Origin of the sequence: Roseomonas sp. KE2513, from assembly GCF_016107305.1 — a bacterium.
Classification (GTDB): Bacteria; Pseudomonadota; Alphaproteobacteria; order Acetobacterales; family Acetobacteraceae; genus Roseomonas.
In genome coordinates this window covers 1-113,353 of sequence record NZ_RCVR01000002.1, presented here as the reverse complement: position 1 = coordinate 113,353, position 113,353 = coordinate 1, and the positions used below count along the sequence as shown (strand labels likewise).

Annotated in this window: 100 protein-coding genes and 1 pseudogene (1 of these 101 cut by a window edge); 51 read left to right on the top strand and 50 right to left on the bottom strand. The window is 70.9% G+C overall.

Annotated elements, in window-relative coordinates:
• Positions 1–122, bottom strand: the 5' portion of a protein-coding gene (locus tag D9599_RS02710) for a hypothetical protein (protein WP_198379688.1). 121 nt of this gene lie to the left of the window's left edge; the window shows 122 of its 243 coding nt (coding positions 1–122); its start codon is at positions 120–122; its stop codon lies beyond the left edge, outside the window.
• Between the two features lie 302 nt (positions 123–424).
• Here D9599_RS02710 and D9599_RS02705 point away from each other — a divergent pair, with 302 nt between their 5' ends.
• Genes D9599_RS02705 through atpC form a run of 5 tightly spaced genes read left to right on the top strand, consistent with a single transcriptional unit; the run spans position 425 to position 5,308 of the window.
• A complete protein-coding gene (locus D9599_RS02705; RefSeq protein WP_198379687.1) occupies positions 425–1,009 on the top strand; it encodes a F0F1 ATP synthase subunit delta in 585 nt (194 codons plus the stop codon).
• Between the two features lie 2 nt (positions 1,010–1,011).
• Positions 1,012–2,544 (top strand): F0F1 ATP synthase subunit alpha, encoded by a 1,533-nt coding sequence (atpA, locus tag D9599_RS02700; protein ID WP_198379686.1) that lies wholly within the window; start codon positions 1,012–1,014, stop codon positions 2,542–2,544.
• A gap of 23 nt (positions 2,545–2,567) precedes the next feature.
• Entirely contained in the window at positions 2,568–3,452 is an 885-nt protein-coding gene (locus D9599_RS02695) for a F0F1 ATP synthase subunit gamma (RefSeq protein ID WP_198379685.1), read from the top strand.
• Positions 3,453–3,465: 13 nt separating this feature from the next.
• Complete coding sequence (gene atpD / locus D9599_RS02690) at positions 3,466–4,893, top strand: F0F1 ATP synthase subunit beta (protein WP_198379684.1); 1,428 nt, start codon at positions 3,466–3,468, stop codon at positions 4,891–4,893.
• Positions 4,894–4,897: 4 nt separating this feature from the next.
• Positions 4,898–5,308, top strand: a complete 411-nt coding sequence (gene atpC / locus D9599_RS02685; RefSeq protein WP_198379683.1) for an ATP synthase F1 subunit epsilon — start codon at positions 4,898–4,900, stop codon at positions 5,306–5,308.
• Positions 5,309–5,339: 31 nt separating this feature from the next.
• On the opposite strand, the gene D9599_RS02680 is transcribed toward atpC, so the two are convergent.
• A complete protein-coding gene (locus tag D9599_RS02680; protein WP_198379682.1) occupies positions 5,340–6,260 on the bottom strand; it encodes an alpha/beta hydrolase in 921 nt (306 codons plus the stop codon).
• Between the two features lie 186 nt (positions 6,261–6,446).
• Here D9599_RS02680 and D9599_RS02675 point away from each other — a divergent pair, with 186 nt between their 5' ends.
• Together D9599_RS02675 and D9599_RS02670 are read left to right on the top strand one after the other, a co-directional pair.
• Complete coding sequence (locus D9599_RS02675) at positions 6,447–7,313, top strand: ferritin-like domain-containing protein (protein ID WP_198379681.1); 867 nt, start codon at positions 6,447–6,449, stop codon at positions 7,311–7,313.
• Between the two features lies 1 nt (position 7,314).
• A complete protein-coding gene (locus tag D9599_RS02670; RefSeq protein WP_198379680.1) occupies positions 7,315–8,457 on the top strand; it encodes an endo-1,4-beta-xylanase in 1,143 nt (380 codons plus the stop codon).
• Between the two features lie 2 nt (positions 8,458–8,459).
• Here the strand turns inward: D9599_RS02670 and D9599_RS02665 are convergent, their stop codons facing one another.
• From D9599_RS02665 to rsfS, 9 genes and pseudogenes are all read right to left on the bottom strand, one after another.
• On the bottom strand, positions 8,460–8,948 hold the full coding sequence (locus tag D9599_RS02665; protein WP_198379679.1) for an RNA pyrophosphohydrolase: 489 nt from the start codon (positions 8,946–8,948) through the stop codon (positions 8,460–8,462).
• 1 nt (position 8,949) lies between these two features.
• Positions 8,950–10,095 carry a divergent polysaccharide deacetylase family protein gene (locus D9599_RS02660; protein ID WP_198379678.1) on the bottom strand — a complete coding sequence of 382 codons (1,146 nt, stop codon included), beginning with the start codon at positions 10,093–10,095 and terminating at the stop codon, positions 8,950–8,952.
• Positions 10,096–10,119: 24 nt separating this feature from the next.
• On the bottom strand, positions 10,120–11,505 hold the full coding sequence (locus D9599_RS02655) for a S41 family peptidase (RefSeq protein WP_198379677.1): 1,386 nt from the start codon (positions 11,503–11,505) through the stop codon (positions 10,120–10,122).
• 189 nt (positions 11,506–11,694) lie between these two features.
• Positions 11,695–13,095, bottom strand: coding sequence for a peptidoglycan DD-metalloendopeptidase family protein (locus D9599_RS32200; RefSeq protein ID WP_198379676.1), 1,401 nt, complete (start codon positions 13,093–13,095; stop codon positions 11,695–11,697).
• A complete protein-coding gene (gpmI, locus tag D9599_RS02645; protein WP_198379675.1) occupies positions 13,092–14,627 on the bottom strand; it encodes a 2,3-bisphosphoglycerate-independent phosphoglycerate mutase in 1,536 nt (511 codons plus the stop codon). The genes D9599_RS32200 and gpmI overlap by 4 nt, the downstream gene beginning before the upstream one ends.
• A 134-nt stretch (positions 14,628–14,761) precedes the next feature.
• The gene (locus tag D9599_RS02640) at positions 14,762–15,535 is read right to left on the bottom strand and encodes a class I SAM-dependent methyltransferase (protein WP_198379674.1); all 774 of its coding nucleotides are present in this window, start codon (positions 15,533–15,535) and stop codon (positions 14,762–14,764) included.
• A gap of 67 nt (positions 15,536–15,602) precedes the next feature.
• Positions 15,603–16,277, bottom strand: coding sequence for an NnrU family protein (locus tag D9599_RS02635; protein WP_198379673.1), 675 nt, complete (start codon positions 16,275–16,277; stop codon positions 15,603–15,605).
• Between the two features lie 58 nt (positions 16,278–16,335).
• Positions 16,336–16,803, bottom strand: coding sequence for a 23S rRNA (pseudouridine(1915)-N(3))-methyltransferase RlmH (locus tag D9599_RS02630; RefSeq protein ID WP_309228517.1), 468 nt, complete (start codon positions 16,801–16,803; stop codon positions 16,336–16,338).
• Between the two features lie 180 nt (positions 16,804–16,983).
• Positions 16,984–17,403 (bottom strand): annotated as a pseudogene (rsfS, locus tag D9599_RS32400) (ribosome silencing factor); the annotation flags it as partial.
• A 268-nt stretch (positions 17,404–17,671) separates the two neighbouring features.
• On the opposite strand from rsfS, the gene D9599_RS31095 reads away from it, so the two are divergent.
• A complete protein-coding gene (locus tag D9599_RS31095) occupies positions 17,672–18,307 on the top strand; it encodes a hypothetical protein (protein WP_232480068.1) in 636 nt (211 codons plus the stop codon).
• On the opposite strand, the gene D9599_RS02620 is transcribed toward D9599_RS31095, so the two are convergent.
• Genes D9599_RS02620 through D9599_RS02610 form a run of 3 tightly spaced genes read right to left on the bottom strand, consistent with a single transcriptional unit; the run spans position 18,260 to position 21,245 of the window.
• Positions 18,260–19,015, bottom strand: coding sequence for a nicotinate-nucleotide adenylyltransferase (locus tag D9599_RS02620; protein WP_375373028.1), 756 nt, complete (start codon positions 19,013–19,015; stop codon positions 18,260–18,262). The two genes, D9599_RS31095 and D9599_RS02620, sit on opposite strands and share 48 nt — an antisense overlap.
• Positions 19,016–19,048: 33 nt before the next feature.
• Positions 19,049–19,930 carry a 2-keto-4-pentenoate hydratase gene (locus D9599_RS02615; RefSeq protein ID WP_198379671.1) on the bottom strand — a complete coding sequence of 294 codons (882 nt, stop codon included), beginning with the start codon at positions 19,928–19,930 and terminating at the stop codon, positions 19,049–19,051.
• Positions 19,931–19,958: 28 nt separating this feature from the next.
• Entirely contained in the window at positions 19,959–21,245 is a 1,287-nt protein-coding gene (locus D9599_RS02610; RefSeq protein ID WP_198379670.1) for a glutamate-5-semialdehyde dehydrogenase, read from the bottom strand.
• A gap of 133 nt (positions 21,246–21,378) precedes the next feature.
• Between D9599_RS02610 and D9599_RS02605 the strand changes: the two genes are divergently transcribed.
• The 3 genes from D9599_RS02605 to D9599_RS02595 are packed head-to-tail and all read left to right on the top strand — an operon-like array spanning position 21,379 to position 25,531.
• On the top strand, positions 21,379–22,719 hold the full coding sequence (locus D9599_RS02605; protein ID WP_198379669.1) for an ABC transporter substrate-binding protein: 1,341 nt from the start codon (positions 21,379–21,381) through the stop codon (positions 22,717–22,719).
• Positions 22,716–24,443 (top strand): iron ABC transporter permease, encoded by a 1,728-nt coding sequence (locus D9599_RS02600; protein ID WP_198379668.1) that lies wholly within the window; start codon positions 22,716–22,718, stop codon positions 24,441–24,443. The genes D9599_RS02605 and D9599_RS02600 overlap by 4 nt, the downstream gene beginning before the upstream one ends.
• Positions 24,440–25,531 carry an ABC transporter ATP-binding protein gene (locus D9599_RS02595; RefSeq protein WP_198379667.1) on the top strand — a complete coding sequence of 364 codons (1,092 nt, stop codon included), beginning with the start codon at positions 24,440–24,442 and terminating at the stop codon, positions 25,529–25,531. The genes D9599_RS02600 and D9599_RS02595 overlap by 4 nt, the downstream gene beginning before the upstream one ends.
• A 7-nt stretch (positions 25,532–25,538) precedes the next feature.
• On the opposite strand, the gene D9599_RS02590 is transcribed toward D9599_RS02595, so the two are convergent.
• From D9599_RS02590 to D9599_RS02575, 4 genes are read right to left on the bottom strand one after another with little or no spacing between them, the layout of a single operon-like run.
• Positions 25,539–25,868 carry a hypothetical protein gene (locus tag D9599_RS02590; RefSeq protein ID WP_198379666.1) on the bottom strand — a complete coding sequence of 110 codons (330 nt, stop codon included), beginning with the start codon at positions 25,866–25,868 and terminating at the stop codon, positions 25,539–25,541.
• A gap of 12 nt (positions 25,869–25,880) precedes the next feature.
• A complete protein-coding gene (gene proB, locus D9599_RS02585; protein ID WP_198379665.1) occupies positions 25,881–26,999 on the bottom strand; it encodes a glutamate 5-kinase in 1,119 nt (372 codons plus the stop codon).
• A gap of 51 nt (positions 27,000–27,050) precedes the next feature.
• Positions 27,051–27,212, bottom strand: coding sequence for a hypothetical protein (locus D9599_RS02580; protein WP_198379664.1), 162 nt, complete (start codon positions 27,210–27,212; stop codon positions 27,051–27,053).
• A gap of 58 nt (positions 27,213–27,270) precedes the next feature.
• On the bottom strand, positions 27,271–28,812 hold the full coding sequence (locus tag D9599_RS02575; RefSeq protein ID WP_198379663.1) for an MDR family MFS transporter: 1,542 nt from the start codon (positions 28,810–28,812) through the stop codon (positions 27,271–27,273).
• A gap of 153 nt (positions 28,813–28,965) precedes the next feature.
• Here D9599_RS02575 and D9599_RS02570 point away from each other — a divergent pair, with 153 nt between their 5' ends.
• The 7 genes from D9599_RS02570 to D9599_RS02540 all read left to right on the top strand — a co-directional run bounded on the left by D9599_RS02570 (position 28,966) and on the right by D9599_RS02540 (position 40,947).
• Positions 28,966–31,002, top strand: coding sequence for an NAD(+) synthase (locus D9599_RS02570; RefSeq protein WP_198379662.1), 2,037 nt, complete (start codon positions 28,966–28,968; stop codon positions 31,000–31,002).
• Positions 31,003–31,129: 127 nt separating this feature from the next.
• On the top strand, positions 31,130–31,498 hold the full coding sequence (locus D9599_RS02565; protein ID WP_043832192.1) for an HU family DNA-binding protein: 369 nt from the start codon (positions 31,130–31,132) through the stop codon (positions 31,496–31,498).
• Between the two features lie 236 nt (positions 31,499–31,734).
• On the top strand, positions 31,735–33,168 hold the full coding sequence (locus D9599_RS02560) for a replication protein RepA (RefSeq protein WP_198379661.1): 1,434 nt from the start codon (positions 31,735–31,737) through the stop codon (positions 33,166–33,168).
• A gap of 107 nt (positions 33,169–33,275) precedes the next feature.
• Positions 33,276–34,328: a type III polyketide synthase gene (locus D9599_RS02555; RefSeq protein WP_198379660.1), complete on the top strand. Its 1,053-nt coding sequence runs from the start codon at positions 33,276–33,278 to the stop codon at positions 34,326–34,328.
• A gap of 11 nt (positions 34,329–34,339) precedes the next feature.
• Entirely contained in the window at positions 34,340–35,035 is a 696-nt protein-coding gene (locus tag D9599_RS02550; RefSeq protein ID WP_198379659.1) for a methyltransferase domain-containing protein, read from the top strand.
• Positions 35,032–36,135, top strand: coding sequence for an NAD(P)/FAD-dependent oxidoreductase (locus D9599_RS31090; RefSeq protein WP_232480067.1), 1,104 nt, complete (start codon positions 35,032–35,034; stop codon positions 36,133–36,135). The genes D9599_RS02550 and D9599_RS31090 overlap by 4 nt, the downstream gene beginning before the upstream one ends.
• A 279-nt stretch (positions 36,136–36,414) precedes the next feature.
• Positions 36,415–40,947: an FkbM family methyltransferase gene (locus tag D9599_RS02540; protein WP_198379658.1), complete on the top strand. Its 4,533-nt coding sequence runs from the start codon at positions 36,415–36,417 to the stop codon at positions 40,945–40,947.
• Between the two features lie 204 nt (positions 40,948–41,151).
• Here D9599_RS02540 and D9599_RS02535 read toward each other — a convergent pair whose 3' ends face one another.
• Together D9599_RS02535 and D9599_RS02530 are read right to left on the bottom strand one after the other, a co-directional pair.
• Positions 41,152–42,126, bottom strand: coding sequence for a tripartite tricarboxylate transporter substrate binding protein (locus tag D9599_RS02535; protein WP_198379657.1), 975 nt, complete (start codon positions 42,124–42,126; stop codon positions 41,152–41,154).
• Positions 42,127–42,232: 106 nt separating this feature from the next.
• Complete coding sequence (locus tag D9599_RS02530; RefSeq protein ID WP_198379656.1) at positions 42,233–42,526, bottom strand: hypothetical protein; 294 nt, start codon at positions 42,524–42,526, stop codon at positions 42,233–42,235.
• A 267-nt stretch (positions 42,527–42,793) separates the two neighbouring features.
• Between D9599_RS02530 and D9599_RS02525 the strand changes: the two genes are divergently transcribed.
• Together D9599_RS02525 and D9599_RS02520 are read left to right on the top strand one after the other, a co-directional pair.
• Positions 42,794–43,120, top strand: a complete 327-nt coding sequence (locus D9599_RS02525; RefSeq protein WP_198379655.1) for a hypothetical protein — start codon at positions 42,794–42,796, stop codon at positions 43,118–43,120.
• 138 nt (positions 43,121–43,258) lie between these two features.
• The gene (locus D9599_RS02520) at positions 43,259–43,669 is read left to right on the top strand and encodes a MarR family transcriptional regulator (RefSeq protein WP_198379654.1); all 411 of its coding nucleotides are present in this window, start codon (positions 43,259–43,261) and stop codon (positions 43,667–43,669) included.
• On the opposite strand, the gene D9599_RS02515 is transcribed toward D9599_RS02520, so the two are convergent.
• From D9599_RS02515 to D9599_RS02485, 7 genes are all read right to left on the bottom strand, one after another.
• Positions 43,657–44,022 (bottom strand): hypothetical protein, encoded by a 366-nt coding sequence (locus D9599_RS02515; protein WP_198379653.1) that lies wholly within the window; start codon positions 44,020–44,022, stop codon positions 43,657–43,659. The two genes, D9599_RS02520 and D9599_RS02515, sit on opposite strands and share 13 nt — an antisense overlap.
• A gap of 159 nt (positions 44,023–44,181) precedes the next feature.
• The gene (locus tag D9599_RS02510; protein ID WP_198379652.1) at positions 44,182–44,547 is read right to left on the bottom strand and encodes a hypothetical protein; all 366 of its coding nucleotides are present in this window, start codon (positions 44,545–44,547) and stop codon (positions 44,182–44,184) included.
• 27 nt (positions 44,548–44,574) lie between these two features.
• Positions 44,575–46,455: a potassium transporter Kup gene (locus tag D9599_RS02505; RefSeq protein WP_309228515.1), complete on the bottom strand. Its 1,881-nt coding sequence runs from the start codon at positions 46,453–46,455 to the stop codon at positions 44,575–44,577.
• 115 nt (positions 46,456–46,570) lie between these two features.
• The gene (locus D9599_RS02500; protein WP_198379651.1) at positions 46,571–47,362 is read right to left on the bottom strand and encodes an amino acid ABC transporter ATP-binding protein; all 792 of its coding nucleotides are present in this window, start codon (positions 47,360–47,362) and stop codon (positions 46,571–46,573) included.
• 34 nt (positions 47,363–47,396) lie between these two features.
• Entirely contained in the window at positions 47,397–48,539 is a 1,143-nt protein-coding gene (locus D9599_RS02495) for an amino acid ABC transporter permease (RefSeq protein WP_198379650.1), read from the bottom strand.
• Between the two features lie 12 nt (positions 48,540–48,551).
• Complete coding sequence (locus D9599_RS02490; protein ID WP_198379649.1) at positions 48,552–49,754, bottom strand: amino acid ABC transporter permease; 1,203 nt, start codon at positions 49,752–49,754, stop codon at positions 48,552–48,554.
• Positions 49,755–49,831: 77 nt separating this feature from the next.
• The gene (locus D9599_RS02485) at positions 49,832–50,887 is read right to left on the bottom strand and encodes an amino acid ABC transporter substrate-binding protein (RefSeq protein WP_198379648.1); all 1,056 of its coding nucleotides are present in this window, start codon (positions 50,885–50,887) and stop codon (positions 49,832–49,834) included.
• 220 nt (positions 50,888–51,107) lie between these two features.
• Here D9599_RS02485 and D9599_RS02480 point away from each other — a divergent pair, with 220 nt between their 5' ends.
• Complete coding sequence (locus D9599_RS02480) at positions 51,108–52,073, top strand: ornithine cyclodeaminase family protein (protein ID WP_232480066.1); 966 nt, start codon at positions 51,108–51,110, stop codon at positions 52,071–52,073.
• A gap of 4 nt (positions 52,074–52,077) precedes the next feature.
• Here the strand turns inward: D9599_RS02480 and D9599_RS02475 are convergent, their stop codons facing one another.
• Both D9599_RS02475 and D9599_RS02470 read right to left on the bottom strand, forming a co-directional pair.
• Positions 52,078–52,647: a hypothetical protein gene (locus tag D9599_RS02475; protein WP_198379647.1), complete on the bottom strand. Its 570-nt coding sequence runs from the start codon at positions 52,645–52,647 to the stop codon at positions 52,078–52,080.
• A 37-nt stretch (positions 52,648–52,684) separates the two neighbouring features.
• Entirely contained in the window at positions 52,685–54,442 is a 1,758-nt protein-coding gene (locus tag D9599_RS02470; RefSeq protein WP_309228514.1) for a PBP1A family penicillin-binding protein, read from the bottom strand.
• Positions 54,443–54,640: 198 nt separating this feature from the next.
• Between D9599_RS02470 and D9599_RS02465 the strand changes: the two genes are divergently transcribed.
• The 5 genes from D9599_RS02465 (at position 54,641) to D9599_RS02445 (ending at position 62,648) form a co-directional block, all read left to right on the top strand.
• Complete coding sequence (locus D9599_RS02465; RefSeq protein ID WP_198379645.1) at positions 54,641–55,534, top strand: DUF4189 domain-containing protein; 894 nt, start codon at positions 54,641–54,643, stop codon at positions 55,532–55,534.
• A gap of 86 nt (positions 55,535–55,620) precedes the next feature.
• Positions 55,621–57,219, top strand: a complete 1,599-nt coding sequence (locus D9599_RS02460; RefSeq protein WP_198379644.1) for an amidohydrolase — start codon at positions 55,621–55,623, stop codon at positions 57,217–57,219.
• A gap of 134 nt (positions 57,220–57,353) precedes the next feature.
• The gene (gene glgC / locus D9599_RS02455) at positions 57,354–58,622 is read left to right on the top strand and encodes a glucose-1-phosphate adenylyltransferase (protein ID WP_198379643.1); all 1,269 of its coding nucleotides are present in this window, start codon (positions 57,354–57,356) and stop codon (positions 58,620–58,622) included.
• Positions 58,623–58,627: 5 nt separating this feature from the next.
• On the top strand, positions 58,628–60,070 hold the full coding sequence (gene glgA, locus D9599_RS02450) for a glycogen synthase GlgA (protein ID WP_198379891.1): 1,443 nt from the start codon (positions 58,628–58,630) through the stop codon (positions 60,068–60,070).
• Positions 60,071–60,167: 97 nt separating this feature from the next.
• Positions 60,168–62,648: a glycogen/starch/alpha-glucan phosphorylase gene (locus D9599_RS02445; protein ID WP_198379642.1), complete on the top strand. Its 2,481-nt coding sequence runs from the start codon at positions 60,168–60,170 to the stop codon at positions 62,646–62,648.
• Positions 62,649–62,664: 16 nt separating this feature from the next.
• Here the strand turns inward: D9599_RS02445 and D9599_RS02440 are convergent, their stop codons facing one another.
• A complete protein-coding gene (locus D9599_RS02440) occupies positions 62,665–62,886 on the bottom strand; it encodes a hypothetical protein (protein ID WP_198379641.1) in 222 nt (73 codons plus the stop codon).
• Between the two features lie 251 nt (positions 62,887–63,137).
• On the opposite strand from D9599_RS02440, the gene D9599_RS02435 reads away from it, so the two are divergent.
• The 3 genes from D9599_RS02435 to D9599_RS02425 all read left to right on the top strand — a co-directional run bounded on the left by D9599_RS02435 (position 63,138) and on the right by D9599_RS02425 (position 65,844).
• Complete coding sequence (locus D9599_RS02435; RefSeq protein WP_198379640.1) at positions 63,138–64,469, top strand: LLM class flavin-dependent oxidoreductase; 1,332 nt, start codon at positions 63,138–63,140, stop codon at positions 64,467–64,469.
• 78 nt (positions 64,470–64,547) lie between these two features.
• A complete protein-coding gene (locus D9599_RS02430) occupies positions 64,548–65,549 on the top strand; it encodes an LLM class flavin-dependent oxidoreductase (RefSeq protein WP_198379890.1) in 1,002 nt (333 codons plus the stop codon).
• A gap of 19 nt (positions 65,550–65,568) precedes the next feature.
• Entirely contained in the window at positions 65,569–65,844 is a 276-nt protein-coding gene (locus D9599_RS02425; protein ID WP_198379639.1) for a DUF6489 family protein, read from the top strand.
• A gap of 13 nt (positions 65,845–65,857) precedes the next feature.
• Here the strand turns inward: D9599_RS02425 and D9599_RS02420 are convergent, their stop codons facing one another.
• The 9 genes from D9599_RS02420 to D9599_RS31085 all read right to left on the bottom strand — a co-directional run bounded on the left by D9599_RS02420 (position 65,858) and on the right by D9599_RS31085 (position 75,822).
• Positions 65,858–66,388, bottom strand: coding sequence for a GNAT family N-acetyltransferase (locus D9599_RS02420; RefSeq protein ID WP_198379638.1), 531 nt, complete (start codon positions 66,386–66,388; stop codon positions 65,858–65,860).
• Positions 66,389–66,416: 28 nt separating this feature from the next.
• Positions 66,417–67,499, bottom strand: coding sequence for a nitronate monooxygenase family protein (locus D9599_RS02415; RefSeq protein WP_198379637.1), 1,083 nt, complete (start codon positions 67,497–67,499; stop codon positions 66,417–66,419).
• Positions 67,500–67,882: 383 nt separating this feature from the next.
• A complete protein-coding gene (locus tag D9599_RS02410; protein ID WP_198379636.1) occupies positions 67,883–68,662 on the bottom strand; it encodes an SDR family oxidoreductase in 780 nt (259 codons plus the stop codon).
• A 129-nt stretch (positions 68,663–68,791) separates the two neighbouring features.
• Positions 68,792–70,618 (bottom strand): hypothetical protein, encoded by a 1,827-nt coding sequence (locus D9599_RS02405; RefSeq protein ID WP_198379635.1) that lies wholly within the window; start codon positions 70,616–70,618, stop codon positions 68,792–68,794.
• Between the two features lie 548 nt (positions 70,619–71,166).
• On the bottom strand, positions 71,167–71,763 hold the full coding sequence (gene kdpC / locus D9599_RS02400) for a potassium-transporting ATPase subunit KdpC (RefSeq protein WP_198379634.1): 597 nt from the start codon (positions 71,761–71,763) through the stop codon (positions 71,167–71,169).
• Positions 71,764–71,765: 2 nt separating this feature from the next.
• Positions 71,766–73,832: a potassium-transporting ATPase subunit KdpB gene (gene kdpB, locus D9599_RS02395; RefSeq protein WP_375373030.1), complete on the bottom strand. Its 2,067-nt coding sequence runs from the start codon at positions 73,830–73,832 to the stop codon at positions 71,766–71,768.
• Between the two features lie 17 nt (positions 73,833–73,849).
• Positions 73,850–75,547 carry a potassium-transporting ATPase subunit KdpA gene (kdpA, locus tag D9599_RS02390; RefSeq protein ID WP_198379633.1) on the bottom strand — a complete coding sequence of 566 codons (1,698 nt, stop codon included), beginning with the start codon at positions 75,545–75,547 and terminating at the stop codon, positions 73,850–73,852.
• 3 nt (positions 75,548–75,550) lie between these two features.
• Positions 75,551–75,637, bottom strand: coding sequence for a K(+)-transporting ATPase subunit F (gene kdpF, locus D9599_RS32395; protein WP_375373029.1), 87 nt, complete (start codon positions 75,635–75,637; stop codon positions 75,551–75,553).
• A gap of 5 nt (positions 75,638–75,642) precedes the next feature.
• Positions 75,643–75,822, bottom strand: a complete 180-nt coding sequence (locus D9599_RS31085; RefSeq protein ID WP_232480065.1) for a hypothetical protein — start codon at positions 75,820–75,822, stop codon at positions 75,643–75,645.
• A gap of 161 nt (positions 75,823–75,983) precedes the next feature.
• On the opposite strand from D9599_RS31085, the gene D9599_RS02380 reads away from it, so the two are divergent.
• The 5 genes from D9599_RS02380 to D9599_RS02360 all read left to right on the top strand — a co-directional run bounded on the left by D9599_RS02380 (position 75,984) and on the right by D9599_RS02360 (position 83,959).
• On the top strand, positions 75,984–78,644 hold the full coding sequence (locus tag D9599_RS02380) for a sensor histidine kinase KdpD (RefSeq protein ID WP_198379631.1): 2,661 nt from the start codon (positions 75,984–75,986) through the stop codon (positions 78,642–78,644).
• Positions 78,641–79,339 (top strand): response regulator, encoded by a 699-nt coding sequence (locus tag D9599_RS02375; RefSeq protein WP_198379630.1) that lies wholly within the window; start codon positions 78,641–78,643, stop codon positions 79,337–79,339. The genes D9599_RS02380 and D9599_RS02375 overlap by 4 nt, the downstream gene beginning before the upstream one ends.
• 429 nt (positions 79,340–79,768) lie before the next feature.
• A complete protein-coding gene (locus D9599_RS02370; RefSeq protein WP_198379629.1) occupies positions 79,769–82,033 on the top strand; it encodes an ATP-binding protein in 2,265 nt (754 codons plus the stop codon).
• Position 82,034: 1 nt separating this feature from the next.
• The gene (locus D9599_RS02365) at positions 82,035–82,502 is read left to right on the top strand and encodes a response regulator (protein ID WP_198379628.1); all 468 of its coding nucleotides are present in this window, start codon (positions 82,035–82,037) and stop codon (positions 82,500–82,502) included.
• Entirely contained in the window at positions 82,499–83,959 is a 1,461-nt protein-coding gene (locus D9599_RS02360) for an HWE histidine kinase domain-containing protein (RefSeq protein WP_198379627.1), read from the top strand. Before D9599_RS02365 ends, D9599_RS02360 begins: the two co-directional genes overlap by 4 nt.
• A gap of 54 nt (positions 83,960–84,013) precedes the next feature.
• Here D9599_RS02360 and D9599_RS02355 read toward each other — a convergent pair whose 3' ends face one another.
• Positions 84,014–84,178, bottom strand: a complete 165-nt coding sequence (locus D9599_RS02355; protein WP_198379626.1) for a hypothetical protein — start codon at positions 84,176–84,178, stop codon at positions 84,014–84,016.
• Positions 84,179–84,223: 45 nt separating this feature from the next.
• Positions 84,224–85,009, bottom strand: a complete 786-nt coding sequence (locus tag D9599_RS02350; protein WP_198379625.1) for an aspartate/glutamate racemase family protein — start codon at positions 85,007–85,009, stop codon at positions 84,224–84,226.
• Positions 85,010–85,103: 94 nt separating this feature from the next.
• On the opposite strand from D9599_RS02350, the gene D9599_RS02345 reads away from it, so the two are divergent.
• Both D9599_RS02345 and D9599_RS02340 read left to right on the top strand, forming a co-directional pair.
• Positions 85,104–86,336: an NAD(P)/FAD-dependent oxidoreductase gene (locus D9599_RS02345; RefSeq protein ID WP_198379624.1), complete on the top strand. Its 1,233-nt coding sequence runs from the start codon at positions 85,104–85,106 to the stop codon at positions 86,334–86,336.
• Between the two features lie 4 nt (positions 86,337–86,340).
• Complete coding sequence (locus D9599_RS02340; RefSeq protein ID WP_198379623.1) at positions 86,341–87,303, top strand: tripartite tricarboxylate transporter substrate binding protein; 963 nt, start codon at positions 86,341–86,343, stop codon at positions 87,301–87,303.
• 13 nt (positions 87,304–87,316) lie between these two features.
• Here the strand turns inward: D9599_RS02340 and D9599_RS02335 are convergent, their stop codons facing one another.
• Together D9599_RS02335 and D9599_RS02330 are read right to left on the bottom strand one after the other, a co-directional pair.
• Positions 87,317–88,291: a tripartite tricarboxylate transporter substrate binding protein gene (locus tag D9599_RS02335; protein WP_198379622.1), complete on the bottom strand. Its 975-nt coding sequence runs from the start codon at positions 88,289–88,291 to the stop codon at positions 87,317–87,319.
• A gap of 25 nt (positions 88,292–88,316) precedes the next feature.
• Positions 88,317–89,294, bottom strand: coding sequence for a tripartite tricarboxylate transporter substrate binding protein (locus tag D9599_RS02330; RefSeq protein ID WP_198379621.1), 978 nt, complete (start codon positions 89,292–89,294; stop codon positions 88,317–88,319).
• 92 nt (positions 89,295–89,386) lie between these two features.
• On the opposite strand from D9599_RS02330, the gene D9599_RS02325 reads away from it, so the two are divergent.
• A complete protein-coding gene (locus tag D9599_RS02325; protein ID WP_198379620.1) occupies positions 89,387–90,115 on the top strand; it encodes a hypothetical protein in 729 nt (242 codons plus the stop codon).
• Positions 90,116–90,129: 14 nt separating this feature from the next.
• Here D9599_RS02325 and D9599_RS02320 read toward each other — a convergent pair whose 3' ends face one another.
• From D9599_RS02320 to leuC, 5 genes are read right to left on the bottom strand one after another with little or no spacing between them, the layout of a single operon-like run.
• Positions 90,130–90,936, bottom strand: coding sequence for an HpcH/HpaI aldolase/citrate lyase family protein (locus D9599_RS02320; RefSeq protein ID WP_198379619.1), 807 nt, complete (start codon positions 90,934–90,936; stop codon positions 90,130–90,132).
• Entirely contained in the window at positions 90,933–91,829 is an 897-nt protein-coding gene (locus D9599_RS02315) for a hypothetical protein (protein ID WP_198379618.1), read from the bottom strand. The genes D9599_RS02320 and D9599_RS02315 overlap by 4 nt, the downstream gene beginning before the upstream one ends.
• Positions 91,826–92,623 carry an MBL fold metallo-hydrolase gene (locus D9599_RS02310; RefSeq protein ID WP_198379617.1) on the bottom strand — a complete coding sequence of 266 codons (798 nt, stop codon included), beginning with the start codon at positions 92,621–92,623 and terminating at the stop codon, positions 91,826–91,828. The genes D9599_RS02315 and D9599_RS02310 overlap by 4 nt, the downstream gene beginning before the upstream one ends.
• Positions 92,620–93,270, bottom strand: a complete 651-nt coding sequence (gene leuD, locus D9599_RS02305) for a 3-isopropylmalate dehydratase small subunit (protein WP_198379616.1) — start codon at positions 93,268–93,270, stop codon at positions 92,620–92,622. Before leuD ends, D9599_RS02310 begins: the two co-directional genes overlap by 4 nt.
• Positions 93,271–93,272: 2 nt before the next feature.
• Entirely contained in the window at positions 93,273–94,697 is a 1,425-nt protein-coding gene (gene leuC, locus D9599_RS02300) for a 3-isopropylmalate dehydratase large subunit (RefSeq protein WP_198379615.1), read from the bottom strand.
• A gap of 126 nt (positions 94,698–94,823) precedes the next feature.
• Between leuC and D9599_RS02295 the strand changes: the two genes are divergently transcribed.
• From D9599_RS02295 to D9599_RS02235, 13 genes are read left to right on the top strand one after another with little or no spacing between them, the layout of a single operon-like run.
• Positions 94,824–95,684 carry a GntR family transcriptional regulator gene (locus tag D9599_RS02295; RefSeq protein ID WP_198379614.1) on the top strand — a complete coding sequence of 287 codons (861 nt, stop codon included), beginning with the start codon at positions 94,824–94,826 and terminating at the stop codon, positions 95,682–95,684.
• A complete protein-coding gene (locus D9599_RS02290) occupies positions 95,681–96,895 on the top strand; it encodes an ABC transporter substrate-binding protein (RefSeq protein ID WP_198379613.1) in 1,215 nt (404 codons plus the stop codon). The genes D9599_RS02295 and D9599_RS02290 overlap by 4 nt, the downstream gene beginning before the upstream one ends.
• A 1-nt stretch (position 96,896) precedes the next feature.
• Positions 96,897–97,766, top strand: coding sequence for a branched-chain amino acid ABC transporter permease (locus D9599_RS02285; RefSeq protein WP_198379612.1), 870 nt, complete (start codon positions 96,897–96,899; stop codon positions 97,764–97,766).
• Positions 97,763–98,728, top strand: a complete 966-nt coding sequence (locus D9599_RS02280) for a branched-chain amino acid ABC transporter permease (protein ID WP_198379611.1) — start codon at positions 97,763–97,765, stop codon at positions 98,726–98,728. Before D9599_RS02285 ends, D9599_RS02280 begins: the two co-directional genes overlap by 4 nt.
• Positions 98,725–99,474, top strand: a complete 750-nt coding sequence (locus D9599_RS02275; protein ID WP_198379610.1) for an ABC transporter ATP-binding protein — start codon at positions 98,725–98,727, stop codon at positions 99,472–99,474. Before D9599_RS02280 ends, D9599_RS02275 begins: the two co-directional genes overlap by 4 nt.
• Positions 99,467–100,168, top strand: a complete 702-nt coding sequence (locus D9599_RS02270) for an ABC transporter ATP-binding protein (protein WP_198379609.1) — start codon at positions 99,467–99,469, stop codon at positions 100,166–100,168. Before D9599_RS02275 ends, D9599_RS02270 begins: the two co-directional genes overlap by 8 nt.
• A 7-nt stretch (positions 100,169–100,175) precedes the next feature.
• Positions 100,176–101,048, top strand: a complete 873-nt coding sequence (locus tag D9599_RS02265; protein WP_198379608.1) for an oxaloacetate decarboxylase — start codon at positions 100,176–100,178, stop codon at positions 101,046–101,048.
• Positions 101,045–102,688, top strand: a complete 1,644-nt coding sequence (locus D9599_RS02260) for a hydantoinase B/oxoprolinase family protein (protein ID WP_198379607.1) — start codon at positions 101,045–101,047, stop codon at positions 102,686–102,688. The genes D9599_RS02265 and D9599_RS02260 overlap by 4 nt, the downstream gene beginning before the upstream one ends.
• Positions 102,685–104,745, top strand: a complete 2,061-nt coding sequence (locus D9599_RS02255) for a hydantoinase/oxoprolinase family protein (RefSeq protein ID WP_198379606.1) — start codon at positions 102,685–102,687, stop codon at positions 104,743–104,745. Before D9599_RS02260 ends, D9599_RS02255 begins: the two co-directional genes overlap by 4 nt.
• Entirely contained in the window at positions 104,742–105,353 is a 612-nt protein-coding gene (locus D9599_RS02250) for a cysteine hydrolase (protein ID WP_198379605.1), read from the top strand. The genes D9599_RS02255 and D9599_RS02250 overlap by 4 nt, the downstream gene beginning before the upstream one ends.
• The gene (locus D9599_RS02245; protein WP_198379604.1) at positions 105,350–106,741 is read left to right on the top strand and encodes an FAD-dependent oxidoreductase; all 1,392 of its coding nucleotides are present in this window, start codon (positions 105,350–105,352) and stop codon (positions 106,739–106,741) included. Before D9599_RS02250 ends, D9599_RS02245 begins: the two co-directional genes overlap by 4 nt.
• A 52-nt stretch (positions 106,742–106,793) precedes the next feature.
• Positions 106,794–107,768, top strand: a complete 975-nt coding sequence (locus D9599_RS02240) for a tripartite tricarboxylate transporter substrate binding protein (protein WP_198379603.1) — start codon at positions 106,794–106,796, stop codon at positions 107,766–107,768.
• A gap of 14 nt (positions 107,769–107,782) precedes the next feature.
• Positions 107,783–109,081, top strand: a complete 1,299-nt coding sequence (locus tag D9599_RS02235; protein ID WP_198379602.1) for an MmgE/PrpD family protein — start codon at positions 107,783–107,785, stop codon at positions 109,079–109,081.
• A gap of 124 nt (positions 109,082–109,205) precedes the next feature.
• Here D9599_RS02235 and D9599_RS02230 read toward each other — a convergent pair whose 3' ends face one another.
• A complete protein-coding gene (locus tag D9599_RS02230) occupies positions 109,206–110,786 on the bottom strand; it encodes an alpha/beta hydrolase (protein WP_232480064.1) in 1,581 nt (526 codons plus the stop codon).
• 1 nt (position 110,787) lies between these two features.
• A complete protein-coding gene (locus D9599_RS02225; protein ID WP_198379601.1) occupies positions 110,788–111,660 on the bottom strand; it encodes an alpha/beta fold hydrolase in 873 nt (290 codons plus the stop codon).
• Positions 111,661–112,686: 1,026 nt separating this feature from the next.
• Here D9599_RS02225 and D9599_RS02220 point away from each other — a divergent pair.
• Positions 112,687–112,902 carry a hypothetical protein gene (locus D9599_RS02220; RefSeq protein ID WP_232480063.1) on the top strand — a complete coding sequence of 72 codons (216 nt, stop codon included), beginning with the start codon at positions 112,687–112,689 and terminating at the stop codon, positions 112,900–112,902.
• Positions 112,903–113,353: the final 451 nt, after the last annotated feature.

Genomic DNA, 113,353 nt, shown 5'->3' with positions numbered 1-113,353 from the left:
GCCGGGAAGGTGTCCTCCACGCCCTTGTCCACCTTGGCGCTCGTAGAGGCGCCGGGCTTGAGGTCGGAGACCCAGTCGCCGGTCTCCTGATCCCGCTTCTGGTCGGTCTTGTCCTTGTCCATCGCTGCTTCCCCCTCTCGAGGTGTCTGTGTTGGCCGGATTCGCGCCGCATGGCGCTTTCGGTCGGGGATAGAGCGCGAGAGACCCGCCGAGGGTTCCATCCGAACGGGCGGAACACCATGTGACCGTTGCAACGCCCTCTCCGCGGCGCAGGGCGGTTGCCGCCCCGCATTGCACCGTGTTAAGGGGCCCGCGCCGACGCCCGGGGGATTCCCGGGGCGTTCCGTGCAGGCCCGAGGCGCCCCGCTGAACCGGGGCGGGAACGGGCCGACGGGTCTTCACCAACCCTCGAACGGGATCGCCAGTGGCCTCCGAAGCAGCCGCCAACGTCCAGAATTCCGCCCCCCAGACGGGCGGCGCGGCGCAGCGCTACGCGCTTGCCCTGCTGGACCTGGCCAAGGACAAGAAGACGGTGGACGCCGTCGCCACCGATGTCGAAAACCTCGCGACCCTCACGCGCGACGACCCCGGCTTCCGCGCCTTCATCGAGGACCCGCGCCTCGACGCCAATGCCCAGCGGAACGGCGCCTTCGCCGTGCTCGACCGGGCGGGGATCTCGGGCGACGTGAAGAACCTCGTCGGCGTGATGATCGCCAACCGGCGCCTGAACCTGCTGCCGGGCGTGCTGGCCGCCTTCGACACGCTGCTTGCCGAGCAGCGCGGGCAGCAGGCGGCCGAGGTCGTGACCGCCCACCCGCTGACCAATACCCAGCGCACCCAGATCGCCGCCCGCCTCACCGAGGCCGGGTACTCGAACGTCCGCCTCTCCGAGACGGTGGACCCGTCCATCCTCGGCGGCCTGATCGTCAAGATCGGGTCCCGCCTTTACGACACATCCATCAAGTCCAGGCTTCAGCGCCTGAGCTACGCCATGAAGGGGGCCGCCTGACCATGGACATCCGTCCCGCAGAGATTTCGGACATCCTGAAGCAGCAGATCGCTGGCTTCGACACCGACGCCAACGTGGCCGAGGTGGGCACCGTGCTGACGGTCGGCGACGGCATCGCCCGTTGCTACGGCCTGCAGAACGTCATGGCCGGCGAGATGGTGGAGTTCCCCTCCGCCGGCGTGCGCGGCATGGCGCTGAACCTCGAATCCGACAATGTCGGCGTCGTGGTCTTCGGTGACGACACGCGCATCCGAGAGGGCGACACCGTCTCCCGCACGGGCACCATCGTGGACGTGCCGGTGGGCCGCGGCCTGCTCGGCCGCGTCGTGGACGGCCTCGGCAACCCGATCGACGGCAAGGGCCCGCTGGTCGACGTGACCCGGAGCCGCGTCGAGGTGAAGGCGCCGGGGATCATTCCCCGCAAGTCCGTGCACGAGCCGATGCAGACGGGCATCAAGGCGATCGACAGCCTGATCCCGATCGGCCGCGGCCAGCGCGAGCTGGTGATCGGCGACCGCCAGACCGGCAAGACCGCCGTCATCATCGACACGATCCTCAACCAGAAGACGATCAACGCCGGCACGGACGAGAGCAAGAAGCTCTACTGCATCTACGTCGCCGTCGGTCAGAAGCGCTCCACCGTCGCCCAGCTCGTCCGCACCCTCGAGGAGCGCGGCGCGATGGATTACTCGATCGTCGTCGCGGCCACCGCCTCCGACCCGGCGCCCATGCAGTTCCTCGCGCCCTACACGGGCTGCACCATGGGCGAGTTCTTCCGCGACAACGGCATGCACGCGGTCATCTTCTATGACGACCTCTCCAAGCAGGCCGTTGCCTACCGCCAGATGTCCCTCCTGCTGCGCCGTCCGCCGGGCCGCGAGGCCTACCCGGGCGACGTCTTCTACCTGCACTCCCGCCTGCTCGAGCGCGCGGCGAAGATGGGCGAGGATGCCGGCCTTGGCTCGCTGACCGCGCTGCCCGTGATCGAGACGCAGGCGGGCGACGTGTCCGCCTACATCCCAACGAACGTGATCTCCATCACGGACGGGCAGATCTTCCTTGAGACCGAGCTGTTCTTCCGCGGCATCCGCCCGGCGGTGAACGTCGGCCTCTCGGTGTCGCGCGTCGGCTCCGCCGCGCAGATCAAGGCGATGAAGCAGGTCGCGGGCAAGATTAAGCTCGAGCTCGCGCAGTACCGGGAGATGGCGGCCTTCGCGCAGTTCGCGTCCGACCTCGACGCCTCCACCCAGGCGCTGCTGGCCCGCGGCGCGCGGCTGACCGAGCTGCTGAAGCAGCCCCAGTACGCGCCCGTGCCGGTCGAGGAGCAGGTGGTGTCGATCTTCGCCGGCACGCGCGGCTACCTGGACAAGGTGCCCGTGAACCAGGTCGGCGAGTTCGAGCGTCGCATGCTCGGCGAGCTGAAGGCGGCCAAGCCGGAGATCCTGGAGAGCATCCGCACCAGCGGCCAGATCACCGGCGACAACGACAAGGCGCTCGTCGGCTTCCTCGACGGCTTCGCCAAGTCCTTCGGCTGACCCGGGGGTAGCGGAGCACCCTCATGGCCAGCCTCAAGGACCTGCGCGGTCGCATCAACAGCGTGAAGTCGACCCGCAAGATCACGCAGGCGATGAAGATGGTCGCCGCCGCCAAGCTTCGCCGCGCCCAGGCGCAGGCCGAGGCGGCGCGGCCCTATGCCCAGCGGATGGAGCGCATGCTGGCGTCCCTGGGCGCGGCCGTGGTGGGCAGCCCGGACGCGCCGAAGATGCTTGTCGGCACGGGGCGGGATCAGGTTCACCTCCTGATCGTCGTCACCGCCGAGCGCGGGCTTTCCGGCGCCTTCAACACGAATGCTGGCCGCTTCGCGCGCGCCCGCATTCGCGCGCTGGAGGCCGAGGGCAAGACGGTGAAGGTGCTGACGGTGGGCCGCAAGGGCGCGACCTACCTCAAGCGCGAGCTCGCCAGCCGCTTCGTGGGCGAGATCAGCTACGCCAACATCAAGCGCATCGGCTTCGAGCAGGCCGACGAGATCGCCACCCGCATCACCGCGATGCTGGAGGCGGGCGAGTTCGATGTCTGCTCGCTGATCTACAACCGCTTCCAGAGCGTGATCAGCCAGGTGGCGAGCGAGCAGCGCCTGATCCCGGCGCCGCTGCCTGCCAACGACACCGGCGCCTCCGATGGCGCCCAGGCCCTCTACGAGTACGAGCCCGGCGAGGAGGAGCTTCTCTCGGCGCTGCTGCCGAAGAACCTCGCCATTCAGATCTACCGTGCGCTGCTGGAGAGCGCGGCCGGCTTCTACGGGAGCCAGATGACCGCGATGGACAACGCCACCCGCAACGCCGGCGACATGATCAACAGGCTGACGCTCAACTACAACCGCACGCGACAGGCCAACATCACCAGGGAGCTGATCGAGATCATCTCCGGTGCCGAGGCTGTCTGAGGAACCCCGAACCATGAAGAACAACGTCGGCAAGGTCACCCAAGTTCTCGGCGCCGTGGTGGACGTGCAGTTCCCCGCCGAGCTGCCGCAGATCCTCAACGCGCTGACCACCGAGGTCGGCGACCGTACCCTCGTGCTCGAGGTCGCGCAGCACCTCGGCGAGCGCACCGTGCGCGCCATCGCCATGGACACCACGGACGGCCTCGTCCGCGGCTCCGAGGTGGTGGACCAGGGCAAGGGCATCTCCGTGCCCGTGGGCGAGGGCACGCTCGGCCGCATCGTGAACGTCATCGGCGAGCCGATCGACGAGCGCGGCCCGGTTCCCGCCGAGAAGACCTACACGATTCACCGCGCCGCCCCGGCCTTCGAGGACCAGGCGACCGCGGCCGAGATCCTGGTCACGGGCATCAAGGTCATCGACCTGCTCGCCCCCTACTCCAAGGGTGGCAAGATCGGCCTCTTCGGCGGCGCCGGCGTCGGCAAGACGGTGACGATCCAGGAGCTGATCAACAACATCGCCAAGGGCCACGGCGGCGTGTCCGTCTTCGCGGGCGTCGGTGAGCGCACGCGCGAGGGCAACGACCTCTATCACGAGATGATCGACGCTGGCGTCATCAAGCTCGGCGAGAACGACACCGCCGGCTCCAAGGTGGCGCTCGTCTACGGCCAGATGAACGAGCCGCCGGGTGCCCGCGCCCGCGTCGCCCTCTCAGGCCTCTCGATGGCGGAGTACTTCCGCGACGAGCAGGGCCAGGACGTGCTCTTCTTCATCGACAACATCTTCCGCTTCACCCAGGCCGGCGCGGAAGTGTCCGCCCTTCTGGGCCGCATCCCCTCCGCGGTGGGCTACCAGCCGACGCTGGCCACCGACATGGGCGCGCTGCAGGAGCGGATCACCTCCACGAAGAAGGGCTCGATCACCTCAGTGCAGGCGATCTACGTGCCCGCCGACGACCTGACCGACCCGGCGCCGGCCACCTCCTTCGCGCACCTTGACGCGACGACGGTGCTCAACCGCTCCATCGCCGAGCTCGGCATCTTCCCGGCCGTGGACCCATTGGACTCCACCTCCCGCGCGCTCGACCCGCGCGTGGTGGGCGAGGAGCACTACCGCGTGGCTCGCGAGGTTCAGCGCGTGCTCCAGACCTACAAGTCGCTGCAGGACATCATCGCGATCCTGGGCATGGACGAGCTGTCCGAGGAGGACAAGCTGGTCGTGGCGCGCGCGCGCAAGATCCAGCGCTTCCTCTCCCAGCCCTTCCACGTGGCCGAGGTCTTCACGGGCACGCCGGGCGTCTTCGTGAAGCTCGAGGACACGATCCGCTCCTTCGCGGGCATCGTGGCCGGCGACTACGACCACCTCCCCGAGGCCGCCTTCTACATGGTCGGCACCATCGAGGAGGCCGTGAAGAAGGCCGATACCCTCAAGGTCTCGGCCTGATCCCATGGCCACCTTCGACCTCGAGCTGGTGAGCCCGGAGCGCCTGCTCCTCTCGCGTCCCGTCGAGATGGCGGTCATCCCGGCCTATGAGGGCGAGATGGGCGTGCTGCCCGGCCATTCGCCGATGATCGTCGCCCTTCGGGGCGGCGTCATCCGGGTGACTGAGGGCGGGCGCGAGACCGAGAGCCTGTTCATCATGGGCGGGTTCGCGGAGATCACGCCCGCGCGGATGACGGTGCTTGCGGACGAGGCGACGCCGCTCGCCAACCTCTCCCGCGCCACCGCCGCTCAGCGCGTGACCGAGGCCGAGGCAGCCCTGGCCGCCGCCGCCAATGATGCGCCGGAAATCCGCGAGCGCGCCAACGACCGCCTGATGGCCGCCCGCGCGATGCAGGACGCCGCTCAGGCAGCCTAGTGCGGGGAACGGCTCGCCGTTTCTCGCCGGCTTACCGAAGCTCGCGGACGAAGCGCAGGATCTCCTGCCCGAGCTGATCGTCCGCGGTGCCCACCGAGAAGATTTCCGAAACATGGTTGTGCCCGCGCATCTGAATGGTGCGCGGGCATTTCTCGTCCCGCCAGCAGGCGCTGGTCGCCAACTCCATCGTGGGGGCGCCGAGGAAGGCCGGATCGTACTCCGCGTTGAACAGCAGCATCGGCAGCCGGCTCTGGCCGAGATGCGTTATCGGGGAGCGTGCCGCGTATTGCGCGGGATCGGTGCCGAAATAGGCGACGTTCCCCGGCGCCTTGTCCTCCGCCGTCATCTTCAGGAAGCCGCTGCCGAGGATCAGCCCGGCGATGCCCGGCCCCTCCGCCGGGTGGAGCGCGCGATCGAAGGCGTAGGAGGCGGCGTGGGTCGCGCCGGCGGAGTGCCCCATCAGCACGATGCGGGCGGGGTCGCCGCTAAAGCGCGACGCATTCGCCCGCACCCAGGCGATGGCCGCGCCCACGTCCTGCGCCCCCGCCGGCCAGGGGTTTGCCGGCGCCAGGCGATAGGTGATGGAGATGCCCACCAGCCCATTCCGCGCGGCATAGGCGGGGATGTTCGCCTCCCGCTCGCCGCGCACGAAGCCGCCGCCATGGACGAAGACAAGGATGGGCTGCGGGGTGCCGGAGGCGCCGGGGGCATAGACGTCCAACAGGTGCCGCGGGTCCGGCCCATAGGCTTGGTCCCTGGTGACGGTCAGCCCTTCCGTCGAGGCATTAGGGATGAGGCCAAAGAGGGCACGGGTCACGGCGAGCACGTCGCCGTCGAACCTGGCACCCATCCCCGCGATCCGTGCGCCGACATCGTGCGGCAGGCGGTCGATCTGCGCCGCGGCCGGTGTGGCGGCCAGAGCCGAGAGGAGCAGGCCCAAGGGGGCCGCCACACGCCTTGCTGCCTTCATGCGGTGATCCCCTCTCCGAGGCGGTCTTCGCCGCCTAGGAGGGAGGATGAGGCGCCGATGCAACGTGAGCAAGGCGCGGATAAGATCGGGTCGGGGCTTGAAAGCCGCCCCCCCGGACCGGCAAATGGGCTGCAAGCCCCGATCACCTAGCGCGAGACCACGAAACTCATGAAGCACTGGACCCTCGACCAGGTCGCCTGGGATGCGTTCGATCCCACGAAGGTCGATCCGGGCATCCTGTCGCTCGTGAAGGCCGCCGCCCTCGTGGAGAAGAACGGGGTGGACTACGCGATCTACCTCAACAACGTCTTCACCGGCGATCCAGACTTCCGCCAGGCCGCCGACAACTGGGCGGTGGAGGAAGTGCAGCACGGCGACGCCCTCGGCCGCTGGGCGGAAATCGCCGATCCCAGCTGGTCCTTCGACGACGCCTTCGCCCGCTACCGCGAGGGCTTCAAGATCGACGTGAAGGCCGACGCCTCCATCCGCGGCTCCCGCACGGGCGAGCTGATCGCGCGCTGCATGGTCGAGACCGGCACCTCCTCCTACTACACCGCGCTCGGCGAGAGCACGGAGGAGCCGGTGCTGAAGCAGGTTTGCCGCCTGATCGCGGCGGACGAGTACCGGCACTTCAAGCTCTTCTACGACCACATGAAGCGCTACTTGGCGCGCGAGAAGCTCTCCTTCCCGCAACGCCTGCGCGTGGCCGCGGGGCGCATCGGCGAGTCCGAGGACGACGAGCTGGCTTTTGCCTACCACTGCGGCAACGAGCCGGCGAACCTGCCCTACAGCCACGAGCGCTGCATGCGCAGCTACATGGGCCGCTCCATGTCCTACTACCGCTTCCGCCACATCGAGCGGGGCATGGGCATGATCTTCAAGTCGATCGGGCTGGAGCCGCGCGGGCGGCTTTCGGACCTTGCGGCGAAGGGCGCCTGGAAGCTGCTGCAATGGCGGCGTAGCAGGTACGCCCAGGGCTCAGGCTCAGGCTCAAGCGCGGCGAACGAGAACGCCTCCCCGCGCGCCGCGGCCTGAGATGGCCCGCCTTCCGCAGCGCCCGGCGGGGCGCGCCTCCCGCCGCCTCGTGCTCGGCGCCGGCCTTGCCGCCGGGCTGGGCCGTGGCGGCGTGGCCTGGGGGCAAGCACGGGGCCAGGGGCCCGGTCTCTACCAGATCGCGCGCGCAAAGGGCTTCACCTTCGGGGCGGCGGTGCAGTCCGGCCTTCTCGCTGGTGACCCGTCCTACGCGGCCATCTACGAGAACGAGGCCGGGCTCCTCGTCCCGGAATACGAGGGCAAGTGGTCTACCCTCCAGCCAAGGGAGGGCGAGTTCGACTTCACTGCCCTCGACGGCGTGGTGGGGTGGGGCGCGGCGCGTGGCCGGCCGACGCGGGGCCACGCGCTCGTCTGGCACGAGGCCTTCCCCGATTGGGCCGTCTCCGCCGTGGCCGACGGGGCGCCCCGCGCCCGCGCGGTCATGGCTGCCCATATCGCTCGTGTCCTTTCCACCACGCGCCTCCGCATTCGCGACTGGGACGTGGCGAATGAGGTGGTCGCGGATCCGCCCGGCAGCGACACGCCCCAAGCGCAAGGCGAACTGCGGGACACGCCCTTTCTCCGCACCCTCGGCCCTTCCTACATCGACACCGCCTTCCGCCTGGCGCGCGAGCAAGACTCCACGCTCCGCCTCGTGCTGAACGAATACGGCGTGGAGGAGGACACGCCCTGGGCCGAGGAGAAGCGTCGCCGCCTGCTCGCCCTTGTCCGCGGCATGTTGCAACGGCGCGTACCGATCGACGCGGTGGGCATCCAGGCGCATCTGCAGCTCGTGCGGCCCTTCAGCGGCGCGGTCTTCGCCTCATTCGTCAACGCGCTCAGGGCCGAGGGCCTGTCGGTGCTGGTGACGGAACTGGACGTGCGGGAGGGCAACACCCTGCCCGAGGATTACCTGGCCCGCGACCGGCTGGTGGGGGATCGCGTCACCGCCTTCATGGAATCCGCCATCGGCGCGGGGGTGAAGACCTTTCTAACCTGGGGGCTGGCGGACCGGCACTCCTGGCTTGTCACCTCCGCAGGCGTCGCGCGGCCGGACGGCAAGCTGCACCGGGGCCTGCCTCTGGACTGGGAGTACAACCGCAAGGAGATGTGGCGCGCCATGGCCCGCGCCTTCTCCGCCGCCTGAGTTCAGCCCGGCACCGCGTAGGCGGCGAAGTCCTTCGCCAGCCGCGCGTAGATGGGGCGGCGGAAGGCGACGGCGATCTCCGGCAGCTCGGTGAGCGGCGCCCAGCGCCAAGCGTCGAATTCCTGGTGCTTGTCGGCGTCCAGCCGGATCTCGGCATCCTGGCCGAGGAAGCGTAAGGCGAACCAGAGCTGCGTCTGCCCCCGGTACTTCCCGCCCAGCGCCTTGCCGATGAGAGGGGTAGGCAGGTCGTAGTCCAGCCATTCGGGCATCCGGCCCATGACTGCGGCGTTGCGGGTGCCGATCTCCTCCGACAGCTCGCGCAGCACGGCAGCCTCCGGGTCCTCGCCGGGGTCCAACCCGCCCTGGGGAAGCTGCCAGGCGCCGGTGGCGGCCTCACCCGCAGGCAGGTCGGCGCGGCGGGCGATCAGCACGAGGCCGTCGCGATTGAAGAGGCAGGCGCCCACGTTGGGGCGAAGCGGAAGCGGGGCCATGCTAGCGGGGAATCTCCTCAGGCCGGCGTATGAGGGCGGTGACGGGGGCCATGACCAGCCCACGAGACTCCAGCCCCGCGGCCCAGGCGGCCACGCGGTCCACCAGCACGGGCGTCACGTCCCCCGCAAGGCCGAGGGCCGAGCCGCGCTCGCGGGCGATTCGCTCCAGCTCGGCGAGGCGTCGGTCGATCTCGCCGCGCGTGGCGGGCTCGTCCACCACGATGTCCACGCTGCGGCCCCAGGCCCGGGCGGGTGAGGGGGCGCCGGGGCGGGGATCGACGTAGAGCAGCCCGTGCTGCCGCAGCACATCCTGCACACCGCCGATGAGCTCCGGCAGCGCTGCGAAGCGCTCTCCCCGCATGGGCCCGAGCGCGCCGATCGCCCCCACCTGGCCGGAGAGGCGCGAGATGACCCAGGCCAGCCGGTCGCCATTCTCGGCGGGGGGCAGGGTGGTCATCAGCGCGCGCTCACCGGGATCGTTCGCGGGGTAGTTGGCCGGCTCCATCGGAATGGCGCTCAGCACCTCCATGCCGCGGAGCCGGGCGCGCTCCAGCAGCGGGTCTAGCCGGGGTGCGTAGGGCGAGAAGGCAAGACCGGTGGCGGGAGGCAGGCGCGCGATCGCCTCCTCCGACAGAGCGGCGGAGAGGCCGAGGTTGCCTACCACCAGGGCCACGCGCGGCCGGGTCTCGCTTCGGTCGAAGGGGCGGCCATAGGCACGAATCGAGGTGCGGCCCTCCGGTCCCACCTTCGGCAATGGGCCGTAACGGGAGGGCTCCTGCAGCGCCGGGTCGGGTGGCGGGATCGGCCGGTTGGGCTGCGCCTCCGCGCGGCGCATCGGGGTGGGCAGGGGCGGCGGCTCGGGCGCGCTGGGAAGGGCGGGAGGTTCGGCCTGCGCCGCAGCGGGCTCCGCTGTCGGCAGTGGAGCCGGGGCGGGCGGAACAGGCTCCGGCGCTGCGGCCACGGCGGGAGGCGGCGGTGCGGGTGCGGGTTCCGCCGGTTCGGCAGGGGCAGCGGGCTCGGCCGGCGTCGCCGCCTGTGTGAGGCCCGGCGGAACCCCGCTCTCCGGCGGGCCCAGCCACTGCAGAACGGCCGCGCCGCCTGCCATGGCGGCGAGCACGACCAGCCAGAAGACGCCGAGTGCCCTCATGCGTGGCTTCGGCGCCCTCGCGGCTCAGCGGCTGGCGCGGCGCTGGGGCGGGTTGGCCGCCAGCGCGTGCAGCAGCCCGACCGCCTGCTGGAGCTGATGGTCGGTCTCCGGCTTCGTCGGGTCGAAGGCGGGCGCGCCCTCGGCCGGCAGGCGCTGGACGCGGTCGGCCACGCCCGCGGGCAGGTTCAGCGGCGGCAGGGGCGCGGCCGGGCGGGCATTCACCCCCTGCGCGGGCCCGGGGGTGCCGCCGTTGTCGTTCCGCAGCGCACGACGCAGGTCGGCCTCGCGGTCGCGTTCGCGGTTCTGGGCGGCGTCCTCCCGCTGGGCCAGCACCTCGATGTCGGGCTCGATGCCCGTCGCCTGGATGGAGCGTCCGGAGGGCGTGTAGTAGCGCGCCGTGGTCAGGCGGATGGCGCCGTTGCCCGGCAGCGGCATCACGGTCTGCACCGATCCCTTGCCGAAGCTGCGGATGCCCATGACGATCGCGCGGCGGTGGTCCTGCAGCGCACCCGCCACGATCTCGGAAGCCGAGGCTGAGCCGGCGTTGACCAGCACCACCACCGGCAGGCCCTGGGCGATATCGCCGGTGCGGGCGTTCCAGCGCTGCGCGTCCTCGGGCCGGCGGGCGCGGGTGGAGACGATCTCACCCTGGTCGAGGAAGTCGTCCGAGACCTGGATCGCCTGGTCGAGCAGCCCGCCCGGATTGTTGCGGAGATCGAGCACGATGCCCTTCAGCCCGTCGCGCGTCTGGCTGCGAAGGTTCGACAGCGCCCGGCGCAGGCCGACCTCCGTCTGCTCGTTGAAGGAGGTGAGGCGGATATAGGCGATGTCCCCGCTCTCCAGCCGGGAGCGCACGACCTGCGGGCGGATCACGTCGCGGGTGAGGGAGAGCTCGATCGGCGTGGCCGTGCCCTCGCGCCGGATGGTCAGGCGGATGCTGCTGCCGCGCTCGCCCCGCATCTGGTCCACCGCCTCCTGCAGGGTCAGGCCCTGGGTGCTGGTGCTGTTGATATGGGTGATGAGGTCGCCGGGCTTCACCCCGGCCCGGGCGGCGGGCGTCTCGTCGATCGGCGAGATGACCTTAACGTAGCCGGCTTCCTGGCTGACCTCGATGCCGAGGCCGCCGAACTCGCCGCGCGTCTGGACCTGCATGTCGCGGAAGCTGCGGACGTTCATGTAGGAGGAGTGCGGGTCTAGGCCCTGGAGCATCCCGTTGATCGCGTTCTCGATCACGTCGCGATCGTTCACGGGCTCCACGTACTCGGCGCGGACGCGCTCGAAGACGTCGCCGAAGAGGTTCAGCAGCCGGTAGGTCTCGGCGCGCGAGCCGTCCTGCGCCCAGGCGGCCACCACGGGGCCGATGACCACGCCGGCGGTAAAGGCGGCCATGACCGGGCCGACAAGGCGCATCCTCGACCGCCGGGCGGCCGCGCGGGCTTTTTCACTCCGCAACTGGGTCCGGGGCGTGTCCGACGGTCCGGCAGGGTTTTGCATCGGTCAGGCACCCTTTCTGCCGCGGCGCACCGCGCGGCTTCTCATATTGCCGCAGGGCGGCTTGCCCAACGGTTACCCAGTTCCGCGCCCGGCCCGGCGGGGGCCTCAGCCGCGTCTCATCCAACTCGCGGGATCCACCGGCTGGCCGCGGCGGCGCAACTCAACGTAGAGCGACGCGCGGCCTCCGCCAGCAGACACAGCGTTACCAAGTGTTCCCACCGCCTCACCGGCCAGCACGCGCTGCCCGGGCTCCGCGTCCAGCCGGTCGAGACCGGCCAGGACGAAATGGTATCCGCCGCCGCAATCGACAATCAACATCCGTCCGTAGGAACGGAAGGGGCCGGAGAAGACGACCTGCCCGCTGCAGGGGCTGACCACCCGAGCGCCGGGGCTGGCGAGCCAGGTCTGGCCGGTCGCACCGCGCTCGCCGAAGTCCCGCTGGACGCTGCCGGCCACGGGCGCGGCCCGCCCGGGGCGCGGCCGGCCCGTGTCCCGCGCCCGCTCCCGCGCGGCGGCGAGGCTCTCCCGCGCCCGCTCGGCGTCGCGGTCGGCATCCTGCATTTCACGCGCCGCTTTTTCCTGGGCGGTCCGGTCGCGGGCCGTGTCCCGGGCCAGGGCGTCCCTGGCCGCCTCCCGCGCCTCGGCCTCTCGCGCGCGGCCCTCGGCCTCCCGCCGACGGGCCTCGGCCTGCCGCTCGCGCGCCTCGGCTTCCCGGGCGCGGGCGGCGGCCTCGGCGCGCTCCCTCGCCTCGCGGGCCCGGGCCTCGCGCTCCAGCCGTTCCAGCGCGCCGCGAAGGTCGCGGGCCTGGGCGGCGGCGGCGGCGGCGCGGCGGGTGGCGGCTGCCTCGGCGTCGCGGGCCTCGTCGCGGCGGGTGCGGGCCTCGTTCAGCGCGACTTCGACAGCCTCAGAGGTCTCGCGCGCCGCCACGCGGGTGGTCACGAGACGTCGGCGCTGCTCCTCAAGGCCGGCCGCGGCGCGGGAAGCGGCCTCACGGGCGCTGCGGTACTCGGCGGCCTCCCCGGCGAGCCGCCGGGCGACGCCGCGCAGGACGAGCGCGCCGCGCAGCGCCTCCTCGGGCGGGGCGGGCACCACCAGCAGCGTCTCGGCGGGCCAGAGGCTGAGGCGGCGCATCGCCGGGACCAGCGGCGCCAGCTCCTCGGCGCGGCGGGTCAGGTCCGCCTCGGCGGCGTCGCGGGCGGCCCCGGCGGCGGCCAGCCTTGCCTCCGCCGCGGCCAGCGCCGCCTCGGCCGCGACGGCGCGCCGCCCGGCCTCGGCCCGCCGCTCCGCCAGGCCCCGCTCCGCGGCCTCGGCCGCGCGGGCGGCGCGGGCGATGCCGGCGGCGTCGTCGCGCGCGCTGCGGGCATCCCGCTCGGCCTCGCCGAGGGACTGGCGGTCGATCGCCGTCGCGGGCTGTGCTTTGGCGGGAAGCGGGCTGAGGGAAAGGGCGAACACGGCCAGCGCCGCGCGGCGCAGGGCTTCGCCGGCGCGGGGCCCGCGCGGCCTCACCCGGCAGGGGCCTCCATCAGGTTCCGCCCCGTCATCTCCGCGGGCTGGGGCAGGCCCAGCAGCGCGAGGATGGTTGGCGCGAGGTCGGCCAGCCGGCCGTCATGCAGGGCCGTAACATTCTCAGGCCCGTTGTAGAGAAGCACCGGCACCGGGTTCAGCGTGTGCGCGGTGTGCGGGCCGCCGGTCACGGGGTCGCGCATCATTTCCGCATTGCCGTGATCGGCCGTCACCAGAAGGGCGCCGCCCATGTCGTGGATGGCGCGGGCGACGCGGCCGAGCCCCTCGTCCGCCGCCTCGCAGGCGCGGATCGCGGCCTCCAGCACGCCGGTATGGCCGACCATGTCCGCGTTGGCGAAGTTGAGGATGATCATGTCGTAGATGCCGGAGCGGATCGCGGCCTCGGCCTTCTCCGCCAGCTCGGGCTCCGACATCTCCGGCTGCAGGTCGTAGGTGGCGACCTTGGGGGAGGGGATCATCAGCCGCTCTTCCCTCGGGGAGGGCGTCTCGACCCCGCCGTTCAGGAAGTAGGTGACGTGCGGGTACTTCTCCGTCTCGGCCATGCGCAGCTGGGTCATGCCAGCGGCCGATACCGTCGGCCCGAGCAGCCCCGCCATGGATTGCGGCGGGAAGATCGTCTCCAGCAGCGGGTTCAGCGCCTCCGAGTACTCGGTCATGGCGACGGCGCCGCAGAGGGCGGGGTCCTGCGGGCGGGAGAAGCCGGTGAAGTCGGGGTCCAGCAGGGCGGCCATGATCTCCCGCACGCGGTCGGCGCGGAAGTTGAAGCAGAGCACGGCGTCGCCGTCGCGCATGCCGTCATACCCGGCCATGACGCTCGGGGGGATGAACTCGTCCGTCTGGCCGGCGGCGTGGGCGGCGCGCACCGCGTCGATGGCGCTGGCGGCCTCCGTGCCCTCGCCCATGACCATGGCGCGCCAGGCCTGGGAGACGCGCTCCCAGCGGTTGTCGCGGTCCATGGCGAAGTAGCGGCCGGTCACGGTCGCGATGACCGCGCCCTCGGGCAGCGCGGCCTCGAAGGCGGGAAGGGTCTCGGCGGCGGCCTCGGGCGGGGTGTCGCGGCCGTCGGTCCAGGCATGGACGGCCACGGGGATGCCCTTGGCCGCGAAAATCTCGGCCACGGCCACCGCGTGGTCCTGGTGCGCGTGGACGCCGCCTGGGGAGGTCAGCCCGCAGAGGTGCAGCACGCCGCCGCTGGCATGGAGCTGCTCGCCGAGCCAGACGATGGCGGGCATGCCGGCCAGCGTGCCGTCCGCGATCGCGGCGTCGATGCGCGGCAGGTCCTGCATGACGATGCGGCCGGCGCCGATGTTCAGGTGGCCGACCTCGGAATTTCCCATCTGCCCCTGCGGCAGCCCGACATCCGGCCCGCAGGTGCGGAGGAAGGCGCGCGGGCAGGTGGCCCAGAGCGCATCGAAGGTAGGCGTGTTCGCCTGCGCGACGGCGTTGTCCGCGGTCTCCTCCCGCCAACCCCAGCCATCGAGGATGACAAGCATGACGGGCTTGGGATGGGACATCGAGACCTCGTGCGCGCTGACTCCGGGCGGATTAACGCGCCGGGCGCCGATGGTCCACGGGGCCGCCGCAGTCTCCGAACCTGTCTCCGCGCCGTCCTCCCTTTCGCACGCCCGCGGGCGCAAGCACGGCGGGATCAGGCCCGCGCGGTATAGGCGCGGAAGACCTCCAGTTCCGTCGTGAGGCCGACCTCGGAGAAGCCGGCCGCGCGCATCGCGCCGAGGATGGTCTCGGCCGGCACGCAGGCCTCGATCGTCTCCCAGTAATAGGCCATCAACTCGCCGGAGCGGTGGCGGGGGGCCGCGAGCCAGCAGAGTGCGGGGATGGCGGCGCCCATGTAGAAGCGCGCGATGGCGCGCGCGAGGCGGCTCTCGGGCCGGCCGATCTCCAGGATCAGCACGGTCCCGCCGGGGCGCAGGACTCGGCGGTACTCGGCAAAGGCGGCGCCGAGATCGGCCACGTGACGCAGCGCGTAGCCCATGGAGAGGAAATCGACGCTCGCGTCCGGCAGCGGGATGCGCTCCGCCCGGCCCTCGATGAGGGTGACGCCCGGAAGGGAGCGCCGCGCCTCGGCCAGCATTCCCTCGCTGGGGTCGAGGCCGGTGACGAGGGCGGGATCACCCGTGATCGCGACCGCCTGGCGCGCGACGAGGCCGGTGCCGACGGCCACGTCCAGCACGCGCATCCCCGGCCGGAGTCCCGCCTCGCGCAGCGCACGCCGCCGGTAGCCGGGGCCGGTGCCGAGGGAGAAGATGCGGTCGATCCGGTCGTAATGCGGGGCCGTCTGGTCGAAGAGGGTGCGGACGAAGCCCTCCCGCTCCTCCGCCCGCGCGTAGCGGTGGGCGAGCACGGGGTGCGGGGCGGCGCCCGGGCTTCCGAGAGGAGCGGCCTCCTGCTGGTGCTGCGTCATGCCGGGCGCCTCCTGTCCGTCGCGGGTGCAGGGATGGCAAGGCGTTCCATCGGGCGCAAGACCGGTCTCAGCGCGGAATGGGCGAGACGCCGAAGATCACGGGGTGCAGGTGCAGCAGCGCCGCCCAGGCGAGGGTGCCGACGAGCACCGGCCAGAGCAGCTCGCGCCACACCACGCGGTTCCGCCCCGCCGCGACGGCGCCGAAGGGCAGGACCGAGGTGCGCGCCGCGAATTCCTTCCATGCCGCCGGGTTCCGCGCCGCCACTTTGGCATCCAGTGAGGGGATGCCCAGCGCCGCCGTCAGGAGGAAGGCGCCGAAGAAGACGACCGAGGCGCTGTCCCCGTTGCCGATCACGTGCACCGCGCCCCAGAGCGCGAAGGCGAGGAGCATCGGGTGGCGGGTGATCCGCAGCATCCCCCGCGGCTCCGCCGAGAGCGCCGCCTCCTGGCCGAGGGAGGTGGCGTTGCGCGTCATCAGGCTGCCCGCGAAGAGAATGAAGGCGAGCAGCATGGCCGCGACCAGCAGCCAGCCGAGCGGGCGCGGGGCGAACCAGAGGGGCACTGTCTCCGCGTTGCGCCAGGCGAGGACCAGCAGGGTGATCGCGATGGCTGAGGCGATGGAGAAGGCGCCGCGGAAGGGTCCCTCGCCGAGGCGGGCAACGATCGCCACGCGGGCGCGGGTGCCGGCGATGCCGACATGGAGGCCGACCCAGAGAAGGGCCGCGAGAACCAGGGGGATCATTCCGGAAGGCTGCCCCCTCCGGCCGGTACGCCGCAACGGATCCCGCAGCCAGGTGCGTTCACTGGGGCCGCCAGGCGCGGTGATAGGGGTGGTTCGTGCGGATGCACTGCGCGCGGAACAGCGCCTCGGCCAGCAGCCCGCGCACGAGCATGTGCGGCCAGGTGAGACGGCCGAGCGAAAGGCGGTGGTCGGCGCGGGAGAGCACCGACTCGTCCAGCCCCTCCGCGCCACCGATCGCGAAGGCAAGGGGGCGCGCGGCCTCGGCCCAGCGGGCGGTGAGGGCGGCCAGCCGCTCGCTGTCCGGCATCTCGCCGCCGAGGTCGAGGGCGATGACGAAGGCGCCCTCCGGCAGGGTGGCGAGGATGGCCGCGCCTTCCCGCCGGCGCATCTCGGCGGGGGTGCCGCGCGCCTCGGGCAGTTCCCGCAGGAGGAGGGGCGGGCGCAGGCGGGCGTTGTGCTGCTCGAAAAGCGCCGCCTCCGGCCCGCCCCGGGCGCGGCCCACGGCGAGCAGGAGGGGCGGCGCCACCGGGGGTTAGTCCCCCTCCTCGTCGGTGGAGAGGTCGATGGCGTCGTCGGAGCCGTCGTCGGGGCCGTCCAGCACCTCGTCGATCGGCAGGGCCTCGCCGTCCTCGGGTGCCGACTCCGGCCCTGCCTCCGGACCCGACTCCGATCCTGACTCTGGCATCATGCTCTCGGCGGCGGGGCTGTCCGGGCCCCACATGCGCTCGATCGCGTAGTTCGCCCGCGCCTCTGGCTTAAAGAGGTGGATCACGAGGTCCCCGGCATCGAGCAGCACCCAGTCGGGCGAGGCCTCGCGGCGCAGGCGGCGAATGCCGTGCTCGGCGAGCGCGTCCTCCACATGGCCTGCCATGGCCTCGATCTGCCGCTCTACGAGGCCGGTCGCGACCACCATGCGGTCGGCGAAGGAGGAACGGGTGGCGACGTCGAGCACGACCACGTCCTCCGCGCCATCCGACTCGAGGCTGGCGACGGCGGCGCGCACCAGCTCGTCGATGCGGTCCGGGCTCGGCGCGGGGCGCGGGGCGGCGCGGCCGCGCTTCTTCGGGCCAGCAGCCACCTCCCGCTTGCGCGGGGTGGGGGCGGACTCGGCCTCCAGCTCCGCGATCCGCTCGGCCAGCGGATCCGGCTCGGCCGCGGGGCGGCGGCGGAGGGCGTCCTCGGTGGTGCGAAGGGACTTGCGCGGTGCCCTGGCCGGCGCGCGCTCGGCCGGGGCGGCCGCGCGGGCGGTGCGGGGCGCGGCGAGCTTGGCGCGGGTGGTGGCCGTCGCTGTCCGGGCGGCAGGGGCCGCGGCGCGCGCGGGCGCCTTCCGCTCAGCGGCGGGCTTGGCGGCGCGACTCGGCGCGGGCTTCGCCGCGCGCACGGGGGCGGCCGGCTTGACCCGCGCGGTCGCGGCGGGCGCCTTCGCGCGCGTCGTGGCGGCCGGGGCCTTCGCGCGAGTGGTGGAGGCGGCAGCGGTACGCGCGGGGGCGCGGGTGGGCGCCGCAGCCTTCGTCCGGGCTGGCGTGGTCTTCGCGCGGGCGGGCGCGGCAGCCTTCGTCCGGGCAGGGGCGGCCTTCGCGCGGCTGGGCGCGGCGGCCTTCGCTGCGGGCCGGGCGGTCGCGCGGCTCGCGGCCGGCTTGGCCTCGGCTGCCCTCGTGCGCGCCGGGGCCTTGGCGGGTGCCTTCGCCGGCGCCCTGGTAGCGGCCCGCGCCGGCGCCTTGGCTGGCGGCTTGGCGGGTGCCTTCCGCGCGGCGGGCTTGGCCGGCGCGGGCGCCTTCGTGGCGGTGCCGCGGGCGGCGGGCGTCTTGCGGGTGGTCGTGGCGCCGGCCGCGCGGCTTCCTGCGCGCGAGGCGGTGCCGCGGGCGGCGGGGCGGGGCGGGTCCTTCGGGGGGCGGGCCATGTCCGGCTCCTTTCTTGATGCGCGCGGGGCGCGTTGGATTTCTACGCGCCCAGGACACGATGGCCAGGGTGCGACGGCTTCGTCAGGCCTCGGCCGGCCGGAGGGCCGGGGCCGAGGGGTCGTTTATTGAATGGGGCGCGGCGGGCGCGGTTGCGATGGCGCGGAGCGCCCGGATCGCGGTGGCGCTCGCCGGGTGTTCCCGCGCCGGGACGAGGCACCAGGAGGCATGGGCGCGCCCAGGTTGCTCGATGGCGGAGGGGGATGCCCCCAACAGCAGCGCGCCGCAAGCCCTGCGATGGTGGCGCAGCACCGTCGCCGCCGCCCCGTGCAGGGCACGGCGCGTGTAGCCCGGCCGCGGCAGCACGGCCATGGGCGTGCGCTTCGCCAGCCGCCGCCAACGCCGCCAGCGCGGCAGTTGCACGAGGTTGTCCGCCCCCATGATCCAGACGAAGCGCGCGCGCGGGAAGAGGCGGCGGAGCCGGGCGAGGGTTCGCTCCGTCTGCCGCAGGCCGAGCCGCGCCTCGATGTCGGCGGCGATGACGTAGCGGCCGTCGGCGATGCGGCGGGCCGACTCGAAGCGCTCCGCGAAAGGAGCCATGCCATCAACGGACTTCAGCGGGTTGCCGGGGGAGACGAGCAGCCAGACCTCGTCCAGCCGCAGGACGTGGCGGGCCATCTCCGCGACGTGGCGGTGGCCGGGATGGGCGGGGTTGAAGGAACCGCCGAGCAGGCCAATGCGCACGCGCCGCCCGTCGCCCCATCGCCCTGGTTTGCGGTGGGAGAGGGTAGAGGGGCGCGGCGCCAGGGCGCGGTCGAAGGGGAGGACGGGTGGCGGCAAGGCCTCAGCCCACGCCGCCGGGAGAGGGAAGGCTCAGGGCGTGCGCACCGCGACGGTGACGGGCTGCGCGACGAGGCCCTGGTAGGTCACGGTGAAGGTGCGCCCCGCCTCGGTCGGGGTGGCGGCGGAGAAACCACCGAGCGAGATGATCTCGCCCGCCCGCAGGCGGCGCCCGTCGCGCTTCAGGTCCTCCACCAGCCAGGGGATGACGTCGAGCGGGTGGCCGAGCAGCGCGGTGCCGGGGGCGCGGGAGAGTTCCTTCTGATCGGTGGCCAGGATCACCGTCATGCTGGCCAGCCGCGCCGCGAAGTCGGGCGTGGCCACCGCCGGGATGGGCTCCCCGAGCACGCCGAGGCGGGCGCCGACATTCGCCGCCACGAGGTTCGTGCCGGTCATCTGCCCCTGGGCGAAGACGAGGTCCGGCATCTCGATGAAGGGGATCACCTGGTCGAGGTGGCGCAGGATCTCCACCCGGTCCGTGCCGGCGGCGTTGATCCCCTCGTCCCGCACGCGGACGAGAAGGTCGGCCTCCACGTTCGGCAGGGCACCGAAATCGTGGCGCACCTCGGCCGGGCTCGCGGCCGTGCCGTGTGCGCGGATCGTCGCCTGGTAGATCGTGCCGCGGATGGGGTGCGGCAGGCCGAAGCGCTGCTGGGCGGCGGCGTTGGTCAGCCCGACCTTGTAGCCGACGGGCGCGCCGAGCTCCCGCGCGAGGATCGGCACGAGCTTCTCCCGCGCGCAGGTGGCGTCCTCCATCGAGAGGTTCGGGCCGTAGCCCTGGGCGGGGCGGTTGGCGAGGATGTCGCCGGCCATGCGCGCGACATCCGCGTCGCTCGGGCAGGCCGCGAGGGCGCCCGCCGCGGTCAGGGGCGCGGCGAGGAGGGCCGTTGCGGCGAGCAGGGCAGGGCGGCGCATGGTTCTCTTTCCTTCCCGTGGCGGGCGATCAGGGGCGAACCTGGCCGGTCCCGATCACATGGTAGCGCCAGGTGCAGAGCTGCTCCAACCCGACGGGGCCGCGGGCGTGCAGGCGGCCCGTCGCGATGCCGATCTCGGCGCCGAAGCCGAACTCGCCGCCGTCGCAGAACTGGGTGGAGGCGTTCCAGAGCCCGACCGCGGAGCCGAGGCCGTCGAGGAAGGCCCCCGCGGCCGCCGCGTCCTCGGTGATGATCGCCTCGGTGTGCTCGCTGCCGTGGCGGCGGATGTGGTCGAGCGCCGACTCGACGCCGTCCACTACTGCGATGTTGAGAACCGGGGCGAGCCACTCGGTGGAGAAGTCGGCCTCGGAAGCGGCGGGCAGCTCCGGCAGGATGGCGCGCGCCGCCTCGTCCGCGCGGAAGTCGCAGCCGAGCGTGCGGAGATCGTCGACCAGCCGCGGCAGGAGGGAAGGGGCGATCGCGCGGTCGATCAGCAGCGTCTCGGTCGAGCCGCAGACGCCGGTGCGGCGCATCTTCGCGTTGGCGAGGACGCTGCGGGCCATCCCGTGGTCGGCGCGCTCGTGCACATAGGTGTGGCAGAGGCCCTCGGCATGCGCGAGGACGGGCACGCGCGCCTCCTCCAGCACGCGCGTCACCAGGCCCTTGCCGCCCCGGGGGATGATGAGGTCGATCAGCCCCGCGGCGCGCAGCATGGCGCCGACGAAGGCGCGGTCCGTATTCGGGGCGGTGGCGACGCAGGCCTCGGGCAGGCCGGCGGCGCGCAGGCCGTCGAGGATGCAGGCATGGATGGCGGCGGCGCTGTTGAGGCTTTCCCGCCCGCCGCGGAGGATGACGGGGCTGCCCGCCTTGAGGCAGAGGGCTGCGGCATCGGCGCCCACATTCGGTCGGCTCTCGTAGATCATGGCGATCACGCCGATGGGCTGCGCCACGCGGCGGAAGATGAGGCCGTTGGGGCGGGTCCATTCCGCCAGCACGCGGCCCACGGGGTCGGGCAGCGCGGCCACCTCCTCCAGCCCCACGGCCATGGCCTCGATGCGGGCGGGGGTGAGGGTGAGGCGGTCGCGGAACGCCTCGGTGAGGTCGGGCGCGGCGGCGAGGTCGGCGGCGTTGGCGGCCAGGATCTCGGCGCTCCGGGCGCGGAGGCTGGCAGCGGCGGTGATGAGCGCGAGGTCCTTCACCGGTCGCGGGGCACGCGAGAGCACGGTTGCGGCGGCGCGGGCGGCCTGGGCGGCCCCTTCCAGCGCGGCGCGGGCGATGGCGGCGGTATCGGCCGCGGGATCGGTGATCGCGTTCATGGGCGTATCGGTAGCGCCGCCGCGCGCGCGGTGGAAGCGCGGCGCGGCGGGGGCTGCCCCGTCACCCAGGCTTGCCAGCGCCGCCGGCCTGCCCGAGAACCGGAATGCATCAGAGAATGCAACGGAGGGAACCATGCGCTTCACCCAACCGGTGCTGGGCCGCCGCGCCCTCGCCGCCGCGGCCGCCGCGTCCCTTTCCGGCGCCGCGCGCGCCCAGGGCGTGTCCGGCAAGGTGACGGTGGTCACCTCCTTCTCCAACGACGTCACCGCCCCCTTCAAGCGCGCCTTCGAGGCGGCCCATCCCGGCACCACGCTTGAGGTGCAGAGCCGCAACACCACCGCCGGCGTGCGCTTCGTGCAGGAGACGCGCAGCAACAACGCGGTGGACCTCTTCTGGGCCTCCGCCCCCGATGCCTTCGAGGTGCTGAAGAAGGCGGGGCTGCTGGAGGCCTATAAGCCACAGGCGCAGGGCATCCCTGACACCATCGGGCCCTACGCGATCAACGACCCCGAGGGCTTCGTCACGGGCTTCGCGGCCTCGGGCTACGGCATCATGTGGAACGAGCGTTACATGCGCGCGAACCGCCTGCCGGAGCCGAAGGAGTGGGCAGACCTGGCGAGGCCCGCCTATCACGATCACATCATCATCACCGCCCCATCGCGCTCCGGCACCACGCACCTGACGGTCGAGACGATCCTGCAGGGCGAGGGCTGGGAGAAGGGCTGGGCGACGATCAAAGGCTTCTCCGGCAACCTCCGTCAGATCACCGAGCGCTCCTTCGGCGTGCCGGACGCGGTTAATTCGGGGCAGGTCGGGATCGGCATCGTGATCGACTTCTTCGCCTTCTCGGCCCAGGGCGCGGGCTTTCCGGTGAAGTTCGCCTATCCTTCCGTCACCACGGTGGTGCCGGCCAACATCGCGGTGGTGAAGAACGCGCCGAACATGGCGGGGGCGCGGGCTTTCATCGATTTCCTGCTCTCGGTGCAGGGGCAGGAGATCCTGCTGGAGCCGACGATCCGGCGACTCCCGGTGAACCCGGCCGTCTATGCGAAGGCGCCTCCCGGCTATCCCAACCCGTTCAACGGCACCATCGGCCTGCCGAACTTCCGCTTCGACCTCGGCGTGTCGGAGCGGCGCTACGCCGTCGTGGATGCGCTGTATGACCAGCTCGTCGGCACCAATCTCGAGGGGCTGAAGCGCGCGACCAAGGCGATCGGCGATGTGGAGACGCGGCTGGCGCGGCGGGACAACCCGCAGGCGCGCGCCCTGCTGGAGGAGGCGCGGGCGCTGATTTCCGCCATGCCCGTGACGGCCGAGGAAGCGGCGTCGGACGCGGTGGCCGGCTCCTTCTCCGGCCGCGGCGGGCCCGGTCCGCGCCAAGCGGAGCTGGAGCAGCGCTGGGCCGGCTTCGCGCGGGAGAAGTACACGGCCGCCGCTGCCAAGGCCGCCGACGCCGCGAAGGCTGCCGGGTGAGCCTCGCCACCACCGAGGCGACCGCCGCCACCCCGCCTGTATCCCGCGGGCGCCGTTGGGCGGCGCGGCCGGGGGAGGCGGTGGCCTTCGGGCTGGTCGCGATCTTCCTCATCGCCTTCCTGGTGGTGCCTGTGCTGACCGTGATCACCGTCGCCTTCCAGGACCGGGCGACGGGCGGCTTCACCCTCGCGCATGTCGGGGACTTCCTGTCCAACGACCTGTTCATGCGGAGCTTCTGGAACTCCCTCTACGTCTCCCTGATGTCCGTGGTGGTGGCGAGCCTGATCGCACTGCCGCTGGCCTATTTCACCACGCGCTTCGAATTCCGCGGCGCGGTGCTCGTGCAGACGCTCGGCGTGCTGCCGCTGATCATGCCGCCCTTCGCGGGCGCGGTGGCGATGGGGCTGCTGTTTGGCCGGAGCGGCAGCGTGAACCTGCTGCTAGGCGATTACTTCGACATCAACATCCCCTTCATGGAGGGGCTGAACGGGGTGATCTTCGTCCAGTCGGTCCACTACTTCCCCTTCATCCTGCTCAACCTCTCCGCCAGCCTGCGGAACATCGACCGTTCGATGGAAGAGGCGGCGCAGAACCTCGGCAGCCACGGATTCCGCCTGTTCCGGCGCATCGTGCTGCCACTGGCCATGCCCGGCTACGTGGCCGGGGCCAGCCTTGTTTTCATCAAGGTCTTCGACGACCTGGCGACGCCGCTGCTGCTGAACGTGCGGGAGATGCTGGCGCCCCAGGCCTATCTGCGGATCACCTCCGTGGGGCTGGAGGACCCGATCGGCTACGTCATCTCCGTCGTGCTGATCCTGTTCTCCGTGCTGTCGCTCTGGGTGTCCTCGCTGGCGCTGCGCGGGCGGGACTACGCGACGGTGCAGCGGGGCGGGGGCGGGCTGGCGCGGCGGCGCCTGCCGCGCGGGCAGGCGGTGGCGGCCTATGCCCTGATCCTTACTATCCTCGCGCTGGTGTTGGCGCCGCATCTCGGGCTGTTCCTGCTCTCCATCGCGACCATCTGGTCCTTTGCGCCACTGCCGGACGGCTACACGCTGGCGCACTACACGCGGGTTTTCGCGGAGAGCTCGGGGTACATCACCAACACGCTGATCTATGCCGGGCTGGCCGGGCTGCTCGACGTCGTGATCGGCACGGCCATCGCCTATCTCGTGCTGCGCACGCGCATGGCGGGCGCGCGCTGGCTCGACTATCTCGCCATGTCGGCGCTGGCGGTGCCGGGGCTGGTGCTGGGCATCGGCTATCTCCGCACTTATTTCGGTGTGACTCTTCCCGGCGGCACCTCGCTCGCGGCCTTCTGGGGGATCATCGTGCTCGCCTTGGCCGTGCGGCGGCTGCCCTACGCGCTGCGGGCCTGCACGGCGGCGCTCCAGCAGATCTCATCGAGCCTGGAGGAAGCGGCGGAGAACCTCGGCGCGCGGCGGCTGCGGGTGGTGCGCCGGATCGTGCTGCCGCTGATGGCCGGCGGAATTGCGGCCGGCTTCGTCACCTCCTTCGCGACGGCGGCGGTGGAGCTGTCCGCGACGCTGATGCTCGTGCAGTCCAACGCGGACGCGCCGCTGGCCTACGGGCTCTACGTCTTCATGCAGTCGCCCGCCGGTCGCGGGGCGGGCGCGGCGCTGGGGATCATCGCGGTGGTCATCGTCGGCCTGTCCACCCTCGTCTCGCACTTGGTGACCGCCCGCGGCGGGAAGGAGAGCGCATGAGCGACATCCTGGCGCGCGAGCCCGCGGGCATCCGGGTGGAGGGGGTGGACCTCTCCTACGGCGCCACCCGCGTGCTGCGGGACGTGAACCTCGAGATCCGGCCGGGCGAGTTCTTCGCCTTTCTCGGCCCCTCCGGCTGCGGCAAGACGACGCTGCTGCGGCTGATCGCGGGGTTCAACACGGCGCAGCGCGGGCGGGTGCTGGTGGGCGGCACCGATATCTCGAACCTTCCGCCCTGGAAGCGCGACGTGGGGATGGTGTTCCAGTCCTACGCCCTCTGGCCGCACATGACGGTGCGCCGCAACGTCGCTTTCGGGCTGGAGGAGCGGCGCGTGGCGCGGGCGGAGATCGCGGGGCGCGTGGACGCCGCGCTCGCACTTGTCGGGCTGGAGGGGATGGGGGATCGCCGCCCCTCGCAGCTCTCGGGCGGGCAGCAGCAGCGCGTGGCGCTGGCCCGCACCGTCGCGGTGCGGCCGAAGGTGCTGCTGCTGGACGAGCCCCTGTCGAACCTCGATGCGCGCCTTCGCGTGCAGGTACGGCGGGAGCTGCGCGAGATGCAGCAGCGGCTGCGCCTGACCACCATCTTCGTCACCCACGACCAGGAGGAGGCGAACACCGTCTGCGACCGGATCGCGGTCATGAACGAGGGCGTGGTGCAGCAGGTCGGCACGCCGATGGAGCTCTACGACCATCCCGCCAACCTCTTCGTCGCGAGCTTCCTCGGCACCGCCAACATCATGCCGGGCAAGGTTCTGCGCGATGGTGCGGCGAGCGCCTTCGAGATCGACGGCGGCACGCGCATCCCCTTGCCGCCCGGTCTGGACGTGCCGGCCGGCGCGCGGCTGATGTTCCGCCCGCAGGACGTGGCGCTGCTTCCCCTGGGCGCCGAGGCCCCCGGCCGCCGCTTGCTGGAGGGGGAGGTGACGCACCGGGAGTTCCTCGGCGCCTCCATCCGCTACGGCGTGCGCGTGGCGGGGGCGGAGGTGCTGGTGGATGCCCCGCATACCGGCGGCGAGGGGCATCTGGCGGTCGGCGGCCGCGCGGCGCTGGCGCTGGATGCCGCGCGGGTGAAGCTGCTGGCGGGCTGAGGGCGCCTCAGCGCCGCTTGCCCATTCCGCCCATGCTGGCGAAGACCTGGGCGTCCTTGTTCTCCTGCATCAGCATCGAGAAGCTCGGGATCTTTTCGAAGCCGAGCCCCTGGGGCACGCCCGTCTCCGGGTCGGGCTGGATCTTGCCGTAGGCCTCGCCCGAGACCTTCTCCCACTTCCCGGCGGGCTTCTTCACCTCAAGGTTCACCACCGTCGCCTTGAAGGCCATGCGGACGATGGCCTCCTTGGGGTTGGAGGGCTTGGTGAGGCTCGGGGCGCCGGCCATCACCTGCCAGCCGTTCTTCAGGGCCCAGGCGGTCAGCTCTTCCTTATCCATCCGGCGCGCTCCTTAGATGAGAACCATGTCGTCGCGGTGCACGATCACGTCGCGCCCGCGCCAGCCGAGGATCGCCTCGATCTCGGCGCTGCGGCGGCCGGCAATGCGGCGGGCGCTTTCCGAATCATAGGCCGAAAGGCCGCGGGCCAGCTCGCGCCCTTCGCTGTTCCGCACCGAGACGGGATCGCCGCGGTCGAAGCGGCCCTCCACCTCCCGCACCCCGGCGGGGAGGAGGGAGCGGCCGTCCGCGAGCGCCCGCGCGGCGCCCTCGTCCACCACCAGCCGGCCAAGCGGGGCGAGGGAGCCCGCGATCCAGCTCTTCCGCGCCGAGCGGCCCTCAGGCGCGGGCAAGAACCAAGTGCAGGGCGCGCCCGCCAGCATGGAGGAGAGGGGGTTGGGCGCCGAGCCCAGCGCGATCGCCATGGCGCAGCCTGCACCGGTGGCGATCCGCGCCGCGATGAGTTTCGTGCGCATCCCGCCGGAGGAGTAGCCGGGCGGCGGCTCGCCCCCCATGGCCATGATCTCCTCCGTGATCCGCTCCACCACCGGCAGGTGCCGCGCCTTGGGGTCGCGGCGAGGGTCGGCGGTGTAGAGGCCGTCGATGTCGGAGAGCAGCACCAGCGCGTCCGCCTCGATCATCTCGGCGACCCGAGCGGCAAGCCGATCGTTGTCGCCGAAGCGGATCTCGGCCGTCGCCACCGTGTCGTTCTCGTTGATCACGGGCACGCAGCCGAGTCCGAGCAGTGTGCGAAGCGTCTCCCGCGCGTTGAGGTAGCGGCGGCGGTCCTCGCTGTCCTCGAGCGTCAGCAGCACCTGGGCGGCGGTCATGCCGTGGCCAGCCAGCGCCTCCTGCCAGGCGCCGGCGAGGCGGATCTGGCCGACCGCCGCGGCCGCCTGCTTCTCCTCCAGTCGGAGGGAGCGGCGGGTGAGGCCGAGGGCGTGGCGGGCGAGGGCGACCGCGCCGGAGGAGACAAGCACCACCTCCGCACCCCCGGCGCGCAGCCGCGCGGCGTCCTCGGCGACGGAGGCGAGCCAGTCCGCGCGCGGGGCCGCGGTCGCCGGGTCCACGACGAGGGCGGAGCCGATCTTGACGACGATGCGGCGGGCGGTGGCGAGGTCGGGCGGCAGCATGGCGCCGCCCTACCACGGGCGCAGCGGGGCGGCGACACCGCCGCCCGCGGGTCAGCGCCGGGCGGGCTGCGCGTCCGGCGGCTCCCCGGATTGCTCCACGCGCTCCTCGGCCTCCTCGGGCGACTTGCGCAACTCGTCCTCGGAGTGAACCGCCTGACGTTCCAGCCGGCGCGTCCGCTCCTCCAGGGTCTCGTCCTTCTCGCGCCCGTTCATGGGGTGGCCCTTCCGATGCCCGCAGGAAACGCACGAGGGAGCGGCGGGTATCGCCCGGTCAGGCCGCCCCTTCCTCGACGGTGCTGCGCAGCTTCTGCTCGGGCAGGCCGATCACCAGCAGGAAAGCCGCCGTCATCACGGCACCGCTGAGAGCGAAGCAGCCGGTCAGGGCGGTCCGGTAGGCTTCGGCGAGCACGGCGTGCTGCGCGGGGGTTAGGGCCGCGAGCGCCTCGGCGCCGCCGCGGGTGAGGCCCTCCACGTCCACCGGCCCCGCCAGCCGCGCCGAGAGGATGGCGCCCGAGCAGGCCACGCCCACCGCGCCGCCGAGGGAGCGCATGAAGGTCATGGCCCCCGTCGCCGCGCCGAGTTCCTTGTAGGCGACCGCGTTCTGCACGGCGGTGGTCAGGTTGGGCATCCCCATCCCCATGCCGAGGCCGAGGGCGCCCATGGCCACCAGAAAGGTCCAGGCCGGTGCCGCGAGCCAGGCGAGACCCGCCAGCCCGGCCAGCGCTACCGCCTCCAGCGCCAAGCCTGCCATGAGGAAGCCCTTGTTGCGCCCGAGCCGGGCCGCCGCGCGGCCGCCGAAGACGGAGGTGAGCACCATACCGATCACCTGGGGCAGCATCATCGCCCCCGCCCGCGCCGGGCTCATTCCCAGGACGAGCTGGAAGTAGAGCGGCAGGAAGACGGTCGAGCCGAGCATGGCGAAGACCATCATCCCGCCGACGCTGACGCCGCGCGCGAAGACCGGGTTGCGGAAGAGGCCGAGGCGGACGAGCGGGTCCTCCGCCCGCGTCTCGCGCCAGAGGAAGGCGGCGAAAAGGGCAATGACCAGGGCCGCGCCACCGGCGGAGGCGGCGGAGACCCAGGGGAACTCCACCCCGCCCCAGGCGAGGAAGAGCAGCAACGCCGTCGTGCCGGCGGCCATCAGGACCGTGCCGAGGATGTCCAGCGGCCGCTTGCGCTTCGCTACCGGAGTGCGGAGGCCGAACCCGATCAGCAGCAGCGCGACGGCACCGACCGGCAGGTTCACGTAGAAGACCCAGCGCCAGGAGAGCGTGGAGGTGATAATTCCGCCCAGCAGCGGCCCCGCAACGCTCGCCAGCGCGAAGGTCCCGGTGAAGAGGCCCTGATAGCGTGGCCGCTCCCGCGGGGAGACGACGTCTCCGACCGAGGCCTGGGCGAGCACCATCAGCCCCCCGGCGCCCAGCCCCTGCAGCGCGCGGAAGAGGATGAGCTGCCCCATCGACCCCGCCGTGCCGCAGAGAAGGGACCCTGCGAGGAATAGCCCGATGGCCACGAGGAACATCTTCCGCCGCCCATAGGTGTCGGACAGCTTTCCGTAGAGCGGTGTTGTGACGGTGGAGGACAGCATGAAGGCCGTCACTACCCAGGAGAGATGCGCCATGCCGCCCAGGTCCGACACGATGCGGGGGAGGGCGGTGTTGACGATGTTCTGGTCGAGCGAGGCGAGGAGGATCGAGAGCAGCGCGCCCGTCATCACCACCCGGCGGGAGGCCGGGCGCTCGGGGCGCGGCCCGGGCGGGGCGGGCTCGGCGGTATCGGGGATCGGGCGGGTCAGGGCGAGGGAATCTGGCATGCGGCGGTGTTCCGGTCCAGGCGCGGCTGCCGTCCGGCGCGGCGGCGGGGGCCGGGGCGGGGTTGTGCCGCGGCGGGGTTGTGCTGCGCCGGGGCGGGCGGCGATGCTCCTTTTTGGCCAACGCCCTGCCTTCAGGATCGTTCAACTCTCACCATGAGCTTCCACTCCCTCTACCGTCACGGCTTCGCGCGCCTCGCGGCCTGCACCCCCCAGGTCTCGCTGGCCGACCCGGCGGCAAACGCGGAGGCGGTCCTCGCCGCCGCGCGGGACCTCCATGCGCGCGGGGTGGCGGTCGCCGTCTTCCCGGAACTCGGCCTGTCCGGCTACTCCATCGACGACCTGCTTCTGCAGGACGTGCTGCTCGACGCGGTGGAGGCGGCGGTCGAGCGGATCATCGCGGAATCGGCGGGGCTGCTGCCGGTTCTGCTGGTGGGCGCGCCGCTGCGGCACGAGGGGCGGCTCTACAACTGCGCGCTGGCGATCCATCGCGGCCGGCTGCTGGGCGTGGTGCCGAAGATCCACCTGCCGAATTACCGCGAGTTCTACGAGCGCCGCCACTTCGCCTCGGGCACGGGCACCGAGGGCGGCACGGTCCGCATCGGCACGCTGGACGCGCCCTTCGGCCCTGACCTTATCTTCGCGGCCGAGGACATCCGCGGCCTGGTGATCCATGCCGAGGTCTGCGAGGACCTCTGGGTGCCGAGCCCGCCGAGCAACGACGGGGCCCTGGCCGGGGCCACCGTCCTGGCCAATCTTTCGGCCAGCAACATTACCATCGGCAAGGCGGATACGCGGCGGCTGCTCTGCGCCTCGCAATCCGCGCGCTGCCTCGCGGCCTATGTCTATGCCGCGGCTGGGGCGGGCGAATCGACCACCGACCTCGCCTGGGACGGGCAGGTCTCGATCTACGAGAACGGCGCGACCCTTGTGGAGAGCGAGCGTTTCCCCTCGGGTCAGCAGGTCGCGATCGCGGATGCCGACCTCGACCTGCTGCGGCAGGAGCGGGCGCGGCAGGGCACTTTCGACGATAACCGTCGCCTGCACGCCCGGCCCTTCCGGCGCATCACCTTCCGGCTGGACCCCCCGATGGAGGACCTCGGCCTCGAGCGCCGGATCGAGCGCTTTCCCTTCGTGCCCGCCGATCCCGCCCGCCTCTCGCAGGACTGCTACGAGGCCTATGCCATCCAGGTCTCGGGCCTCATGCAGCGGCTGGGGGCGATCGGGAACCCGAAGATCGTGATCGGGGTCTCGGGCGGGCTCGACTCGACGCAGGCGCTGATCGTGGCGGCGCGGGCGATGGACCGCATGGGGCGGCCGCGCACCGACATCATCGGCTACACCATGCCCGGCTTCGCGACGAGCGAGGGCACGAAGAGCAGCGCCCACCGGTTGATGGCCTCGCTCGGGATCACCGTGCGGGAACTCGATATCCGGCCCGCGGCGCGGCAGATGCTTTCCGACCTCGGCCACCGATTCGCGGGCGGCGAGCCGGTCTATGACGTGACCTTCGAGAACGTGCAGGCGGGGCTTCGCACCGACTACCTCTTCCGTGCCGCGAACAACGAGGGCGGCATCGTGCTCGGCACCGGCGACCTGTCCGAACTCGCGCTCGGCTGGTGCACCTATGGCGTGGGCGACCAGATGTCGCACTACAACGTCAATGGCGGCGTGCCGAAGACCCTTATCCAGCACCTCATCCGCTGGGTGGCGGAGACCGGGCTCTTCGACGCGGAGGTCTCCTCCGTGCTCGTGGATATCCTCGGCACGGAGATCTCGCCGGAGTTGGTGCCGGCCGATGCGGGCGGGGCGATCCAGAGCACCGAGTCGAAGATCGGCCCCTACGCCCTACAGGATTTCACCCTGTTCTATGTGCTGCGCCACGGCTTCCTGCCATCCAAGATCGCCTTCATGGCCGAGCGCGCCTGGTCGGACGCGGCCCGCGGCTCCTGGCCGCCGCACTTCCCGCAGGAGCGCCGCCGGGCCTTCGCGCTGCCCGAGATCCGGCACTGGATGGAGGTGTTTCTCTCCCGCTTCTTCGGCTTCAGCCAGTTCAAGCGTTCCGCCCTGCCGAACGGGCCGAAAGTGGCCGCCGGCGGGTCGCTCTCCCCCCGCGGGGACTGGCGGGCACCTTCGGATGGGAACGCCGCGGCCTGGCTGGCGGAGCTCCGGAAGAACGTGCCGGAAGCGTGATGTCCCACACTGTGGCGCGGATGTCGATTTTCGGCGCGGCCTGAGGTGAAAGGCCGCCTTGGCCCTTGTTGGGCTGCGGACTTCGTGGTGACTTCGCCGACTAAGCGCAACAGACAGGCGGTTTCACATGGCGAAGGCAGCGGCACCCAAGAAGCCTGCGGCGGCGAAGGCTCCGGCGGCCCAAGCTTCGGCAGACAAGGCTCCGGCGAAGGCGGCCGCGGCGGTGGTCAGCCTGAAGCAGCTCGCGGCCGGCCTCGCCGAGACGCATGAGATGCCGAAGAAGCAGGCGGAGACCCTGGTGAACGACTTCGTGCAGTCGCTTGCCGATCACCTGAAGGCCGGTGACAAGATCCGCATCAATGGCCTCGGCATCCTCGAGGTGAAGTCCCGCCCGGCGCGGATGGGCCGCAACCCGGCAACCGGCCAGCAGATCGAGATCGCGGCGAGCAAGAAGATCGCCTTCCGTCCGGCCAAGGAGCTGAAGGAGGCCGTCTGAGGCCTCGCTTCGGCGGAAATGTTCTGGCCAGCTTCGACGAGCCCCATCCTCCGGTGGGGCTCGCTTTGTTTCTGGTACTAATTTTCAGGCCCCGTGCCGGGGGGGAGCGCCGGATTTGCCCGCGGCGGGGTTGCCCCGGGGCCCTGCGGCAATTATCTGGCCCCTGTCAGGCCGCTCGACTCCGCCGCCTGTCCTGCGGCCATCCTTCCTCACTTTGAGTTGAATCCCGCCCGCCCATGACGACACGTAACGATCCTCCCGTCGCGGCGGAAACCGATCGCGCGTCCGCGCCCGAGAACGTGCTCTGGCAGCACGCTGCTTTCTGTCGCCTGGGCCTCCCCGTTGCACCCGGGCAGGAGGCGTGGCGGCGCGAGGGAAGCGACGCCGCTCTCCGGATTTCCCCGGGCACGGCCGGCGAGATGCTGCCGGACGGGCCGGGCCTTCGCCTGCTGCTTTCCTTCCTCTGCGACTCCGCGTTGCGCGCGGGAAGCCCGACGGTCGCGCTCGGTGCCGACGCCGCGGCCCTGGCGGCGCGCATGGGGCTGAGCGAGGGCGCGGCGGCGCCGCTGGCCGAGCAGGCGGAGCGGATGCTGACTGCGCGGATCGTTGTCAGCGTTGATGACGGACCGGAGCTTTCGGTGCTCGATGCCCGCAGCCGCCCGCGCGGCGGCACCTGGCCAGCTTCGGTGAAGCTCAACGCCCGCTTCCTCGCGAGCCTCGGGGAGCACGCGGTGGCGCTCGACCGCGGCATCCTTCGCGCTCTCTCCGCCTCGGCCGAGGCGATGGACGCCCATGCCTGGACGCGGGAGGTGCTGGCGCGCGCGGGCGAGGACGGCACCTTCACCGCGCCGTGGGCTGACCTGATGGCGCGTTTCGGCGCGCCCGGCACCGATGCCGCGGGCTTCCGCGAGGCATTCGAGTCGGCGCTGCGGCTTGTCTTCGAGGCCGACCTGTCGATCGAACTGGCGGTGGACGACGACGGGGTGAGCGTCCGCCGCGCGCGACCGGCGGCGCCCGAGCCGGTGGCTGCCGAGCCGCCCGCGCCGGTTGTTACGCCCGAGCCGCCGCCCGCGCCCGTGCAGCCGACCGCGCCTGAGGACCGCCCGCGCGACGAGCCCCGCGCGCGCGAGGACAGGCCGCGCGAGGAGCGGCCTCGCGAAGAACGTCCGCGTGAGGACCGCCCGCGCGAGGATCGGATCCGGGAAGACCGGCTCCGGGACGAGCGCCCGCGCGAGGAGCGCTACCGCGAGGACCGGCCCAGGGAGGAACGTCTGCGCGACGACCGCCCGCGCGAGGACCGCCGTCACCGCCGCGACGACCAGCCCGACCACGGGTCGGTGGACCAGATCAACGACGACATGATCCGGCTGCGCTCGCATCTCACGGGCCTGCCGCAGGTGGTCTGGCTGCGCCGCGGCCATGGGGATGAGAACATCCTCGTCGGCGTGACGCCCGGCGCGCGCCTCGACACGGACCGGCTGACGATCCTCATGGTGGAGCCGATCATCATGCAGGTGAGCGGCGGTCTGGGGCAGAGCGACTTCGAGCGCGTCTCGGCCTGGGTGATGGCGAACCGTGACCTGATCGACGACTTCTGGGAGGGGGGCATCGCCTCCGCCGAGGAGGTCAACCGCCGCGTCCGCAAGGCGCCGGGGCCGAGCTTCCGGTAGTCCCGATCGCGGCCCCGCTCGCCGGGGCCGCGGTGCCGCCCTCGTGTGCGGCGGGAATGTTGTCCCGCCCTCGCAAATCGGTGGATCGGCCCGACGTTGCATCGGGTATGCATCCTGTCTTCCTCAATCGCATCGGCACCGCCAACCCGGTCCACGAGGTCCACAGCACCTTCCGCGCCTTCGCGGAGGGGCTGATCCCCGAGGGCCGGGAGCGCCGCCTCTTCTCCCGCATGGCGGACCGCGCCGGCATCCAGCGCCGCTGGAGCGTGCTGGAGCCGGACGGACGGCCGGGCCTCGTCGATGCCGAGGGCTTCTACGAATCCGGGCGCTTTCCCTCCACCCGCGACCGCATGCGGCGCTGGGAGGCTGAGGCGCCGGCGCTTGCCTTCCGCGCCATCGATGCGCTGGCGCCGGGGGAGGGGATCACGCATCTCGTCGTCGCCTCCTGCACGGGGTTCGCGGCGCCGGGGCTGGATCACGCGATCAGCGCGCATCTCGGGCTGAACGAGAGCGTCGCGCGGACGAATGTCGGTTTTATGGGCTGCCAGGCTGCGATCGTCGCGCTGCGGCTGGCGCATGACGCGGTGCGCGCCGATCCCTCCGCGCGCGTGTTGGTGGTGAACCTCGAACTCTGCACCCTGCATCTGCAGGAGCGGCCGGAGGTGGAGCAGCTTCTCTGCTTCCTGCTCTTCGGCGACGGCTGCTCCGCCGCCCTGGTCAGCGCCGAGCCGGAGGGATTGCGGCTGGACGGCTTCCGCTGCGCCCTGATGCCGGAAGCGGAGGAGCAGATCGCCTGGCGGGTCGGCGACAACGGCTTCGACATGGTACTCTCGGGCGAGGTGCCGAAGAGTCTTCTCCGCGCCCTGCCGCCGCGCCTGCCCGCGCTGCTCGCGGGGCTGGATGCCGGGGATTACGATCTCTGGGCCGTGCATCCCGGCGGGCGCTCTGTGCTCGATGCCGTCGAGGAGGCTTGCCACCCGCCGCAGGGCGCGCTGTCGCAGTCGCGCGCCGTGCTGGCCGAGCACGGCAACATGTCCTCCCCCACAGTGATGTTCGTGCTCGCCGCCATGCTGGCGGAGCGCGATCCGGGGCGGCGCGGGATCGCCATGGCCTTCGGGCCGGGCCTCTCGGCCGAGACGATGCGCTTCGCGACGGTCTGAGCGTACCGGAGATGCTGCGCGCCCGCTCCTCCGCCGCGGAGATCATGGACGATGCCGCGCAGGACTTCGCCGCCTTCTCCGCGGCGCTGCGCGACCTCGAGCGCATCAATCGCATGAGCCTCGCCTATCGGCCGACGCTCCGCTGGCTGGACGCGCTGGCGCGGCGGACGGGCGCGCGGCGGATGAGCGTGCTCGATGTCGGGGCGGGCGGCGGGGATATGCTGGCGAGGGTGGCGGCCTGGGGCGCCCGGCGCGGCGTGGCGGTGGAGCTGGCGGCGCTCGACCGTTCGCCCCACGCCGCGGCCCATGCGCGGGCGCGCCATGCGGGGCTTCCCGTCCGCTGGATCACGGCCGACCTTTTCGACCTTCCGGCCGAGGAGCGGTTCGACGCGGTGATCTGCGCCCTCTTCACCCATCACCTCGCTGACGAGACCCTCGTGCGTTTCCTGCGCTGGATGCAGGCGCGGGCGCGGCTCGGCTGGTTCATCAGCGACCTGCACCGCCATCCGCTGCCCTGGGCGACAGTCTGGGTGGGGGTGCGGCTGCTGCGGATGGATCCGATGGTCGTGCATGACAGCACCGTCTCCATCGCTCGCGGCTTCTCTCGGGAGGATTGGGAAGGGCTGATCGCCCGCGCGGGCATTCTGGCCGAATTGCACTGGGCCTTTCCCTTCCGCTGGACCGTAGCGGGAGAGGGCGCGGCTTGAGCGGGGTCGTGGTGATTGGCGGCGGGCCCGCGGGCGCCGCCGCGGCCATCACCCTCGCGCGGGCGGGGGCGCGCGTCACGCTGGTGGAGCGTGAGGCGGGGCGGCGGGAGAAGGTCTGCGGCGAGTTCCTCGGGCCGGACGCCGCGGCGCTGATGGAAGGCCTCGGGCTGCCTCTGCCGGAGTTGGGCGCCGTGCCCATCCGCCGGGGGCGGCTGGCGGCAGGGGCGCGGGACGCCGCTTGGGCGCTGCCCTTCCCCGCCTGGAGCCTGCCCCGCACAGTGATGGACGAGGCGCTGCTCTCGGCCGCCGCCGCCTCGGGTGCCGTGCTGCTGCGTGGGCGGGCGGTGGCTGCTGCTGCGCCGGAAGGGGACGGCTGGTCACTGCGCTTCTCCGATGGCGCCACCTTGCGTGCCGCGGCGGTGGTGCTCGCCACCGGCAAGCACGAGCTTCGCGGCCAGGCGCGGGGCGTGCGCGGCGGATCCCTCGGCCTGAAGCTGCCCTTGCGGCTGGCGGCGCCGATGGAGGAAGCGGTCGTACTGCTGCCCTTCGCCGGCGGCTATGCCGGGTTGCAACCGCGCGGCGGGGAGGGCGCGGGAGGGGAGGCGAACCTCTGTGCCGCCCTTCACGCGGCGGGTCCTGAGGCGCGGGATGCCTCGGCGCTGCTCGCTCGTGTGGCCGCCGGCTCAGCCCTCGCATCGGGGCTTCTGCGGGGGGCGGAACCCCTGCTGGACCGGCCGCTCGCCGTCGCCGGCGTACCCTACGGCTTCCGCCACCGCGACGCGCGTGCCGCCCCGGCCGGCCTCTATCGCGTCGGCGACCAGTTCGCCGTGGTGCCCTCCCTTGCCGGCGATGGCATGGCGATGGCTCTGGCGGGCGGCACGGCGACCGCGCGGGCGATTCTTGGCGGTGTTCCCGCCTCCGAGTTTCATCAGGTAATGGACCGGCGCCTCGACCGGCCGATGCGCTGGGCGGGGTTCCTCGCGCGGCTGCTGGAGGCCGCGCCGAGGGCCCTCACTCTGGCGGCCCGCGTGGCGCCGGCCGCAGCCCGCTTGGCGGCCGCGCGGACCCGGCTGGTCGATGCGGGCGGGACCTTCGTCTGATCTGTTTGCTACGGGGAAGAGAGGCTCGGATCCTTGGTGGTGTTCCTCCGCACGCCGGCGGTCGTCCACGTGCTCGAGCACGCCGGGGCCGATCGGGACGGTGCGGGAGTGGCACCAGCTCCGGTTCCCGGAGGCGGTGCCGCCTCGCCCTCCAAGTCCATGAGCTGCCCGTCCGGGAAGGCTCGCCAGATGACGGTGGCAGAGGCCTCGGCAAGGGCGCGGCGGCTTGATCGATAATCTTCTCCACGGCCTATAAGGGGCGCCGGTCGGGGAAGAAGAATGCCGTTCGTCTCATACGCCCAGAACTTCGAGGACGTGCTTCTCTGGCGAGCGCTGAGGAACGAGCCGCCGGGCTTCTACGTGGATGTGGGCGCAGCCGACCCGGAGGATGATTCGGTCACCCGTGCCTTCTACGACCGCGGCTGGCACGGCCTGAACATCGAGCCCCTGCCCGAATTCGCCGAGCGGTTGCGGCAGGCGCGGCCGCGGGACACGAACCTTCAGCTCGCCGCGGGGGAGCGGGAGGAGGTAACGACCTTCTACGCGGCACCCGGCACCGGGCTTTCCACGATGCGCGGGGACCTGACCGCCGCGATCGCAGCCCAGGGCTTCGCGATCGAGAGGATGGAGGTGCCCGTTCGCCCGCTTTCGGCGCTTCTCGCCGAGCACGCGCCGACCGTCATCCACTTCATCAAGATCGACGCGGAGGGTGCGGAGCGGGCGGTGCTGGCCGGCTGCGACTTCGATCTCTTCCGTCCCTGGATCGTGCTCGTCGAGGCGACGCGGCCGATGTCCACCCGTCCATCTCACGAGGAATGGGAGCCGATCCTTCTCGAGGCCCGCTATGCCCATGTCTTCTTCGACGGGCTGAACCGCTACTATGTCGCGCGGGAGAAGCTCGCGGAACTCGCGCCGCACTTCACGACGCCCGCCAACGTCTTCGACGACTTCGTCCGCGCGGCGGACCGGGGCGTGGCCGGGGAAAGGGCGGGCGTGGCGGCCCGGGCGGCAGTGGCGGAGGCCTCGGCCCGCGCGGCCTATGCCCAGGCCCTGGACGTCGCCCGCGAGACGGCGGCGCTGCGCGAGGCCGCGGCCCTGCGCGAGAGGGAGCAGGAGGAGGCCATCCGCCTCCGCGACGGGCAGCTTGCGGCCATGAGCGCCCATAACGACGCGATGGACGCGCATATCCGGGGCCTGACCGAGAGCCTGGCGGCTATGGAGCGTGAGGCGGTGGCGCAGCGGCGGATCGTGCGGAGAGGCCTTTCCTGGGTCCTGCGCGGGTCCATCCGCGTGGCCCGGCGGGCGCTGCGGCCCGCGCCGGGCCCGGCGCTTGCCCTTCAGCCGGCCGAGCCCGCGCTGCCGGCGCCCGAGGCGCCGCCCACGGAGCTCCGGGCCGAAGTGGTCGAAAGCCCGGTGGTGCCCTCGCGACGCGCCCCGCGCCCGCTGACGGCGGTGCACCAGGTCCACGCCTCCTCCGCGATCGACGACGGGGCGCTCGATGCGATGCTCATGCTGCGTCGCCTGCTGCGCGGGATGGGCTATCGCAGCGAGATCTTTGTGGAAAAACGCCCGGAGCGGCTGAAGGGCGAGTTGCGGCTGCTGGAGGAACTGCCACTGCACGCGGACCACGTGCTGATCGTGCGGCACGCCGGCGGCGATGAGGAATTCGGCCACGTGCTTGCTTCCGCGGCGCCGAAGGTTCTTCTCTCCCACAGCATCACGCCGCCGGCCTTCCTCACCGGCGGGCCCGCTGCGGCGGCGCGCCTCGGGCGGGGGCAGCTCGTAGCGCTGCGGCCGCAGGTCGTCGCGGCGTTGGCCGAGGGCGAGTTCCACGCGAACGAGCTGCGCGCGCTCGGCTATTCGCCCGTGCGCGCCTGCGCGCTGCACTTCGACCTGGAGGCACTGCGGCGCGAGGCGGCGGCACAGCGCCACACGGGCGGCGCGCGGCCTTTCACCGTGATTTTCACCGGCCGCGTCAGCGCCTCCAAGGGACAGCGGGAGCTGATCGAGGCCTACGCGCGCTTCCGGGCGCTCATGGACCGGCCCTGCCAGCTCGTGCTCGTCGGCCGGACCGACCTGGCCGGTGCGCCGCTCTTCCGTGCGCTGGACGACGCGCTGCGCGAGGGAGGGCTTGAGGAAGAGGTGGTGATCACCGGCCGTATCCCGAGGGAGGAGTTGCACGCCCGGCTCGCGGAGGCCGATCTCTTCGTATCACTCAGCCAGTACGACGGCTTCGGCCTGCCGCTGGTGGAGGCGATCCTGCATGGCCTGCCCGTGCTCGCCTGGCCCGGCGGCGCCATTCCCTACATCCTCGGCGGGGCCGGCGGCCTGCTCGAGAGCCGCGACCCCGAGCGCGTTGCCGCGCGGATGCTGGAACTCGTGCGCGATCCAGAAGCCCGCGCTGCGCTCGTCGCGGCGCAGCGGGCAGCGATCAAGCGCTTCGCCCTCCCACTTCAGCTTCCGGCGCTGAACGAGGCGCTGGCGATGGCGGGCGCGGTGCCGCCGCTCGACCGCTCGGCGCGGGAGGCGGTTCGACCGAACCTGCGCTTTACCGTCACCGGCCACGCCTCCGGCAGCTATAGCCTGGCGGCGGTGAACCGCACGCTCGCCCTCGCGATAGAGGCGGAGCGGCCCGGCCATGTGCGGCTGCGCCCGGTAGAGGGCGCGCGGACCGACGACCTCTCGGGCATTCCGCCGGAGGAATTGCCGCTGGTCGGGTCGCTCGTGCAGCGCGGGCCGGCGGAGACGGGGCCAGAGGTGGTGATCAGCCAGCACTACCCCGTCCACCTGCCGGAGGAGCCGGGCGACCTGCCGCTCGCGATGCTGTTCTGGGAGGAATCGCTCCTGCCCGCTGCCACCATCGATGCGCTTGCCGCCGGCTTCCGCGCGGTGCTGGCGCCGACCGCGGTCGTGGCGAAGGCGCTGGTGGATTCCGGCCTGCCGATCCCGGTCCGCCTCATCGGCCACGCACCGGACCTGACGGGAATGGAGGAGAGCGGGCGGCGCCGCGGCCGGCTGGATGAGAGCCCGGCCGATCCCGCGCGCGTGGTCACCTTCCTGCACGTCTCCTCCCTTTTTCCGCGGAAGGGGGCCGACGTGCTGCTGCGGGCCTTCGCCCGCGCCTTCCGGCGGGGAGATCCCGTGCGGCTGGTGATCAAAGGTTTTCCCAACCCGCACAACACCATGCCCGAGGACCTGGACGCCCTGCGCGCAGCGGATCCGGACGGGCCGGCTATCGAGCTGATCAACCGTGACCTGCCAGTGGAGGAGATGCGCGCCCTTTTCGAAGCGGCCGATGCCGTGGTGCTGCCGACGCGCGGGGAGGGGTTCAACCTGCCGGCGGCGGAGGCCATGGCGGCGGGGGTGCCGCTGATCGTCACCGGCCATGGCGGGCAGATGGATTTCTGCGATGAGGAGACAGCGCGGCTGCTGGCCTGGCGTTTCGCGCCCTCTGGCAGCCATGTCGCGGCTCCCGGCTCGCTCTGGGTTGAGCCGGACAAGGACGATCTGGTGGAGGCGCTGCGCGGCATGGCCGCCGACCTGCGCAGCCCCGCCGGGCGCGCGATGCTGGCGGAGCGGACGCGCCGGGCGCGCCAGCTGGTGATGCAGCGGCTGCGTCGCGCGCCGCTGCTGCGCCGCCTGGAGGAATTGTCGCTCGACCTCATCCTCGCACCGCCCCAGCCACCGCTGCGCGTCGCCTGGGTGACGAGCTGGGGGGTGCGCTGCGGCGTCGCGGAATATACGCGCCAGCTCGTCCACGCCATGCCCGCGCATCCGGACATCGCCTCTCATGTCATCCTGCCGGATCGGCGCTGGAAGGCGGAGGAGGAGCCATCCGGCACGCCGGTCCACGAGGCGCGGCCCTGCTGGACCATCGGCGATTCCGCCAGCCTTTCCGCGCTGGCCGCCGCCATCGTCACGGAGGATCCGCACGCCGTGGTCGTGGAGCACCAGCCAGGGTTGATCCCCTGGGAGGCGCTGCACGACCTTCTCGCCGATCCCGCGGTGGCGGACCGCGTCGTTCTCGTGGCCCTGCACAACACGCAGCACCTGCTGGAGCAGGAGGAGCCGCTTCGGCGCCGGGTGGCCGGGGTGCTGGCCGCGGCGGGCCGGGTGCTGGTCCATTCGGTGGCCGATCTCGGGCGCCTCCGCATGCTCGGCCTTTCGGACAACGTCGCGCTGCTGCCGCACGGGATGAAGGCGCCGCTGCCTCTGCCGCCCGAAACCGCGGGGCCGCCGGTCATCGGCTGCTACGGCTTCTTCTTGCCGGGCAAGGGCATCGGCGAGCTGATCCGGGCCCTGGCGATCCTTCGCCGCCGCTGGCCGGAGCTGCGCCTGCGCCTCGTGAACGCGGATTACGGCACGGCGGACTCCGAGAAGGAAATCGCCCTCTGCCGCCTCATCGCGGAGGAGGAGGGCGTGGCCGACGCGATCGACTGGCACACGGACTTCCTGCCGACAGCCGAATCTCTCCTCCTCCTCTCCGGCTGCACCGTCATCGCCCTTCCGAACCCCGCATCTAAGGAGAGCTGGAGCGGTTCCCTGAGCGATGCGCTCGTGGCCGGGCCGCCGGTGATGGTCACGCCCATCCCCATCTTCGAGGAGGCCGGCGACGCGGCGTTCCGTGCCGAGGGAACGGACGCGGCCGCCCTGGCCAGAGGCCTCGGTGCCCTCCTCTCGAACCCGGCGGAGCGGGCGGCCGTGCAGGCTTCGGCCCGCGCGTGGCTGGCGGCGCGGTCCTGGGACAAGGTCGCGCGGCGCTTGCAGGGGATGATCCTCGGGCTTGCGGCGGCGCGGCACATCGAGCGGTAGGCGGCATTGCCCGCGGGGCCGACGCTCGTGACGGCGGGGAGAGAAGGAAGGAATTCTTCCTCTCTCCGAGCCCCTCACCATTTTCCCCTTATATCTGCTGGAAATCTCTTACGGCCGGTGCGTCTCGGGTCGCGACCTGAGGCGACTGCACATGCAGGAAGGGCGACAACAACCAGAACCAGCCTCTGGTCATCGCCCTCGATCTCACTCGGGCTGGAAGTTGGCGCTTCGCAGAAGTTCGGCGTTCCGCGCTAGGTCCGCGTCGATGAAGCGCGCGAACTCCGCCTGCGGGGAATAGATCGGCTCCAGGCCGAGGGTGGAGAACCGTTCCACCGTGGCGGGTTCACGCATGATCTCGCCGAGGTGGCTGTTCAGCAGCGAGACGATGGGGTCGGGCAGGCCCTTCGGACCCCAGAGGCCGTACCAGCTGGAAAAGACCAGTCCCGCCATGCCTTCCTCCGCAGTGGTGGGGATGGAGGGGGCGAGGGTGCTGCGCTTGGGAGCGGTCACGGCGATGCCCTTCACGCCGCCGCTCTGCACGAGCGGCAGCAGGGCGAGGACAGGGTCGATCATCATCTGCACGTTGCCCGCGGCCACGTCGGCGAGGGCCGGTGCGGTGCCGCGATAAGGTGCGACGACGAGGTCGAGTCCGGCGAGCTTCAGGAAGAGGATCGTCGCGAGATGGCCGGGCGATCCAAGGGCGGAGGCGCCGAAGGTCCAGTTGTCCGGTCGGGCACGCGCGTCGGCGACGATCTCAGCGATGGTTGTCTGAGGCCGGTTGGGGGAGAGGACGAGGATCAGCGGCGCCCCGCCGAGAAGGGCGATGGGCGTGAAGTCGGCGACGGGATCGTAGGGCGGGCGGCGGAGGACCTGCCGCGCCATGATGTGGGTCGAGGCGCTGAAGAGAAGGCTGTAGCCGTCCGGCGGTGAGGAGCCGACGGACTGGCCGCCGATGGTGCCGCTGCCGCCCGCGCGGTTCTCGACCACGACCTGCACGCTCAGCCGCTCGGAAAGGCGCTGCGCCACCACGCGGCCCACGGCATCGACGCCGCCGCCCGGCGCGAAGGGGATGACCATTCGGACGGTGCGGTTGGGATAAGCTGCCGGCTGCGCCATCGCCGGGGTGGCGAGCGCCGCACCGATCGCGGCAGCGCCGCCTACGAGGTCTCTCCTGCGCATTCGCGACTCCTCCCCCGGCCTCGACGGGCCTTTCTTTGTCACTATGGCCTGCGGGCCGACCGCGCCGCTTCCTCAATCTCGCGTGCGGGTGGGCCTCAGGTACAGATCAGCCCGCCCGAGGCGGATCTCCGGGGCCCGCGTCGGAAGACTCCAGCGCGGCCGTCAGGTCATCAAGGAAGCGCTCAAGCGCGCTCTCCTCCGCCCCTGCCGTGGGTAGCCGCGTGAGCCAGGCGCGAAGGGGCGGGGCAGGGATGTTCGTCGCCTCCAGCTCCGCCTCCCGCGCGTCCAGCAGCGTGACGAGGGTGCCGATGCCTTCCGCGGCGTAGCGGCCGCGCATGTAGTCGAGGATGTCGGCCTCCATGCCCCGCTCGTTCATCGCGGGAACGAGAAAATGGCCCATGCAGGTGCAGCCGGCCGGATGCACCGGGCGCGAGGTGACGACCCGCCAGAGGGCGGCGAGCCACGCGACCCGTTCCGCAATCCTTTGGCGCTGCCGACGCCGCCGCCAATCAGCCCTACGTGACTTCGAGCTGCGGGGCGGCCCGCATTCCTCGCCTGCGGCGCGCTGGCGGACGCGATGTCGGAGCGGGTGCGAAGGTTCCGGATCGCGGCCTTGTCCTGAATCCAGCACGACGCTGGGCCCCTGCCGCGAAGCCTCGTTGGCGAGGTGAACGAGGCGGCGAGCCTCGGCGTGCTAGACGGGGCGGACATCGTCCATGTCGAGCGCGTGCAGGCAGGGCTAGTGCGGATAGGCGTAGATATCCTGCTCGCCTTTCTGCCGGAGGCGCAGCTCCTGCCCGTGATCCAGGCGAGCCGTTTCGAAGGAGTCGGCCCCAATATCCTGGCCTTGGAGGCGGCGCTGCGGCAACGCGTCGTCGGCGTCCGGCAGAAGGTGGCGCTGAGGGATGGGGCGGCGGTTAACAGCCTCCGCGGGAACTCGGCCTGGCGCTCGCGGGCTGACCGAGTCGGGGCTGAGTCGGAAGGACGCCATTAACGTTTTTTCGTGTGTTTTCGACTTCTGGCGGAAAAATGGCCGTTCTATGCTCTGAACCAGGCATCGGGACTTGTTGATGTAATCGACCGATCATTTATGGTGCGGGAGCGACGCAAACAGCCGCGGGAAGGAACCCCCATGCCAGTGCAAGGCATACCGGACGAGTTCGTCGTCATGCTGCGGGACACAATTGTGGCCCTTGTCCGCCGGGACGGGCCAGATCTTTCGGCCCGGCAGCTCGGCGTATTCCTGACGGTTTATCTCGGCGAGGGGCCGCACACGGTGCGCGGGCTTGCCAAGGACCTGAATGTTTCGAAGCCCGCGATCACGCGGGCTCTCGACCGGCTGGGCGAACTCGACCTGGCCCGGCGCAAGACGGACCCCAAGGACCGGCGCTCCGTGCTGGTGCAGCGCACCGTCAAGGGCGCGGCGCTCCTGCGCGAGATGCATACGATCATGGGTGAGGCCGCGATGACCGCGACGGCCTCGGAGCAGCCGCCCCTGCAGGAACGCCAAGAGCCGCGCCGCGTCTCACATCAGGGGGCGTAAGCAATTTCGCGCGGGGTTTCCTCGCGCTGCTCGATCGTAGAAAGAAGTCTGCCCAGACCGTAGAAAACTCCCATGGTCCGGCCGGACGGCATGGCGATGAGGGCGAAGCCCTCCGCACGGCGTGCGATCATCCAGGTCAGCGTCCGGTCTTCGGGCGCGCGGCCGAGGCTCGACGGAGTTACTATGCCGAGCCACACCTCGTTGTCCTCGCCTACATGCGTCTCGACCCACCAGGAGCCGCCCCGGCGGGCGGCCTGATGGGCTGCCCAGCCAGCAGCCAGGGCACGCTCTGCCTGGGTCACGCTCCGGTGCGTGGCCGCTGGGCGCGCGAAGGGGAGGATGGTCGCGGACATCGGTGATGTTCCCGGGCGCCGGCCGAATGGCCGGGTTCTGGCCCGACGTTATTTGTCGCCTCACGAAGTCGTGCGGTCAACCCTGATTGGGTGGAGTCGGCCCTGGTTAGGGATGGCTGTTGCAATGTCGTGCCGGTCCGTCCAATGCCATCGTCCCACTCAGTCGACGCCAACGATCCTCCAGGCAAAGTCCCGCCCATCGGGCTCGGTGATCGTGAGGTTTTCGCCGGGGCGGCACGGGCCGCTGCCGCGGATCACTGCCTGGATCGGCGCATCAATCGGGCTATCGTCGCGGCGGAAGAAGCGCAGCGCCCAGCCGCTGTCCTCGTCGTAGATCACATCCCCGTCCATGAGCCCTTGGTCGGGCCAGAACCGGCGCGCGGGCCAGGGAGCAGGGTCGGCATACCAAGCCTTCGGGTCAGGATAACCCTGCGGGTCTAGCGACAGGCGAACCTCGTAGCGGTACTGCGGGCTGCCCTCTGGCAGGCCGGTCCCGCCGCTCGGCGAAAGGACGACGAGCGGCATCTGGCACCTCCGTGGCCTCTCGGCCGGCTAAATCGCGACTCGAACGCCCAGCTCCACTACGCGGTCACTGGGAATACGGAAAAACTCGGTTGCGGGAACCGAGTTGCGCGACATGATGCCGAAAAGCCACTGTTGCCAACGCGCCATCTTCGGCATCGCGGAAGCCACGACCGTCTCCCGCCCGAGGAAGTAGGAGGCCTGCATCGGGTCGTAGTTCACGCCGACCTCGCGCAGGTCCTCCAACTCCTTCGGGATATTCGGGCTCTCCTGGAAGCCGTAGCAGAGGGAAATGCGGTGGATGCCCGGCGCCAGCTCCTCCACATGGCGGCGGTTACGCACCTGCGGCACGTCCTCAACCGAGACGGTCACGAAGAGAACGCGCTCGTGCAGGACCTTGTTGTGCTTGAGGTTGTGCAGCAGCGCATTCGGCACGTAGTCGGCCTGGCTGGTCATGAAGACGGCGATGCCCGGCACCCGGGTAGTGCGGGACTGCGGCAACCGGGCGAGGAACGACTTCAGCGGCAGGCTGTCCTGGCGGAAGCGGCTGAACAGCAAGTTCCGGCCGCGGTGCCAAGTGAGCATCATGGTGAAAATCGCGCCGCCCAGCACGAGCGGCACCCAGCCGCCGTCAGGGATCTTCAGCACGTTCGAGAGGAAGAAGGAGAGGTCGAGGAGGAAGAGGGGGGTGAAGACCGCGATGACCAGCGGCAGCGCCCAGCCGAAGATGCGGCGGAAGACGAGACCCGCCAGGATGGAGGTCGCGACGAAGGTGCCCGTGACGGCCAGCCCATAGGCCGCGGCGAGGCTGTCCGAGTTGTGGAAGGAGACCACGAGGATGAGGACGCCCATGAGAAGGGCGAAGTTCACCTGGGGCATGTAGATCTGCCCCTCCTCGGTCTCGCTGGTGTGCCGCACCACCAGTCGCGGCAGGAAGCCAAGCTGCACGCATTGCCGGGCGATGGAGTAGGCACCCGAGATCATGGCCTGGCTGGCGATGATGGTCGCGGCCGTCGCGATGATGACCAGCGGAAGCCGCAGCCATTCCGGCGCGAGGAGGTAGAATGGGTTCTCCAGCGCCGCGCGGTCCCCGAGCAGGAGCGCCCCCTGGCCAAGATAATTCAGGGCGAGGGCGGGAAGCACGAAGGCCAGCCAAGCGAATTGGATGGGCCGGCGTCCGAAATGGCCCATATCCGCGTAGAGCGCCTCCGCCCCTGTCACCGCCAGCACGACGGAGCCGAGTGCGATGAAGGCGGCGAGGTGATAGGCGACGCAGAACTGCACGGCGTAGTGGGGCGAGAGGGCGAGGAGCACCTCTGGTTCCCGCACCACCTCAATCAACCCGAGCAGGCCAATGGCCCCGAACCAGACCACGGTTACCGGCCCGAAGACCGCGCCCATGCTGCCGGTGCCGCGGTATTGAAAAAGGAAGAGGGCCAGCAGTACCGCGAGAGACAGGGGGATCACCGCGCTCTCGAAAGCCGGCGAGATGACCTTCAGCCCTTCCATGGCCGAGAGGACGGAGATGGCGGGGGTGATGGTTCCATCACCGAAGAAGAGGGCGGCGCCGGCGATGCCGACGAGGATGATGAACCACCGTCCCCGCTCGGTCCGGGCCGCGCGCTGGGCGAGGGCCATCAGCGCGAGGATGCCGCCTTCCCCCTTGTTGTCGGCTCTGGTCACGAACCAGACGTATTTCACGGTCACGACGATGATGAGCGACCAAATGATCAGGCTGAGGACGCCGAGGATCTCCCAGCGCTCCAGCCCATCCGAGGAGAAGTGCAACAGGGCCGCGCGCATGGCGTAGAGCGGGCTGGTGCCGATATCGCCGTACACGATGCCGAGTACGCCCAACAGGGCCGCCGCGGTGATCGGCTGCCGCTGGCCATGGGTGGCCTCTGATGTCACGTCGGTTGCCTGCAATGCTTTGTCACCGGCGGCATAGGGCCGCCACCCAGGACGCTGCAACCCCCGGCCCCGCCGCAGGGTTGCAGGGGGCCGGCCCGGTGCGGGGCGGCCGGGCTTAGTGTCCGCGCAGGATCTGGGACAGGAAGAGCTTCAGCCGGTCGGTCGCGGGGCGGTTGAAGATCTGCTCCGGCGGGCCCTGCTCCACCACCTCGCCCCGGTCCATGAAGATCACCCGGTCGGCCACCTGCTGGGCGAAGCCCATCTCGTGGGTCACCACCACCATGGTCATGCCGTCCTCGGCGAGGCCGACCATGGTGTCCAGCACCTCCTTGATCATCTCGGGGTCGAGCGCCGAGGTCGGCTCGTCGAAGAGCATGATCTTGGGCTTCATACAGAGCGCCCGGGCGATGGCCACGCGCTGCTGCTGACCGCCGGAGAGCTGGCCAGGGTACTTCTTCGCCTGCTCGGGGATCTTCACCCGGCGGAGGTACTCCATGGCCAGTTCCTCCGCGTCCTTCTTCGGCATGCGGCGGACCCAGATCGGGGCCAGGGTGCAGTTCTCGAGGATGGTCAGGTGCGGGAAGAGGTTGAAGGACTGGAAGACCATCCCGACCTCACGACGGATGGCATCCAGTGAGCGGACGTCGTCGGTCAGCTCCGTGCCATCGACCAGGATGCGCCCCTCCTGGTGCTGCTCCAGGCGGTTGATGCAGCGGATCATGGTGGACTTGCCCGAGCCCGAGGGACCGCAGACCACCACCCGCTCGCCCGTCGCGACCTGGAGGGAGATGTCGCGCAGCACGTGCATCGAGCCGTACCACTTGTTGACCTTGTCGAGCTGGATGGCTGGCGTGCCATCGGTGCGGACAGCGGATGCGATGTGGCCTTCGGCGAGGGCGGCGCTCATGGGCTGTTCCTGGTATCCGGGCGGAGGAGGGGGGTCAGCGGACGCGGTGGCGGTTCAGCTCCGCCTCCAGGTTCTGGCTGTAGCGGGACATGGCGAAGCAGTAGGCGAAGTAGATGACGGAGATGGCGAGGTAGACCTCCACGCCGAAGCCCTGCCAGGCGGGCTCCACGATCGAGGTCTTGCCGGCCGTCAGCAGGTCGAAGATGCCGATGATCAGCACCAGCGACGTGTCCTTGAAGAAGCCGATGAAGGTGTTCACCAGCGGCGGGATCACCAGCCGCAAGGCCTGGGGCAGGATGATGAAGCCGGTTTTGTGCCAGTAGCTGAGGCCGAGCGCGTCGGCCGCCTCGTACTGGCCCTTCGGCAGGGCCTGTAGCCCGCCGCGGACCACCTCGGCCAGGTAGGCGCCGGCGAAGAGGATCACGGCCACCTGGGCGCGCAGCAGCTTGTCGATGTTGATCCCCTCCGGAAGGAAGAGGGGGAACATGACGCTGGCCATGAAGAGAAGGCTGATCAGCGGCACGCCGCGGATGAGCTCGACATAAGCGATGCAGAGCACGCGGATGGCCGGCATCGAGGAGCGGCGTCCGAGCGCGACCATGATGGCCAGCGGGAAGGCGAAGGCGAGACCGAAGGTGGAGAGGATGAGCGTGATGGGCAGGCCGCCCCAGCGCTCCTGCGGCACGTATTCGAGGCCGAGCACGCCGCCCCACATGAGCACGCCGATGGCGACGAGAGTGACGGCCCAGACCACCGCCAGCTCCCAGCGCCAGAAGCGGCGCATGGCCGACACGATGTAGAGGGCGGTGAAGAGCACGCAGACGAGCGCGGGGCGCCAGTGCTGCTCGTAGGGGTAGGTGCCGAAGAGGATGAAGCGGTGCTTCTCCGTGATCACGGCCCAGCAGGCACCGGGGTGGTCCGATGCCTTGAGGGCGCGGCACGCCTGGGTCTGGTTGTTCGGCACCGACCAGATGGCGTTGATGAAGGCCCAGTCGATGAAGCCGATCGCCCATCGGACGATGAAATAGGCCAGCACCAGCGTGAGCGCGGTGTTCAGCCATGAGGAGAAGAGATTGGCGCGGAGCCAGGCGGCGGGCCCGGTGGTCATGGCCGGCGGCTGGCGCGGCGCCGCCTCCGGCACGCCGGCCACCGAGCTTCCGAGGGAGATGTCGCTCATGCGGGGCCTTCCTCAGCGCTCGATCAGCGCGATGCGCGAGTTGTACCAGTTCATGAAGAGGCTGATGGACAGGGAGATGGTGAGGTAGACGAGCATGATAATGGCGATGCCCTCGATCGCCTGGCCCGTCTGGTTCAGCGTCGTGTTCGCGATCGAGACGATGTCCTGGTAGCCGATGGCGACCGCGAGGGAGGAGTTCTTCGTCAGGTTCAGGAACTGGCTCGTCATGGGCGGGATGATCACCCGCAGCGCCTGGGGCAGGACGATCTGGCGGAGCACCACCCCGGGCTTGAGGCCCAGCGCCTGCGCCGCCTCCCACTGGCCCTTGGCCACCGCCAGAATGCCGGCGCGGACGATCTCGGCGATGAAGCCGGCGGTGTAGGTGGTCAGGCCGACGAGAAGGGCGAAGTACTCGGGGCTGACGGACATGCCGCCCTGGAAGTTGAAGCCGCGCAGCGCCGGCCACTCGACGCCCGAGGGCGCGCCACCGATCCACCAGGCCACCAGCGGCAGCCCAATCAGGAAGCCGAGGGCCGCCGGCCAGACCGGGCGCGGCTGGCCGTCCTGCATCTGCCGCCGCCGCATGGCCTTGCCGTAGACATAGGTGGCGCAGCAGCCCGCGACGAAGGCGAGAAGCCCCCAGCTATGCCCCACTTCCCAGTCGAGGAACGGCAGGCGCAGCCCGCGGTTGGAAAGGAAGACGCCCGTGACGGGGTTCAGCGCCTGGCGCGGCCCGGGCAGGCCCTGAAGCATCGTGTACCAGAACAGCAGCTGCAGCAGCAGCGGGATGTCGCGGATCACCTCGACATAGGCTGCCGCGACCTTCGCGAGCAGCCAGTTCTTCGAGAGCCGCGCGATGCCGATCAGCGTGCCGAGGATGGTGGCGAGGATGATGCCGACCACGGCCACCTTCAGCGTGTTCAGCACGCCGACGGTCAGGGCGCGGAGATAGGTGCTGGCCGGGGTGTACTGAATCAGCGATTCACCGATCGGCAGCCCCGCCTCGCGCTGAAGGAAGCCGAAGCCGGTCGCGATCCGCCGGACCTCGAGGTTGTGCTGGGTGTTCCGCACCAGCCACCAGACGACGGCGATCACGATGCCGACGATCAGCACCTGCCAGAAGATGGCGCGCACCCGCTCGTCCGCCCAGGAAAGGCGCAGCGGCTTCTTTGGCGGGGCGCGGAATTGCCGCGGGTCGGTGGCGCTCTGCGACATCCAGGGGCCTCGTCTTCTCTATTCTACGGCCGGGTCGTGTCCGGGAGGGCCCGCCTGGGGCCCTCCCGGGGGTCGGGTCAGCGGAACGGCATCGCGTATTGCTGGCCGCCCGGCGTGGACCAGAGCGCGTTCGGGCCGCGCTGGATCCCGATGGGGGCGAGGTGGCGCGCGAAGATCTCGCCGTAGTTGCCGGTTGCCCGGATGACGTTCACCACCCACTCGTTCGGCACGCCGAGCATCTGCCCGAGCCCGCCGTTCTTGCCGAGCATGCGCTGCACCTCGGGACGGGTGTCGCTGGCGGCTATCTGCGCGACGTTGGCCTGGGTGATCCCCAGCTCCTCGGAAGCGACGAGGGCAAAGTGCGTCCACCGGACGAGGTCGGTGAAGCGCTGGTCGCCGTGGCGGATCAGCGGGCCGAGCGGCTCCTTCGAGATCACGTCCGGAAGGATCGTGTGCTCGGCGGGGTTGGGCTGGCTGGACCGGGTGGCGGCGAGGCCGGACACGTCCGTCGTGAAGGCGTCGCAACGGCCGGCGGCATAGGCGCTGACCAGCTCCTCCAGGCGCTCGATCACCACGGGGGTGAACTGCACGTTGTTGGCGCGGGCCCAGTCCGTCAGGTTCTGCTCGGTGGTGGTGCCGGGCTGGACGCAGATGGTGGCGCCGTTCAGCTCCTTGGCGGTCTTCACGCCGGTCGAGGTCTTCACCATGAAGCCCTGGCCGTCGAAGAAGTTCACCGCCGCGAAATCGAGGCCGAGGCTCGTGTCGCGCGAGAGGGTCCAGGTCGTGTTGCGCGCCAGGACGTCCACCTCGCCCGACTGCAGGGCGGTGAAGCGGCTCTGCGCGGTGGTCGGGACGTAGCGGACCTTGTTCGGGTCGTTGAAGATGGCCGCGGCGAGGGCGCGGCAGTACTCCACGTCGAAGCCGCGCCACACGCCCTGGCTGTCCGGCTGGGCGAAGCCCGCCAGGCCGGTGTTGGTGCCGCAGACGAGGGTGCCGCGCGCCTTGATCGCGTCGAGAGTGGACGCGCCGGGCGCGGCCGGGGCCTGGGCCGCGGCCGGCAGCGCGCCCAGCGCCGTCAGGGCGACGGCGCCGAAAAAGCCGAACGTGGCGAGCCGCAAGGGCTGCAAATTCATCCGTATCTCCGTGAAACGCGTAAGGGTCGCCCCTCGGCGCATGCTGCGCCAGGGATGTGCCTCGATCAACGCGGGATTGCGCGGATCGCGGGGCAGCCCCTTAGCGTCCCGGCGTGCTCGCGGCAAATCCGCCCCGCCGGACTTCCGGCGGGGGGCAGGGAGAGGCAGGCTGGAGCTGTCGTTGTTCGGATCGGTCACGGCATGCGCTGAGGCAAGTGCCATGCCGTGGCCGATGACGGAGGAGGCCAGGCTGCTTCATCTCGACCATGCCCGCGTGGAGGCCCTTCTCCCCTGGTCCGCCCTGTTGGAGGCGATTGGCGCGATGTTCCGCACCGGCTGCGAGGCGCCACTGCGCCATGCCCATGCTTGGGCGGAAGGAGCGGAACGGAACAGCTTGCTGCTGATGCCCGCCTGGCAGGCGGGCCGCTACACCGGGGTGAAGATCGTGCATGTGGCGCCCGGCCATGCGCCGGCCGTGAACGCCGCCTATCTTCTATCGGACGCAGGGAGCGGCGCGCCGCTTGCGCTGCTCGACGGCGGGGCACTGACCGACCGCCGCACCGCGGCCGCGAGCGTGCTGGCGGCGCGGCACCTGGCGCGGCCGGACAGCCGGCGCCTGCTGCTGCTCGGCAGCGGCAAGGTGGCCCATGCCCTCGGCTCGGCCTATCCCGCCGCCTTCCCGATCGAGGACATCTCGATCTGGTCGCGCGATGCCGGGCGGGCGGAGCGGCTGGCCGCGCGCCTCCGCGCCGAAGGCCATCCGGCGCGGGCGGTGGCGGACCCGCATCCTGACGATGCCGACATCGTCTCGGCGGCTACCCTCTCCCGCGCACCGCTCGTGCGGGGCGAGGGGGTGCGGCCGGGCACGCATGTGGACCTCGTCGGTGCCTTCCGGCCGGAGATGCGCGAATCGGATGCGGCCCTCCTCGCCCGCGCCATCCTCGCCGTGGACACCCGCGCGGGCGCGCTGGCCGAGGCCGGGGACGTCGTGCAGGCGATCGCGGAGGGGGCCTTCGACGCCGCCCACATTGCGGCCGACCTCGCAGAACTCGTGCGCGGGGAGCATCCGGGCCGGCGGAGCCCGGAGGAGGTCACCGTCTTCAAATCGGTCGGCTGGGCGGGCGAGGACCTGGCGGCCGCCATCCTCGCCTATGAGGGCGCGGTGGATGGGGCGGCGCGGGAATAGGGCGCTATTCCGTGGGAAGGGCGATCACCACGCCCTCGCCGGCGGGTTCGACCGCCGCGCCCAGGCCCTCCAGCGCTGCCTTGGCCTCGGGCGGCAGCGGCCAGCCCATGCCAAGCCGGGCGCCCTCCAGCCGCAGCGGCGGCAGCGGCCCGGTGACGAGCGACCTGCCGCCCGAGGCGGCGAGGATGAGCGCGCCCTCCAGGGTCGGCGTGCGCCGCCGGAGGATGGTGGCGGATTCCTTGCCCTCCAGCTCCAGCGGCCCGCCGGCGGCGAGGGAGAGAAGGGGCATGAGGTCCTGCAGGAAGCGCCCGGCGACCGCGCCCTTCATCCCCTCCTCCCGGCCGAGGGAGAGAAAGCCGCGGACGAGGCCGTCATAGGCCACCGCCGCCTCCCGCGCCCGCAGGACCTGGCGCGTCAGCCGCTCCCCTTCGACGAGCTGGGGCACGGCCGCATCGAGGTTGGCGTTCATCACCATCGACAGGTTGTTCACTGCATGGCGCACCGGGCGCAGCAGCAGCGCCATGGCCTGCTCGCCGGCCGGAAGCTCGTCGCGCGCGGCGTCGTCGACGGGCATCAGGGATGCCCACGTGCGGGGCGGCCCAGGGTGGTGGTCATCTTGGAAGTCCCTCCATTATGTCGCGGAACAGGCGCGCGGGCAGCGTTCCGCCGCGCACGTCGTCCATCGGGGTGGCGTCGTCGTTGCCAAGCCAAACGCCGATAACGGTATTGCCGGAGAAACCGACGAACCAGGCGTCGCGGGAATCCTGCGTCGTCCCGGTCTTTCCGGCAACGGCACGGCCCGGCACGGCGGCGGCGCGGCCGGAACCGCGGGAGACCACGACCTCCAGCATCCGGCGGATGGCCGCCACATCGTCCGACCCGATGCCGCGCGCGGGAGGGATCAGCCCTGCCGATACGGGGCGCCCGTCCGCGCGGGCGGAGGCGATGCCGTGCGGCACCACGCGCATCCCGCCATTGGCGAAGGCGGCGAAGGCGGATGTCAGCTCAAGCAGGCTCGCCTCCCCGGTGCCGAGCGCGATGGTCGCGTCGTTCGGGAAGGGGCCGGCGAGGCCCAGCCGGCGGGCGACGCCGGCCGCCTCCCGCGCCCCGCCCGCGCGGGCGAGGACGCGCACGGCCGCGGTGTTCACGCTGTGGGCCAGCGCCTCCTCCAGCGGCAGGTCGCCACGGGACCGCCAGCCGCCATTCCCCGGCGACCAGCGGCCGAGTGTCAGCGGCAGGTCCGAGACGGTCGAATCGGGGGCGAGGCCGTGCTCCAGCGCCGCGAGGTAGACGAAGGGCTTGAATACCGAGCCGGGCTGGCGACGCGCCGAGACCGCCCGGTTGAAGGGGCCGCGCCGGTAATCCCGCCCGCCCGCCATGGCGCGCACCGCGCCCGTGGATGCGTCGAGCACCACCACGGCGCCCTGGCCAACATCGGCCGCCGCCCCGGGACCGGCCAGCATCGCCTCCAGCCGGGCCTCCACCAGGGCCTGGATGCGCAGGTCGAGGGTGGTGCGGAGCGTGAGGTCGGCGGAGCCCGGGAAGCGGGTGGCCAGGTCCTCGTTCACCCAGTCCGCGAACCAGCCGGAGTCGCGGGAAGGGCGCGCGGGGAAGGCGATGCGCTCGGCCTCCGCCGTTGCCTGTGCCTGGGTCAGCGCACCGGTCGCGGCCATGGCGCGCAGCACCTCCGCCCCCCGCTCCGCCGCCGCGCGCGGGTTGGACCGGGGATTCAGGCGGGAAGGGGCGCGGGGCAGGCCCGCGAGGACGGCCGATTGCCAGACCGCCAGCCGCCGGGCCGGCACGCCGAAGTAGAGCCGCGCCGCCGCGTCCACACCATAGGCGCCGCCGCCGAGATAGACGCGGTTGAGGTAGATCTCGAGGAGCTGGTCCTTGGTGAAGCGGCTCTCGAGCCAGAGGGCCATCAGCGCCTCCTGCACCTTGCGGCGGAGGGAGCGCTCAGGCGTCAGGAAGAGGTTCTTCGCCAGCTGCTGGGTGAGGGTGGAGCCGCCCTGCGCCACGCGGCCGGAGGTGATGTTCACCCAGGCCGCGCGCAGCAAGCCGAGGGGATCGAGGCCGAAATGGGAGCGGAAGCGCCGGTCCTCGATCGCGAGCAGCGCGGTCGGCAGGTGAAGCGGCAGGTCGCGCAGGCGCACCGTCTCCCCGTAGAGGTCGCCGCTGGTGGAGAGGAGCCGCCCATCGGCCGCCTCCAGCGTCACCGAGGGGCGGCGCGTGGTCTCCAGCGCCGCCTCTGGCCGCGGCAGGTCCCAGGCGAAGATGAGGAGGAGGAGGCCGAGCGCGAGCCCGCCCCAGATGGTGAGCATCAGCGCCCAGGCGGCAATCCGGCGCGCGACGCGCCGCCGCGATCGCACCGCCGGAGGCAGGGGCGCCGAGGGAGGCTGCGGACCAGGGCCAGGGGCCGCTTGGCGCGCGCGTCGCGATCCAACCGGACGCGGAATAGTTGCGGTCGTGGCCCGTGGCATGGCACACCGATCCTAGCATGGCGCCGCGAACCCCGCATACGCGACGGGCGACCGCATCGCATGAGGAAGAGGTGCAGGATGCGCCGGATGAGTGTGGAGGGTCCCGCCAGGGGATCGATCAGGGCGGCCCTGCGGCTTGCCTTCGGGCTCTCGCTTCTCCCCAGCCTTCTCGCAGCGCCGGCCGCTGCGGCCCCGGACCCGGCGATGTGCCGGATGGAGTGCGGCGCCCAATTTCTTGAGCCCACCCAGAACCCGATCAGCGTCCAGACCTGCCTTGTCCGCTGTGCGGCCCGCGCCGCGGCGCTGGGCAGCGCCAATGTCACCGCCGCCACCATCATGCCCATGCCGCAGACGCCCTGGACCATCGGGCCGGGTACGGGCCGCCAGGCCTCTGCCCCGGCGCCCGAGCCCGGGCCGCGCACGGCGGCGCAGCGGGCACGGGAGCGGCAGGAGGCGGCGCGCGCGCGGCGTGCCGGCGCACGGGGAGAGGCGACGGCCGCCGCAGGGGGCACGCCGCGCTCCGCCCAGGCGGCGCCGGCCCCTTCGCTGATCGCTTCGATCATGGGGGCGCAGGCGGCCGTCCCGGCCGCTACCGCCGCAGCGGCCGGGACGGAGGGCTGGTCCGGGGGCTTCGGCGCCATCCACCTGGCCCCGGCGCCCTCGCGCAACTACGGGCTGGTGGTGGGGGCGGCCGAACGCCTCGCGGCCCATCGCGGCGCGGAGGCGGCCTGCCTCGGCGCGGTCGGCGTCGCCTGCCGCACCGCCGCCGACTTCACCGACCGCTGCGCTTCCGTCGCCCATGCCCTGCGCAACAGGGGCGCCCTGGTGATGACCGACCATCCCAGCACCTTCATCGTCGCCGGCGCGGCTGTCGGCACCGGCCCGACGCGCGAGGAGGCGGAGCGCCAGGCGACGCGGAGCTGCGCAAGGATCAGCCCCGGCGCCTCCTGCCGCATCACGGAGACGCGCTGCGCGGGCTGAGCGGGGATTCACCCCGGCCGCGGACCGCCCTAGCCTGCGGCGGGCGCCCGGGAGCGGTGCCCGCTGAGAAGGAGCCGCGCCCCGCGATGACCGACCCGAACGCCGTCCGCCAATCCGCCCTCGACTGGATCGGGCGCAACGAGGCGCGGCTTTCCGCCTTCTGCGCCCGCATCTGGGAATTCGCCGAGCCCGCCTGGCGCGAGTACCGCTCGCTGCAAGCCTATGCCGAGATCCTGCGCGCGGAGGGCTTCGCGGTTGAGGAGGGCTCGGGCGAGATGCCCACGGCCTTTGCCGCGCGCTGGGGGGAGGGCGGGCCGGTGCTGGCCGGCTTCTCGGAATACGATGCGGTTCCCGGCAACTCGCAGAGGGTGGTGCCCTATCCAGCGCCGCGCGCGGGGCTGCACCCCTACGCGGCCGGGCATACCGATCCGCACTCCGTGCTCGGCACGGCGGCGCTGGCCGCCATGCTCGGCACGAAGGCGGCCTTCGAGCAGCACGGCGTCCCGGCCACGCTGAAGCTCTTCGGGGAACCGGCGGAGAAGGTCTGCGGCTCCAAGCCGATCCATGCCGCGAAGGGCTATTACGACGGGCTGGACGCGGCCGTGGTCTGGCACCCTTGGCCAAGCAACACCGTCACGGGCGAGATCCATTTCGGCAGCTACTGGAGCGCCGTGATCACCTTCGAGGCGGAGAACCCGGAGGGTTGGGTCGATCCCTCGCTGATGCCGACCCAGGCCGCGCATGCCGTGGCCCGCTCGCCGGGCGCGCTCGACGCGATGTGCCTCATGTACACGACGACGAAGTACACGAAGGAGGCGATGTTCCCGCACAGCGGGTCCTGGACGCTGAACGAATACGTGCTGGGCGATGCTGGCGCCACCTCGGACAACCTGGCGCCGCGCTTCAGCCAGATCCAGTACTCCTGGCGCTCATCCTCCCTGGCGATCCAGGAACAGATCTGGCGCGTGCTGGCGAACAACGCGAAGTCGGCGGCCATGGCGACAGGGTGCCGCGCGCATGTGCGCTGGGTGACGAAGACGCGCGTGGGCCTGCCGAACACGGCGCTGACGGAGCTGACCTGGGCCAACCTGCAGGCGGTGGGCGCTCCTACCTATGGCGAAGACGCATTCGGCTTCGCGCGCGAGATCCAGAGGAACCTTGGCCTGGAGCCCATGGAGGATCCCTTCATCCCGGGTGTGAGCACGTTGACGACGCCGGCCGAGAACGACGCCGGGCTGCGCCGCAGCCTCGCGGGATGGCAGACGCATCTCAGCGCCGACGACTACGTGGAGTATTCCTGGCACTGCCCCACGGTGCGGCTGCTGGCGGCGCGCCCGAGGCTGCGGTCGCCCTCCGCAGGCTATGCCTATCCCAACTGGGCCTACAACGCGCTCGGCGGCCTGCCCGCCGCCGTCGATCCCGGGATGTTTGTCGCGGCCAAGACCATGGCGCTGACGATGGTGGACCTGGCCACGAAGCCCGGCGCGCTGGAGGCCACGCAGGCCGAGTTCCGCGAGCGCACGGGCGGCGGCGTCGGCGGCACGGAATGGGTTGGGCCACTGCTGCCGCCGGACTTCGACCCGCCGGTGGACCTGCGCTGGCCCGAATACGTCACCACGCCGCGCGGCGAGGAATGGACCTTCCCCACGCCCCGCCACGGCACGGGGGCGGGAACGCCGATCTGAGGGCAGCGCGCGGGCAGGGGGCGGTCCATTTTCGTTTCAACCTGCGCGGCTCGCGCGGCCGTGTCCGCCCGCCCCCCGTTTCCGGGCGCAGGGAAGCTGTCATAGTCCTGCGACGAGAGGGAGACAGAACAACGATGGCAAAGAGCCCGGTGCACGCCGCGCCCCTGGCGCGCTACGCCATGGCCTATGTGCTGGCCGGCGGCCGCGGCTCCCGCCTGATGGAGCTGACCGATCGGCGCGCGAAGCCTGCCGTGTTCTTCGGGGCGAAGTCACGCATCATCGACTTCGCTCTCTCAAACGCCATCAATTCGGGCATTCGGCGGATCGGCGTTGCGACTCAGTACAAGGCGCACAGCCTCATCCGCCACATGCAGCGCGGCTGGAACTTCCTGCGGCCCGAGCGAAACGAGAGCTTCGACATCCTGCCCGCCAGCCAGCGCGTGTCGGAGACGGAGTGGTACGCGGGCACGGCCGACGCGGTCTTCCAGAACCTCGACATCATCGAGAGCTACGGCCCACGCTACATGGTCCTGCTGGCCGGGGATCATGTCTACAAGATGGACTACGAGGTGATGCTGCAGCGGCACGTATCCTCTGGCGCCGAGGTGACCGTCGCCTGCATCGAGGTGCCGCGGCAGGAGGCGAGCGCCTTCGGCGTCATGCATGTGGACGACTCCGACCGCATCATCTCCTTCCTCGAGAAGCCGGCCGATCCGCCCTCCATCCCGGGCCGCCCGGATGTCGCCCTCGCCTCCATGGGGATCTACGTCTTCGAGACGCGCCTCCTGGCGGAAGAACTGCGGCGCGATGCCCAGAACCCGGCCTCCAGCCGCGACTTCGGCAAGGACATCATCCCAGCCCTCGTCGCGCGCGGCGCGGCGGTCGCGCACCGCTTCGCGGATTCCTGCGTGCGCTCCGGCGACGAGGCTGAGGCCTACTGGCGCGACGTGGGCACCATCGACGCGTTCTGGCAGGCCAATATCGACCTCACCGACGTCGTTCCCTCCCTCGACATCTATGACCGCGACTGGCCGATCTGGACGAACGGAGAGATTACGCCCCCCGCCAAGTTCGTCCTCGACGATGACGGTCGGCGCGGCATGGCGGTCGATTCGCTCGTCTCCGGCGGCTGCATCGTCTCGGGCTCGCATGTGCGGCGCTCGCTGCTCTTCTCCCATGTGCGCGTGCGCTCCTACGGCACGGTGGAAGGCGCGGTGCTGTTGCCTGGCGTCATCGTCGGGCGCCACTCGCGCCTCGAGAAGGTGGTGGTGGACAGCGGCGTTGTGCTGCCGGAGGGGCTGGTGGTGGGCGAGGACCCGGAGGAGGACGCCCGGCGCTTCCGCCGCTCCCCCGGCGGCGTCTGCCTCATCACCCAGCCGATGATCGACGCACTCCGCGCATGAGCGCGCTGCGCGTCCTCTCCGTCGCCTCGGAGTGTTTCCCGCTGGTCAAGACGGGCGGCCTGGCCGACGTGGTCGGCGCGCTTCCCGCCGCCCTGGCGGGGTGCGGCGTCGAGGTGCGCACCCTGATCCCGGCCTATCCCGCCGTTCTTGCGCGCGCGGCGGGGGCGGAGGCGGTGCACGGCTTCGACGATCTCTTCGGCGGCCCCGCCCGCCTTCTCGCCACCCGTGAGGCGGGGCTCGACCTCCTCCTGCTGGATGCGCCGCATCTCTATGCGCGGCCGGGCGGCCCCTATGCCGATCCCTGGTCGCGCGACTGGCCGGACAACCCGCAGCGCTTCGCGGCCCTCTGCTGGGCGGCAGCGGAGATCGGCCGCGGCGTCCTGCCGGACTGGCGCCCCGATGCCGTGCACGCGCATGACTGGCAGGCCGGGTTGCTGCCGGCCTACCTGCATTATGGCCAGGAGCCGCGGCCGGGCACGGTCTTTACTGTCCACAACCTCGCCTTCCATGGATGGGCACCGGCCGCCCTGCTGTCGGAACTCCGCCTGCCGCCGCATGCCTTCGACATCGAGGGGGTGGAGTTCTTCGGCGGCATCGGCGCGCTGAAAGCTGGGTTGCGGCTGGCGGATCGCATCACGACCGTTTCCCCCACCTATGCGCGGGAGATCGCGACCCCCGAGGAAGGGCAGGGGCTAGACGGGCTGTTGCGCACGCGCGTGGGGGCGCTCACCGGCATCCTCAACGGTATCGACGAGACGGCCTGGAACCCGGGCGCCGACCCGCACCTCGCAGCCCCCTTCGACGCCGGACATCCCGCCGCGCGGGAGGCGAACCGCGCCGCGCTCCGCGCCCGCATGGGGCTGGAGGCGCGGCCAGAGCGGCTTCTGCTCGGCGTCATCACCCGCCTGACGGGGCAGAAGGGAATGGACCTTCTTCTTCAGGCGCTACCGCGGCTGCTGGGATTGGGAATGGACCTCGCGGTCCTGGGCGCTGGCGAGGCAGGGCTGGAGGCGGGTTTCCGCGCGGCCGCCGAGGCCCATCGCGGCCGCATCGCGGCGCATATCGGCTACGACGAAGCCCTCGCCCACCTGATCCAGGGAGGGGCGGACGCCCTGCTCGTGCCCTCCCGCTTCGAGCCCTGCGGCCTGACCCAGCTCTGCGCCCTGCGGTACGGCGCGTTGCCGGTGGTGGCGCGGGTGGGCGGTCTGGCCGATACCGTGATCGACGCGAACGAGGCCGCCCTTGCCACGGGGGTGGCGACCGGCCTGCAATTCGCGCCAACCACCGTGCCGGCGCTCGAGGCAGCGCTCGACCGCCTTGCCGCGCTCTGGGCGGATCGCGACGCCTGGACACGGATCCAGGCCAATGCCCTTCGCGCGCCCGTCGGATGGGCCCGCTCGGCGGAACGATATGCGGCGCTCTATCGGGAGGTGGCGGCGAGCCGCTGACACGTCCGCCACAAGGATAAAATTTTCGTGTGCGGCGCCTGGACAATCTGTCAAACATCGGTCCTCCCGCGCCCGGAAATCGCTTATCAAGAGATCCATGACCGACAGTCTCCCCTCCGTAGCCCTTCAGAGCTTCGCTCCCGGCCAGGTGCCGGACGAAGCGGCGGTGAAGGCCTTCCGCCGGACGATCCTGGACAAGCTCGCCTATCATGTCGGTGGCCGCCGGGAGCGGGCGAGCGAGCGCGACTGGTTCGTCTCGACCGCCCTTGCCGCCCGCGACCACGTGGTGGACGCCTGGCGCCGCTCGAACGACGCGACGCGGGCGGAGGGACGCAAGGGCGTCTGCTACCTCTCGATGGAATTCCTCATCGGGCGCCTCCTCTCGGACACGCTGGGCAACCTCGGCCTGACCGAGACGGCGCGGCTGGCGCTGGAGGGGCTCGGCGTCGATTTCGATGCGGTGGCCGGGCAGGAAGCGGACGCGGCGCTCGGCAATGGCGGCCTCGGGCGCCTGGCGGCCTGTTTCATGGAGAGCATGGCGAGCGTCGACGTGCCCGCCTACGGCTACGGCATCCGCTACGAGAACGGGCTGTTCCGCCAGATCATCGCGAACGGCCTGCAGCACGAGGTGCCGGAGGACTGGCTCGCCCTCGGCAATCCCTGGGAGTTCGAGCGCTCCGGCCTTGTCTACGAGGTGCGCTTCGGCGGCCACGTGCGCTCGGAAGTGGCGCCGGACGGTTCCTCGCGCTTCGTCTGGCACGCGGGCGAGATCGTCAACGCGCTGGCCTACGACACGCCGGTGGTGGGCTGGCGAGGGCAGCGCATCAACACGCTCCGCCTCTGGTCGGCGCGCGCCACGGACCCGCTCCACCTCAGTGACTTCAACCGCGGCGACCATGTGGGCGCCCAGACCGCGCGCATGCGGGCCGAGGCGATCTCCCGCGTGCTCTATCCCGGTGACGAGACGGAGGCGGGGCAGGAGCTGCGGCTGCGGCAGGAGTATTTCTTTGCCTCCGCTTCGCTGCAGGACATCATCCGGCGGCACCTCTCCCGCTTCCCGGACCTGACGAGCCTCGCGGAGCAGGTCGCGGTCCAGCTCAACGACACCCACCCCGCGATCGGCGTGGCCGAGCTGATGCGGCTGCTGATCGACGTGCACGGCTTCGCCTGGGATCCGGCCTGGAAGATCACCCAGGCCGTCTTCTCCTATACGAACCACACGCTGCTGCCCGAGGCTCTGGAGACCTGGGCGGTGCCGATGATGGAGCGTGTGCTGCCCCGGCACATGCAGCTCATCTACCTCATCAACGCGCGCCACCTCGACCACGCACGGGCGGACGGGGCGCGGGACGCGCTGCTCTCCTCCGTCTCGCTCATCGACGAGAGCAACGGGCGCCGCGTGCGGATGGGGCATCTCGCCTTTGTCGGCTCGCACCGGATCAACGGCGTCTCGGCGCTGCACACGCAGCTCATGCGGGACACGGTCTTCGCCGACCTCAACCATGTCTGCGGCGACCGGATCACGAACAAGACGAACGGCATCACCTTCCGCCGCTGGCTGCACCGCGCCAATCCCGGCCTGACGCAACTGCTGGTCGAGGCGGTGGGCCCGGCCGTGCTGGACGATCCGGACCGGCTGGAGGCGCTGGTTCCGTTCGCTGATGATGCCGGCTTCCGCCAGCGTTTCGCCGCCCAGCGCCGGACCGCGAAGGAGCGGCTGTCCGCGCTGGTCGCCGGCCGCATGGGCCTGAAGATCGACCCGGACGCGCTCTTCGACGTGCAGATCAAGCGCATCCACGAGTACAAGCGCCAGTTGCTGAACATCCTGCAGACGGTTGCGCTCTACAACACGATGCGGGCGCACCCCACGGACAACTGGGTGCCGCGGGTGAAGATCCTGGCCGGCAAGGCGGCGCCGAGCTACCATCAGGCAAAGCTGATCATCCGCCTGGCCAACGACGTGGCCGCCGTGATCAACGACGATCCCTCGGTGGGCGACTTGCTGAAGGTCGCCTTCATCCCGAACTACAATGTCAGCCTTGCAGAGGCGATCATCCCGGCGGCCGACCTCTCCGAGCAGATCTCGACCGCGGGGCTGGAGGCCTCCGGCACCGGCAACATGAAGCTCGCCCTCAACGGCGCGCTGACGATCGGCACGCTGGACGGCGCCAATGTCGAGATCGACGAGCGCGTCGGGCGGGACGAGATCTTCATCTTCGGCCTCACCGCAGCGGAGGTCGCCTCCCGCAAGCGCGCAGGCCACGACGCCCGCGCGGCGGCTGCGGCTTCACCGGACCTGCAGGGGGCGCTCGACGCCATCGCCTCGGGGGTGTTCTCCCCGGGCGAGCCGGACCGCTACCGGGGGCTGGTCGAGGGCCTGCTGCACGACGACCGCTATCTCGTGACGGCGGACTTCGACTCCTACAACGCGCGCCAGGGCGATGTCGCGGCGCGCTGGCGGAAGCCGGATTCCTGGTGGCGGGCGGCCGTGCTGAACACAGCCCATGTCGGCTGGTTCTCGTCCGACCGGACGATCCGGGAATACGCGGCCGACATTTGGAACGTGAAGGCGCGCTGAGGGGCGCGGCCGCGGGCTAGTGACGCAGCCGGCGGATCAACTCCTCGGCGGCGGCCTCCACTTCCTTGGCCAGGATGGCGCGGACGGCGGCGGCGTTCGATTCGTCGGAAGCGGCCACCTCCTGCTCGAAGAGCGTGACGAGCTGGCGAACTTCGGAAGCGGCAGAGCGGAGATAGGTCACGGGATCCTCCGCCTTTCGCAGTCCCTCCTTCAGGACCGCTCGGGCAGCGGCGGCCATGGCTTTCCGCAGCGTCTCGTCACGACATCGCGGCGACCTCTAGCACGGAAGACAGGCGAGCGTGGCGGAACATTGATCGACCGCATTGACTCCTTTGTTCCAATGTTCGAAACCGGACTACGTGCATCTGGCCATGTTGTTCCAGTAGTGAGAGGACGATCCTCGCCGCCACCCGCTCCTAAGGGTGCCTTGCACTGCCGCCAGGAGAGGATCATATGAATGCACGAAAACAATTCGTGAATTGAGCGCCGATGCCTTCCTCCCGTCGCCTGCGCCTGGGCGCTTTCATGCGCCCGGTGAGTATTCACACGGCCGCTTGGCGCTATCCGGGCGCCTATGCAGACGCCAACTTCAACCTTGATCACCTCGTCCGCTTCGCACGGAGGTTGGAGGAGGCGCGCTTCGATGCCTTCTTCATGGCCGACCACCAAGCCGTGCTGAACATGCCCATTCAGGCGCTCAAGCGCAGCGCGACCACCACCAGCTTCGACCCTCTGACGCTCCTGCCGGCCCTGTCCATGGTAACGGAGCGGCTCGGGCTGATCGCCACGGCCTCCACCACCTATAACGAGCCCTGGCACGTCGCCCGCAAGTTTGCATCGCTCGACCATATCAGCCACGGCCGGGCTGGCTGGAACGTCGTCACCTCGGGCAACCCGGACGAGGCCATGAATTTCGGGCGCGAGGAGCACTGGGAGCACGCCGCCCGCTACCGCCGCGCCCATGAGTTCATCGACGTGGTGAAGGGCCTCTGGGATTCCTGGGCGGACGACGCCTTCATCCGCGACGTCGAGAGCGGCACCTACTTCGACCCCGACAAGATGCACGTCCTCGGCCATAAGGGGGAGCACTTCTCCGTTCGTGGGCCGCTCAACGTCGCGCGGCCGGTCCAGGGACATCCCGTGATCGTCCAGGCCGGCGCCTCGGATGACGGGCGGCAACTTGCGGCCGAGACGGCGGAGGTGATCTTCGCGGCCGGCGGCACGATCGAGCTCGCGCGCGGCTTCTACGCCGACGTGAAGGCCCGCACCGAGAAGGCGGGGCGGGACCCGGACCATCTCCTGGTACTCCCCGGCGCCTTCGTCATCGTCGGCGACAGCGAGGAGGAGGCGCGGGAGAAGCGCGCCCTCCTCGACTCCGGCGTCCACTACGACAGCGCCATCGCTTCCCTCTCCGTGGCCCTCGGCACCGATGCCTCGGCTTTCGACCCGGACGGGCCGCTGCCCGAGAGGATTCCCGAAACCAATGCCAGCAAGTCCGGCCGGGAGCGCGCCATCGGCCTCGCCCGGCGGGAGAACCTGACAGTTCGCCAGCTCGCCCAGCGCCTCGGTGGCTATTCCGGCGCTGCCATGGTCGGCACACCTTCGAGCATTGCGGACGCGATGCAGGAATGGCTGGAGACGGGTGCCTGCGATGGGTTCAACGTCATGTTTCCCTACCTGCCGGGCGGGCTGGACGATTTCGTGGATCGGGTGATCCCGGAACTCCAGCGCCGGGGCATCCACCGCACGGAGTACGACGGACGGACGCTGCGCGAGAATCTCGGCCTCTCGCGGCCGCGGAACCGCTTCTTCCCGGACTAGCCTGCGCGCGGCACCATCCTGCCCCTCAGGCGGGGGCAACCCTGCTGAAGTCGAGGATGCACCACCCATATGCAGCCCATGATCCCGCTCTCCGTCCTCGACCTCTCCCCCGTCCCAGAGGGCAGCGACGCCGGCCAGGCGTTGCGAAACTCCGCGGACCTCGCCCGCCACGCGGACAGCCTCGGCTACAACCGCTACTGGATGGCCGAGCACCACAACATGCCGGGCATCGCGAGCGCGGCGACGGCGGTGGCGCTCGCGCATGTCGCGCACGGCACCTCCCGCATCCGGATCGGGGCGGGCGGCGTGATGCTGCCGAACCATGCCCCCCTGGCCATTGCCGAGCAGTTCGGCACCCTGGCCTCGCTCTATCCGGGGCGGGTCGATCTCGGCCTCGGCCGCGCGCCGGGCTCGGACCAGGTCACCGCCCATGCGCTCCGCCGGACCTTGCAGGGGGATGTTGATTCCTTCCCGCAGGACGTGATGGAGCTGATGGCCTATTTCCGCCCCGCCCAGCCCGGCCAGCGCGTGCAGGCGGTTCCCGGTGCGGGGCTCGATGTGCCCGTCTGGATCCTCGGCTCCTCCACCTATGGCGCGCAGCTGGCGGCGGCGCTCGGCCTACCCTACGCCTTCGCCTCGCACTTCGCTCCCGGCTCCATGGAGGAAGCGGTGGCCATCTACCGGGAGCGCTTTCGGCCCTCCGGGCACCTCGAACGCCCCTATGTCATGCTCGGCGTGAACGTGCATGCGGCGGAGACGGACGCGGCGGCGCGGCTGCTCTTCTCCTCGCACCAGCAGGCCTTCGTGAATCTCCGCAGCGGCCGGCCCGGCAAGCTGCCCGCCCCGCAGGAGGGCTTCTTCGAGGGGCTCGACCCCTATGCCCAGGCGATGATCCGCAACTCCCTTTCGGTCTCGATCGTCGGCGGGCCGGACACCGTGCGGCAGGGTCTGCGGGATCTGGTGGCCCGTACCGGCGCAGACGAGCTGATGGTCACCGGGCAGATCCACGATCACGCGGCCCGCAAGCGCTCCTTTGCCATCCTGGCCGAGGTGGCGGCGGAGCGGGCGGTCGCGGCGTGACGCGAGGAGGGGCGGCGGGATGAAGTTCACGATCGAGGTCGATTGCACGCCCGAGGAGGCGCGCAGCTTCTTCGGCCTTCCCGACGTGAAGCCGATGCAGGAGGCGGCCATGGCGAAGATCAGCCAGCAGATGGCCGATGCCGTCTCCGGGATGACACCGGAGGCAGTGTTCCGGACCTGGCTACCCATGGCGCCCTGGACCTCCGGCGCGAGCTGGACGCCCGGGGCGATGCAGGATGCGATGTCGAGCCTCTTCGGGACCGCCTTCACACCGAAGAAGCCGGAAAACTCCTGAAGGCTTTCCCTCGTCAGGCAGCCAGCGGCAGCGGACGGGTCATGTAGCGGGCCGAGGGGCCGTAACCCTCGGCGAGCCCGTCCGGTTCCGTGGTGAAACCTAACCCCTGCCAAAACGGCTCCGTCCCATAGACCGAGACCAGCGCCATTGCGCCCAGGCCGTGGCGCCGCGCGACGGGGTCGAGCCGCGCCAGCAGGGATCGTCCCGCACCGAGGCCGCGCGCGCCCGGCATGAGCGCCACGTCATGGATGAACAGGCAGGCCGCCTGTTGTGGCAGGGCGCCGAGGAAGTGGTCGAGGGGCGGCACCGCGCCGCATGGCCAGGGATGGGACAGGGCGTAGCCAACCACCTCCTCTCCGCGCTCGGCGACGAGGCAGCCGGAAGGGAAGAGCCGGAGCTTCTCGGCGAAGACCTCCGGACGTTCCGGGAGAAGGGGGTGGACGGCGCGTGCGACGAGGTCGATCGCGCGGAGATCAAAGGGCACCGCCTCGCGCCATGGCGGCGCCTCCGCCTGGGCCTGTCGATCTTCCTCTTGACCGGTCATCCCGTTCCCCGTGCCAGGCTTGCACACATCAGTCTGCACCGGCCGGCAACAGGCGGCGCGCGTCGGCCCAGATGGCACCCGCGAGTTCGCCGGCCGGCTCGGCGCGGGCAAGGCTGGCGGACTGGCCGGCCCATGCCTGCAGGCGGTCGAGATCGTTCGTCCTGACGCCCTGCTCCCGCATGGCCGCTGTCAGGCCCCGCTGCACCGGGTAGGGCGCGGGCCGCGGCGCACCGGGCGCCGTCGCGGCCCGCACATAGGCGGTGGGAAGGCTCCGCCCGGTTCGCCCGCTGAAGACGCGGCTGACGACCGTGGCCTCGGGCGGCGTTGTGGTCAGGCTATCGGCCCAGGCGCGCGGGATGCCCGCCTCCGGGCAGCGGAGGAAGCCGGTCCCGATCTGCGCCGCCGAGGCGCCGAGGGCCAGGGCCGCTGCCACGCCGCGCCCGTCCGCAATGCCGCCGGTCGCGACCACGGGAATGCGAACAGCATCCACCACCGCCGGCAGGAGGGAGAAAAGGCCGACCATCCCGGCCTCGGCCGCCGCCGCATCGAAGCAACCCCGGTGGCCGCCCGCTTCCATTCCCTGAGCGACCACGGCATCGGCGCCGGCGGCCTCGGCCGCGCGGGCTTCGGCGACGGTCGAGACATTGGCAAACCAGGCGATGCCGCGCGCCTTTAACCGAGCGACAAAATCCGGGGCGAAGATTCCCATTACGGAGGAGATGACGGCCGGGCCAGCCTCCAGCATCGCCTCGCACTGGGCGGCGAAATCCGGCGGCGTCGCGTCGCCCGCGCCCTCGGGAACCGGTGGCCCCCAGGCCGAGAGAAAGCCGCGCACCGCGTCCTCACTCCCCCGGTCGCGTTCCGGCGGCGGGTCGGGAATCCAGATGTTGAGGTTGAAGGGCCCGTTCGTGCCGGCGCGCACCCCCCGCGCCCAGCCGAGGATGGCGTCGGGCGCCATGAGCAGCACGCCGCAGGAGCCCATCCCTCCCGCATTCGCCACCGCCACCGAAAGCGCGGGCGCGGGCACACCGGCCATCGGCGCGAGCAGGATCGGCATCCTCATCCCGTAGCGGCGGCAGAACTCCTCCGCCCGTGCGGTCATCGCGCCCATCCCGCTTCCTCCCCGGTCATGTTCGCCGATGATGCCTGCGTCGCTCGTTCGGGCGGAAGGGGGGGAGGTTGCTGGGTGGTTCCGGGACCCTGGGTCCTGGAGAGGGCGCTGCCCTCTCCAGACCTCACCGGCAAAGGGCCTGAGGCCCTTGGATCCCATCAGTCTGTCGCGGATGCGGCGATTGAAGGCCGGTTCCCTCCCGGCGCCCTTCCTGCGCGTGCAGTCGCGTTCGGGGCAGTGGCCTGAGGCGCACGGGCTGCGAAGCATTTCAAACTAGAATGAAAAGATGACCCGTCGGAGTCACCGCCTCCGACGAGTATGGGGAGAGGCAGAATCCCTTGCTTCCTCTCCTCAGGGCCACAAGTGCCACCAGGGTGGAAGGATCAGCCCCGCGGCATTACGGCCTGAAGTGCCTGGGCCGCCGCAGCGCGGACCAGGGCCGGGACGGTGAGGATCGAGCCGGAGAGCGGGCCGAGGACGAGGGTCCGCTGCCGTCCGAGGGCCGCGAGGGCGCGGCGGGCGACGTAGGAGGGGCGTTGCGCGCCCGGCAGGTTGTGCCCGAAGCCCGAACGTTCGGCGAAGCGGCTGCGGGTGGCGGTGGGGCAGAGGGCGAGGATGTCCACGGGGCGGGATGAAAGCTCCGCGGCCAGGGCCTCGGTCAGCGAGAGGTCGAAGGCCTTGGTCGCGGCGTAGGTGGCCAGCCGTGGCACCGGCAGGAAGCCGAGGCCGCTCGAGACAACGATCAGCCCGGCCCGGCGCGCCTCCGCCTCTGCCCGCATGAGCATGCCCGGCAGCAGGCGACGCATCATCACGAGCGGGGCCATCGCATTGACCTGCACCGTCTGCCGCAGGTCGGTTTCGGCAGCGGAGAGGAAGTCGCCGAAGGGGCCGACGCCTGCGTCGCAAATGAGGAGATCGATGCCGAAGGCCTCGCCGGCCGCACAGACATCGTCCAGGCCCTCGTCGGTCGAGAGGTCGGCGGCGATCGTCTCCACGCGCCGCCCCGGCCCGGCCTCTTGGAGAGCGGCGGCCACGCGGGCCAGCCCTTCCTCGTTCCGGCCCGTCAGCAGGAGGTTGGTCGTCGGTGGCAGGGCGTGCGCGAAGGCCTCGCCGATGCCGCTGGTGGCTCCGCTGACGAGTGCGGCGCGCGGTGGGTGCTGCATGGGTGCCTCGATGTGCTGGCGGGAAGGGCCAGCGGAGAAACAGCGGGCTGGAGAGGAAGTTCCTGTGCAGGTGGCCGCGCGGTGGCCTGCCCCCGCCGGGTATTCCGAACGGGGCCGGTGCCTTCCAGCCTATCTCCGGACCCAGGCCGTCCAGTAGCGGCTTTCATGCGGTGCAAATCCCGCTTCAAGCGCCGGATGGATGACAGCTTCCAGGGCGGTGCTGTTGGCGATGTCCTGCCAGACCTTCGGGACCATGACGACGTCGGCGTCGCCCAAGACCTGCTCGGGCACGAGCTTCCCCGGCACGAAGGTGCGGTCCACGTCCCACCACAGCGCGACGCCGCGCGGGGAGGGCCAGCGCAGGCCGGCGGGGAAAGGGTTGGAGAAGGCGACGTTCTCGATGCGCGCCCGCTGCACGCCGAGCCGGGCAATAAGACCGTAGCCGTCCGCGAGGACCGCCTGCATCGCGTCGGATTGCGGCTTCAGCCCCCAGCGGCGCACCTCCTCCGCATCGAAGTCCCTGGGGAACTCGTATCGCTCGAGGCTGTTCGTATACCAGCGCATGTTGCGGAAGGTCTCGGTGCTGCCGTCATCCACCCGGTGGCCGCCGCCCCCGCCGCCGCGCGCCAGCACGACATGGGTCAGGGTGCCATTTGCCTGGGTGAGCACGAAAGGCAGCGTCGCGAGGACTGCCGTGCCAACCCCGAGGGTCAGCAGGGCCGCCCGGGTATCCGCACGGCTCGGGCCGGCACCCTGGGGAAGCCATTCGGCCAGGATCATGACCAGGACGACGAGGGGCGGTGCGAAGCCGCCCCAGTTCTGCGTGGCGAGGAGCACGCTGCCCGCGGTGGCGGCCGCGACGCCGAGGACGGCGAGGCGCCGTGCCGGCAGGAGCCACAAGGCAAGCGCGACGAGCAGGCAGGCCAGTAGCCCGAGCGTCGCGTTGTACTCTATCGCGCGCTCCACCGCGTAGCCGCGCATCAGGACGGTGTTGGCCGCGGCGGCCCGCGCGACATCGGCACGGTAGGCGCCAAGGAGGCCGGGCTGGAGGAGTTCCAGCACGATCCCGCCGGCCGCGCAGGCCGCGAGCGCGAGCGCCGCGCGCCGCCAGAGACCGCGCGTGATGACGCAGCCGATCGCCAGCACGCAGACGGAATAGAGGAAGTAGGTGAGCTTGAGATAGAAGAGGAGGAAGAGAACGCCACCGATTGCCAGGGTCTCGGCCGTGTTCCAGCCGCGCGATTCCCGGCGCGCGCCGCAGAGCGCCCAGAGGCAGACCAGCGAGGAAAGCGCCCAGCCCAGACGGTTGTAGTTGGCGAGGTGGGCGACCAGGAAGGGCGGCCCGTCGATGAAGGTGGGCGCTGCGACGAGTGCCGTGAACATCAGCAGCAGCAGCACGGCGGAGAGGGTGCCGAGGCGCCGCCAGGCGAGCACCGCGCCGAGAATGAGGATGGGGGGCAGAGCGAGGAGGCTCGCCCAGATGACGACCCGCGCGTCCATGCCCCAGAGCCAGGCGGCAGCGCCGTGCAGCCAGAAATAGACGACGCCAAGCGGGGTGTAGAAGTCGAAATGCGGGTGCTGCCCCTGCAGGCTGCGCCACGCGGCGTCGATCGGGATGAAGACGTCGTGCAGCGTGTAGTTCACCGCGGCCCTGGGCGCGAGGGCGGAGAGCAGCGGCAGGGGAAGGCAGAACAGCAGCGCGACCACGAGCGCGCCCAGCGACGGCGGCGCCGCGAGCCGGGAGAGAAGGCGGGCGAGCCGGTCCGCCCTACCCGGCGCGATGGAGGCCACGCCCTCGGTCAACTCGCCGGCCATTGCTGCAAGGGGGCCCGTGCCCTCGGCGGCCTGCGCCCGTTCGGTCTCGTGTCGCCAAGCGACCATGGAGCGGCCCCGCAAGTTCCCGGAACGGTCCATCCTATAGAAAGGCGCGACGGTGAAGGCCGGGGGCGCGGCCATCCGACGCAATCACGGCTTATTCACTGCCCGGTGTGGCCCGGCATCCCCGGTGAACGAGCACCAGCCGGGTCGCACGGTCCAGCCAGGCCTCGCCGGCCGCGTGCTGCCTAACGTCGCGCTGCAGGTACTTGGCAAGTGTCCAGCGGTTTGAGAGCGGCAAGTAGCAGATCGACCACCGTCACGTCCTGCATTTCGGTCCGGGCTATGCGGCGCTGAACCGCGGCTTCCGCCCCGTGCAGCTCGCGATCGATGCTGGGCGCAACCGCGTGCGGCACATCATGCGCCGCCTCATCGACGCCGAGGCGGCGATGAGGCGGCGCCGCCGAGACGCAGCGATGCTGGCGCGCTGCTTCAGGGCCGTGGGCGTGGAGGACTACAAACCGCTTTCGTCCTCTATCGCGCCAACCGGATCGAGCGGGCCTCGCGCGTGCAGGAGATGTTGCACGACAACACCTGTTTCCGCACGCACGAGGATCCCGCCTGGGTCTTCGGCTACGACGTGTTCGCAGTGCCGCTGGTGCAGCCGGTGCGCGCGGCGGCCTAGCCGCTCAACGGCCCGGGCCCGTGGCGTCCAGCGCGATGTTGAGGCGGAGGACGTTGACGCGGGGCTCGCCGAAGATGCCCAACTCGCGTCCCCTGGTTTCCGCCGCCAGCAGCGCCGCGACGCGGGCCTCCGGCAGGCCCCGCGCCTCGGCGACGCGCCGCAGCTGGCGGGCAGCATTCGCCGGGCTGATATCCGGATCTAGCCCGGAACCCGAGGCGGTTGCGGCATCGGCCGGGACCGCGCGCCCGCCGAGCCCCGCGGCGCGCTGCCGCACCGCTTCCAGCAGGGTGGCCGAGGTGGGCCCGAGCTGCGAGGCGGCGGAAGCGGCGGCGTTGTAGGGCGCGGGGCGGGTGCCGCCGCTCACGGCCGGGTCTGCCTCGGTCGTGGCAGAGGGGCGCGGGTGGAAGTAACGATCCGCGTGGAAATCCTGGCCCAACAGGGCAGAGCCGGCGAGCTGCCCGTCGCGCATCACCGGGCTGCCCTTGGCCCTTTCCGGGAAAGCCGCGGCGGCGAGGCCGGTCATGGCGAGCGGCGCCGCGAGGCCGAGAAGGATGGTGAAGAGCCCGACGGTCGCGAGGGCGGGGCGAAGAGGGGAGGTCACGGTCAGGCCACTCCGATAAGGTGCAGCAGGAGATCGACGAGCTTGATGCCGAGGAAGGGCGCGGCGATCCCGCCCAGCCCGTAGATCAGCAGGTTGCGCCGCAGGAGCGCCGCGGCGCCGATGGGCACGTAGCGCACGCCGCGCAGTGCGAGCGGCACGAGCGCCACGATGATCAGCGCGTTGAAGATCACCGCCGAGAGGATCGCGCTCTCCGGCGAGGCGAGGTGCATGACATTCAGCGCGCCGAGCTCCGGATAGCTGGCCACGAAGATCGCGGGCAGGATCGCGAAGTACTTCGCCACGTCGTTGGCGATGGAGAAGGTGGTCAGGGCACCGCGCGTGATCAGCAGTTGCTTGCCGATCTCCACCACCTCGATCAGCTTCGTGGGGTCGCTGTCGAGGTCCACCATGTTACCCGCCTCGCGCGCGGCCTGGGTGCCCGTCTGCATCGCCAGGCCCACATCGGCCTGGGCGAGGGCCGGCGCGTCGTTCGTGCCGTCGCCGGCCATGGCGACGAGGCGGCCCTCTCCCTGCACGCGGCGGATATAGGCGAGCTTGTCCTCCGGCGTGGCTTCCGCGATGAAGTCGTCCACCCCGGCCTCGGCCGCGATGGCGGCGGCGGTCAGGCGGTTGTCGCCGGTGACCATCACCGTGCGGATGCCCATGCGGCGCAGCTCGTCGAAGCGGGCGCGGATGCCGGGCTTGACGATGTCCTTCAGCTCGATGGCGCCGAGAAGGCGGCCGTCCCTTGCCACCGCCAGCGGCGTGCCGCCGGCGCGGGCGATGCGGTCCACCGCCTCTCGGAAGCCCTCCGGCACCTCGCCGCCGAGCGACCTGAGTAGCGCGTCCACGGCGCCCTTGCGGAAGCGGCCCTCCGGCAGGTCGAGGCCGGAGATGCGCGTCTGGGCCGTGAAGGGCACGACCACGGCGCCCGCCGGTAGCGTGCGCGCCTCGATGCCGTGCCGCTCACGCGCGAAGAGGAGGACGGAGCGGCCCTCCGGCGTCTCGTCGGCGAGGGAAGCGAGGGCAGCCGCCTCGGCCAGGTCGCGCTCCGCCACGCCGCGCGCGGGGATGAAGGCGGCGGCCTGACGGTTGCCGAGGGTGATCGTGCCGGTCTTGTCCAGCAGCAGCACGTCCACGTCGCCCGCCGCCTCCACGGCGCGGCCGGAGGTGGCCAGCACGTTGAAGCGCACCAGCCGGTCCATGCCAGCGATGCCGATGGCCGAGAGAAGGCCGCCGATGGTGGTCGGGATGAGCGTGACGAGCAGGGCCGCGAGGACGGGGACGGAGGGCGGCTGGCCGTTCCAGCTCGCCAGCCCGACCAGCGTTGCGACGGCGATGAGGAAGACGATGGTCAGCCCGGCCAGCAGGATGTCGAGCGCAATCTCGTTCGGCGTCTTCTGCCGCGCGGCGCCTTCGACGAGGGCGATCATGCGGTCGAGGAAGGTGGAGCCGGGCGCGGCGGTGATCCGCACCACGATCCAGTCGGAGACGACGAGCGTGCCGCCCGTGACGGCGCTGCGGTCGCCGCCGCTCTCGCGGATGACGGGGGCGCTCTCACCCGTGACCGCCGCCTCGTTCACCGAGGCGATGCCTTCGACCACCTCGCCGTCCGAGGGGATGAGGTCGCCGGCCTCGACCAGAACGTGATCGCCAACGCGCAGCTCCGTCGCGTCGCGCGGCTGCCAGAGGCTGCGTTCGTCGGGGCGCAGCAGCAGCTTCGCGCGCGCCTCGCTGCGGGCGCGGCGCAGGCTGTCGGCCTGAGCGCGGCCGCGGCCCTCGGCCACGGCCTCGGCGAAGGTGGCGAAGAGCACCGTCAGCCAGAGCCAGAGCGCGATCGCCGCCCCGAAGCTCCAGGCCTGGCCGAGCACTGCCGAGCGGATGGCCAGGACGGTGACGAGCAGGGCCACGATCTCGGTGACGAAGATCACGGGGTTGCGCAGCAGACGGCGCGGGTCGAGCTTCAGCACGGCCTCGGCCAAGGCGTGGCGAAGGATGGCGGGATCGGCCAGGGCGGTTGCGTTCCGCGCGCCGCGTCGCGCCGGTGCCTCGGCCATTGCGGGCATCATGTCCATGGGATTGGTTCTCAGAAGGTCTTGCCGGCGAGGAGCACGAAGTGCTCCGCCAACGGGCCAAGGGCGAGGGCGGGCATGAACTGCAGCCCACCGAGGATGAGGATCACTCCCGCCAGCAACCCGGCGAAGAGCGGGCCGTGGGTAGGGAAAGTGCCGGAGGAGGCTGCCAGCTTCGGCTTGGCCGCCACCGCGCCCGCGATCGCCATGACGGGCACGACATAGGCGAAGCGCCCGAGCAGCATGGCGATGCCCAGCGTGGTGTTCAGCCAGGGCGTGTCGGCGGTGAGCCCGCCGAAGGCCGAGCCGTTGTTTCCGGCGGCCGAGGTGTAGGCGTAGAGCATTTCCGACAGCCCGTGCGGCCCTGCTTCCTGGATGGAGGCGATGGCGGCGGGGAGGACGAGTGAGACGGCGGCGAAGCCGAGGATCGTTGCGGGCAGCACGAGCACCGCGAGCATGGCGAGCTTCACCTCGCGCGCCTGCACCTTCTTGCCGAGGTATTCGGGCGTGCGCCCCACCATGAGTCCCGCCACGAACACTGCGAGCAGCGCGAAGACGAGCATGCCATAGAGGCCGGAGCCGACGCCGCCCGGCAGCACCTCGCCGAGCTGGATGAGGAACATCGGCACGAGGCCACCGAGCGGCGTGAAGCTGTCGATCATCGCGTTCACCGCGCCGCAGGAGGCGCCCGTTGTGGTGGCGGTGAAGAGCGCTGTGAGGGCAAGGCCGAAGCGGACCTCCTTGCCCTCCATGTTGCCCATGGCGGGGTCCAGGCCAGCGGCGATGTGCAGGGGGTTACCCGCCGCCTCGGCCGCGTAGATGAGGCCTGTGCCCAGCAGGACATAGCCGAGCATGACGAGCATCAGCGCGCGGCCCTGACGACGGTCCCCGACGATGTGGCCGAAGGCGAGGGCCAGCGCGAAGGGGATCACGGCCTGCGCCCAGATCTGCAGCGCTGTCGCGAGGGCCGAGGGGCCCTCGAACGGATGCGCCGAGTTCGCGCCGAAGAAGCCGCCGCCATTCGTGCCGAGATGCTTGATCGCGACCTGGAAGGCGGCGGGGCCGAGCGGGATGACCTGGCGGCCCCCTTCGAGCGTGGTCGCCTCGGCATAGGGCGCGAGGGTCTGCGGAATGCCCATCGCCACGAAGGCAATGCCCAGGGCGATGGCAAGCGGCAGGAGGAGGTAGAGGGTGATGCGGGTGAAATCCGCCCAGAAGTTCCCGAGGTCCCGCAGCCCGCCCGAGGCGAAGGCGCGCGAGACGGCGAGCGCCAGCGCGATGCCGGTCGAGGCCGAGAGGAAGTTCTGCACCCCTAGTCCCGCCATCTGGCTGAGGTAGCTCATGGCGGACTCGCCGCTATAGGCCTGCCAGTTGGTGTTGGTGACGAAGCTGACCGCCGTGTTGAAGGCGAGCCAGGGTGAGAGGCCGGCGAAGCCCTGCGGGTTGAAGGGCAGCACGCCCTGCAGCCGCAGGAGCGCGTAGAGAAGGACGAAGCCGGTCGCGTTCGCCGCGAGCATGGCGAGCGTGTAGGCCCGCCACCCCATGCCGCGCGCCGGGTCGATGCCGCCCACGCCCAGGATCAGCCGCTCGATGGGGGCAAGAAAGGTGACGCGCCCCGCGGAGATGGCCGCGATATAGCGCCCGAGCGGCAGCGCGGCGGCGACTACGAGGGCGAGGACGAGGGCGATCTGCGCCCAGCCGTTGAGGGTCATGGATCAGAGATCCTCCGGGCGCAGCAGCGCCCATAGGAGGTAGAGGAGCAGCCCCGCCGTGACGGTGCCGCCCAGGACGAGTTCGGCCATGGCGGTCAGACCCGCTCGCAGCCGAGCGCGTAGGCGGCCATGAGGGCGAAGCTGCCCAGTCCGAGAAGGGGCAGGATGAGGTCGGGCATGGATTCCTCGACGGGTGACGTTGCCCGCTGAAGCTGCGCCGCGTGGCCGTAAAGCCTCCATGCGAGATGCGGGGCGCGCGCGTAAAAGCCGTGCAAAGCGTGCCGCGTCTTTGCGCGTTCTTTACGGCCTGCATGGCGATGGCGCATGGCGCCTTTACGCGATGGCGGGGCAGGCTTGGCGCCATGACGATGGGACGAGGAATGAGGCCGCCACCGCTCCCTCTTGCCAACCGACGTGGGCTGGTATCCTGCGTGGCATGACCGACGAACTCGCCCGGCCGGACCCCGATGCGCTGCTCGCCCTGGCGCAGCGGGAAGGGCGCAGGCGGCTGAAGGTGTTCCTCGGCGCCGCTCCCGGGGTGGGCAAGACCTACGAGATGCTGGCCGAGGCGCGGCGGCGGCACGCGGGCGGCACGGATGTGGTCATCGGCATCGTCGAGACCCATGGCCGCGCCGAGACCGTGGCAGCCATCGGCGGCCTGCCCGTGTTGCCCCGCGCGCGAGTGCCTTATCGCGGCCAGATGCTGGAGGAGTTCGACTTGGACGCGGCCCTCGCCCGTCGCCCGTCCATCCTCCTGCTCGACGAGCTGGCCCATGCAAACGCGCCGGGCAGCCGCCATCCCAAGCGCTGGCAGGACGTGGAGGAGCTGCGGGAGGCCGGAATCGAGGTCTGGACGACGCTGAACGTCCAGCATCTGGAGGGGCTTTCGGAGGCGGTCGCGCGCATCACTGGGGTGCGCGTGGCGGAGACGGTGCCGGACCGCGTGCTGGCCGAGGCCGAGGCGGTGGAACTGGTGGACATTCCGCCCGCCGAGCTGATCGAGCGGATGCGGCAAGGCCGAATCTACCGGCCGGACCAGGCGGGACGCGCGCTGCGCGGCTTCTTCCGCGAGGGCAACCTGGCCGCCCTGCGCGAGATGGCGCTGCGCCGCACCGCCGAGCGCGTGGATGCCGACCTCACGGGCTACATGCGCGCCCACGCCATCAGCGGTCCCTGGCCGGCGGGCGACCGGGTGATGGCGCTCATCGGCGCGGACACGACCGGTGAGCGCGTGGTGCGGGAGGCGCGGCGCGTGGCGGACGCGCTGAAGGCGCCGCTGGTCGCCCTCCATGTCGAGCGGCCGGCTGCGCGGGGCAGCACCGATCCCGGCCCGGCGCTGCGGCTGGCCGAGGCGCTGGGCGCCGCGACCGAGACGGTCGTCGCCACCGACCTGCCCTCGGCCATCCTGCGCGAGGCGCGGGCGCGGAACGTGACGCACCTCGTCATCGGCCGTGGCCGGCCGGGGCTGCTGCGGCGGCTGGCCGGGCGCAGCCTCTCCGCGGTGCTGCTCCGTCACGCGGCGGATTTCACCCTTCACCTCGTTCCCGAACCCGCGGGGCCGCCACGGGCCGAGCGGCGGGAGGCCGGGGAGGGGCCGCGCTGGCTGGGCTGGGCCGCGACGCCCACGCTCGTCATGGGCGCGACCGCGATCGGTTTCGCCACGGACGGTGTGGTGCCGGACGGTGCGCTCGGCATGGTCTATCTTCCGCCGATCGTGGCGGCGGCGGTGTGGTTCGGGCCATTGCAGGGCGCGACGAGCGCGCTGCTCTCCTTCCTCGCATGGAACTTCCTCTTCCTGCCGCCGCGCTACACGCTGGCCATCGCGGGGCCGCAGGACGTGGTCGGCGTGGTGGTCTTCGCCCTCGTCGCGCTGCTGCTGGCGGGCACGACGGGCGGGCTCGGCCGCTCGGTGCGCGCCGCGCGGGCGCGAATGCTCGGCCTGCGCCGCCTCGTCGAGTTCAGTCGCCGGCTGGGCGCGCGCGGCGACCGCGGCGACCTCGTGCAGGCGATTGCGGAGGAGGCGTCGCGCATTGCCGGCGGTCCCGCCTGCGTGCTGCTGCCGCTTCCGCCCCTCCCGGGCGAGACGGTGCCCGAGCCGGTTCTCCGCGCGGCCGTGCCGATCGACGCCGAGCCGGACGAGGCCGCCATGGCCGCCGCGCGCTGGGCGATGGCCAATGCCCGCCGCGCGGGCCGCGGGACCGATACGCTGCCGGGGACGGCCTGGCAGTTTCGGCCGATGCGGACAGGGCGCGGGCTGACCGGCCTCGTTGGGCTGCGCCCGCTGACGGGGGATGCGGGATTGGAGGGCGAGGGCGGCCGCGCGCTCGACGCGCTGCTGGATCAGGCCGCCGTGGCGCTGGAGCGGGCCGAGCTGATGGAGGAGCGCGCCCGCGGCGAGGCACGGGCGGAGGCGGAGGCGCTGCGGGCCGCCCTCCTCACCTCCCTCGGCCACGACCTGCGAACGCCGCTCACCTCGATCCGGGGTGCGATCGGCACGCTGCGCACCTCGGGCGCCGCGCTGTCGGAGGAAACCCGCGCCGACCTGCTGGCGACGGCAGAGGAGGAGGCTGAACGGCTTTCCCGCTGGATCGCGAACATTCTCGACATGGTCCGCATCGAGAACCGGCAGATCGAGCCGCGGCGCGAGGCCGTGGACCTCGCGGAAGCGGCAGAGACGGCTGCCGCCCGCGTCTTCCGGGCGCAGGGCCGCGCCGTGGCGCTCGACCCCGGCGGGCGGCCGGTGGCGCCGCGTCTCGACCCGGTGCTGCTGGACCAGGTGCTCTCAAACCTGCTCGACAACGCGCTCAAGTTCTCGGGGCCGAAGGGAAAGGTGGGGATGCGGACGGCGCGCGAGGGAACGGAGCTGCTGGTGAGCGTGGAGGATGACGGACCGGGTATTCCGCCCGCCGACCTGCACCGCGTCTTCGATCCCTTCTTCCGCGCGACGCGCACGGACCGTGTGGCGGCGGGCAGCGGCCTTGGCCTTTCCATCTGCCGTGGCCTCGTGCACGCAATGGGCGGGCGCATCGCGGCGGAGAGCCCGGTAACGTCCAGCGGGCGTGGCACGCGCGTGACAGTCCGCTTTCCCGCCGCATGAGCACGACCGCGCCCGTGGTCCTCGTCATCGACGACGAGCCGCAGATCCATCGCTTCCTCGGCCCTGCGCTGGAGGCCGCCGGCTACATGGCACTGCGCGCGGAAACGGGGGCCGACGGGATACGCTTGGCGGCGGAGCGCGCGCCGGCGCTGGTGCTGCTCGATCTCGGCCTGCCGGATCTCGACGGCAAGCTGCTGATCCCGCGGCTGCGCGCCTTCAGCCCGGCGCCGGTGGTCATCCTCTCGGCCCGCGACCGCGAGACGGAGAAGGTGGCCGCGCTGGACGCGGGGGCGGACGACTACGTGGAGAAGCCCTTCGCCCTGGGCGAGCTGTTGGCGCGGCTGCGGGCGGTGCTGCGGCGCGCGGGCGGCGGGGCGGTCGAAGCGATGGGGGCCGTTATGCGGAGCGGGCCGCTGGAGGTGGACCTGGCTCGCCGCACGGCGCGGGTGGAGGGAGGCGAGCCGCTGAAGCTCACCCCGCGGGAATGGGATCTTCTCGTCGCGCTCATGCGCGGGGGCGAGGGGCGGGTGGTGACGCAGCGGCAGTTGCTCGGCACCGTATGGGGTCCCGCCCATGTGGAGGACACCCAGTATCTTCGCGTCTATGTCGGCCATCTCCGCCATAAGCTCGGTGCCGCGGCGGGGCTGATACGCACGGAGCCGGGCGTGGGCTACCGATTCGGCGAGGAGGCCTAGAAGCCGACCTGTCCGCCAGGGCCAGGCGCGAGAAGCGGCGCCCTTGTCACGTCCAATCCGAAGCCGGACACGAGACGGGCGTTGGCCGCTGGTCCTACGAGGGACGCTGTAAAAAATTCACTATGCGCGGGTAAGTCGCAGAAGCCACATCTCTCTACTTATGGGAGTGGGCCGATTTGGCTTGCAACCATTCAGTAGACAGGCGTGAAACGTTATCGTAAGCATCAAATGATCATTCTTCGGATGTTATTTCCTGTCCTCTCCGGAACCTCGCCTTGAGCCCGCTCCAGAAGCTGCCTCTGTGAGAGCGGAATTGCGGCTTTGCACGTTGTTCGCGCCGGGGACGCGTGCACCACTCGGCACAGGCGGTGGTGCGAGTTTGTGGGACGGGCGCGCGGCGCACGAGTCCTGGGGATGTAGGCCGCTCTGATGCCGCTCGACCAGGCTGACCGACCCACCGATCCCGTGGTGGGATGCGAGCACGAGCCGATCCACATCCCCGGCAGCATCCAGCCGCACGGCCACCTGCTTGCCTTTGGGGCGGAGGAGATGCGGCTTCTCCATGCCAGCGCTGCCTCGGAGGCGGTTCTCACGACGGGCCTGGCGGCAGCGTTCGGAGAGCCCGTCGAGCGCCTTCTCCCAGACGATTGGGTGAAGGTGCTGCGCCCTAAGCTGCGTGGCCTGCCGAGCGTCGGCCCGATGCAACTCGGCCGTTTCCGTGCAACCTCCGGCGCGGCCTTCCAGGCGGTGGGGCATCGCTCTACCGGTGGGCAGGTCGTGCTCGAGCTGGAAGTGGAAGGCGACGACGAGGGGCCGGAAGCGCAGAGCACCCTTGAGGCACTCTACCCCGGCGTGCGCGACGCCTATGCGCGCCTCGGCCGGGTGGCGACGCCGGAGCTGCTGGCGGCCACCACCGCGGCGGCCGTGCGACGCATCACCGGCTTTGACCGCGTGCTCGTCTATCGTTTCGAGGAGAACTGGGACGGGACGGTCATTGCCGAGGACCGGAGCGAGCGCCTGCCCTCCTATCTCGGCCTGCGTTTCCCGGCTTCCGACATTCCCGCGCAGGCCCGGCGGCTCTATGAGCTGAATCCGCAGCGGCTGATCGCCGATGCCGGCTACCGGCCGGTGACCATCCTGCAGGCGCAGGACGGGCCGCCGCTCGACCTCACCTTCTCGAGCCTGCGCAGCGTGTCGCCGGTGCATCTCGAATACATGCGCAACATGGGAACGCCGGCCTCCATGTCCGTCTCCGTGATCCGCGGCGACGGGCGGCTTTGGGGCCTCGTTTCCTGTCACCACAGCACGCCGCGGCGGGTATCGTTCGCTGCACGGAACGCCTGCGACCTGGTGGCGCAGATGTTCGCCGTCCGCATCGCCGCCCGCGAGGAGATGGCGCATGCCGAGGCGCGCGCCAGGCTCAAGGGCCTGGAGGGACGCCTGCTGGCGCGGATGGCGGAGGCGAAGCAATTTGTCGATGGCCTCATGGCCGTGCCTCGGGACCTGCTCGAACTGACCGGGGCAGAGGGGGCGGCGGTGCTGACGGAGGGGGCCTGCGTCCTGACCGGCCGGACGCCGCCGGAAGCGGAGGTGCGGCGCGTCGCGGCCTGGCTGGCCGAGCGCGGGGTGGAGGAGGTGCTGGAGACCGGCGCCCTCTCCGAGCTGCTGCCATCGGCCGAGGCCATCGCCGACACCGCCAGTGGCCTCCTCGCCGTCTCGATCTCCAAGCTCCACCCGAGCTTCGTCCTGTGGTTCCGGCCCGAGCTGGTCCGGACGGTGAAATGGGGCGGCGATCCCCGCAAGCCGATGGAGCCGACGCCGAGCCGCCTGCATCCGCGGCGCTCCTTCGCCGCCTGGGCGGAAACTGTTCGCCAACGCTCGGCGCCCTGGAGCGCGGCGGAAGTTGAGGCCGCGCGCGACCTGCGCACGGCGATCGTCGGCGGCGTGCTGCGGGCCGCCGAGGAGCGGGCGGAGCTGACCGGGCGGCTGGAGCGTGTGAACAAGGAACTGGCGGCCTTCTCCTATTCCGTTTCGCACGATCTCCGCGCGCCGTTCCGCCACATCGTCGGCTTCTCCGAGATGCTGCGCGAGCGCGAGGGCGAGCGGCTGACCGACAGGGGGCGCCGGTATCTCACCACCGTCATCGAGGCGGCAGAGAATGCGGGCCGCCTTGTGGACGCGCTGCTGAACTTCTCGCAGATGGGCAGAACGTCTCTTGTTCCCGTGGAATTCGACCCGGCGGCGCTGGTGGCCGAGGTTCGCCGCGCGCTGGAGCCGGACCAGGGCGAGCGGCCCTTCGAATGGCGGGTCGCGCCGATGCCGCTGATCCACGCCGACCCCGCCATGCTGCGGCAGGTGTTCCAGAACCTTCTCTCGAACGCCGTCAAGTACACGCGCGGCCGGGATCCAGCGGTCGTCGAGATCGGTTGCGAAACGGCGGAGAAAGAGTTCGTCTTCCACGTGAAAGACAACGGGGTCGGTTTCGAGATGGCCTACGCGCACAAGCTTTTCGGCGTGTTCCAAAGGCTGCACCGGGCCGAGGAATTCGAGGGTATCGGCATCGGCCTCGCCAATGCCCAGCGCATCATCGAGCGGCATGGCGGCCGGATCTGGGCCGAGGGCAGTCCAGGCAAGGGGGCGGTGTTCAGCTTCTCGCTGCCCCGCTCCGACGCAACGACCGGGGAGTCGATCTGAGATGGCGCAGCTCAGGCCCGTTCTGCTCGTGGAGGACAGTCCGAACGATATCGAGCTGACCCTGGCCGCCTTGGAGAAAAGCCGGCTGGCCAATCCGGTCCTCGTGGCACGGGACGGCGTCGAGGCGCTGGACATGCTGTTCCGCCGCGGCAATTCGCCAGACGAGCCGCAGCTGCCGGCCGTGGTGCTGCTCGACATCAAGCTGCCGCGAATGGACGGGCTGGAGGTGCTGGAGGAGATGCGGCGCGAGGAGCGCACGCGCAACGTGCCGGTGGTGATGCTGACCTCCTCGCGCGAGGAGCAGGACTTGATCAAGAGCTACGGCCTCGGCGTCAACGCCTTCGTGGTGAAGCCGGTCGGCCACCGCGAGTTCTTCGAGGCGATCCGCGACATAGGCGCCTTCTGGGCCGTGCTGAACGAGCCGCCGCCGGATCAGGCCGCTTCGGGGAATCCGGGCGAGGGGACGTGACGGAAGCCCGACTTGCCCCGGCGACGGAAAGCGCCGACTGCCGCATCCTGCACCTGGAAGACAGCGCGATCGATGCTGAGCTGATCGCGGAGTACCTGGCGCATTCGGGCCTCGCCAGCACCATCCAGCTCGTCGTCGGCCGCGCGGAGTTCACCGCGGCCCTGCTCAGGGGCGAGATCGACCTCATCCTGGCCGATTTCGTCCTTCCGGATTTCGACGGTCTCACGGCTCTTTCCGTCGCGCGCGAGATCGCGCCCGATACGCCCTTCATCTTCGTCTCGGGCACGATGGGCGAGGAAGCCGCCGTCGAGGCGGTGAGGCAGGGCGCCACGGACTACGTGGTGAAGCAGCGCCTCGCCCGGCTGCCAATCGCCGTCAGGCGCGCGCAGGACGATGCCCGTGCCCGTGACGGCCAGAGGGAAACACTGGCGGCGTTGCGCGAGAGCGAGGCGCGGCTGCGCCTAGCGCTGGAGGCCGGGCGGCTCGGCACCTGGGAACTGGATCTCCGTAGCGGAGCTCTTACCGCCTCGGCGCATTTCCACGCCGCCTTTGGCGGGGGGGCGGAGGGGCCCTTCACCTATCCGGATCTTCTCGCCGCCATCCACGCCAAGGACCGCGAGTGCGTGCAGTCGGCCCTGGCGCGCTCGGTGTCGCAGCACGCCGACTACGATGTCGAATATCGTGCCGTCCAATCCGACGGCACGGTGCGCTGGTTGCAGGTGCGCGGGCGCCCGGTCCACGCGCCCGACGGAACCGCGCTGGGTCTGGCGGGCGTCTCGCTCGACATCACCGAGCGAAAGCTGGCCGAGGAGCGGCAGACCTTGCTCTCTCGCGAGGTGGATCACCGCGCGAAGAACGCGTTGGCGGTCGTGCAGGCCACGCTGCGGCTGACGAAGGTGGCGGACGTGCCTGGCTATATCCGCGCGGTCGAGGGGCGGGTGGCAGCTCTGGTCCGGGCACAGGCGCTGCTTGTCGAGGATCGTTGGGCCGGGGCTGACCTTCGTGCCCTGCTGGAAGGGGAACTCCTGCCCTTCCTGGGGACAGAGCCCGGGCGCGCGGTGCTGCAGGGGCCGCGTGTCTCGCTTCCCGTCTCAGCGGTGCAGCCGCTCGCCATGATCGCGCATGAACTGGCCACCAACGCGGTGAAGTACGGCGCCCTCTCGGCCGCGGAGGGTTGCGTCTCCGTCTCCTGGCAGGTGGAGCGCGGTGACGATAATCTGGCGCGCCTGAAGCTGCGCTGGGCGGAGTCGGGAGGCCCCCCACTGCACCATGTTCCGAAGCGTCGCGGCTTCGGGGGGCGGATGCTGGAAAGTGCGGTGCGTGTGCAGCTGAGCGGCGAAGTCGCCCTTTTATGGGAGCCGGAGGGGCTCGTCTGCGAGATCCAGATGCCGCTTGAATCCTCGCCGGCGGAGGCTCTGCCGGCCAGCGGCGACCGCAACCGGCTGATGGCGGTCTGACGGCCGGCGGCGGCGGGAACCTCCTTCGTTCTGGCATTTCTACAGCTAGGAGGGTCATGAGCGTTCCTGCCACTGGCGATGCGCCAGTGTTGGTTGGCTGCGCACCGATTCAGGCTTTGAAAAACAGCCCACCGCGATCGTCTCGCGCCAGAATGCCCAGAAGAATTCCGGACAAATCATAAACGTCATTGGTTCCGTTTCTAACAAGGTCACGCTCAAGACGAACCGTCTGTCCGAGATGGTCTAGAGCAGTGGCGGGCTGGATCAGGCGCTAGGTGCCCCGCCGTGCTGGCGCATCCGCCAGCGCGCCTGCCAGTCTCGCCCACCTAGCCATCCCTGAAGGCTTGCGGCATCGGCCGGGCCGTTGGCGGCCGCCTCCACGCTGCGCCAGGCGAGGCAGAGCATGCATGAGAGCACGGGCACGCCGTCGCGGTATCCATGCGCGATAATGGGCCGCAGCGTCGGCATGCCGGTGCCGAGCATGACGATCGCGTCCAGCCCCGCGGGGTCCAGCGCCTCCAGCGCCGCTTGGGCGCCCGCGCTGTCCATCGCGTAGATCGGGTGGAAGACACCGTCCTGCAGCGCCGAGCCCGAGATGCGGACGACCTCGAAGCCCTGCGCCTCCCAGTAAGTGATGGCCGCGCGCGTCAGGTCGTCAGGATAGGGGGAGACAAGGCCGATGCGGCGCGCTGACAGGGCCTGGAGGGCGTCGCGCACGGCCTGTCCCGCCGTTACGACCGGCACGCCGCGCGCGGCTTCCATGCGGGCGACGATCGCCGCTTCCTCCTCGGCGCCGGCGTAGTAGGAGGCGCCGGTGCAAGCGAAGGCTACGGCGGCCAGCGGCGCATTGGCGAATTGCGCGACGGCCCCTTCCAGATCGCGCAGATAATCCAGCAGCCGCGCGACGATCGTCGGCTTCGGGCTGGTGAGGCGTGCGTTGATCATCGCGACGCCGGGCGGCAGGAGCACCGCCAGTTCCGGTTCGACCGTCGTGTTCGCCTGCGGCGTCAGCACGCCGATGAGTCCGCGGGGTGCATATTCCAGGGCCACGGGTCAGCCTCGTTCAGGCTGGGATCCCGCTTCCGGCTCGCGCTCCGGCATGGCCCCGCCTCTCAGGTTGAGTGATGGACAAGTTGGGCAGGTCATGGCCGACTGCGCAAGCCGAACCAGCGGAGTCCTCGCCCTGCATCGTTCCTCCCGCATCGTGATCGTCGGCGCCGGACCGGTTGGCCTTACGCTCGCCGTGCTGCTGCATCGTGCCGGCGCGACGCCCGTGGTGTTGGAGGCGGGCTCCGCGATCGCGGAGGAGCTGCGCGCCTCCACCTTCCATCCGCCGACGCTCGACATGCTCGATACGATCGGCGTCGCCCGGCCGCTGATCGCGCAGGGGTTGGTAACGCCGGAATGGCAGATCCGCCTGCACGAGACAGGCGATCGCGCGGTCTTCGACCTATCCGTGCTCCGCGAGGACACGGCCTTTCCGCATCGCTTGCAATGCGAGCAGCAGCGGCTATCGCATCTTCTGCTTGCGCTGTTGCCTGCGGGAACGGTGCGCTTCGATGCCCCCGTCACGATGGTAGTGCAGGACGCAGACGGGGCGGTCCTCACGCTGGAAGGGGACGAGACGGTATCTGCGGACTATGTCATCGGCTGCGACGGTGCGCGCAGCAAGGTCCGCCACGCCATGGAACTCGATTTTCCGGGCGACACCTATCCCGAGACCACCATCCTCGCGACGACGACCTTCCCCCTCCACGAGCACCTTCCGCACCTGTCCAACGTGAACTATGTCTGGACGAGCCATCCCGCTTTCTCCGGCACCTTCTCGCTGCTGCGCGTGCCCGGCCGCTGGCGCGCCAGCCTCTACCCCGCGCCGGGGGAGAGCGTGGAGGAGGCGCTGGAAGCCGCGGCGGTCGAGCGCAAGCTGCAGGCCATTCATCCGAAGCCAACGCCCTACGACGTGCCGGACCTCCGGCCCTACCGTATCCACCAGCGGATTGTGGCGGATTACCGTAAGGGGCGCCTCCTGCTCGCGGGGGATGCCGCGCATCTCAACTCTCCCTCGGGCGGCATGGGGATGAACGGCGGGATCCAGGATGCCTTTGAACTCGCCGCGACCCTCCTGCCCGTGCTGCGCGCCGAGGCGGAGGAGGGGCTGCTCGACCGCTACACCCGCCGCCGCCGGCCGGTCGCGGAGCGGGAGATCATCGCGCAGGCCGACCGCAACCGTGCCCGCATGCGCGAAACCGATCCGGCCCGTCGGCGCGCGATGCTCACCGACATGCAGGCGCTCTGCGCCGATCCGGTGCGGCTGCGCGAACACCTGCTGCGGACATCCATGATCACCGGCCTGCGCGAGGCCGCGCGGGTGGAGTGAGGGCATGACGGAACGACGCATCCTGCTCGCGGCCGCCACTGCGCTGGCCACTCCTCGTGCCCTTCGCGCCCAAGAAGCGGGCGCTTGGCCGTCCCGCCCCATCCGCTTCGTCGTTCCCTTCCCGCCCGGCGGCACCACGGACATTGTGGCTCGCGTCTACGCCCAGCGGATGACGCGGACGCTCGGCCAGCCCATGGTGGTTGAGAACCGTGCCGGCGCGGGCGGCACGGTGGGCAGCGACGTCGTCGCGAAAGCGCCGCCGGACGGCTATGCCTTCGTGATGTCCAACATCGCCTCCCATGCCGTGGGGCCGAACGTCTACCCCCGCGTGCCCTATGACAGCGTGCGGGACTTCACACATATCGCGCTTCTCGCGGACGTGCCCTCCGTGCTCGTTGTCGGCGAGACCTCCCCGGCCCGTGATCTGGCCGGCTTCCTGGTGGCGGCGCGGGCGCGGCCGGTGACCGTGGCCTCTCCAGGGAATGGAACCACCTCGCATGTCCTGACCACCACCCTCGCACGGCTCACGGGCACCCAGCTTGTCCACGTGCCCTACCGCGGCTCCGCGCCCGGCATCTCGGATGTCATGGGCGGAACGGTGGAGGCAATGATCACCACCCTTGCTGAGGCCGGACGCAACGACCGCGTGCGCATCCTCGCCATCACCTCCGAGCGCCGGACTCCGGGCTGGGATGCCGTGCCCACCTTCGCCGAGTTGGGGCTGCCGCAAATGACGGCACCCACCTGGTTCGGCCTCTCCGGCCCGCCCGGCCTGCCGCACGTGATCGCGGACCGGATGAGCGCGGCGGCGGTGGAGGCCCTTTCAACGGAGACGGTGCGCGTACGGCTGGCCGATTTCGGCGCCGTGCCGCCGGTTCATGACCGCGCTTGGTATGCGGGCTACGTCGCGGAGGAGCTGGCGCGCTGGGGCAAGGCGGTGCGCGAGGCCGGCGTGCGGGCGGACTGAGCGGGGGGGTGGCTCACTCCGCCTCGATGCCCGCCTCCTTCGCGACCCGGGCCCAACGGGCCACATCAGAGGCGATGAGGGCCTCGTAGTCACGGCGCGAGAGGCTGTGGGGCCCTGCGCCGAAGTCGAGAAGCCGCTCCTGCGCGTCCGGAGCGGAGAGGCCCTTCGCGAGGGCGTCGTGCAGTGCGTCTGCGGCGGCATCTGGCATGCCTGCGGGGCCGGAAAGGCCGAACCAATTGGTGGCGACGAGCGTCTCGAAGCCGAACTCGCGCACGCTTGGAACATTGGGCCAGCGCGCGGCGCGCTCCGGCGTGGTCACGGCCAGCATGCGCAGCCGGTCGTTGCGCCCAACATCGGGAACCGCCGCGATCAGGCCGTCGATCTGCCCGCCCAGCACGTCCGCGACGGCCGGTGCGGAGCCGCGATAAGGCGCGTGCAAGATCGCCACACCGGCCGCGCGGTTGAGCAGTTCGAGCTTCACGTGGCTCGAGGTGCCGATGCCCGTGGAGCCGAACTTCACGTTGCCGGTGCGAGCGCGCGCCACCAGCTCGGGTAGGCTGCGGATCGGCCCGTCCGTCGCCACGACGATAGCGCTCGGCACCGCCGCGATCAGCCCGATGGGCGTGAAGTCGCGCACGGGATCGTAGGGCACGTGCTTCGACACCGCCGGTCCGATCGCCTGGGAGGCGATGTTCGACAGAAGGATGGTGTACCCGTCCGGAACCGCCTTCGCCACGAGGTCGCTGCCGATCACGCCGCCGGCGCCGCCACGATTGTCGACGACGACCGAGGTGCCGAGCGAGGGTTCCATTCCCCGGGCGGCAAGGCGCCCGAGGAGGTCCGTGGTGCCGCCGGGCGTGAATGGCACGACGAGCCGCACAGGTCGCGCGGGCATCCAGCTAGGCTGGGCAGCGGCGCGACGGGGCAAGAGGAACGGGGCGGCTCCGGCCGGCAGCGCGGCAAGGATCGAGCGGCGGGAAGCGGTCATGGGGCGTGTCTCCGTCCGGGTCGCGTCAGTTCACGGCGATGCGGGCGTCCCGCACCACGCCGCGCCAGCGGACGAGGTCGTCGGAGACGAGCTTTCCGAGATCCGCGCGGCTGCCGCCCCCGACGACGAAGCGGATCCTCTCCAGCCGTTCCACCACTTCCGGCTGGCGCAGCGTGGCGGCAAGCGCCTGATGCAGTGCTTCGGCGATCGGCTCGGGTGTAGCGGCCGGCACGAAGAGGGCGGTCCATGACTGGGAGGTGAGGTCTTCCAGCCCCTGCTCGGCCATGGTCGGCACGTCGGGCGCCCAAGTCAGCCGGTGGGGGCCGGCCACGGCGATCATGCGGACCTGGCCCGAGATGATCTGCGGCGCGGCCGTGCCTGAATTCACCATCGAGAGCGGCACCGTGTTCTGAATTACCGCCGTGATCGCCGCCGCGCCGCCGGCGAAGGGTACGTGCACGGCACGCGTGCCGGTGCGGAGAAGGAAAAGCTCCAGCCCGAGCTGCTCGGACGAGCCGATGCCGGAAGAGGAGAAGGAGAGCGCATCGCCCTTCTGCAGCATCCAGTTCCGTAGCTCCGCGACATTCGTCGCCGGCACGGAGGGATGGACGACGACGACGTTCGGCGCGCTCATTGCCAGGATGATCGGCTTGAAGTCCCTTTCGGGATCGAAGCCGGCGGACTGCATGACCACGGGCTGGATCGTCATCGTGCCGCTGGCGTTAACGAGGAGGACCTGCCCGTCGCCGGGCATGGCGGCCACCGCGCGCGTGCCGATCACGCCCGTCGCGCCCGGCCGGTTGTCGATGACGACGTTCTGCCCAAGCGCCGCCTGAAGCCCGGGCTGAAGGGCGCGCGCGCAGAGATCCGTGGCGCCGCCGGGCGGGAAGGGAACGAGCAGCGTCACGGGGCGGCTCGGGCGCCATGTCACCTGCGCCTGTGCGATGTGCGGCAGAGGCAGCAGCGGGGCGGACAGCAGGCTGAGCGCGGTGCGGCGACGCATGATGTTCCTCACGTTTGTTGCTCGGGCGCCCTGCCATCCATTGACCGGCGCGATGCTGCGCGGGAGTTTGCGGCACGGAGGGCCGCGATAAGATGAGCAAGAACGAGGCCGCGGCGGGTGTCCGCCAGGCGCTGGCATCGCTCCAGGCGGAGCGCGGCTATGTGCTGCCGCATCGCGGGCTTCTCGCCGCCGCGCTGCCGGAGCTGCACGGCGCCTACGGCACAATGTACCGCGCGCTGACGGTGGATGAACGCCACATGACTCCGCTCGCACGGGAGTGCGTGTGGCTCGCCATCCTCGTGGCCTGCGACGAGCCGGTGGGCACGCACCATGTGGCCGCCTTCCGCCGTTGCGGCGGCAGCGATCGCGAGGCGGCGGCACTTTTCCGGCAGACGGCCTGGGCTATGGGCGCGGATGCACTCGGCTTCCTGCGCGGGGAATGGGCGCCGCACTTCCCGGGGTACGATCCTGCCGCCGCCTATCTCGAAGCCGCCTCCGCGCTGAATGCCGCGGGCGACCTGCCGGATGGGACAGCGCGGCTGGCGCGCCTTGCCGCGCATGCCGCGCGTGGAAGGCTCTGGGCGCTGGAGGTCGAGTTGGAAGCAGCCTACGGCGTGGGCATCGACGAGCGGCAAATGGCCGAGGCGATCAGCCTCATCATTTGGCCGCGCGGGGTAAACCCCTTCGTGCGCGCAGCGGAAACTTGGCTCCGCCTTCTGCGGAGCGGGCGCGTCTTGCCCTCTCCCGCCTTCGCCGCCTGGGCCGCGGTGGACGACCAGGGGCCGCTCGTCCTGGAGGGGGTGCCGGCCCCGCAACGCTGAAGCCGGCGGTTCCATCAGGCTCCCACCGCCGCGCCGCCCGCGAGCACGCCCTCGAAGAAGGCGCGGCGGTCGCGGGCGCCGCGCATCATCAGCGAGAGATCGTTCTCCGTCAGGATCATGCGCATCCCCGCGCGGAGGAAACCGTGCCAGGGGCCCTCGTCGCGCGGCCCGCCCATGCCGGCGAAGAGCCCGTCGTGCGCGGCCGCGGCGCAGGTCCGCTCCACGGCGTCGAGCAATTCGGGCGCGTCGTAGCGGCCGGGCAGGCCGAGATCCCAGAGCAGGTCCGAGCCGCCGATGAACAGCCCGTCCACGCCCGGCACCGCCGCGATCGCCTCGACATTCGCGACCGCCGTGCGGCTCTCGATCATCACGGCGACCACAACTTCCTCGTTGAAGATCGCGCAGGCCTCCGGGAGGCCCTTATCGTAGCCGAAATGCGCGAGGGTGCCGGGGACGGAGAGATTGCCACGCGGTGCGAAGCGCGCGGCCCGCGCGACGGCCGCCGCCTGCTCCGGCGTGTCCACATGCGGCACGACGAGGCCGAGGGCGCCGTTGGTGAGAAGGCCGGCGATCTCGTGCGGGTCGTGGCTGGCAGGGCGCGCGAGGGGCAGGATGCCGGCGCGGATGGCCGAGAGCGCCACGTCGTGTGCGATATGCGGCGAGGCCGGGCTGTGCTCGAAGTCGAGCATCGCCCAATGGAAACCGCAGGCCGCGAGGATGGGCCCGGCCTCCGCGCTGCGGGAGAGACGAAGGTTGCTGCCCAGGGCGAGCTCTCCCGAGCGCATGCGGGCGCGAAAGGTGCTGCCGGGATAGCCACTCATGCCGCTGCCTCCTCGCGCAGCGCATCCGGGAAGCGCCACGCCTTCCGTGGACGCGCGCCGAGGATCCGCAGCGCTTCCCGAACTGCCTCAAAGGCTTCGCGCACCGCCGCCTCGCCCTCGATCACCAGGCCGAAGCCGGGGCAGAGGCGGGCAATCGGACGTGCGGCCTGGATAACGTCCAGGTCGGCCAATACCGGAGCGGGGTCGATGCCGATCAGCCAGTCCATCTTGGCGGAGAGATAGAGCGCGGCGTCCTCAGCGCGGATCGGTGCCTCGTCGGGGTCGCGCAGGCGCGAGAGACCGGGGCTCCAGGCCTGCGCGGGCCGGGCGAGGAAAGCGAAGGCATCGGAGGTGAAGAGCGTCGCTGTCTCAGTCTCATAGAACCAGTTCGTCGCGAGAAGGCGCAGCTCCACGCGCAGGACTTCCAGGCGCAGGCTTCCGATGGCCGTGATCGCGCCGGGGGCGATGCGCGTGGCGCGCAGGCCGGGCGTCGCCTCGATCCGGGCTACCGCGTCGCGTTCCTCCACGCCCTCGAAGAAGTCGAGCGGGTTGAGGACGCCTGCGTAGAGCACCTCGCGCACGCCGAACTCGCCGAGGACTGCCGGCAGGTTGATCATGCAGTCCTGCTCGCGCCGCGTGGTAATCAGCCGGCGCTCGGTGGTGCCTTCCAGCATGCGGCGGATGCCTTCGGCCACGAGGGGCCAGTGCACGGCAAGGCCGGTATCCACCATGAGCCAGCTCCCGCCGTCGCGCAGGATATAGCCCTGCACGGGCAGCAGGCCGCGCCCTGCGGGCGGGATCCAGCTGATGGGGCGCGCGGCCACGTCCAGCCAGCCACCGGTGGCGGCGAGTGTGCCGGGAATGATCTCGGCAAAGCCCTCGGTCTCGGTCATGCCGCTGCCGCCCCGGGGCCCATGGCGATGCCCCTCTTGAAGAGCGGCAGCGCCTCCGCCGGCGTATCGACAACGCAGCCATGCGCGCCGGCGAGGAAGCGCGGCCGAAGGCGCACGAGAAGCTCGTCGATCTCCGGGAAACTCGGGCGGCTGTCCGTGAACTTCGGCCAGTGCAGGGCCTTGTCGTTGAAGTCCTGCATAATCGCGAGGTCGGGGGGCGCAATCTCGCTGCTCAAATGGTCGCACTGGCCGGGAACATGCGCGTGGAAATAGGCGCAGGCATCCGAGAGAAAGAGGATCCGGTCCTTTGTGTCGAAAGCCCAGAGCGTGTCTGGCAGGTCGCGCCAGACGGGCGGCAGGAAGAGGAGTTCGCGGTCGCCCAGTTCCAGGCGGTCGCCGGGCTCGACTTGGCGGAAGCGGTGCGCGAGTTGGGGATGGTAGAGCGGGTAGTCCCGCATGTCGCCGATCGCAACCGCCTGCGGGAACTCGCGCATCCAGCGCTCCAGCAGGCCGGAATGCGGCAGCTCGCTGTGCGTCGGGAAGATGTAGTCGAGGGGGCGACCGTCGAGGAAGGCGTCCACGTCGCGCCGTACCTCTGCCCAGTGGATGGGATGTCCGGTGTCGATCAGCACCGTCTTCTCACTGCCTTTCAGCAGGTAGAGCGCGTAATGCGCGTGCATGTCGGGCACGCTGCTCGGCAGGCAGCGCCCCGTCCACAGGCAGTCCGGCGTGATGGCGCGGGGCAGGGTGCCAGTTCGCGTGAAATCCGGCGCGGCCGGCCCGGGGCTCGTCATGCTGCTGGCGTCTCCTGGCTTGTTTCTTTCGGGGGCACGTCCGGCAACCACGCCCAGGGGCGGCGCGCCCGGTCAGCGGCCGCGAAGGCTTCGATCGCGGCGGCGTGGCTGAGGGTGAGGTCCACGTCCGTCCAGCCGTTGAGCAGCTTCGTGCGCCAGACCGGATCGATGGCGAAGCTCCAGCTGCGGCCAGCGGCCGATACGCTGCAGGCCTCAAGATCGACCGTAATCTCAGTATTGCCCGCTTGCAGCCAGGCGAGGATCCACTCCACCGCCTCCTCCTCCAGCCGTGCCGGAAGAAGGCCGTTGTTCACGGCGTTGCTGCTGAAGATGTCGCCGAAGCTGGGCGCGAGGACGCAGCGAATGCCGTGGTCCACCAGCGCATAAGCTGCCGCCTCGCGCGAGGAGCCGCTGCCGAAGTTGCGGCGGGCCACGAGGATGCCGCTGCCGGCGCGCGCCGGATCATTGAGCGGGAAGCCAGGGCGCATCGCGCCGTCCGCGTCGAAGCGGAGGTCGTGGAGCAGCACATCGCCGTAGCCGGCGCTCCGCGGGCGGCTCATGAAGCGCGCGGGGATGAGCTGGTCGGTGTCCACGTTCGCCAGCGGCAGCGGGCAGGCGGTGGCCGTCAGGTTGCGGAAGGGCTGCACTGTCAGCGGCCCTCCAGCAGGGGGCGCACGTCGGTCAGGTGGCCGGTGACTGCAGCGGCGGCGACCATGGCAGGCGACATGAGGTGCGTGCGCGAGCCCTTGCCCTGCCGCCCCTTGAAGTTGCGGTTGGTGGTGGAGGCGCAGCGCTCCCCGGCGGCCAGCAGGTCGCCGTTCATGCCCACGCACATCGAGCAGCCGGATTCCACCCACTCCAGCCCGGCGTCGCGAAAAATGCGGTCCAGTCCCTCCTGCTCCGCCTGGTGCTTCACGAGGGTAGAGCCAGGGGAGACGAGGCCGGGCACGCGGGCACGACGGCCGGCGAGCACGGCGGCGGCCGCGCGCAGGTCCTCGATGCGGCTGTTGGTGCAGGAACCAATGAAGACGCGGTCCACCGTGATGTCTGACAGCTTCTGCCCGGCGCGGAGGCCCATGTAGTCCAGCCCGTCGCGAATCCCGGCGGCGCGGGCGGGGTCCTGGGTGCGGTCGGGATCGGGCAGCGTGGCGGTGACGGGCAGCGCGTCCTCCGGGCTCACGCCCCAGGTGACGATCGGCGCGATCTCGTCCGCCGACAGCGTCACCTCGCGGTCGAAGGCGGCATCCGCGTCGCCGTGCAGGGCCAACCAGGCTTCTGCCGCCCGTTCGAATTCAGCGCCTTGCGGCGCAAGGGGGCGGCCGTGGAGGAAGGAGAGGGTGGTCTCGTCCGGCGCCACCATGCCGCACCGCGCCCCGGACTCGATCGCAAGGTTGCAGAGGGTCAGCCGCCCTTCCATCGACAGGGCGCGGATGGCGGAGCCGGCATATTCCACCGCGTGGCGTGCCGCGCCGTCAGCCCCGATACGGGCGATAATGGAGAGCGCGATGTCCTTCGCGCCGACCCCCGGGCCCAGCTCCCCCTCCACCGCGATCCGCATCCGCCCCGGGCGGCGCTGCCAGAGGGTCTGCGTCATCAGCACATGCGCCACCTCGCTCGCGCCAATGCCGAAGGCGAGAGCGCCGAAAGCGCCATGGGTGGAGGTGTGGCTGTCGCCGCAGACGATCGTGAGGCCGGGTAGGGTGAGGCCCTGCTCAGGGCCGACGACGTGGACGATGCCCTGCCCCGGGCTGTCGAGGCCAAAGAGGCGAAGGCCGTGCCGCGAAGCGTTGTCTGTAACCTGCTCCACCATGCGCCGGATCGTGGGATCGACGATCGTCCCGGCACCCGCATGACGCGGGCCGCGCGTGGGGATGTAGTGGTCCACCACGCCGATATTCTGACTGGGATGGGCCACCCGCGCGCCGCGCGCCGCCAGCTGGTTGAAGGCGTGGTGCGAGCCCTCGTGGAAGAAGTGCCGATCGATGAGCAGCAGGGCCTGCCCGTCCTCGCGCGTCAGGACGACGTGGGCGTCCCACACCTTGTCGAACAGCGTGCGCGGCGCTTGGTCCGCCATTGTCCTGGCCTCCCTGTGCTTCGGAACGATAGGCTTGCGATGAGGCTTGATGCAATCCTCCTGTTCTGTAACCTAGACAGGAGGCTGTCCTACCGACAGGACAGGCGGGCACGAAGGAGCGGACGTTTGAGCGCGGCGGTCGAACCCTTCAAGGCGCGCCGGATCTACCTCGTGCTTCGCGACCGCATCGCGGGCGGCGTGCTGCCGCCCGGCGCGCGCCTGCCGGGGGAGCCGGACCTGGCCGCCGAGCATGGCGTGGCGCGGGTGACCGTGCGTCGCGCGCTGGACCAGTTGGCGCAGGAACAACTCGTGGAGCGGCGCCCCGGCGTCGGCACCTTCGTGCGCGCCGGCGCGGTGCTGCCGCCGACGATCGTCGATTTCTCGGACGTTTTCCTGCACCTGAAGGAGATGGGGCGGCGCACCGAGGTGCGGCTGCTGTCCTTCGCATATGCCGTGCCGCCGCCGCCCGTGACGGAGGCGCTGGAACTGGTGCCGGGCGAGGCGGCGCAGCGGGCCGTGCGCGTGCGGCGCATGGGCGGCGGGCCTTTCTCCCACCTCACCACCCACGTGCCCGCGGAGATCGGGCGGACCTATTCCGAAGCGGAACTGGCGAGCCAGCCGCTGCTGACGCTGCTCGAGCGGTCGGGGCTGAGGATCGGCCGGGCGCGCCAGAGCATCGGCGCGGCGCTCGCCGGACCGGAGCTGGCCGAGGCGCTGGAGGTTGAGATCGGCGCGCCGTTGATCGCGCTGACGCGGCTGGTGCAGGACGAGGAGGGGCGGCCGGTGGAGCACCTGCGCGCCCTGTACCGCCCGGACCGGTTCTCCTTCGAAATGCAGCTCCAGCGGACCGGCGCCGAGGGCGAGCGGCGCTGGAGCCCGATGAGCGTGCCGCCCGCAGCGAACGCGGCCGATGCCGCCCATACAAAGGCGGCATCGCTAAGTTCCACGAAGACCTCCCCATCAGAGCGCAAGAGGACGAGCCGATGACAGTTTATCCCATCAACCGCCGCGCTCTGCTTGGCGCCGCGGCCTCGGGCGCCGCGCTCCTGGCGATGCCGACCGTGCTGCGGGCCCAGTCCGCTGCCGTGAAGATCGGCCTGCTGCAACCCCTCACCGGCGCGCTGGCGCAGGACGGGGAGCTTGGCCGACTGGGTGCGGAGGCAGCCGTTGCCAAGATCAACTCCGATGGTGGCCTGCCGGCGCTGGGCGGGGCGAAGATCGAGCTGGTGGTGGCCGACGCGCGCTCCAATCCCGAGGCCGGGGCGCAGGAGGTCGAGAAGCTGCAAGGGGAGGGAGTGGTCGCGATCGTCGGCGGCTTTGCCAGCCCGATCTGCTTGGCCGCCAGCCAGGCCGCCGCGCGCTACGACCTGCCCTATGTGGTCGATGTCGGGGTGGCGGATAGCATCGTCACGCGTGGCCTGGCCAATACCTTCCGCTTGGCGCCAGGCTTCGGGACGGTAACCTCGGCGGCGGTGGAGAACCTTATCCGGCTGAACGACGCTGCGGGCAAACCCTGCAAGACCGTCGTGCTGGTGCACGAGGACGGGCTGTTCGGCTCGGGCCTGGCGCGGCTGATGGCAACGGAGCTGCCGAAGCACGGCTTCGAGGTGCTGGAGACGATCCCGCATCCCACTCCCGCGCGCGACATGAACAACATTGCGTTGCGCCTGCGCTCCTTGCGGCCGGACCTGCTGATCCCCTCCTCCTATTACGGGGAGTTCGTGCTGCTCTCCCGCACCATGCGGCAGCAGCGGATCCGGCCGAAGGGGATCTACGCCGTTCTGAACGGCGCCGCCTCGAACTACCGGTTTGTCAAGGAATTCCCGGACGCGGCGCTGGGCGTGATGGACTGCAACCACTGGCACGACCCGAAGAACCCTGAGGCCGTGGCACTGAAGGCGCAGGTGGACGCCGCTGGCAAGTTCTGGGCCTACAACATCCCGCTGAACTACTCCTGCGTGAAGCTGGTGGCTGATGCGGTGAACCGCGCCGGGGCGGCAGACCGGGCGAAGGTTATCGCGGCGCTCGCGGCTTCCGATTACTCGGGTCACATCATGCCCTACGGAGCCACGCGCTTCGTGGGCGGCCAGAACCAGGGCGCGCGGCCCGTGAACACCCAGGTCCAGGACGGCGACATCAAGGTGATCTTCCCCACCGAGGTGGCCGACGCCCGGCCCGTCTTCCCGATCCAGGGCTGACGTGCCGCTCGAACTGATCGCGGAGGCCGTTGCCAACGGCCTCCTCGCCGGCGCAGCCTACGCGCTCGTCGCGCTGGGACTCACGCTTGTCTATGGCGTGCTGCACATCGTGAACTTCGCGCACGGGGCGCTGCTCTCGGTTGCCATGTTCGCGGCCTGGGGGCTGCACGCCGCCTTCGGGCTGGACCCATACACGGCGATCCTGCCGCTGGCCGTGGCCTTCTTCGGCTTCGGCTACGCGCTGCAGCGCTGGGTAATCGGGCCCGCGAGCCACGGCGACGACGGCAACACGCTGCTGGTCACGCTCGGGCTCTCGATCGTGATCGAGAACGCGCTGCTCGCGCTGTTTCGCTCGGACACGCGGACGCTGGGCGGCGATGCAGGGTTCGACGTGGTGGAGATCGGGCCCATGCTGCTCTCCCGCCCGCGGCTGATCGGCTTCGGCGTGGCGCTCGTGACGGCCGCGCTGCTCTGGGCGCTGCTGGCGCTGACGGATACGGGGCGCGCCATCCGCGCCGTGGCGAAGGAAAAGCTCGGCGCGCAGCTCTGCGGCATCGATCCACGGCACGTCTATGCCGTGACCTTCGGCCTGGGCTGCGCCTGTCTCGCGGTCGCCGCCTGCCTGCTGCTGCCGACCTTCTACGTGAACCCGCGCGTGGGCAACGCCTTCGTGCTCGTGGCCTTTACCATCGTCGTGCTGGGGGGTATGGGCTCCATCCCCGGCGCGCTGGTCGGCGGGCTCTTCGTCGGGCTAGTGGAAAGCCTCGGCGGGCTGCTGCTGGGCGAGAGCCTGGGGCAGCTCGGCATCTTCCTCATCTTCATCCTGGTGCTGCTGCTGCGCCCGACCGGCTTGTTCGGAGCCAGGGCATGAACCCGCGGGAGGTGTTGCCCGGGCTGGTGCTGCTGGCGGTGATCGCGGTCCTGCCGCTCGTTGCCTCCAACGTCGTGCTGAACTTCCTGCTCTCCTCCCTCATCGTCGCACTGGCGGCGCAGGGCTGGAACCTGCTCGGCGGCTATGCCGGCCAGCTCTCCTTTGGGCATGCGGCCTTCTTCGGCACCGGGGCCTACGCCACGGCGGTCCTGCAGATCCGCTACGGCGTGAATGCCTGGGTGGGCCTCGCGGTGGGGATCGCGCTCGGGGCTGCCGTGGGCTGGGTGATCGGCGCGCTCTCCTTCCGGGCGCGGCTGCGCGGTTCGTACTTCGCGCTCGTGACCCTCGCCTTCGCGGAGGTGCTGCGGATCCTCGCGAACGCCGCGGACTTCACGGGCGGCGCGTCGGGGCTGCTGATCCGGCTCTCCCCCGGCGTGGAGAACCTGCAATTCGCATCGCGTGCCGCCTTCCTCTGGCTGCTGGCCAGCGCCGTCGCAGCGGTGCTGCTGTTGACGGCATGGATCGCCCACCACCGCTTCGGCGCGCACCTGGTTGCGGTGCGGGAAAACGAGGATGCGGCCCGCGCGCTGGGCGTGGACGTGCTGCGGACGAAGCTCCGCGCCATTGCGCTCTCGGGCGGCGTCACGGCGGCGGCCGGGTGCCTCTACGCGCAGAACTTTCTCTATCTCGACGCCAACATCGCTTACGGCACCTGGATCTCGATCGAGGTGCTGATCGCCTGCGTGCTCGGCGGCACGGGCACGGTGCTGGGGCCGGTGGTCGGGGCGCTGGCCCTGCACGGGGTGGGGGAACTGGCGAAACTCGCACTCGGCCGCGTGGCGGGCCCGGTGCCGGGGGTGGACCTGGTGGTATTCGGCGCCCTGCTGATCCTCGCCGTTGCCTTCCTTCCGCGCGGCATGATGGCCGGCCTGCAGCGCCTGACGCGGGGTTTGGCACGATGAGCCTTCTGCGGGCCGAGGGCCTTTCCCGCCGGTTCGGCGGGTTGCTTGCAGTGGATGGCGCCTCGCTGGAGGTGCCGGAGGGCGGGCTGATCGGCCTGATCGGGCCGAACGGAGCCGGCAAGACGACGCTCTTCGCCCTTCTCTCCGGCTTCCTGGCGCCGAGCGCAGGGCGCGTGGAGTTCGCGGGGGCAGATGTGACGGCGGAACCGCCGCACCGGCGCGCCCTGCGCGGCATGGCCCGCACTTTCCAAATTGTGCAGCCCTTCGCGGGCCTGACCGTGCGGGAGAACATCGCCGTCGGCGCCTATCTTCGCCACTCCGCTCGGCGGGAGGCGATCCGCAGCGCGGAGGCGGTGGCAGAGGAGGTGGGGCTGGGGCCGATGCTCGACGGCCAGGCCGCCGCGCTGACGGTCGCGGGGCGCAAGCGGCTGGAACTCGCCCGCGCGCTGGCGACCGAGCCGCGCCTGCTGCTGCTGGACGAGGTGCTGGCCGGGCTCAATCCCTCGGAGGTGCGGGACATCATCCCCGTCATCCGCGCCATCCGCGAGCGCGGCGTGGCGATCCTGATGATCGAGCACGTGATGCAGGCGGTCATGAACCTCTGCGACCACGTCCACGTGCTGGCGGGCGGGCGGATGATCGCGGCGGGCCCGCCACAGGCGGTGACAGCCGATCCGCGGGTGATCGAGGCCTATCTCGGCCACGGAGCGGCGGCGCGCATCGCGGCGGGGTCCGCCCATGCTTGAGGTCAGGGGACTTCGCGCGGGCTACGGCCAGGTGGAGGTGCTGCGAGGGCTCGACATGGCGGTGGCCACCGGCGAGATCGTGGCGGTGCTCGGTGCCAACGGCGTGGGCAAGACGACGCTCAACAAGGTGCTCTCCGGCGTTCTGCCAGCGCGCGCGGGCGAGATCCACTTCGATGGTCGGCGGCTCGACGGCGCTGGGCCGGACGCCATCGTCGAGGCCGGGCTGATCCACGTGCCGGAAGGGCGGCGCATCTTCCCCAACATGAGCGTGCGGGAGAACCTGGAGCTCGGCTCCTACCGCCGCGGACGTGCGAACCGGCGCGTGAACCTGGAGCGTGTGTTCGACACCTTCCCCCGGCTGCGGGAACGGGCACGGCAGATGGCGGGTACCCTCTCGGGCGGGGAGCAGCAGATGCTCGCGATCGGCCGCGGCATGATGGCCGAGCCGCGCCTGCTGATCCTCGACGAACCCTCCCTCGGCCTCTCGCCCCTGCTGGTGGAGGAAATGTTCGCGCTCATCCTCCGCCTGAATGCTTCGGGCCTACCGATCCTGCTGGTGGAGCAGAACGTGGTGCAGTCCCTCGGGATCGCTTCGCGTGGCTTCATCCTGGAGAACGGGATCCTCGCGATGAGCGGCCCCGCCGCCGCCTTGCGCGACGATCCCCAATTGCGCCGGGTCTATCTCGGCCTGTGAGGACGCTATGATCCCATCCCTGAAGCGCCGCCTGGCCAAGGCGCGACCGGTGACCGCGCCCGGCATCTACGACGCGCTGACCGCGAGCCTGGCCGAGGCGGCGGGGTTCGAGGCGGCTTATGTCTCCGGCGCCGCCATCGCCTATACGCGGTTGGGACGCCCGGATATCGGCCTCGTTTCCATGACCGAGGTTGCGGAGACGGTCTCGCTGATCCGGGACCGCGTGGGCATTCCGCTCGTCGTCGATGCTGACAACGGCCACGGCAACGCGCTGAACGTGCAGCGTACCCTGCGCCTCTTTGAGCGCGCCGGTGCGAACGCGCTGCAACTCGAGGATCAGACGCTGCCGAAGCGCTGCGGCCATCTTCAGGGCAAGTCGCTCGTCACGACGGGCGAGATGGTGGGAAAGATCCGTGCCGCCGTGGATGCCCGCGCGAGCGAGGAGACCCTCGTGATCGCCCGCACCGACGCGGTGGCTGTGGAGGGCTTCGAGGCCGCGCTGGAGCGCGCCGCCCGCTACGCCGAGGCGGGAGCGGACGTGCTTTTCGTGGAGGCGCCGCGCGACCGCGCGCAGATGGAGCGCATCGTGGCCGCCCTCGGTGATACCCTGCCCCTGATGGCCAACATGGTGGAGGGCGGGGACACGCCGATCTCGACCGGCGAGGAACTCGGGCGAATGGGCTTCCGGTTGGTGATTTTCCCCGGCGGCATCGTGCGCGCCATCGCCCGCACTGCGCAGGACTACTACCGGTCGCTGGCGGAGCACGGCTCCAACAAGCCCTTCGCGGATCGCATGTTTGACTTCGGCGGCCTGAACGCGCTCATTGGCACGCCGGAGATGCTGGAACTCGGGCATCGCTACGAGGAGGGCGCCGAATGACGCCCGATCCCGTCACCCTCGCCATCCTCAAAGGGCGGCTGGAGGGCATCGCGGATGAGATGGATGCGACCCTCTTCCGCTCGGCCTTCAATCCGATCATCGCGGAGGCGAAGGATGCCTGCCACGGCCTGTATCACGCGACGACCGGCGAGACGCTGGTCCAGGGCACCAGCGGCCTGCCGATCTTCGTCGGTGCCATGGCCTTCGCGGTGAAGGTGGTGATCGACAAGGTCGCGCGCGACGGCGATCTCAGGTCCGGCGATACCTTCCTGTTCAACGACCCCTACGAGGGCGGCACACACCTGAACGACTTCCGCCTGGTGCGGCCGATTTTCCGCAGGGGCCAGCTCTTCTGTTGGATCGCGAGCGTCGGTCACTGGCTCGATGTCGGCGGCAACGTGCCCGGCGGCTACAACCCGAAGGCGACGGAGAGCTTCCAGGAGGGCTTCCGCCTGCCGCCCGTGCGCCTGATGCGGGACGGGGTGCTGAACTCGGACATCGTGGACATCCTCGCCGCGAACTCTCGCGTTCCCGCCTCGAACTGGGGCGACCTGAACGGCCAGATCAACGCGCTCGACCTCGGCGAGCGGCGCCTCAACGCGCTGGTGGACGAGCACGGGGAGGAGCTTGTGCAGGGCGCCTTCGCCGCCTTCTCCGCGCGGGCGGAGGCACTGATGCGCGCTGCCATTGCCGGCCTCCCCGACGGCACCTACACCTTTGAGGACGTGCTCGACAACGACGGCATCACGGACGAGGTGCTGACCATCGCGCTCGACCTCACCATTGCGGGGGAGGAGATGGTGCTCGACTTCTCCCGTTCCTCCCCGCCCGCGCAGGGGCCGGTGAGCATCAGCCGAGCGACGACCATCGCGGGCTGCTACGTGGCGCTGAAGCATGTCTTCACCGAGGTGCCGGCGAATGCGGGCTGCCTGCGGCCGATCCGTTTCGTGGTGCCCGACACTACCCTCCTCGGTGCCGGCGCGCCGCATCCCGTGGCGGGCTACACGGAGACGGTGCTGCGCCTGATCGGGGTCATCTTCGGCACGCTGGCCAAGGCCGACCCCGCCCGCGCCACGGCCGCACCCTTCGGCACGATCAACGCCCTCTCGATCGCCGGACACCGGGCGGACGGCTCGCGCTTTGTCATGTTCTCCTTCTTCGGTGGCGGCCTCGGCGGCAATCCCGAGAGCGACGGGCTGAACCACGCGAACAACCCCATCTCCACCGCCACCATCCCGCCTGTGGAGATCCTGGAAGCCGCCTATCCCGTGATGTTCACGCAATGGGCGCTGCGGCCGGATTCAGCTGGCGCCGGCACGCATCGTGGCGGGCTTGGCGCAGTCTACGAAGTCGAGGCGCTGGTGCCGGCCTCCGTCTCGCTGTTGGGGGAGCGCGGCAAGGTCGCGCCCTTCGGCGTGGGCGGTGGCGGGGCGGCCGCGCCGAACCGCTTCACCTACGACACGCCGGAGGGGCCGCGGAACCCGCCCATGGTTTCCAAGGTGACGGATGTCCGCTTGGCCGCAGGGCAGCGCGTGCGGCTGGAGACGCCGGGCGGCGGCGGCTGGGGTGACCCGGCGTCGCGCGACCCGGCCGCGACCGCGCGTGACATAAAGCTGGGGTATGTGAGTGCCGTGAAGTGAGCGCCCCTGCCAAGGTCGTCGGCGTCGATGTGGGCGGCACCTTCACCGACCTCTTCCTCTACGACGAGGCCGCGCGCAGCTTTCGCACGGCCAAGGTGCCCTCGAACCGCGGCGACGAGGCCGTGGGCTTCCTGAACGGCCTGCGCCAGTTCGGGGCGGTGGCCGAGCTCGCTTCCGTGGTGCACGGCACCACTGTCGGGACCAACGCGCTGCTTGAGCGCAAGGGTGCGAAAGTCGGCCTCATCACCACGGCGGGCTTCCGCGACGTGTTGGAGATGCGCCGGCGCGACCGTCTGCGCACCTGGGGCCTCTGGGGCGACTTCGTGCCGGTGGTGGACCGCAACTTTCGATTGGAAGTGCCGGAGCGGACGCTGGCGGACGGCACGCTGCGCCAGCCCGTGGACCTTGATGCCGTGCGCGACGCTGCGCGACGCCTGCGGGACATGGGCGCTCAGGCGCTCGCCATCATCTTCATCAACGCCTACGCCAACCCGGCGAACGAGCGCGCCGCGCTGGCGGCGGCGGAGGAGGTATGGGAAAGCGACGCGATCGCCTGCTCCTCCGCCATTCTGCCCGAAATCCGCGAGTTCGAGCGCACCTCCACCACCGCGCTGAACGCCTATCTTCAACCCGTGGTCGGCTCCTATCTCGGCAAGCTGGACGCGGCGCTGAAGGGGGACGGCTTCGCCGGTCGCTTTCACATCGTGCAGTCCAACGGCGGGGTCATGTCCACGGAATCGGCGCGCAAGCTGCCGGTGCGGACGGCGCTCTCCGGGCCGGCAGCGGGCGTGATCGCGGCGGCGGCCATCGCGCGCGCGGCAGGATACCCCGACGTGGTCACAGGCGACCTCGGTGGCACCTCTTTCGACGTCTCGCTTGTCGTTGGCGGGGAGACCGCGCTGGCGGCGCAGACGACGATCGACTTCGGCCTCGTCATTCGCACGCCGATGATTGAGATCACCACGATCGGCGCCGGCGGCGGCTCCATCGCGCGGGTGGATGTGGGTGGGCTGCTGCAGGTGGGGCCGGAAAGCGCGGGCTCACGCCCCGGACCGGTCTGCTATGCCGGGGGTAACACGCGGCCGACGCTCACCGACGCCAATGTCGTGCTCGGCCGCATCAACGCGGAGCGGCCGATCGGCGGCGGGCTCAAGCGGCTCGACGTGGAGGCCGCCAAGGCCGCGATCCTCGAGCATGTAGGCGCACCGCTGGGGCTCGACGCCATGGCGGCGGCGGAGGCGATCCTGCGCGTGGCGAACGGCCACATGGCGAAGGCGATCCGCCTCGTCTCCATCGAGCGCGGGCACGATCCCGCACGCTTCGCGGCCGTGCCCTTCGGTGGCGGCGGCGCCCTGCACGCGGGCGCGCTGATCCGAGAGGTCGGGCTGAAGGCCGCGCTGGTGCCGCGCTTCCCCGGCATCAACTCGGCGCTGGGCTGCGTCATCGCCGACATCCGCCACGATCAGGTGCGGACGGTGAACCTCTCGCTCGAAGGTATCGACGCCTCGTCACTGGACGCGCTGATGGTGACCGAGGCGGAGGCGGTCCGGCAGGTGGTGGCGGAAGCGGGGCTGCCGGTCGAGCGCATCGACACGCTCTTCGAGCTGGACATGCACTATGCCGGCCAGACGCACACGGTCTCCGTGCCGTTGCCGCTGGAGGTCGCGGGCGGAACGGCAGGGGTGAGCGAGGCGGTGATCCGCACGGCCTTCGAGGCGGCCTATCAGGCGAGCTTCAGCCGCCTGCTGCACGGTGTGCCCGCGCGCATCGTCAATCTCCGCACGGCGGCGGTCGGGCGGCGCCCGCATTTCGACCTCGCCAGCCTTGCGCCGGAGCCCGACGCGACAGTCGAGGGCGCGCGGCGCGGCACGCGGCCGGTCTGGTTCGGCGGCGCCTGGCACGAGACGGCGATCCTCTCGCGGCTCGACCTGCCGGCAGGTGCCGTGATCCCCGGCCCCGCGATCCTGGAGCAGCCCGACGCCACCACCGTGGTGGACCCTGGCCTGACCGCGCGGGTGGACCGCCTGGGCAACGTCATTGTCGAGGCTGCGGCATGAGCCACGCACCCATCCCCGCCACGAACACGGCCCTGCTGCTCTTCGACCTGCAGAACGACTTCATCCACCCCGATGGCGCCTATGCTCGCGGTGGACAGGGCGATCCCGATATCACGGCCCTCCCGGCGCGATTGGCCCCGCTGGCAAATGCGATGCGGCACGCTGGCGGCTGGATCGCCTCCACCCACTTCACCCTTTGGCCGGGAAGGGGAGGGGAGCCGATCATCGCGCCCCACCTGAAGATGCTGCGCCCCTTCCTGCGCCAAGGAGACTTCGCGCCGGGAAGCTGGGGGCAGCAATTGGTGGAGGAACTGGGCCCGAGCGACATCCCGATCGAGAAGGTGGCCTATTCGGCCTTCTACATGACCCGGCTGGAGTGGATGCTGCGGAAGTGTGGGATCGAGCGGCTGGTGGTCGGCGGCATTACCACCAACGGCGGCGTCTCCACCACCGTCCGGGACGCGCATGTGCGGGACATTGACGTCACCGTCCTCTCCGATGGTTGCGCCACCTTTGGCCGTGCGGCGCACGAGACGGCCATCGCGGCGCTGCTGCCCGTCGCGCGGGTGGCAACGGTCGCCGAGGTGATGGCGGAGCTTGGCGTGTGACGATCCTTCCGGCGCGCGAGGTCTACGAGGTCGCCATCCCCGTGGCGGTGGTCGGCGCCGGCGCCGCGGGCCTCTGCGCGGCCCTGGCGGCACGGGAGGCGGGCGCCGAGGTGCTGGTGCTCGAGCGCGACCCGGTGCCGCGCGGCTCCACCGCCCTCTCGGCCGGGCTGGTGCCGGCGGCCGGCACCCGCTGGCAGCGCGCGGCGGGGATCGATGACGACCCGTCGCGCTTCGCCGCCGATATCTCGGCCAAGGCAGGGGGCGAGCCGGACCCGGCGGCGGTGAAAACCGTCACCGACGCGGTGGCGTCCGCGCTGGAATGGCTGGCCGACGCGCACGGCCTGAATTTCTCCGTCATCACCGATTTTCGCTACCCTGGCCATTCCGCGAACCGCATGCACGGCCTGCCCAGCCGCTCCGGCGAGGAACTGGTGGACCGGCTGCGCGAGGCGGCGGAGGCGGCCGGGATCGATATTCTCTGCGACGCCCAGGTGACCGCGCTGCACGCAGCGCCCGATGGCCGCATCACCGGCCTGACCCTCCGCCGTCCGGACGGCACGGAGGACGCGCTGGGCTGCGGCGCGCTGGTGCTGGCCTGCAACGGCTATGGCGGCAACAAGGCGCTCGTCCGGCAGCACGTGCCGGCGCTGGCAGATGCCACCTATTTCGGCCATCCCGGCAACCAGGGTGAGGCCATCTTCTGGGGCGAGGCGCTGGGTGCCGCCACGCGTCATCTCTCCGGCCATCAGGGCCATGGATCGGTCGCCCATCCTGCCGGCATCCTCATCACCTGGGCCACGATCACCGAGGGCGGCGTGCAGGTGAACCGCCAGGGCCAGCGCTTCTCCGACGAGAGCCACGGCTATTCCGAGCAGGCCGCGAAGGTGCTGGAGCAACCGGACGGCATCGCCTGGACGGTGTTCAACGCGCGCATCGCGGGCATCGCCCGCCAATTCGAGGATTTCCGCCAGGCCGAGGCGGCGGGCGCGGTGCTGGCCGCCGAGACGGTGCCAGAGCTGGCCGCCGCCACTGGCCTGCCGGAAAGCGCCCTGGCGGAGACGCTGTCAGAGCTGCGCCGGCTGAAGGAAGCTGGTGCCACGGACGGCTTCGGCCGGAACTTCGCGGGCGTTCCCCAGCTTGAGCCGCCCTACCGCGCCGTCCGCGTCACGGGCGCGCTGTTCCACACCCAAGGTGGGCTGGTCGTGGACAACGCGGCGCGTGTCCTGCGCCGGGATGGCGGGGCCCTGCCCAATCTCTTCGCGGCAGGCGGCGCGGCCTGCGGCGTCTCGGGGTCCAAGGCCTCGGGCTATCTCTCCGGGAACGGCCTGCTGACGGCGGTGGCGCTCGGCCGCATCGCCGGGACGGCGGCGGGCGAGGCGGTACGGTGACGGGCGGCCCGCCGCGCGCGGCGGTGGTGCCGGGCCAGGCATGGAGGCGTTGATGACCACGCGGCGAGGCGTCCTGTCCGGGGTGGCGGCACTCCCCCTCCTGACTCGCGAATCGCGGGCGCAGCCGACAGCTTGGAAGCCCAGCCGGCCCGTGCGCCTCGTGGTTCCCTTCGCGCCGGGCGGCCTGACCGACATCCTGGCGCGCCAGGCCGCCGAGGCGCTGACGCCGCGCCTGGGACAGACCGTGGTGGTCGAGAACCGTGGCGGCGCCGGCGGCAACCTGGCGGCCGAGGCGGTGGCGCGGTCGGCGCCGGACGGGCACGCGCTTCTTGTGGGCACGCAGGGCATCCTGGCGATCAACAAGGCCCTCTACGCCCGGCTCAGCTACGATCCGGACACCGACTTCGTACCGCTCGGGATGCTGGCACAGCAGCCGAACCTTCTGGTGGCCCGCGCCGGAGGCTTCGTTTCCCTGACAGAGGCGCTTGCCGCCGCCAAGGGACGCAGCGGCGGCCTCTCCTACGGCTCCAACGGCGCCGGCTCCTTCACCCATCTCTCCATGGAATTGCTGCGGAGCCTGACGGGGGCAGAGATGACGCATGTGCCCTATCGGGGCAGCGCGCCGATGCTGACCGACCTCGTGGCAGGCAACCTCGACATCGCCTTCGACGCGCTCGGCACCTCCCTGCCGCAGGTGCGGGCCGGGGCCCTGCGCGCGCTCGCCGTCTCTTCCGCCGCGCGCAGCCCGTTGCTGCCAGAAGTGCCGTCCGTAGCCGAGACCGTACCGGGTTTCGACGCCACACCCTGGTACGGCGTCTTCGCCGCCGCCGCGACGCCGCCGGACATCCTCGCGGCACTGGAAGCGGCGATGCAGGCAGTGCTGACGGAAGCAGCCTGGGGGAGGATTCTATCGGAGCGGCAGGCCGACCCGCTGCCAGGGGACCGCACCGCCCTGACCAGCCGCATCGCGCGAGAACGGGAGGTCTGGCGGGAGGTGGTTCGCCGCACGGGTGTCAGGGCCGACTGAGGGAGCCGACGAGGATGCTTGACGCCGTGGTGGACTGGGCCTGGGACGGGCCGCCTCCCGGCTCGAAGCAGGCGCGCGCGGCCCGGTTTCTGCTGATCGACAGTCTCGGCTGCGCGCTGGCGGGGCTCTCCCACGCCCGGCCGCGCGCGCTTGCGGCGGCTCTCGCCCCACTGCATCCGGGAACGCTGTCCTTGCCGGGCTGCCCGCCGCTCGGCCCGGCCGGCGCCGCCGCAGTGCTGGCCGCCGCCCTTCTCTGGGACGAGGCGAACGAGGGGCTGGCGCGCGCCCACGGGCGGCCCGGCCTGCCGGTCGCGCCCCTCGCCCTTGTCGCCCTCGCGACGGGCGCCCGGCTCGGCGACGCCCTCTCGGCCTACGCCCTCGGCTACGAGGTGGCCGCGCGGGCCGGGGAGGCATGGCGCATCCGGCCAGGGATGCATGTGGACGGCTCCTGGCATAGCCTCGGCGCCGCGGCGGCTGCGGTCCGGCTCAGCGGCGGCGACAGGGCTGCCACCGCGCGTGCCATTCGGGTCGCCGCCTGCCAGCTTCCTTTCAGCCTCTACGCGCCGATTGCCGCCGGGATGGACGGCCGCAACAGCTACGCCGCGCATGCCGTGCTGCTGGGCGGCCTGGCCGCCGCCTCGGCCCTGGCGGGGATGGACGCGCCGGGGGACGGCATGCTGGTGGCCCGCCGCCTCGCCCTCGGCCTGGAGGAGCCGCCCGCGGTGGAACCCGCCGGCCGCTGGCTGCTGGAGGAGGCCTATCTCAAGCCCTTCGCCGGTGTGCGGCACGCCCATTATGCCGCCGCTGCCGCCCTGAAGCTGCGCCCAGCCCTGGGCGGCGCGCTGCCGCGGGCAGTCCGGCTGGAAACCTATGCGGAGGCGCTGCAATACGCCGGCAACCGCGCGCCGGCCGTGCCGATCTCCGCTCAGTTCAGCCTTTCATGGGCGGTGGCGGCGGCTCTCCTGCAGGGCGACCTCGGCCCCGCTTCCTATACCGAGGAAGCCCTCACGGACCCCTGCATACGGGCGATCGAGGCCATGGTGGAACTGGCGGAGGATCCCGGCCTGCCTGCAGGGCGGCGAGGGGCCCGCCTAGCGCTCGTTCTGTCGGACGGTACGCCGACGGAGGCGGGCGTCACCGGTGTGACCGGCGACCCCGATCGGCCAATGGGTGAGGAGGAAGCGTTGGCGAAGTTCCGTCGCTACGCCGGCAGCGTCCTTTCGGAAGTGGCTGTGGAGCACGCCGTGGCGGCCATACTCGGGCCACCGGACAGCTCCCCTGGCCGCATCATCTTCGGCGTGCCTTCCGGGTGACTGTCCGGGCCTGACACGCCCGGCGACTGGGCTAGGAGGCCCGCCGGGGGGCCCGGTCCCGATCGCCCTGAAGAGGGCGCATGACGCTTTAGCAGATCGGGCCACCCGCTGGATGTTCGTCGGTTTACCTCGTGGGCGCGGTGGTGGCTTCCCAATAGGGTGGGCTGGAGAGCACGAGCGCACGCAGGTCGGCGGGTTCATGCGCCCCTTCCACTCTCCCCTGGCCGAGCACGGCGGCGCGAGCAAAGGCGGCCATGCGGAGGCCAGCGAGGCGCATGTTCTCCTCGTGCTGCGTTTGCAGCGGATGCGGCCCCCGGAAAACAAAGATGTCCCGCAGGCCTCGTGCCCGGCGAAGGACGGAGAGCGACCCCTCCAATCCCTCGACGTAATCCCAGGTTCCCTTGACGATCAACAGCGCCGGCCACCGCTCCACACCGGCGAGCACGTCCCCGTCGGGGTAGTAGGTCGTGTTCCGCTCCACGCGAAGCGCCGCCTCGACCAGGTCGTGCCCCGCGACACGCCAGCCGAGGCCGCCCGAATTAGGACCGTAGAGGATGGCCCCGCGGATGTTCGTGCGGCCGAGCGGCGGGCGACAGGCGCCGTCCGGCAGGTCCCTGTCGCAGTCCGCCACGAAGTTCTGCTGCATCGCCCAGGCCGTTGCGTAGGAGCCGCGGGAGTAGCCGCCGAGCACCACCGGGATCTCCGTTGCGCGCTGCCCCGCGAGGAGGCGCCCCCGCGCGGCCTCGCCCGACAGCAACTCCCCGCCCGGCGAGAGGAGGCGGAGGTCCTTCCCGGTCTCGAGTGCGTCGAGCATGCGGAACATGTCGCGCGCCTGCTCGGCCGTGTTGTAGCCGCTCACGCCGCCGGAGATGCCGTTGCCGCGGCGATCGGTGACGAGCACGTCCAGCCCGGCCGCGTTCAGCGCGGCCGCGAAGCCACGCCAGTGCCGGATTCCCGGCTGCTCCGAGGCGCCAGCCTCGGCCGCCGCGACGAAATTGCCCGCCTCTGTCCGCACGACGCCGGTCGCCGCGGGGGCGTCGATGCCGGTGATCTCGCCGCCGCCGCCGTTGTTGAGGATGACCAGCGCACGGCGCCGCCCACCCGCGCCATCCTCGATGCCGCTGCCTTCGAGATACCATCCGCGGAGCCGGATCGGCGCGTCGAGGTTCAGATGGCGCCGCTCGTAGCTGTCGCGCGGCACTGTGAACTCGACGGTCCAGGCGTGCGGCTCGGAGGCGGCGATCGGCTCCCCGAAGCGGGCGAAGAAGCCCGGGCGGCGGATGGCGTGGAGGTCCACCTCGCCCTGCGGGTCCACCCGGCCCTGCGGATCGACCGTACCTGTGCGGCGCCGCTCGGCTGCAGTGAAAGTCACGGCGCCGGCGCGGGCGGGGTCGGCGCAGGCCGGGTTGGCCCGGCATTCCGTCCAGCGCGCCCTTATTCGCGCGTCCGTGAACTCCTGCACGTAGTAGTCGCCGCTGAAGCCAAGCGGGGCGAGCTGCGCCGTCGGCACGAAGGGGAGGCAGACCGCCTGGCCGCCCTCCTGCGCCAAGTAGCCCGGCAGGTCGGCATTGCGGTCGAAATTCACACGCGCCCTGCAATCCGGCGCGGGGGTGCCGGGGTTGACGGAGGGCGCCTGAGCCAGGGCCGTGCCCGCTAGGCCTAGCAGAACCGCCGTAGCCGGGATGATGGAGTGCAGCGCCCTCATGTCAGCCAATCCGGTTCGCGCGCAAGAAGTCGGCGACGCCGCGGACGAATTCAGGCCGCCCCGGTGCCGTGCCGTGCGACGCGCCCTCGATGGTGACGAGCTGCAGGGCGGGACGCGCCGCCTTCAGCCTCTCGAAGTCGCGCAGATAGGGGTCAGCGGTGCCGACCACGCCGAGCATCGGCACCGGCGCCGCGGCAAGTCCCTCCACCGCGATCACCTGCGCCGGGTTGGACCGGCGCACGGCGGCCAGCGCACGGGGATCCTTGCCGGCCAGCGCGCGCTCCGACTGCGCGCGGATCTCGGCCTCGCTCGGCGGCGGCTGGTTGCGGGGCCAGAGGCGGATGATCTGTGAGGTGAGCAGCCCCTGATCCATTTCTGCTGATTCGACATCGACGCGCCGCTGGTCCTCGGCCGTCCAGCCAAGGCGGCCGCAAGCCCCACCGAGTGTGAGGGTCGCGAAGCGCTCCGGCCGCAGGGTGACGAGCTGGGCCACGACATGCGAACCCATGGAGTAGCCCACGATATGCGCCCTCTGCAGGCCGAGATGATCAAGCAGGCGGACGACGTCCATCCCCATTTCTGGCCCATATTGTGCGGGATCGTGCGGCTTGCCGCTGCGGCCGTGTCCGCGCGCGTCCATACCGATCACGCGGAAGCCTTCGGCCAGCGTGCCGAAGACGCCGGTCTCGACCCATTGCGCCTCGGTATCCACCGTGTAGCCGTGAACCAGTATCACCGGCTCGCCGCGACCGGCCTCGATGAAGCGGATCGGCACGCCCGCTGAAGCGAAGCGCTGTTCCTCGGCTGCATGGGCAGCGCCGGCTGCTAAGCATGCGCTCCCTGCCGCGAGCAGAAGACGTCGCTGAATGGCCATGACCCTGGCTCTCCTCCGGTTTCCGGCCTTTGGCCGTGTGGGAGGAGTTGACTACGAGGGAGCCAGAAGCGGAAGCGGGGCTGGCAGTGGCGGTAATGCTTCCTACCGGTTCGCCTTCACGCCGCTTGGCTCGCTCGATAACTCACCGCTGGCGGGGCAGGAGTTATGACCGGCCGTGACATCGAGGAACCGGAGGTAATCCTGTCCCTAGCCGGGAGTAGTCCGGGACGATCATGGGATGATCGCAGAGGATGCGGCAAGACGGGCTGCAAGCGCTGCGGGCAACCATGACGTACCTCCTGGCCTGTATGACCTTCCCTGTCACTTTGCCAGGGTTACCTCTGCCGTAAGCGTTGCCCTCGTCACCGACCATCTGAGGCTCACTCTGTTGAGTCGATCTATGCTGGCTTAGCACGGGGCAGGCGAGGCGCTCCGAGACGCGGAGGATCTCCTTTGCACGCTCGACGCGATCGCGCTTGTGGGCTGAGTTCACCGGCATCTTGACTCAGCCACCTTCAGGATAAGCTTCTCGAATGTCAGATCCGACAAACGCTTGCAAAAACCTGCGTTCTTCCACTCAGTTTCTTTAGCCGCTTTGTGTGACCCAGATTGCGCTCGCCATGCTCAGTGCGCAAACAGTGAGAGTCACCTCGCTCGCCCCCGGCGTGCGGATCGCTTCGGACTCCGACTTGCGCCCAGCGATCAGTTTTCCCGCTTGCCTGAGTTTTATGATGGCCTCCTCTAGCTTCTGCCTCATCTTCAAACCCATTGTCGTGTCTCCTCTAAATCAACGGCCTCCATCGGCACAAGTCCACCGCTCAGGAGAGATCACGGTAGCACCTCGCTCCGCGTCCACGGTTTTGCCGGGGCATTGAGAGCTAAAATTGATGGTCGACAGCGCGTTTCGCCTCATGCCCGAGTCTCGGGTGATACGGCTCATCCTTCTGCGTTTAACTAATTCTTCACGACTTCGCCTTAAGAAGTTGAAAGTGAAACACCCGCGAGTCACGCTAAATGACGATACTCATGGATGCTCTGGATAGGGTTATAGAGCGCGCGCCTGGTATCGTTTCAACGCTTGTGGCCCTGTTCTTGATCTCGGCACTCATGATCTGGGGCCTAGCTTCCGTCTATGTTTTTAAAAGAGCGCTGGGGTTTGATTTTGTGCCTGATCTTGATGTTCTGCCAGATTGCGAAATTGAAGCCTTTCTGGAGTACGCGCGGAATCTCCTCAACTACTGACCTATTTGCCAGGCGCACAAGGAATCTTGGTGGTGATCCGGGCGCAGCGGTTTGTGGGCACTAACCCTGTAACGATTGCATTTAGGGTCATTTGGAGCCTGAACGGTGGGTATCAAAAACCTTCCTGATCAGATACAGTTTAGGCCCTCTATTTCGGCTGCGAGCGCTGGATTTACGGACTTGGCCTCCGTCATAGGTAACAATCTCTTCAAACCTTGTCTCACGTGCGGGCTAAATAGTCGTCGAGTCGCGCGAGCCTGATAAGGTATGTGGAAGCGGTACGTGTTGACGGCGTCAAGCCGTGCTTCCGAAAACTTTGCGTAGAACTGCACGATCGAGCAGTCGGTATCAGACCTTGTTCATTGCCACCTCCGCTGGAGCCTGGCTTGCTTTTGCAAGTCGCCATGGACGCCGAGAACACGTGTCAGGTGATGATGCGTAGAACAGAACT

Bases quoted from the DNA above. Each gene is read 5' to 3' on its own strand.
- D9599_RS02660 (WP_198379678.1), bottom strand. From the start codon at position 10,095: ATGAGGGCACTCGGCGTCTTCTGGCTGGTCGTGCTCGCCGCCATGGCA.
- kdpA (WP_198379633.1), bottom strand. From the start codon at position 75,547: ATGACCCTCAACGGCTGGGCGCAGATCGCCCTCGTCCTCGCCCTCGTA.
- D9599_RS02325 (WP_198379620.1), top strand. From the start codon at position 89,387: ATGAGCAAGAACGAGGCCGCGGCGGGTGTCCGCCAGGCGCTGGCATCG.
- D9599_RS02675 (WP_198379681.1), top strand. From the start codon at position 6,447: ATGAAGCACTGGACCCTCGACCAGGTCGCCTGGGATGCGTTCGATCCC.
- D9599_RS02270 (WP_198379609.1), top strand. From the start codon at position 99,467: ATGCTTGAGGTCAGGGGACTTCGCGCGGGCTACGGCCAGGTGGAGGTG.
- D9599_RS02460 (WP_198379644.1), top strand. From the start codon at position 55,621: ATGACCGACCCGAACGCCGTCCGCCAATCCGCCCTCGACTGGATCGGG.
- D9599_RS02655 (WP_198379677.1), bottom strand. From the start codon at position 11,505: ATGCGCCTTGTCGGCCCGGTCATGGCCGCCTTTACCGCCGGCGTGGTC.
- D9599_RS02445 (WP_198379642.1), top strand. From the start codon at position 60,168: ATGACCGACAGTCTCCCCTCCGTAGCCCTTCAGAGCTTCGCTCCCGGC.
- D9599_RS02310 (WP_198379617.1), bottom strand. From the start codon at position 92,623: ATGACGAGCCCCGGGCCGGCCGCGCCGGATTTCACGCGAACTGGCACC.
- D9599_RS02495 (WP_198379650.1), bottom strand. From the start codon at position 48,539: ATGAGCGACATCTCCCTCGGAAGCTCGGTGGCCGGCGTGCCGGAGGCG.
- D9599_RS02240 (WP_198379603.1), top strand. From the start codon at position 106,794: ATGACCACGCGGCGAGGCGTCCTGTCCGGGGTGGCGGCACTCCCCCTC.
- D9599_RS02485 (WP_198379648.1), bottom strand. From the start codon at position 50,887: ATGAATTTGCAGCCCTTGCGGCTCGCCACGTTCGGCTTTTTCGGCGCC.
- D9599_RS02290 (WP_198379613.1), top strand. From the start codon at position 95,681: ATGACAGTTTATCCCATCAACCGCCGCGCTCTGCTTGGCGCCGCGGCC.
- D9599_RS02330 (WP_198379621.1), bottom strand. From the start codon at position 89,294: ATGCGTCGCCGCACCGCGCTCAGCCTGCTGTCCGCCCCGCTGCTGCCT.
- D9599_RS02635 (WP_198379673.1), bottom strand. From the start codon at position 16,277: ATGATCCCCCTGGTTCTCGCGGCCCTTCTCTGGGTCGGCCTCCATGTC.
- D9599_RS02375 (WP_198379630.1), top strand. From the start codon at position 78,641: ATGAGCACGACCGCGCCCGTGGTCCTCGTCATCGACGACGAGCCGCAG.
- kdpF (WP_375373029.1), bottom strand. From the start codon at position 75,637: ATGGCCGAACTCGTCCTGGGCGGCACCGTCACGGCGGGGCTGCTCCTC.
- gpmI (WP_198379675.1), bottom strand. From the start codon at position 14,627: ATGTCCCATCCCAAGCCCGTCATGCTTGTCATCCTCGATGGCTGGGGT.
- D9599_RS02250 (WP_198379605.1), top strand. From the start codon at position 104,742: ATGAGCCACGCACCCATCCCCGCCACGAACACGGCCCTGCTGCTCTTC.
- D9599_RS02605 (WP_198379669.1), top strand. From the start codon at position 21,379: ATGCGCTTCACCCAACCGGTGCTGGGCCGCCGCGCCCTCGCCGCCGCG.
- D9599_RS02530 (WP_198379656.1), bottom strand. From the start codon at position 42,526: ATGGGCCATTTTCTCGTTCCCGCGATGAACGAGCGGGGCATGGAGGCC.
- D9599_RS02235 (WP_198379602.1), top strand. From the start codon at position 107,783: ATGCTTGACGCCGTGGTGGACTGGGCCTGGGACGGGCCGCCTCCCGGC.
- D9599_RS02340 (WP_198379623.1), top strand. From the start codon at position 86,341: ATGACGGAACGACGCATCCTGCTCGCGGCCGCCACTGCGCTGGCCACT.
- D9599_RS02610 (WP_198379670.1), bottom strand. From the start codon at position 21,245: ATGAACGCGATCACCGATCCCGCGGCCGATACCGCCGCCATCGCCCGC.
- D9599_RS02345 (WP_198379624.1), top strand. From the start codon at position 85,104: ATGGCCGACTGCGCAAGCCGAACCAGCGGAGTCCTCGCCCTGCATCGT.
- D9599_RS02580 (WP_198379664.1), bottom strand. From the start codon at position 27,212: ATGAACGGGCGCGAGAAGGACGAGACCCTGGAGGAGCGGACGCGCCGG.
- atpC (WP_198379683.1), top strand. From the start codon at position 4,898: ATGGCCACCTTCGACCTCGAGCTGGTGAGCCCGGAGCGCCTGCTCCTC.
- D9599_RS02575 (WP_198379663.1), bottom strand. From the start codon at position 28,812: ATGCCAGATTCCCTCGCCCTGACCCGCCCGATCCCCGATACCGCCGAG.
- D9599_RS02315 (WP_198379618.1), bottom strand. From the start codon at position 91,829: ATGACCGAGACCGAGGGCTTTGCCGAGATCATTCCCGGCACACTCGCC.
- D9599_RS02640 (WP_198379674.1), bottom strand. From the start codon at position 15,535: ATGACGCAGCACCAGCAGGAGGCCGCTCCTCTCGGAAGCCCGGGCGCC.
- leuC (WP_198379615.1), bottom strand. From the start codon at position 94,697: ATGGCGGACCAAGCGCCGCGCACGCTGTTCGACAAGGTGTGGGACGCC.
- D9599_RS02500 (WP_198379651.1), bottom strand. From the start codon at position 47,362: ATGAGCGCCGCCCTCGCCGAAGGCCACATCGCATCCGCTGTCCGCACC.
- kdpB (WP_375373030.1), bottom strand. From the start codon at position 73,832: ATGATGCCCGCAATGGCCGAGGCACCGGCGCGACGCGGCGCGCGGAAC.
- D9599_RS02510 (WP_198379652.1), bottom strand. From the start codon at position 44,547: ATGCCGCTCGTCGTCCTTTCGCCGAGCGGCGGGACCGGCCTGCCAGAG.
- D9599_RS02335 (WP_198379622.1), bottom strand. From the start codon at position 88,291: ATGACCGCTTCCCGCCGCTCGATCCTTGCCGCGCTGCCGGCCGGAGCC.
- D9599_RS02425 (WP_198379639.1), top strand. From the start codon at position 65,569: ATGAAGTTCACGATCGAGGTCGATTGCACGCCCGAGGAGGCGCGCAGC.
- D9599_RS02490 (WP_198379649.1), bottom strand. From the start codon at position 49,754: ATGTCGCAGAGCGCCACCGACCCGCGGCAATTCCGCGCCCCGCCAAAG.
- D9599_RS02555 (WP_198379660.1), top strand. From the start codon at position 33,276: ATGCATCCTGTCTTCCTCAATCGCATCGGCACCGCCAACCCGGTCCAC.
- D9599_RS02405 (WP_198379635.1), bottom strand. From the start codon at position 70,618: ATGGCCGCGCCCCCGGCCTTCACCGTCGCGCCTTTCTATAGGATGGAC.
- D9599_RS02430 (WP_198379890.1), top strand. From the start codon at position 64,548: ATGATCCCGCTCTCCGTCCTCGACCTCTCCCCCGTCCCAGAGGGCAGC.
- D9599_RS02550 (WP_198379659.1), top strand. From the start codon at position 34,340: ATGCTGCGCGCCCGCTCCTCCGCCGCGGAGATCATGGACGATGCCGCG.
- D9599_RS02515 (WP_198379653.1), bottom strand. From the start codon at position 44,022: ATGTCCGCGACCATCCTCCCCTTCGCGCGCCCAGCGGCCACGCACCGG.
- D9599_RS02665 (WP_198379679.1), bottom strand. From the start codon at position 8,948: ATGGCCCCGCTTCCGCTTCGCCCCAACGTGGGCGCCTGCCTCTTCAAT.
- D9599_RS02435 (WP_198379640.1), top strand. From the start codon at position 63,138: ATGCCTTCCTCCCGTCGCCTGCGCCTGGGCGCTTTCATGCGCCCGGTG.
- D9599_RS02520 (WP_198379654.1), top strand. From the start codon at position 43,259: ATGCCAGTGCAAGGCATACCGGACGAGTTCGTCGTCATGCTGCGGGAC.
- D9599_RS02595 (WP_198379667.1), top strand. From the start codon at position 24,440: ATGAGCGACATCCTGGCGCGCGAGCCCGCGGGCATCCGGGTGGAGGGG.
- D9599_RS02275 (WP_198379610.1), top strand. From the start codon at position 98,725: ATGAGCCTTCTGCGGGCCGAGGGCCTTTCCCGCCGGTTCGGCGGGTTG.
- D9599_RS02540 (WP_198379658.1), top strand. From the start codon at position 36,415: ATGCCGTTCGTCTCATACGCCCAGAACTTCGAGGACGTGCTTCTCTGG.
- D9599_RS02410 (WP_198379636.1), bottom strand. From the start codon at position 68,662: ATGCAGCACCCACCGCGCGCCGCACTCGTCAGCGGAGCCACCAGCGGC.
- D9599_RS02590 (WP_198379666.1), bottom strand. From the start codon at position 25,868: ATGGATAAGGAAGAGCTGACCGCCTGGGCCCTGAAGAACGGCTGGCAG.
- D9599_RS02475 (WP_198379647.1), bottom strand. From the start codon at position 52,647: ATGCCCGTCGACGACGCCGCGCGCGACGAGCTTCCGGCCGGCGAGCAG.
- D9599_RS02465 (WP_198379645.1), top strand. From the start codon at position 54,641: ATGAGTGTGGAGGGTCCCGCCAGGGGATCGATCAGGGCGGCCCTGCGG.
- D9599_RS02370 (WP_198379629.1), top strand. From the start codon at position 79,769: ATGCCGCTCGACCAGGCTGACCGACCCACCGATCCCGTGGTGGGATGC.
- D9599_RS02260 (WP_198379607.1), top strand. From the start codon at position 101,045: ATGACGCCCGATCCCGTCACCCTCGCCATCCTCAAAGGGCGGCTGGAG.
- atpA (WP_198379686.1), top strand. From the start codon at position 1,012: ATGGACATCCGTCCCGCAGAGATTTCGGACATCCTGAAGCAGCAGATC.
- proB (WP_198379665.1), bottom strand. From the start codon at position 26,999: ATGCTGCCGCCCGACCTCGCCACCGCCCGCCGCATCGTCGTCAAGATC.
- D9599_RS02440 (WP_198379641.1), bottom strand. From the start codon at position 62,886: ATGGCCGCCGCTGCCCGAGCGGTCCTGAAGGAGGGACTGCGAAAGGCG.
- D9599_RS02695 (WP_198379685.1), top strand. From the start codon at position 2,568: ATGGCCAGCCTCAAGGACCTGCGCGGTCGCATCAACAGCGTGAAGTCG.
- D9599_RS02670 (WP_198379680.1), top strand. From the start codon at position 7,315: ATGGCCCGCCTTCCGCAGCGCCCGGCGGGGCGCGCCTCCCGCCGCCTC.
- D9599_RS02560 (WP_198379661.1), top strand. From the start codon at position 31,735: ATGACGACACGTAACGATCCTCCCGTCGCGGCGGAAACCGATCGCGCG.
- atpD (WP_198379684.1), top strand. From the start codon at position 3,466: ATGAAGAACAACGTCGGCAAGGTCACCCAAGTTCTCGGCGCCGTGGTG.
- D9599_RS02220 (WP_232480063.1), top strand. From the start codon at position 112,687: ATGGATGCTCTGGATAGGGTTATAGAGCGCGCGCCTGGTATCGTTTCA.
- D9599_RS02415 (WP_198379637.1), bottom strand. From the start codon at position 67,499: ATGGGCGCGATGACCGCACGGGCGGAGGAGTTCTGCCGCCGCTACGGG.
- D9599_RS02535 (WP_198379657.1), bottom strand. From the start codon at position 42,126: ATGCGCAGGAGAGACCTCGTAGGCGGCGCTGCCGCGATCGGTGCGGCG.
- D9599_RS02225 (WP_198379601.1), bottom strand. From the start codon at position 111,660: ATGGCCATTCAGCGACGTCTTCTGCTCGCGGCAGGGAGCGCATGCTTA.
- D9599_RS02565 (WP_043832192.1), top strand. From the start codon at position 31,130: ATGGCGAAGGCAGCGGCACCCAAGAAGCCTGCGGCGGCGAAGGCTCCG.
- D9599_RS02615 (WP_198379671.1), bottom strand. From the start codon at position 19,930: ATGCGCCGCCCTGCCCTGCTCGCCGCAACGGCCCTCCTCGCCGCGCCC.
- D9599_RS02365 (WP_198379628.1), top strand. From the start codon at position 82,035: ATGGCGCAGCTCAGGCCCGTTCTGCTCGTGGAGGACAGTCCGAACGAT.
- D9599_RS02320 (WP_198379619.1), bottom strand. From the start codon at position 90,936: ATGAGTGGCTATCCCGGCAGCACCTTTCGCGCCCGCATGCGCTCGGGA.
- D9599_RS02380 (WP_198379631.1), top strand. From the start codon at position 75,984: ATGACCGACGAACTCGCCCGGCCGGACCCCGATGCGCTGCTCGCCCTG.
- D9599_RS02570 (WP_198379662.1), top strand. From the start codon at position 28,966: ATGAGCTTCCACTCCCTCTACCGTCACGGCTTCGCGCGCCTCGCGGCC.
- D9599_RS02480 (WP_232480066.1), top strand. From the start codon at position 51,108: ATGCCGTGGCCGATGACGGAGGAGGCCAGGCTGCTTCATCTCGACCAT.
- D9599_RS02280 (WP_198379611.1), top strand. From the start codon at position 97,763: ATGAACCCGCGGGAGGTGTTGCCCGGGCTGGTGCTGCTGGCGGTGATC.
- D9599_RS02420 (WP_198379638.1), bottom strand. From the start codon at position 66,388: ATGACCGGTCAAGAGGAAGATCGACAGGCCCAGGCGGAGGCGCCGCCA.
- D9599_RS02230 (WP_232480064.1), bottom strand. From the start codon at position 110,786: ATGAGGGCGCTGCACTCCATCATCCCGGCTACGGCGGTTCTGCTAGGC.
- D9599_RS02265 (WP_198379608.1), top strand. From the start codon at position 100,176: ATGATCCCATCCCTGAAGCGCCGCCTGGCCAAGGCGCGACCGGTGACC.
- glgC (WP_198379643.1), top strand. From the start codon at position 57,354: ATGGCAAAGAGCCCGGTGCACGCCGCGCCCCTGGCGCGCTACGCCATG.